This window comes from Streptomyces sp. NPDC037389 (assembly GCF_040636475.1).
GTDB classification, from domain to species: domain Bacteria; phylum Actinomycetota; class Actinomycetes; order Streptomycetales; family Streptomycetaceae; genus Streptomyces; species Streptomyces hesseae.
Map to the genome: position 1 here is coordinate 1 of NZ_JBEZUS010000011.1, position 113,312 is coordinate 113,312.

Consider the following 113,312-nt stretch of genomic DNA (forward strand, 5'->3'; position numbering starts at 1 on the left):
TCGACCGTCTGTGCGCCGCCAGGGACTCGAACCCCGGACCCGCTGATTAAGAGTCAGCTGCTCTAACCAACTGAGCTAGCGGCGCCTGCTGACGTGGAAGACTTTAGCACCCCGATCCGGTGTAAAGAAAATCCGTATGTTTCAGCCCCCGGTGGAGGTGGGTAAGACGCCTGCCCGGGCGGCCCGGACACAGGCCCACAGCAGGGCGTCGGCGCCGGGCAGCCGGGGGTGGCGCACCTCGGGGGCGATCAGCCAGCGGGCGACGACCGGCGTGGGCTCGCTCCCCTCCAGCGGGGGGTAGAGCGGGGGGACGGTCACGGCGTCGCCCGTGCCGTAGCAGAGCAGCGGGGGCGCCGTACGGTCCCGGCGGCCCCACTCCTCCCAGGCCAGCAGCGCGGGGAGCCGCTGGGCCGTGCCGGGCGCCGCGAACAGCAGCAGCCTGCCGCGCTGGGCCGCCACCGGCCCGGAACCGGGACCGCCGGGCGACCACAGCCGGGCCAGTATCCGGCGGCCGAAGAGCGCCGGGGCGTCGATCACGTCGAACACCTTGCCGCAGGGGAGTGCGACCGGGGCCATGGGGTCGTCGGCCCACAGGGCGTGCACCTCGTGCGGCGCTCTGCCGGCGGACGCGAGCCAGTCGGCCCCGGCCAGGGTGACGAAGGCGGGGGCGGGCGGCGCCCAGGAGGGGGAGGGTGCGGGCGCGGGTGAGGGGACGGGCGTGGGCCGGTGGCGGACGGGGCGCGGGTCGTACGGCCGGGAGCTCATGGCCCCATGCTCCTGGCAGGACGGGGGGCCGTCCGGGGTAGTTCCGGGAAACCGGGACAGGGGAGGAGGCGGTGCGCTACCTTGTGCGCCGCATATGCCAACGGCCCATGATCGAGGACCATGGGCCGTCCGGTCGTGGGCCGGGTCAGTCGGCCTGGGTGCTGCCGCGCAGCAGGTCACGGCCGAACTCGACCATCTTCTTCGTGTAGTCCTCGCTCCACTCCGCCCGCTCGGCGATCACCGCCGTCGGCAGTCTGTCGAAGCGCCGGGGATCGGCGAGCTGAGCCGCCGCCACCGCCTGGAACTCCGTCGCCCGGTCCGCTGCCGCGCGGAAGGCCAGGGCCAGCTCGGTGGAGCGGGCCAGCAGCTCGCGCGGGTCCTCGATCGATTCGAGGTCGAAGAAGTGCTCGGGGTCGGCGACGGCCTCGGGTGGCTCGAAGAGCAGCTGCGCGGGCTTCAGGCGGCGCGGGCCCTCACCGTCCCGTGCACCGGGAGCCTGCTTCGGCTCGCACATGTACATACCTCCAGAATCGTCTGCACCGTCATCCATTGTCCTGCCGCGCGCAAGTGCGCCCCCGCCCCGCCCCGGCCGCACGCCCCGCCCCGCACCACCCGGCGGCGCCGGTGGGCACGCCCGCGGCACGCCCGGCGGCATCGGCTCACGGCCTCCAGGAGATACGGTGCTCGGCCAGATGCGCCCACACCGCGTGATTCGCCTCCCAGCCATCGGGGAACTTCATCGTCACCCCCAGCCGTACCGGCTCCGTCGACGGGTGCTCGTCCAGCAGGCGGTCGACGCCGGCGCGGCTCACCACGACGCACGCGTGCCGGTGCCGTGAGGCCAGCACGCACAGGCGGCCCGTCTCCAGATGGAACGCCGTCGCGTCCGGGCGCCCCGACAGCGGGTGGAGCACGACCGTGACGTCGAACTCACGGCCCTGGAGCCGGTTCGCCGTATCCACTGTCACCCCGGTCACCCCCTGTTCCGCAAGGGCCGCCCGCACCGCCGCGGCCTGGTCGCGGTGGGCCGTGCCCACCGCGATCCGGTCGGCGGTCAGCGGCGCCGGATCCGGCGAACGCTCGCTGGTCACGGCCCCGCCCCGGTCCAGCATCCGGCGGACGACCAGCGCCACCGCGCCCACCGCCTCCGGGTCCGTACGCGGCGTGTGTCGCGCGGGCAGTTCCAGCAGGCCCCAGCCCGATTCGGCCGCCTCGTCCAGCACCCGGTCCGGGCCCGAGCCGTCGGAGGGCACGCCGAAGGACAGCAGCCGGTCGCCGTGGTCCGTGCCGCTGCGGAACGGGGTGTACGGATAGAAGGCCGCCGACACCAGCGGCGCCGCCGACGCAGGCAGCCGCCACGACACCGGCAGCCGGTGCTGCGGCAGCCCCGGGTTGTGGGCGAGCAGCGTGCTCACGGCGCTCGCCGACGGGTCGTACGACAGCCCCGCCCACTGCTCCGCCCCCACCACGCTGAACGGGTCCAGCTGGCCCGGGTCGCCCACGAACAGAGCCCGCTCGAACAGCCCCGCCACCGCCAGGAGCGCGTCCGAGCGCATCTGGTACGCCTCGTCGACGATCGCGTGGCCCCAGGGCTCGGTCACCTTGGTGTGCGCCCACTTCGCCGCCGTGGAGACCACCACGTCCAGCCCGGCCAGGTCCGCCGCCTTCGCGGCGGTCACGACCGAGTCGAGCGTGTCGAGCGCCGGGTCGTAGGGGTGGCGCTCATTGCTGTGCAGCCGGCCCACCGGCAGCCCGGGATCCTGCTCGGCCAGCCGCAGCACCAGGTCGTCGACCTGGGCGTTGGTCTGCGCGACGATCATCAGCGGGCGGCCGGCGGCGGCCAGCTCCCGGGCCGCCCGCACCACCAGCGTCGACTTGCCCGCGCCGGGCGGCGAGTCCACCACGACACCGCGGTGCGGGCCGTGCAGCGTGTCGCGCAGGATCGCGTCCGTGGCCGCCGTGGCCGCCGCGGCGGGGTCGAAGGCGCGCTCGCGCGCCAGGGGAACGGTCACAGCAGGTCCTCCGCGGTCACCGGGTCGGGAGCCTCGGCCGGGCCCTCGGCGGGCGGGCCGCCATGGGTCCAGGGCGTCCGCTCGGGGTCGGGCAGCTCGGGGCCGCCCCGGGGCGCGTGCTCGAACAGCGTCCAGCACACCCGGTCGCCCACCTCGGGCACGGAACCCGCGTCGGGCACCTTGCCGCGCCCCATGCCACCGGTCAGCCGCACGGTGAGGGCGCCGGGGCCGTCCACGCCGGGCGGCGGTCCGTACGCCACGAACTCGGCGGACTGCGCCTTGCCGTCCGGCAGGGCGCGGTGGAGCGCGACGCCCTCCGCGAGATGCGGGGCGTCGGCCGTACGGACGGTCACCAGCGGGCGCGGACGCGGGACCTTCGCTTCCGTGTACTCCATCACCACCTCGGCGACCTCCCCCGCGAACGCCTCCCCGGCCAGCCGCCGGCCCGCCATCACCAGCGGATCGTCCAGCGCCTCCTGGGCGTCGAGCTGCGCTTGCGCGCTCTCGCGGGAGGCGAGCTTGCGCGCGGCCGTGACCGCGTCGTCCCGCCGCGGCTGCGGCGGCTCCCCGGCACGTACGCGGTCGCGGTGCGCGGTGTACGACCAGCGGTCGCGCTTCCAGCGCTCGGCGACCCGAGCGCCTTCCGGGAGCGTCCGCAGCAGGTCGACGCCGTGCCAGACGGCGTCCCAGGTGGGGCGCAGCTGCGTCGCCAGCAGCTCGCCGATCCCGCTCTCGGCGGCGGCCAGCTCGGCCCGGGCCGACGCGAACCGGTGCGCCGACGCCTCCAGGACGGCCGCGCGGGCCCGGTCGTAGCGGGCGACGGCGGGGGCCAGCCGCTTGTTGTCGAAGACCGGGTCCGTGGCGGGGCCGGCGGGCGGGTGGACCAGGAGCCCCTCCGGCCCGCGCTCCAGCTCCACGCGCAGCGCCGCCTCCGGGCCCGGCACGTCGTGCGGCGGGTCGATCCAGGCCAGGAGGGAGCCGAGGTGCTGGTCCTCCAGCACGCTCTGGCCCGTCGCCCAGTGCCGGCCCAGCGCCTGGGTCATCGCCAGCAGCAGCGACGCCCCGGGCACCCGGGCGCGCTCCCCGAAGTGCGTCAGCCAGCGCCCCAGCATCGGCACGCGCGGCGGCGCGGGGTGGGGAGCGTCGGGGTCCTGGTCGGCGGTGCGCCGGAAGCGCATGGACCGGCCGAGCAGCCGGACGTACTCCACGCCCGCCGCGCCCGGCACCAGCAGCTGCGGGGCGTCGGCGCACAGCTCGACCTCGACGGGCACCTTCTTCCCGGTGCCGGGGTCGGTCTCCTTGCGCTGCTCCAGCTCGACGGCGTCGCCGAACTCCTCGAAGTACGGCAGGAGCACGTCGGCGAGCTCGGCGAGGAACGCGGACCGCAGATCCCTGTCGCGCGGCTGCGCCACGAACAACAGCCGGGGCGCGTCCCGGTCCGTCCCCACCATCGCGCCGAGCGGCGCACCGGCCTCACCGGCGGTCGTCAACGGCACGAAGACACATGGCCGCTCGGCCAGATGCCGATGCCGCACGGTGACGACAGGCCGCGCCCGCCCGTCCCGGACGGCTTCCATCCGCGCGAGGGTACTGATCAGCGACATGCGGTGGGCTCCTTCCGGCGGCCCGCACCCGCGCCCTCGTCGGCTGAGGTCAGTGCCGGCGTCAGCGCCTCCGAACGGAGCGCGGCGGCGCGGCGGAGGGCCGCGACCGCCGGGTCGTCGGGGGAGCCGGCCTCACCCGACGCGGCGGCGAGGACCGACGCGACGGTGGTCAGGCCACCCAGCTCCGCGCGGACGCCGCGCCCCAGGGTCTGGACGGAGTCCGCCGCACGGGCCCGGGCCCGGCAGTGGAAGGCCAGCTCGCACGCCGCGAGGCACTCCGGCGCGTACGCCGCCGCGACCGCGTCCAGCGCCTCGGCCAGCTCGCCGGCGGGCCGGGTCGGGGTGCGGCCGTCGTCGGACGGGCACAGATCGAAGGTCGTGCCCTCCGGGAGCCCGGCGGCGATCTCCGCCACGCCGGTCAGCCGCTCCAGCTGACGGCGCGTGGTGGCCAGCGGCTTGCGGAGGTCGACGAGGGCGGCGTCCGGCAGGTTGGAGAAGTCCTTCGGGCAGACCAGCAGGGCCTGGTCGCGCACCGCCGCCCTGCCCTCCGCGACCCGCTCGGCCACGGCCTCGAGCGCCAGCGCGTACACCGCCGCCTGCCGGGCGGCCGCGCCGACCTTCGTCGCGTCGGCGGAGCCGTCGATCATCGCGAAGGACTTGATCTCGACGACCGTCCAGCCGCCGTCGGGATGGACGACGATCGCGTCCGGCTCCAGATAGGCCGGTGTCCCGGCGACGGTCAGCGCCAGCAAGGGATGGTCCAGCACGGCCCACCGCCCGGCGGCGGTCGCTTCGCGCAGGGCGAGGGACGTACGCGCCGTACGGCCCTCGAGGCCGGTGGCGGAGAGGTCGGGGGTGTCCACGGAGCCCGGCACGGGCTCGGGGGAGCCGTCGGCCAACCGCTCGTGGAGCAGGCGGACGAGCTCCGTGCCGCCGTCGGCCTTGGCGCGGGCCTCGAAGGAATGGCCGCGCACGAACGCGAACTGCGACTGCCCGAACGTCACCGGCGCGCCCACCGCCCGTGCCAGCGCCGCCTTGTCGACCCCCGCCCCGTCGAGCAGGGCGCGGCGGTGACAGCCGGGGTTGGCGGCGAGCGCCGCGAGTGCGCGGGCGTCGAGCGGGACGGGCGCGACGGAGGGGCCGCGCAGCTCAGCGAGCCGCTGTCGCAGCGCCGTCGGTGCGGCTCTCCCCGGCCCCGTCCCGGGCCGGCTGTCGGGGGATCTGATCACTGGCGTCCGCCTCGCGAAGTCTCTCCGGCGCCCCCGGGCGAACCCGGGACGGCGCAGTACCCGCTGTACCCGCCGAAGTCTCGCACCCGGCACTGACATTCGCCGTTGCCACGGCCGTTTCCGCAGGTACGGAAGGCGCCGCCGGGGCGAGGCGGGCGCGGATCCGTTCGGCGAGCCGCAGCGCCGGGCGGGTGAGCAGGAAGCCCGCGCCCATCACGGCGGCGCCGGCGACGGCGTCGAGGAGGTAGTGGTTGGCGGTGCCCATCACCACGAGGGTGATCGCCAGCGGATAGGCGACGCCCGCGACCTTGGTCCAGGTCTTACGGCCCTGCGCCCAGAGCACGACCCCGCACCACAGGGCCCAGCCCACGTGGAGGCTCGGCATGGCCGCGTACTGGTTGGTCAGCCCGCCCAGGCCGCGGGGGGCGCTGGCGTCGCCGCCCCACCAGCCGTACTCGGAGTACTGCCGCATCGTGTCGACGAAACCGAAGGACGGGTCGAGGAGGCGGGGCGGGCAGGTGGGCAGGAGGGTGAAACCGATGAGGCCGATGAGGGTGGAGATCATCAGCCAGGTGCGCATCCGGCGGTAGTGGTCGGGGCGACGCCTGAAGAGCCAGACCAGAAGCGCAGGGGTGAGGAGGTAGTGGAGGGCCGCGTAGGCGAAATCGGCGGGTATGCCTATCGCCGAATGATCGGTGAACAGCCGGTTGAGCGAGGGCTCGATGTCTATTCGGAACGTTTTTTCAAGATCGAGTATCGCCACGCCGTGATCGACGGCCGACTGCACATCGCCCCTGACCAGCAGCCGCCCGGCCGAGTAGAGCCCGTACACCACGGCTATGAGTGGCAGTTCGGTCCACCAGCGCGGCCGCTTCCCCAGTGGTGCGGTGTACATCCGGACGCTCTCCATGTGTTCAGGCGGCCAATAAGCGCAATATGCAACCGTACGGCGTACGCCACATCTCTCGCACACCGCCCCGTGAGTCCACCCGAACCCCCAGGTGTGGGGGTGGAGACGCCGGTAGTGGCCGGAGGGTTGCCCGTTGGTGAAGTGAGTGATGATGGGGAGCGAAACTCACCCGTGGCCGAGGTGACCGACTTCACGCCTTTCACCCGGGTACACGATCATCACCGCACGCACCTCGTAAGGACTCTCGCCATGGCACCGCGCATCCTGCTGGCCCGGCACGGACAGACGGAGTGGTCGCTGTCCGGCAAGCACACCGGCCGCACGGACATCCCCCTCCTCGACGAGGGGCGGCGCGGCGCCAAGCTGCTGGGCGAGCGGCTGCACCGCGCCCCGTGGCAGGGCCTGCCGGACGTGGAGATCCGGACGAGCCCCCTCGTCCGCGCCAAGGAGACCTGCGAGCTGGCCGGCTTCGGCGACCGGGCCACCGAGTGGGACACGCTGATGGAGTGGGACTACGGCGCCTACGAGGGCATGACCCCCGCCGAGATCAAGGCGGGTCGCCCCGACTGGCTCATCTGGCGCGACGGCGTCCCGGAGGGCGAGACCCGGGCGGAGGTCGCCGCCCGCGCGGACGAGGTCGTGGAGTGGGCCCGCTCGGCCGACCGCGACGTGCTCGTCTTCGCCCACGGCCACATCCTGCGGACCATCGCCGCGCGGTGGATGGGCGAGGACATCTTCTTCGGCTCCCGCATCCGCCTCGACCCGACCTCCCTGTCCATCCTGGGCTGGGCGTACGGGGCGCCGGCGATCGAGCGCTGGAACGACACGGGTCACCTCGCCTGACGGCTCGGTGGGCTCACCGGGGGGCCGGCCCTGAGGCCGGTGCGGCACCGCCGGTCACCGCCGTGGGGCGTCCCGCCGTCGCGGCGGGGAAGGGGCGGGACCGGGGCACCCCACCACCGAAAAGACCCCCGCCCCGGGCCCACCCTCAAGCGGGCCGCACGGCCTCATGGCGGGCCAGGAAACCCGACACCACCGGGTTTGACACGTGACGGCGCAACATACGGGCGGTCGACGACAGCATCGTCCTGATGCGGGCCGACTGGACCTGGTCCAGCAGCCCCAGCACCTTCTCCCCGGACGCGGCCGCCGCGTCCGGGGTCCCGCCCCGGGCCAGGTCGCCCGCCAGCTGCGCGGTGTAGAGCGCGATGTTCCGGGCGAAGTGCGGGTCCTGGAGCGCGACCGCCCGCTCCGCGTGGTCCGCCGCGCGGCGCCAGTCGCCCAGGGCGGACCAGCACTGGGCCTCCAGGCCCTCCAGCTCGGCCTCGCCGAAGAAGGTCATCCACTCCGGGTCGGCCTCCGCCGCGCCACGGTCGAAGAGCGTCCGGGCCCGTACCAGCGCCTCCTCGGCCGCCGGCCGGTCGCCCAGCCGTGCCCAGCCGCCCGCCTCCCGCAGAGTGAGCAGGGACATCAGCCGCGCCGACCCCAGCTGCCGGCCCGCCCGCTGCGCGGCCTGCGCGGCGCGGATCGCCTCGCGGGGGCGGGCCGCGTCCCGGGCGAGGAAGGCCATGTTGCAGAAGGCATGGGTCTCCAGCGCCGGGTCCCCGGCCACGCGCGCGGTGGCCAGGGCCTCCGCGTAGTGGGATCGGGCGTCGGCGAAGCGGCCGGAGTCGTGTGCCAGCCAGCCCACGGAGATCGCCAGTTCGCCCGCGCCGGAGTGCAGCCGGTCGGCCACCGACCGCCGTCTGGTCTCCGCGTCCAGCAGCTCGTACGCCGCCTTCAGGGGGCGCGCGGCGCGCCGGTAGAGACCGTCCGCGCCGTGCCGGTCGTCGAGCAGCCGGATGTGCCGCACGGCCTGTTCGACGGCGGCGGCCTCGGTCTCTCCCGCGTGGCGCCGGTGGGCCCCGCGCGGGCCGGCGCCCAGGGAGGCGGCGGCCACGGCGGCCGTACCGGAGGTCATGAACGCGCGACGCAACACGTCGCTCTCCTCGCTGCTCTCGGTGGAGCTCTCCGCCGCACCGGAGGAGGTACGGCTTTCGGCGGGGCTCTCGGATGGACCGGGCGGCGCGGAGCCCTTCTTGCGCGCCCCCCTGCCACGCACGGTCTCGCGGGGTGCGAAGCCCATGTCCGCCGGCTCACGACCGGGGAACATGTGCCGGAACACTCGCTCGTAGGCGTAGTTGGGGCAGCGGATCTCCCCGGACTCCACACGCCCGATGTAGCGCGCGTCGCACGAGACGTGTTCGCCGATCTCCCGGGCCGCACGACGTACGGCAGCCGCGAATTCCCCTGGTGAACGCGGACCGCGCAACTGCCGGAACGCGAGGTTCGGACGGGGTGACGAGGACGCGTGGGGCGACGCCATGGCCGGACCCTCTCCTGGCGAGCCGCCCCGATGGGCAACCCGCGGGGCGGGCGGCTGTGCTTGCCGTGTGGCGTGACGACCGTACCGACTGTGGCGATTCCGCTACCTGCTGTTTGACTACAAAACGGATATCCCACCTGTCATCCGCCATGAACTGCCATCCTTTGCGGCGGCATGGCGCCGTAGCCGTTGACGCGTTCACGCGTTGGACCCGAAGAGCGCGAGCGCGCTCGGCGTGGATCCCGACCTGGACACAGGCGCGGCGTGAGGAGGGGTTTCCCGTGGTGGAGGCCGGAGTGGACATCGGCGGCTCGCGGACGACGGCTCTGCACCAGCCGCTCCAGGACCACAGCACGTCCCCGTATCCGCCGCGGACCGGTGCGGACGGCGCCGAGGGACGGCCCTGCGACCTGGTCACGGTCCCCGCGCGCCAGGGCCTGGAGGCCGTCGACATCCTGCGGCTGCGCGACGGAGTGGGCCCCGTCCTCCACGACGGCGACTGCGACACCCTCGGCTTCCTCGTCCCGCCCGGCACGGCCGACGGCTGGGACCTGCCCGGCAGCGCCTGCACCCAGACCTACGGCCGCGGCCTGCGGACGAGCGCCGCCGAGCCCCCCGTCAACGGCACGGGCTGGCTGGTCGCCCCCGACGCCGCCTACGGCTCCGCCACCGACCCCGCCGTGCTGCGCGCCGCCCTCGGCGAGGCCGCCCGCACCATCGAGGCCGTCGACCGCTGCCGCTAGCGGCCCGGCCGGGCCCACCCGCCCGCACCGGCGATACTGGAGGGGTGGCGAAGGGCAAGCAGAAGCAAGGGCGCGGACGCGCCGCGGAATCGATATCCGCGCAGGTGGCGGGCGGTCTCGCGGAGCTCGTCCCCGACCGCGACCGGCCCCGCGGCAGCACCCTGCTGATCGACGGGGCCCCGCAGTCCCATGTCGACCTGGACGACCCCGCGTATCTGGACTTCTCCTACCAGCGGCGGCTCGGCCACATCGCCGACCTCGTCGCACCGCCCGGCAAGCCCATCCAGGCCGTCCACCTGGGCGGCGGCGCCTTCACCCTCGCCCGGTACATAGCCGCCACCCGGCCCCGCTCCACCCAGCAGATCGTCGAGATAGACGCGCCCCTGGTCCAGTTCATACGGGCCGAGCTGCCGCTGGAGACGAGCTGGCGCATCCGGGTGCGCGGCACCGACGCCCGGGAAGGGCTCGCCAGGATCCCGGACGGCTGGGCGGACCTGATCATCGCCGACGTCTTCAGCGGCGCCCGCACCCCCGCCCACCTCACCAGCACGGAATTCGTCACCGACGTACGGCGCGCCCTGCGCCCCGGCGGCCACTACGCCGCGAACCTCGCCGACGGCCCGCCCCTCGCCCACCTCAAGGCCCAGATAGCGACCGTCCGCACCGTCTTCCCCGAGCTGTGCCTCACCGCCGACCCGGCCGTGCTGCGCGGCCGGCGCTTCGGCAACGCCGTGCTGCTGGCCTCCGACCGCGAACTGCCCGTTGCCGAGCTCACCCGCCGGGCGGCCACCGACCCCCACCAGGGCCGGGTCGAACACGGCCGCGCGCTCCTCGACTTCACCGGTGGCGCCGTGCCCGTCACCGATGCCGGCGCCCGGCCCTCGCCCGCCCCGCCGCCCTCCGTCTTCAACTGAAGGCTCTTCAGCTGAAAGCCCTTTAGTTGAAGGCCCTTTAGTTGAAGGGCAGCCGTCCCGTCCGCGCCAGCCGCGCGTACCACCGCGCGCTGGACTTGGGCGTACGGGCCAGCGTGGCGTAGTCCACGTACACCGCGCCGAAGCGCTTGCTGTAGCCGTACGCCCACTCGAAGTTGTCCAGCAGCGACCAGAGGAAGTAGCCCCGGACGTCCGCGCCGTCGCCGAGGGCCCGCAGCACGGCCTCGAGATGGGCGTGCAGATAGGCGATCCGCTCGGGGTCGTCGACCGTGCCGTCGGCGCCCGGCTTGTCGTCGTAGGCGGCGCCGTTCTCGGTGACGATCAGCGGCAGCCCGGGGGACTCCCGGGCGAACCGCGTCAGCAGGTCGTACAGGCCTGTGGGATCGACGGCCCAGTCCATCGCGGTGCGCTTGCCCGGCGGCCGGTGGAAGGCCACACTCCCGGCACCCGGCCAGGGGGAGGCCTCCCCTCCGCCGTGGCCGTCGGCACGCGGCGGGGGATTGTCAGTGGCGGCTGATACGACTGTGGGCGCGTAGTAGTTGATGCCCAGCGCGTCGAGGGGGTGCCGGATGACGTCCGTGTCGTCGCCGCGTACGAACGACCAGTCCGTGATGGCCGCCGTGTCCGCGAGGAGGTCCTCGGGGTACGCCCCGTGCAGCATGGGCCCGGTGAAGATACGGGTGGCCAGGGCGTCCACCCGCCGCGCCGCGTCCTGATCCCCGGGCGAGGGCGTACGGGCCCGTACGGCGGCGGGGTTGAGCGCCACGGACAGCCGGGCCCCCGGGGGCAGCACGGCGCGCAGCGCCCGGGCGCCGAGGCCGTGCGCCAGATTGAGATGGTGCGCGGCCCGCAGCGCGGCCTCGTCGTCCGTACGGCCCGGGGCGTGCACCCCGGCCGCGTAGCCCAGGAAGGCGCTGCACCAGGGCTCGTTGAGGGTGGTCCACAGCTCGACGCGGTCGCCCAGCGCCTCGCCGACGAGCCGGGCGTAGTCGGCGAAGCGCTGGGCGGTGTCGCGCTCGGGCCAGCCGCCCGCGTCCTCCAGCTCCTGTGGCAGGTCCCAGTGATAGAGCGTCAGCACAGGGCGGATGTCATGGGCGAGGAGGTCGTCGACGAGCGCCCGGTAGAAGTCGAGCCCGCGCCGCGAGGCCGGGCCCCGGCCGGTGGGCTGGACCCGGGGCCAGGAGACTGAGAAGCGGTACGCGCCCAGTCCCAGCTCCGCCATGAGATGGACGTCCTCGGCGCGGCGGTGGTAGTGGTCCGTCGCCGTGTCCCCGGTGTCGCCGCCGAGCACCCGTCCCGGCGCCCGGGCGAAGGTGTCCCAGATGGAGGGGGTGCGGCCGTCCTCGGCGGCCGCGCCCTCGACCTGGTAGGCGGCGGTCGCGGCGCCGAAGAGGAAGCCGGGCGGGAAGTCCACGGTCATGTCGCACACTCCGGAAGGAGAGGGGAGAACGGTGGGGGAGTCAGCCCTTGAGCGCGCCGCGCATGATGCCGCCGACGATCTGCCGGCCGAAGAGCGTGAAGGCCAGCAGCAGCGGCAGCGTGCCCAGCAGCGCCCCGGCCATCACCACGGCCTGGTCGGGGACATAGCCGCGGCCGAGCCCGGTGAGGGCCACCTGCACGGTCGGGTTCTCCTGCGTCAGCGCGATGACGGGCCAGAAGAAGTCGTTCCACGCCTGGACGAAGGAGAGCATCCCCAGTACGGCCATCGCGGGCCGGGCGACGGGGAAGACCACGTGCCACACCACGCGCACGCTGCTCGCCCCGTCCACGCGGGCCGCCTCGATCAGCTCGTCGGGCAGCGCCTCGACGAGGTACTGCCGCATGAAGAACACACCGAAGGCGCTCACCAGCGCCGGCAGGACGACGGCCCGCAACTGGTCCGTCCACCCCAGCCGTGCCACGATCATGAAGAGGGGGACGACGCTCAGCTGCGGCGGCACCATCATCGTGCCGACCGTCAGCAGGAGCAGCGCCCGCCGGAAGCGGAACCGCAGCTTGGCGAAGGCGAAGCCGGCGATGGTGCAGAAGAGCACCGTGCCCAGCGCCACCGTCCCGGCGACCAGCGCGGTGTTGGCGAGGGCGAGTCCCATCCGGGCGTCGGTCCACGCCGTGCCGAGATTGGTGAGCAGCCTGCCGCCGAACCACAGCGGCGGCGGGGTGTGCGCCAGCCGGGCGCTGTCGCCGGAGGCGGCCACCGCCGTCCACACGAGCGGAAAGAGCGAGCCGGCGGTGAAGAGCGTCAGGACGGCGTAGGCCATGGGCCCCGCGCGCAACTGCCGCCCGGCCCGCCGTGCCGCCGCGGTCCGCGGTCCGCCGATGCCGGTACCGATGTCGGTGGTCACGTCGCCCCCTCACCGGTCCTTCCCCAGCCACCGCGCGAGCAGCGCGTTCACGGCGGCGATCAGCAGCAGGAGCAGGAACATCGTCCAGGCGACGGCCGAGGCGCGCCCCAGGTGGTAGTCGAACCAGCCCTGCTCGTAGAGATAGAGCCCCAGGGTCTGGAACTGGTGCGAGGCGCCGCCCTTCTGGCCGCCCGCCCCGCCGAACAGCAGGGGCTCGCCGAAGAGCTGGGTCGCTCCGATGGTGGAGACGACGACCGTGAAAAGGATCGTCGGCCGTAGCGCCGGCACGGTGATGTGGAGGAACTGCCGCGCGCGCGAGGCGCCGTCGAGCGCCGCCGACTCGTAGAGCTCGTCGGGCACGGCCTGCATGGCGGCCAGATAGATCAGCGCGTTGTAACCCGTCCACCGCCAGATCACGATCGAGGAGACCGCGCACCGAGAGCTCCAGGTGCCGTTCTGCCAGTCGACCGGCCCGACGCCTGCCGCCTCCAGCGCCCAGTTCACCATCCCGTAGTCCCGCCCGTAGAGGACGACGAAGACGAGCGTGGCGGCGGCGACGGACGTGGCGTACGGGGTCAGCAGGGCGACCCGCCAGAAGATGGCGGCGCGCAGCCGGTAGTGGAGGAGGTGCGCCAGGCCCAGCGCCATCAGCAGCTGGGGCACGGTCGACAGCACACCGATGGTGAAGGTGTTGCGCAGCGCGTTCCAGAAGAAGTCGTTGCCGAGCAGCCGGGCGTAGTTGGTCAGGCCCGCCCACTCCATGCGCTCGGGGGACGTCAGCTCCACGCGGTGCAGTGAGGTCCACCCGGTGTAGAGGAGGGGGAAGAGCCCGAACGCGGTGAAGAAGAGGAAGAACGGGGCGACGAATGCGTAGGGGCTGTAGCGGAGGTCCCAGCGGTGGAGGCGGCCGCGCGGGTCGTCCCTGCCGCGCCGCCGGTCCCCGGGAGCGCTGGCCGCGCCCTCCACGACCGTGGTCGTGGCGGTCATTCGTCCACCGCGTTGTCGATCTCCCGCTGTGCCGCCCGCCAGCCGTCCCGGGGCGATCTGCCCTGCTGCTCGACCTGGGGGATGCCGACCTCGGTGAACGCGAGGCCGATCTGCTGTTCGCGCGGCCCGAAGAACAGCGTCGGGACGTGCCGGGCCGCCTCGGTGAAGATCTGCCCGATGGGCGCGTCGCCGAAGTAGGGGTTGCGCGCGTCCCTGACCTCCGGCATGGCGTACGAGGCCGGGGTGGAGGGGATGCCCGCCTGTCGTTCGAACAGCTTGGCCTGCTGGGCGGGGGCCGTCAGCCAGACCGCGAGGTCGATCGCGGCGGCCCGGTGCCGGGCGGCTCGGGGCACGCCGATGAAGGAGCCGCCCCAGTTGGCCGGCCGGGGCGCGGCGGCCACGTCCCACTGGCCCCGGCCCGCCGTGCCCGACTTCTCCTTGATGTAGCCGAGCATCCAGGGCGGGCAGGCGACGGTGGCGAAGCGGCCGTTGGCGTACGCCTGGTCCCAGGGCTTCTCGAACTGTTTGAGCCGGGCCGTCAGCCCGTCCCGGGCGGCCCGCGTCGCCAGGTCCCAGGAGGACCGGACGGCGGGGCCGTTCCGGTAGCGGGGGCGGCCCCCGCGGTCGTAGTAACGCTCGGGGTAGCCGTGCACGGCGGCGTTGTAGAGCCCGGCCGCCGAGTCGGTGAAGACCGTGCCCGCCGGGGCCCGGCGGCGGTAGGCCCGGCCGGCCTCCAGATAGCGCCGCCAGTCCCCGGCCCACAGCCTGCCGACCGCCTCCCGGTCCGTGGGGAGCCCGGCACTCCGGAAGAGATCCTTCCGGTAGCAGACGGCGATCGGCCCGATGTCCGTGCCGAGGCCGATGGTCCGGCCGTCGGGGGTGGTGGCCTGCGCCCACTTCCAGGAGAGCCAGTCGCCCCGGTGGACGCCCTTCGCGCGGGACAGGTCCTCGAAGAGGTCGCCCCGCGCGATGGCGAGCTCATGGACGTTGGCGACCTCCATGGCCTGGATGTCGGCGAGACCGCTGCCCGCCGCGAGGTGGGTGAGCAGCTGGGGGTAGTAGGCCTCGTTCCGGTCGATCACGGTTTCCTTGATCGTGACGCCCGGGTGGAGCCGCTCGTACTCCATATAGAGGCCGGCCTGCTTGTAGCCGAAGACACCGAAGGTGCCGATGGTGATCGTGGTCCGCCGGGCACTCCGGGCGTCCCCGTCCTCGCCGTCCCGGGCACAGCCATCGAGCAGGCTCACCCCGAGGACGAGGACGGCGGCGACGACGAACAGCAGGATCCGTCGGCGGTAGGGGCCGTTCGACCAGGCGGTCACGACCGGAGGACGTTGACGTTCTCCGCCTGCGGCCCCTTCTGTCCCGGGGTGACGTCGTACTCGACCCTGTCGTTCTCGTGCAGCTCCTTGAACCCGGTGCCCTGGACGGCGGAGAAGTGGACGAACACGTCCGGGCCTCCGTCGTCCTGGGTGATGAAGCCGAATCCCTTTTCGGCGTTGAACCACTTCACTGTGCCTTGTGCCATCGGTCATGACCCTTCGTCCGGTACCGGCACATCAGCTTTGCCCGGACAGAGGGCCGACGTCTCCTGACCGCCCCCTGTGTCACTCCTGAGGACTACAAAACGAAAAGGTCCCGGTCCGCTTGAGCGGACCGGGACCTTCCCGATCAGGGTGAGTAACGGGACTCGAACCCGCGACATCCTGGACCACAACCAGGTGCTCTACCAGCTGAGCTATACCCACCACGTCCGGCGTTTGTTTCCGTGTTTCCCACCGGCCGAGAAGAAGTCTACAGGGTCTTCAGGGGTGCTCGCTCCCAGCTTTCGCTTCGCCGGGAGCGAGCTGCGTCACTATGCCTGGCTGCGGCTTTCCGCCTCGACGGGCAGGACGTGCTTGGCCGCGATGGCCTTCGCCGTGTCGGAGTCCGGGCCGGGCTGGGGGACGAAGATCGCCTCGCGGTAGTAGCGGAGCTCGGCGATCGACTCGCGGATGTCCGAGAGCGCCCGGTGGTTGCCGTTCTTCTTGGGGCTGCTGAAGTAGGCGCGGGGGAACCAGCGGCGGGCCAGCTCCTTCACCGAGGACACATCCACGATCCGGTAGTGGAGGTGGCCTTCGAGCGCGGGCATGTCCCGCAGCAGGAAACCGCGGTCGGTGCCGACCGAGTTTCCGCACAGCGGGGCCTTGCCCGGCTCCGGGACGTGCTCGCGGATGTACTCCAGGACCTGCCGTTCGGCGTCCTCGAGGGTGGTCCCGCCGTCCAGCTCCGCGAGCAGCCCGGAGGCCGTGTGCATCTCGCGCACGACCTCGGGCATGGTGGCGAGCGCCTCGGCGGGCGGGCGGACGACGATGTCCACGCCGTCCCCGAGGATGTTCAGCTCAGAGTCGGTGACCAGCGCGGCCACCTCGATGAGCGCGTCGGACGACAGCGAGAGCCCGGTCATCTCGCAGTCGATCCACACCATGCGATCGTTCATACGTCTCACCCTACGGGGCGTTCCCGCTGTCCGGGCAGGCGCGGAGCGTAGAGGTCCGTTTCCGGCTTCCCCGGATCCCCCGGCCCCACCCCGTGCCCGCCGCCATGTCCCGGCGAGTGAGAGATATGTCCGCTATGTCCACCCGGTGGCGGGGGAGCGCCCAGAGGCGCGCCCGTCATCGCGTGGGCGGGCATCGCCGCACGGCGCATCGCCATCAGCGACGGCTCCCCAGGCCGGGGCTCCAGTGGATCCGGCCGGTCGAACCGGTCGCCGCGCTCCGCGCGCTCCGGTCGCTCGCCCCGCTCCGGCCGGTCCACCGGACCGCCCTGCGGCCGGCGCGCCCGGTAGGCGGCCCGATAGGCGGCGGGGGAGGACCCCAGCTGCCGGCGGAAGTGGCCGCGCAGGGCCACGGGCGAGCGGAAGCCGCAGCGTCCGGCGACCTCGTCCACGGAGTAGTCCGAGGTCTCCAGGAGCCGCTGCGCCTGGAGCACCCGCTGAGTGATCAGCCACTGGAGCGGGGCGCTCCCGGTGAGCGAGCGGAACCGCCGGTCGAAGGTGCGACGGCTCATATACGCGCGGGCGGCCAGGGTCTCCACGTCGAACTGCTCGTGGAGGTGCTCCAGCGCCCAGGCGACGACCTCGGCCAGCGGGTCGGCGCCGATCTCCTCGGGTAAAGACCTGTCGAGGTAGCGCTCCTGCCCGCCGGCGCGGCGGGGCGGTACGACGAGCCGGCGGGCCAGGGCCCCCGCGGCGTCGGCGCCGTGGTCGGTGCGGACGATGTGCAGGCACAGGTCGATGCCTGCCGCGGTGCCCGCGGACGTCAGTACGTCGCCGTCGTCCACGAAGAGCTCCCGGGGGTCCACATGGACCGACGGATAGCGCTTCGCGAGCGTGGGCGCGTACATCCAGTGGGTGGTGGCGGGCCTGCCGTCGAGCAGGCCCGCGGCGGCCAGTACAAAGGCACCGGTGCACAGCCCGACGATGCGGGCGCCCTCCTCATGGGCCCGGCGCAGTGCGTCGAGCGCGGCGGCGGGTGGCGGCTGGGTGATCGACCGCCAGGCCGGTACGACGACGGTCCCGGCCCTGGAGAGCGCCTCCAGGCCGTACGGTGCGGTCAATTCCAGGCCGCCGGTCGTTCGCAATGGCACATCTTCGCCCGCGCACACCAGCAATCGGTAGCGGGGGACTCCCGCGTCCTGCCGGTCGATGCCGAACACGGAGAGCGGGATGGAGCTTTCGAAGATGGGGCCGCCGCTGAAAAGCAGTACGGCGACGATCTCCCGGCGGCGGCGTCCGGAGAGCTTGCGCGCGGTCTCCGGTACGGTCGTGGAGTCCTGGCTCATGGCGCTAAGCCCCCCTCGGCGGTCGAGTCCTCTCGGTCCTGCACGTTTCCCCTCGGTCCTGAACGGTTCCCCCGCCGGTCATGGCCAAGATCGAATCTACTGCGTCGCTTGGAGACGCGGTGACCAGTTCACCACCCGCCTCTAAATCGACATGACAACTTGGCGTGAAGCGTTCGATCACGAAGCGTTGCACTTGCAGGCTCCGGTGAAAAGTACGCCTCTCGCCCCTGCCCACACTCCTCAGTCGGCAACCGCCCTCAGCGGTTGTTTCCTTGCTGGTCGACCGGCTGATGAGAGGGGTTCCGGCCGAGGTATGAAGTTCGGGCCGAAGTTGGCTGAAAACATATGGGTGCAGGCGTGCGAGGGGGTCAGTCGGCGGGGCTACCGGGCCCCTGCCGACGGGCTCCGCGATGGCTTCCGCCGCCCGTCCGGCCGTGCCGGCCCCGGTGCGGCGACGCCTGTTCCGCGGACACCTTTGCGGCGGTGCGCTCGGACTGACGCAGGAGTCCGTGGCAGACGCAGGTGAGTGCCACCAGACCGGCGGCCGTGCCGGCCGCGCCGCCGAAGGACTGACCGCACATCAGCAGGACGACCGGGACCAGGGCACAGCTGAAGGCCGCCCAGCGGACCACGTCGCTCACCGGATCGGGGGACGGCCCCTCGGGCTTCTCCTCGTGGGCGAAATCATGGGTTCCGGGCACGGAAGGGCTCCCTGCTGGCGGCTGATGGCGGTACTAACAACGGCCAGTCGGGGGCGTGGGTCACTGGGGAGTGGGTAGCAGGGGGTGTGAGCCCGGGCCATTGCGCTACGCGCCGCGCTCGTGCATGCTCCGGGGAACCGCCCACGGGGCCGCCGGCCCGGCGGGCGGCCTCTGGGCAGGCAGCGACTGTCGCCGTACCCTGGGGGGTAAGCACTTGAAAAGATGAATCCCGGACGGATTTGGCCGTCCAAGATCCATCAGCGGGTGCCCCTCGACAACTCCAACCAGTCCACCGCCGATCCCCTCGACCAGAGGCTTCCTTCGCCGAGACACCGATGGCCGGTCACGAATTCTCCGAACCCGCGGACCGCAAGCGGATCGCCGATCAGGCAGCGAATCCCGAAGCGGCGGAAGAAACACGTCATTCCTGCGATCCGGCGTTCCGGCACGGCGTCGTGGTGGGCTTCGACGGTTCCATGTCGAGTGAGCGGGCGCTTGCGTATGCAATCGGTATGGCCCGGCGCTCGGGCTCGGGGCTGATCATCGTCCATGTGGCCAACCGGCTGCCGACGACCGTCTGGGCGGGCTGTGAGCCGCCGGTCTTCGTGGACGTCCCCGATCACCGCACGGAGGTCCTGGGCCTGGAACTGGCCTGCGCCGACCACCTTTCCGAGGTGCCCTGGATCCTGGTGGAGCGCGGCGGGGACATCTGCCACGAACTTGAAGAAGTCGGGCGCGAATACGCCGCCGACGCCATCGTGGTGGGCTCCACCCACGGTCTGGTCGGCCGGATCTTCGGTTCCGTGGCGGGCCGGCTGGCGCGCCGGGCGCAGCGGCCTGTGGTCGTCATCCCGTAAGGGCCGGGCACGGTCCGCCGGCGGTTTCCCGCGGGTGCCATGGGGCTTCGGCCATTCCCCCTGCGACGTATGCAGCCGTGCGATGCCGTTGGTGCGAGGGGTGCGACAGAAACTGGCGGAACGTCAACTGTCGTGCGCCACAGGGGAATGGCCCCACCGGTCCCTTGACTTCCCCCGGAATCTACTCGCGCGTAGGGGTGCCGGGAGCGTCCCGGACGGGTACAACTCCGGCAGCACGTCCCCCAGGGCGTGCCGCCGGACGGGAGGTGACGGTTCCCGGGGCCGGTGGCATCACCGCCGGTGTGAGGGCGACGCCGGCGCGAAAGGAGGCGGCCCTCCCCGCGCGCGTGGTGGCACGCGTGGGGAGGGCCGTTCTCTCGTACCTGTCGCGGACAGGTGCGGACAGGTCCGAGAGGGCTTGCGGGGCCCGCGGCCGGTCGGCCGGGCGGGCCCGGGGGCGGACTACTCGACGGTGACGGACTTCGCCAGGTTGCGCGGCTTGTCGATGTCGCGGCCCATGGCCTTCGCCGTGTAGTACGCGAAGAGCTGGAGCGGGATGCCCATGAGGATGGCGTCCAGTTCGTCCTCGTTCTTCGGCACCACGATCGTGTGGTCGGCCTTCTCCTGCTCCTGGTGGGCGACGGCGAGGATGCGGCCGCTGCGGGCCTTGATCTCCTCGAGCGCGGCGCGGTTCTTCTCCAGCAGCTCGTCGTCCGGCACGATCGCGACGGTCGGCATCGCGGGCTCGATCAGGGCCAGCGGACCGTGCTTCAGCTCGGAGGCCGGGTAGGCCTCGGCGTGGATGTACGAGACCTCCTTGAGCTTCAGCGAGGCCTCACGGGCCACCGGGTAGCCCCGCACTCGGCCGATGAACATCATCGACTTGGCCTCGGCGTACTCCTTGGCCAGCTCCTCGATCTGCGCCTCGTTCGCCAGGATCTCCTCGATCTGGCCGGGCAGCTTGCGCAGGCCCTCGATGATCCGCTTGCCGTCGGCGACGGACAGGTCGCGGGTGCGGCCCAGGTGGAGGGCGAGCAGACCGAAGGAGACCACCATGTTGGTGAAGCACTTGGTGGAGACGACGCAGACCTCGGGGCCGGCGTGGACGTAGATGCCACCGTCGGTCTCGCGGGCGATCGCCGAGCCGACCACGTTCACCAGGCCCAGGACGCGGGCGCCCTTGCGCTTGAGCTCCTGGACGGCGGCGAGCACGTCGTAGGTCTCACCGGACTGGGACACCGCGATGTAGAGGGTGTCGGGGTCGACGACCGGGTTGCGGTAGCGGAACTCGGAGGCCGGCTCGGCGTCCGCGGGTATACGGGCGAGCTCCTCGATCATCTGGGCGCCGATCTGGCCGGCGTGGTACGAGGTGCCACAGCCGAGGATCTTCACCCGGCGCACGGCGCGGGCGTCACGGGCGTCCAGGTTGAGGCCGCCGAGGCGCACGGTGGAGAAGCGGTCGTCGATGCGGCCGCGCAGGGCGCGGTCCACGGCGTCGGCCTGCTCGTGGATCTCCTTGTGCATGTACGTGTCGTGGCCGCCCATGTCGTAGGACTCGGCCTCCCACTCGACGGTGGTCGGCTGGGCGGAGGTGGAGGAGCCCTCGGTGGTGTACGTGCGGTAGTCGTCGGCGCGCAGGGTGGCCATCTCGCCGTCGTCGAGGGTGACGACCTGGCGGGTGTGGGAGACCAGGGCCGCGACGTCGGAGGAGACGAACATCTCCTTCTCGCCTATGCCCAGGACCACGGGGGAGCCGTTGCGGGCGACGACGATGCGGTCCGGGAAGTCGGCGTGGAGGACGGCGATGCCGTACGTGCCCTCGATGTGCTTGACGGCCTCGCGGACCTTCTCCTCCAGCGTGCCGGCCTCGGAGCGGGCGATGAGGTGGGCGAGCACCTCGGTGTCGGTGTCGGAGACGAAGACGAAGCCCTCGGCCGTCAGCTTGGCGCGCAGGTCGGAGGCGTTGTCGATGATGCCGTTGTGGACGACGGCCACCTTCTCCTCGGCGTCGAGGTGGGGGTGGGCGTTGACGTCGTTCGGCGCGCCGTGGGTGGCCCAGCGGGTGTGGGCGATGCCGGTGGTGCCGTTGAAGCGCTTGGGCAGCCGGGACTCCAGCTCGCGGACGCGGCCCTTGGCCTTGGCGGACTTCAGGCCGCCGGTCTTGCCGGCCGCGTGCAGGGCGATGCCGGCGGAGTCGTAGCCGCGGTACTCCAGGCGCTGGAGACCCTCCAGCAGCAGCGGTGCGACATCACGCTTGCCGATGTATCCGACGATTCCACACATAGATGACCCTCCCAGGTAAAGCGTTCGTGGTGCCCGGCACTACGGCGGCACTCGGTGGCGGTTGCGAGGACGGAACGGGGCGGCCGTGCGGAGCCGGCCCCGGCCCGTCGACGTCCCGGCGGCTCAGCCGTAGACGATGCGGCGCAGTTGCCGCAGTGAGAGCTCGGGTGGCGCCACCGCGCGGTGCGGCAGCTCCGTCGCGATGCGCTCGAAGATCTCCGCGTTGTTCAGTCCACCGGACTGAAGCTCGCGATGGCGGCGGCGCACGAATTCCTCGGCCGTCTCGTCGAAGTACGCCAGCACGTCCAGCACCACCCGGGCGGCCTCGCCGCGCTGTAGCGGCGTGCTGCGCACCAGGTGGTCGACCAGGTCGTCATGGGACATGCGGCGTTCGAGCACCCGTCGATAGTGAGGGGAAGACGAGCCTTTCGCAAGAATCCTGCCCGATATCGGGCAGGAGTGCGGGGGAATGTGAGAGGAAAAGGTTAGAAACGGCGCAGGACGGCCTGTTTCGCCGCGGCGAACTCCTCGTCCGTGAGGATCCCGGCGTGACGCAGCTCACCCAGCTCCCGCAGTCGGCGCAGCAGCGCGTCGTGACCGTCGGCGGCGGGGTCGCCCTGATCCGGGGCGGCGGGACCGGCCGGGGGCGCGCCCTCCAGGGCCTTCGGGACGCCGGGGGCCGGGGCGCCGGGCGGGACGGCGGCGGACCGCGCGGCGCCGGCGGCGGAGGGGTGCGGCAGCCGGGCGGTCACGGCGGCGGCCACCAGCGCCATCAGCGGGTCCTTCTTGAAGCCGTAGAGCTCGACGGCGTGCGGGTCGTGCTTGGGTGGCGCGTTCGTGGGGGCCTGGGGGACGGTGAAGCGGAGGTAGCCGTTCTCCAGGCCCGCGGAGGGTTGCCACTCCACCGAGGCGATGTCGGCGACGGGCAGGACGCGCGTCCCCGCGGACTTCTTCCCCTCGGCGGTGACCCAGTTCCATTCGAGGCGGACGCGCTCGCCGTCGAAGGAGGCGGTGCCGTCCCCGGCGCTCACCGACAGCGGTACGGCCGGTCCCGGCAGCAGATAGCGGTCGGTGGGGCCGTCCGGCAGCTGCTCCAGCAGCAGGGCGTGGCGCACCTCGTCCACGAAGTACTCCGCGACGCCCGTACGGTCCTGCTCAACCGCGAGCTGATACGGATCCGCCGTCTCCGGAAGCCGGCCGCGGGCGGCCTGGGTCAGCGGGTCGGACCCGTCGCGCAGCCGCAGCCGGAGCCGTCCGCCCCGGCGGGCCGGCTCGAAGGCGACGCCCGCCACCGCGCTCAGCGGAACGGCGAGCTCACCCAGGGTCTGGCGCAGCGGATGCACTCCCCGCTCCCGGCCCGGCACGATGCGTATCGTGTCGCCGTCGAAGGTCCATGTCCCGTCCTTCTGGAGGATCTCTGCCATGGACGGAATTCTCGCAGCCGGGCCGGGGGCGCGGGGCGGGGAGCGGGGGTGTACCGGGGACGTCAGGCGCCGGGCAGCCCCAGCTCGCGGGCGATCAGCATCCGCTGCACCTCGCTGGTGCCCTCGCCGATCTCCAGGATCTTGGAGTCCCGCCACATCCGGGCCACGGGGTACTCGTTCATAAAGCCGTAGCCGCCGTGGATCTGGGTGGCCTCACGGGCGTTGGTGACGGCGATCTCGGAGGAGTAGAGCTTGGCCAGCGCCGCCTCCTTCTTGAACGGCTCGCCGTGCACCAGCCGGGACGCGGCGTCGCGCCAGGCGATCCGGGCCGTGTGCGCCCGCATCTCCATGTCGGCGATCTTGAACTGGATGGCCTGGTTGGCGCCGATCGGCCGGCCGAAGGCCTCCCGGGTCCGGGCGTAGGTGATGGACTCGTCGACACAGCCCTGGGCGAGCCCGGTGGCCAGCGCGGAGATCGCGATCCGGCCCTCGTCCAGTATCCGCAGGAACTGGGCGTAGCCGCGGCCCTGTTCGCCCAGCAGATTGGCGGCCGGCACCCGGACGTCGGAGAAGGACAGCTCCCGGGTGTCCGAGGCGTTCCAGCCGACCTTGGAGTAGGGGGCGGCGACCGTGAAGCCCGGGGTGCCGGACGGCACGATGATCGAGGAGATCAGCGGCTTGCCGTTCTCGGCGTGGCCGGTGACGGCGGTGACGGTGACCAGGCCGGTGATGTCGGTGCCGGAGTTGGTGATGAAGCACTTGGTGCCGTTGATCACCCATTCGTTCGTCGTCTCGTCGAGACGGGCCGTGGTGCGGGTGGCCCCGGCATCGGAACCGCCGTCGGGCTCCGTCAGGCCGAACGCGCCCAGCATCTCGCCGGAACAGAGCTTCGGCAGCCACTCGCGCTTCTGCTCCTCGGTGCCGAAGCGGAAGATGGGCATCGCGCCCAGCGAGACCCCGGCCTCCAGGGTGATCGCCACGGAGGAGTCCACCCGGGCGAGCTCCTCAAGGACCAGCCCGAGGGCCAGATAGTCCCCGCCCATGCCGCCGTACTCCTCGGGGAACGGCAGCCCGAACAGTCCCATGCGGCCCATCTCCCGCACGATCTCGTACGGGAACTCATGGCGCTCGTAGAAGTCGCCGATCTTCGGGGCGACGACCTCGTGGGCGAACTCCTCCACGGTGCGGCGGAGTTCCTCGTGCTCGGGGGAGAGGCGGTGGTCCAGCGACATGGCTCAGGACTCCTGGTGGGAGAGGGCACGGACGGTTCGGGAGGGGCTGGGTCGGCCCAGGTGGCCGGCCATCCAGACGCTGGTGGCGGTGAGACGGCCGAGATCGACCCCGGTGGCGATGCCGAGGCCGTCGAGCATCCAGACGAGGTCTTCGGTGGCGAGATTGCCGGTGGCGCTCTTGGCGTACGGGCAGCCGCCGAGACCGCCGGCGGAGGCGTCGACCGTGGTCACGCCGTGGCGCAGGGCGGCGAGGGTGTTGGCGAGCGCCTGCCCGTAGGTGTCGTGGAAGTGCACGGCGAGCCGGTCAGTGGGCACCCCGGCCTCGTTGAGCGCGGTGAGCAGCGCCGTGACGTGGCCGGGTGTGGCGACGCCGATGGTGTCGCCGAGGCTCAGCTCGTCACAGCCCAGGTCGAGGAGGCGGCGGCTGACGCGGACGGTCCGCTCCAGGGGGACGGCCCCCTCCCAGGGGTCGCCGAAGCACATGGAGAGATAGCCGCGCACCCGCAGCCCCGCCTCCCGGGCCGTCGCCACGACGGGGGCGAACATCTCCAGCGACTCGTCGACGGAGCGGTTGAGATTGGCCCGGGCGAAGGACTCGGTGGCGCTGCCGAAGACGGCGATCTCCCGGGCACCGAGGGCGAGGGCGCGGTCGAGCCCGCGCCGGTTGGGCACGAGCACGGGGAGCCGGGCGGGGACGCCCTTGAGTAGCGGCAGCAGCTCCTCGGCGTCGGCCAGCTGGGGCACCCACTTGGGGTGGACGAAGCTCGTCGCCTCCACCGTGTCCAGGCCGGCGGCGGCCAGCCGGCGGACGAACTCCGCCTTGACCTCGGTCGGGACGATCGTCTTCTCGTTCTGGAGGCCGTCGCGGGGGCCCACCTCGTGGATCCGCACCCGGGTGGGGAGGGCGGGGTCCGGGACGGCCATGGGCAGTCCGCTGATCATGACTCCTCCAGGGGTGCGGCCGGGGTGACGACGGGTGTGACGACGGCCAGGACCTGGTCCATCGCCACCGTGCTGCCGGGCGTCACGTCGAGCTCGGTGACGGTGCCGGCGTGGGGGGCGGCGATGACGTGCTCCATCTTCATCGCCTCCACGACGAGGAGGCTCTGACCGGCCTCGACCTCGTCCCCGACGGCGGCCTTGACGACGGTGACCGTGCCGGGCATGGGGGCGGTGAGGGTGCCGGCGTGGGCACCGGCGCCACCGCCACCGACATCGACGGGGTCGTGCGTCAGCAGATGCCAGGTGTCGCCTCGGCGGGAGAGCCAGATGCCCTGCGGGGTGGTGGTGACGGCGAAGGGGTGGGTGAGGCCATCGAGCTGGAGGGTGGTCTGCTCCCCGGCCCCCCGGGAGGGCAGCAGCTTCGCGCTGCCGGGGACGGCGGGCACGGTCTCGTCCGACGGCGCCAGCAGGAACTCCGCCCCGTCGGCGTCACCGCGCACGCGGACCGTGACCGGGACGTGGCCCGGGGCGCGGAGGTGGTGGGGCGTCCAGGCGGCTTCGCCGCCGAGGCGCCAGCCGTTCGGCACCGAGAAGGGGTCCACCCACTCGGCCGGGGGCCGGGGGGCCTGCCCCCCGCTCAGCCCCTGCTGGCGCAGCAACCCACCCGCCACGTACACCTCTTCCGGCACCTCCGCCGGAACGAGCGTCGCCGCGTCGCGGTCGACGAGCCCCGTGTCGAGCGTGCCCGACACCACGTCGGGGTGGGCCAGCAACCGCCGCAGGAAGCCCACGTTCGTGTCCACGCCCAGGACGACCGTCTCCGCGAGGGCGGCCCGCAGGCGGCGGAGGGCCGTGGCCCGGTCCGGGCCGTGGGCGACGATCTTCGCGAGCATGGGGTCGTACGACGTGCCGACCTCCGCGCCCGCCATGAGCCCGGAGTCCACCCGGACGCCCTCGCCCGCCGGCTCGCGCAGGGCCAGGACCGTGCCCGCCGAGGGCAGGAAGTCGACGCGGTCGCCGCTCACCCGGGCGGTCTCGGCGCAGACGCGCGCCTCCACCGCGTGGCCCGTGAGCGTCACGTCCTCCTGGGCGAAGCCCAGCAGCTCGCCGGCCGCGACCCGGATCTGCCACTCGACCAGGTCCAGCCCGGTGATCAGCTCCGTGACCGGGTGCTCGACCTGGAGACGGGTGTTCATCTCCATGAAGTAGTACGCGGACGGGTCGCCGCCCGGGACGATGAACTCCACCGTCCCCGCGCCCGTGTAGCCGCAGGAGCGGGCGGCCTGCACGGCGGCCTCGCCCATCGCGGCGCGCGTGGCCTCGTCCAGCAGGACGCTGGGGGCCTCCTCGATGATCTTCTGGTGGCGCCGCTGGAGCGAGCACTCGCGCTCGCCGAGGTGGACGACGCCGCCGTGGCCGTCGGCCAGCACCTGGATCTCGATGTGCCGGGGGCGGTCGATCCAGCGCTCGACGAGCAGGGTGTCGTCGCCGAAGGACCCGCGGGCCTCGCGCCGCGCGGCGGCGATCTCCTCGCCGAGCAGCGCCGCGTCGCGCACCAGCCGCATGCCCTTGCCGCCGCCGCCCGCGGAGGGCTTCAGCAGGACCGGCATCCCGATCGCGTGCGCCGCGTCGGCCAGTTCGGCGTCGGTCAGGCCGCTGCCCGACGAGCCCGGCACGACGGGCACGCCCGCCGCCTGGACCGTCTCCTTCGCCCGGATCTTGTCGCCCATCAGCTCGATCGCCCCGGCGGGCGGGCCGATGAAGACGAGCCCCGCGTCCGCGCAGGCGCGGGCGAAGGCGGCGTTCTCCGCGAGGAAGCCGTAGCCGGGGTGGACGGCCTGCGCGCCGGTGCGGGCGGCGGCGTCCAGCAGGCGCTCCACGGACAGATAGCTCTCCGTGGCGGCCGGGGGGCCGATGCGTACGGCGGCGTCGGCCTCGCGGACGTGCCGGGCGTCGGCGTCCGCGTCGCTGAACACGGCGACGGACCGGATGCCGAGCGCGCGCAGCGTACGGATGACGCGTACGGCGATCTCGCCCCGGTTGGCGACAAGGACTGTCTCGAACATGCTCCGCCTCACATCCGGAAGACGCCGTAGCCGGGCGCCGCGCCGTCCCTGGCGGGAAGCGGGGCGTTGGCACAGGCGGTCAGGGCCAGGCCCAGCACCTGCCGGGTCTCCAGGGGGTCGATGACTCCGTCGTCCCACAGCCGGGCGGTCGCGTAGTAGGCGTTGCCCTGGGTCTCGTACTGCTCGCGGATCGGCGCCCGGAAGGACTCCTCGTCCTCCGCGCCCCACTCCTCGCCGCGCGCCTCCAGCTGGTCGCGCTTGACGGTGGCGAGGACGGAGGCCGCCTGCTCGCCGCCCATCACCGAGATCTTCGCGTTGGGCCACATCCACAGGAAGCGGGGGGAGTAGGCCCGGCCGCACATGGAGTAGTTGCCCGCGCCGTACGAGCCGCCGATGACGACCGTCAGCTTGGGGACACGGGTGCAGGCGACGGCGGTGACCATCTTGGCGCCGTGCTTGGCGATGCCGCCCGCCTCGTACTGCCGGCCGACCATGAAGCCGGAGATGTTCTGGAGGAAGAGCAGCGGGATGCCGCGCTGGTCGCACAGCTCGATGAAGTGGGCGCCCTTCTGGGCGGATTCGGAGAAGAGGATGCCGTTGTTGGCGACGATGCCCACCGGGTGGCCGTGGATCCGGGCGAAGCCGGTCACCAGCGTCTGCCCGAACTCCGCCTTGAACTCGGCGAACCGCGAGCCGTCGACGATCCGGGCGATGACCTCGCGCACGTCGTACGGGGTGCGGGAGTCCGCCGGGACCGCGCCGTAGAGCCCCGCCGGGTCGGCCTTGGGCTCCTCGGCCGGCTCCACCGACCACGGCAGGGAGCCGCGCTCGGGGAGGGTCGAGACGATGGTCCGCACGATGCGCAGGGCGTGCTCGTCGTTCTCGGCGAGGTGGTCGGTGACGCCCGACACCTTCGAGTGGACCTCGCCGCCGCCCAGCTCCTCGGCGGTGACGACCTCGCCCGTCGCGGCCTTCACCAGCGGCGGGCCGCCCAGGAAGATCGTGCCCTGGCCGCGCACGATCACGGCCTCGTCGCTCATCGCCGGGACGTAGGCGCCGCCGGCCGTGCAGGAGCCGAGGACGGCCGCGATCTGCGGGATGCCGGCGCCGGACATCCGGGCCTGGTTGTAGAAGATCCGGCCGAAGTGGTCGCGGTCGGGGAAGACCTCGTCCTGCATGGGAAGGAAGGCGCCGCCGGAGTCGACCAGATACAGGCACGGGAGCCTGTTCTCCAGGGCGATCTCCTGGGCGCGCAGATGCTTCTTGACGGTCATCGGGTAGTACGTGCCGCCCTTGACCGTGGCGTCATTGGCGACGATCACCGTCTCGCGGCCGGAGACCCGGCCGATGCCCGCGATCACGCCCGCGGCCGGGGCGGACCCGCCGTACATCCCCTCGGCGGCCAGCGGGGCGATCTCCAGGAAGGGCGAGCCGGGATCGAGCAGGGCGTCGACGCGATCGCGCGGCAGCAGCTTCCCGCGCGCGGTGTGCCGCGCGCGGGCCTTCTCGCCGCCGCCCAGCCGGGCGGCGGCGAGCCTGCCGCGCAGCTCCGCCGTCAGCTCGCGATGGGCGGCCTCGTTGGCCCGCCAGGCCTCGGACGCCGGATCCGCGGCGCTCCCCAGCACCGGTGCCTGCTGCATGGACTCGAGCTCCCTTGCTCGGTTAATGAGCGTTAACACAGTGCCTTCAGGTTAACGACCACTAACGCCCGCTGTCTAGAATTACCTTTGTGGAAGACGTTGTGAGCACCGCCCGAACGGCCCCGGCCGCCCTCTCCCGCCGGGAGCAGATCCTGCGGGAGGCCGCGCGGCTCTTCGCCGAGCGCGGCTTCCACGGCGTGGGCGTGGACGAGATAGGGGCGGCGGTCGGCATCAGCGGCCCAGGGCTCTACCGCCACTTCGCCGGCAAGGACGCGATGCTCGCCGAGCTGCTGGTGGGCATCAGCGGGCGGCTCCTCACGGGCGGCCGGCAGCGCGTCGCCGAGGCGGCGGAGGCGGACGCGGCCCCGGCCGAGGTGCTGGACTCGCTGATCGACGGGCACATCGACTTCGCCCTGGACGACCGGGCGCTGATCATCCTCCACGACCGGGAGCTCGGCCAGCTCCGCGACAGCGACCGCAAACTGGTGCGCTCGCTCCAGCGCCAGTACGTGGAGCTGTGGGTCGACGTCGTTCGCAGGCTGTACCCCGGCACCTACGAGGTGGAGGTCCGGGCCGCCGTCCACGCCGTCTTCGGCCTGCTCAACTCCACCCCCCACCTGGGCCGCCCCGGCGCCCTCCCCGCCCGGACGGCCATGGCCGCGCTGCTGCGCCGCCTGGCCCTGGGCGCGCTCGGTTCCCTGGCGGCCTGACGGGCCGGGCCGACGGGCCCCGGAGCGGGCCGGCGAGATCACGCCGAACGGATCTGGACAGCCCTGGTGACCGGCCGGTAGCTTCCGCTGAGCAAGCGCTTATACAGCAGCGCTGATACAGCGAGCGCCGACGCGAGCGAGCGCTGACACAGCCGAGCGGGGAGGCCGCTGTGCGACGCACTGTCTTCACCGAGGACCACGAGGCTTTCCGGCGGACGATCCGCGACGTCATCGCCGCCGAGGTGGTGCCGTACTTCGACGAGTGGCGCGCGGCGGGGGCCGTCCCCCGCGAGTTCTACAGGAGGCTCGGCGAGCTCGGCGTCTTCGGCATCGAGGTCCCCGAGGAGTACGGCGGCGCGGGGCAGCGCTCGTTCAAGTTCCAGGCCGTCGTCACCGAGGAGTGCGCGCGTGCGGGCGTCGGCTTCGGCGCCGCCGGCGCGCACACCGCCCTCTGTCTCCCCTACCTCCTCGAGTACGGCACCGAGGAGCAGAAGCGGCGCTGGCTGCCCGGCTTCGTCTCCGGCGAGCTGATGACCGCCATCGCCATGACCGAGCCCGGCACCGGCTCCGACCTGGCCGGCATGCGGACCACCGCCCGGCTCTCCGAGGACGGCGCCCACTACGTCCTCAACGGCGCGAAGACCTTCATCACCGGCGGCGTCCAGGCCGACCGGGTGCTCGTCTGCGCCCGTACCGCCCCCGCCACCGCCGAGGACCGGCGCGGCGGCATCTCCATCCTCGTCGTGGACACCTCCTCGGAGGGCTACGCGGTCGGCCGCACGCTGGAGAAGCTCGGCCTGAAGGCCTCCGACACCGCCGAACTCTCCTTCACCGACGTCAAGGTGCCGGTCGCGGACCTGCTCGGCGAGGAGGGGAAGGCCTTCGGCCATCTCACCCACAACCTCCCGCAGGAGCGGCTCGGCATCGCCGTCGGCGCGTACGCCCAGGCGGCGGCCGCCGTCGGGTTCGCCACGGAGTACGTCCGCGACCGCACGGTCTTCGGACGGTCGGTGGCCTCGTTCCAGAACACCAAGTTCGTCCTGGCCGACTGCCGTTCCGAGGTGGACGCGATGCAGGCGGTCGTCGACCGGGCCCTGGAGGCGCACGACGCGGGCGAGCTCACCGCCGCCGACGCCGCCTCCGCCAAACTCTTCACCACCGAGCGGGCGGCCGTCGTCGTCGACAAGTGCCTCCAGCTCCACGGCGGTTACGGCTACATGATGGAGTACCCCATCGCCCGCCTCTACGCGGACACCCGCGTCACCCGCATCTACGGCGGCACGAGCGAGGTCATGCGCTCGATCATCGCCAAGTCGATGGGCCTGTAGGGCTCGCCGCGACGGCAGGACACTTTCCTTAAGGACCACCGGCACCATGAACGAACCCCTCACCTCCGAACCCCCCACCCCCCTCGACGAACTCCTCGGCCTGCTCGACCTGGAGCGCATCGAGGAGGACATCTTCCGCGGCACCACCTCACAGCCCGTCCTCGTGCCGCGCGTCTTCGGCGGCCAGGTCGCCGCCCAGGCGCTGGTCGCCGCGGGGCGCACGGTCCCGGCCGACCGGCACGCCCACTCCCTGCACTCCTACTTCCTGCGCCCCGGCGATCCGGCGGTGCCCATCGTCTACACCGTCGACCGCATCCGCGACGGCTACTCCTTCACCACCCGCCGCGTCGTCGCCGTCCAGCACGGGCAGCCGATCTTCCACCTCTCCGCGTCCTTCCAGACGCACGAGGAGGGGCTGGAGCACCAGGAGCCGATGCCGCCGGCGCCGGACCCCTCGGCCCTGCCCACGGCTGCCGAGACGCTGTCGCGGTACGCCCCTCACCTGGGCGGCCAGGACGTCGTCGAGCGCATCCTGGAGGCGCGTGGCGCGGTCGACCTGCGCTACGCGGAGGAGCCCACGTTCGCCCGCGTGGGCGAGCCACGCGAACCCAAGTCGCAGGTTTGGTTCCGGACGAACGGCAAACTGGCGGACGACCCGCTGCTGCACATCTGCCTGGCCACGTACGTCTCCGACATGACGCTCCTGGACTCCGTGCTGCTCGCCCACGGGCGCGGCGGCTGGGCCGTCGGGGACGTCGTCGGCGCGAGCCTGGACCACGCGATGTGGTTCCACCGCCCCTTCCGAGCCGACGAATGGCTGCTCTACGACCAGGAGAGCCCCACCTCCCAGGGCGGCCGGGGCCTGGCGAGGGGACGGATCTTCACCCAGGACGGGCGGCTGGCGGTGTCGGTGATCCAGGAGGGGCTGATACGCGTACCCCGGAGATGACCCGCCCTTTACCCTCATGAGGCTGATCGAAGAGCGATCCACCGGGAGGGGACCCCATGCCACGTACGAACACGCCCATGCCCAATGCCGTACGGGCGCTCCTGATGGCCGGGGGCGTCCTCGTCATCGGCCTCGGCGCGGTGCTGCTGTTCGTCTGGCACTCCCACGTCGTCGACCGCACCGGCTCGTACCGGCTGGTGATGGGGCTCGCCATGCGGGCCGCCGAAGCCGCCGCCCTCTACGGCGGCTCCTGGCTGGTCGTCCGCGGCTGGAACGGCGGGCCCCGGCCCCGGTCCTAGACCGGCAGCCCCGCCGTCGCCAGCAGGTACGCCGTCATCGGCTCGTAGAAGCGCGGGTCGGCGACGTGGTCGTCCAGCGGTACCGCCACCTGGAGCGTGCCCTCCGCCTCGGCGAGGAAGAGCGCCGGGTCGTTGCAGTCCGCGAAGCCCACGGCGTCGATCCCCCACTGCGCCGCGCAGCCCGCCCAGCCGTGGTCGGCGACGACCAGGTCCGGCAGCGGGCGGCCGGTCTGCCGCAGTCCGTCGAGGATGGCGGCCATGGGCGCGGGGGAGTGGGTGTGCCAGAGCGTCGCCCCGCGTTCGAAGACGGCCACGTCCGCGACCTGGTACACCGAGCCCTCGTCGGCGCGCAGCCCGCCGGGGATGGCGACGATCTCGCAGCCCGCCGCCCGCAGCGCGGCCGCCGTCGCGCGGTGGACGTCCAGCAGCCCGCCCGGGTGCCCGGTGGCGAACAGCACTCGCTGCCGGCCCTCCGCCGCCTTCCGCAGGTACGCCGCCATCCGCTCCAGCGCGGCCACGGTCAGCCGGGGGTCGATCGTGTCCTGGCCCATCCGGTGCTCAAGGTCGTCGTTGACGCCGCAACGCTCCGCCATGACCGCCAGGACGTCCTGCTCGTCCGTCCAGCGGTCGCCGAACTCCAGCCCGAACCAGTAGTGCCGGTCGCCCTGGGCGAGCTTGCGGTAGTGATCGAGGTTGTTCTCGCGGGGGGTGGCGACATTCCCCGCGATACGCGTACGGACGAGGTGATCGATCAGTTCGGCGGGGCTGGGTGGTATCGGCATGGGCTCATTCTCCCCCGGGATGCGCGATGGACGCCGTGTCCATATGGAGAAGCCGGACCTTCAGTTCCGTACATGTGCGGAATCCGCCTCCCTGCCTACCCTCGGGTACGTCCAGACCGTCCGCGCAGGCGTTGACGCGACCGTGACCCGTCGGCGCTCCGTCCGTGATCCGAGAGGCCCCCAGCATGAGCACCCCCGCCCCCCGTGAGCCGCGCGGACCCGTCGACTCCTCCCGCATCCCGCGCTACGCCGGCCCCGCCACCTTCGCCCGGCTGCCCCGCCTGGACGAGGTCGGCACCGCCGACGTCGCCGTCGTCGGCGTGCCCTTCGACACCGGTGTCTCCTACCGTCCGGGCGCCCGCTTCGGCGGCAACGCCATCCGTGAGGCCTCGCGCCTGCTGCGCCCGTACAACCCGGCCCAGGACGCCTCGCCCTTCGCCCTCGCGCAGGTCGCGGACGCCGGTGACATCGCCGCGAACCCGTTCAACATCGACGAGGCCGTCGAGACCATCGAGGCCGCGGCCGACGACCTCCTGGGCACCGGCGCCCGCATGATGACCCTCGGCGGCGACCACACCATCGCGCTGCCGCTGCTGCGCTCGGTGGCCAAGAAGCACGGCCCCGTCGCCCTGCTGCACTTCGACGCCCACCTGGACACCTGGGACACCTACTTCGGCGCCGAGTACACCCACGGCACGCCGTTCCGCCGGGCCGTCGAGGAGGGCATCCTCGACACCTCCGCGCTCTCCCACGTCGGCACGCGCGGCCCGCTGTACGGCAAGAAGGACCTCACCGACGACGAGAAGATGGGCTTCGGCATCGTCACCTCGGCGGACGTCATGCGCCGCGGCGTCGACGAGATCGCCGACCAGCTGCGCCAGCGCGTCGGCGACCGCCCGCTGTACATCTCCATCGACATCGACGTCCTGGACCCGGCCCACGCGCCCGGCACCGGCACGCCGGAGGCGGGCGGCCTGACCTCCCGCGAGCTGCTGGAGATCATCCGCGGGCTGTCCTCCTGCAACCTGGTCTCCGCCGACCTGGTGGAGGTCGCCCCGGCGTACGACCACGCCGAGATCACCTCGGTCGCGGCGTCGCACGCGGCGTACGAGCTGACGACGATCATGTCGCGGCAGATCGCCGCCTCCCGCGGCTGATCCACCCTGTCCTTGAACGCCGGGCGGGCCGACTTCGTCGGGCCGCCCGGCGTTCAAGGCGTAAAGAGCGCGTAAGTCCGGGCCGCGGCCGCGACAAAGGCGCGTAAGGGCGCGGCCACGGTGCGTACCCGGACGGTTGGGTGAAGTGATCGTTCACCTCCCCCGAAACCGTCGAAGGCCGCCCCCAGATGCTGTACCGCGCCCCCGGACGAGCCACCCGCCACCGCCGCGTCGGCGGCGGTCTCGTCGATCCCAAGCAGCTCGTCGCCTGTCTCCCGGACGCCGTCCGCAAGCTGCACCCCCGGGTGATGGTCCGGCACCCCGTGCTGTTCGTCGTCGAGGCCGGCTCCGTCCTCACCACGCTCTCCGCCGTCCTCGACCCGTCCGTCTTCACCTGGCTGATCAGCGTCTGGCTCTGGCTCACCGTCGTCTTCGCCAATCTCGCCGAGGCCGTCGCCGAGGGCCGGGGCAAGGCCCAGGCCGAGTCGCTGCGGCGCACCCGGGGCACCACCGTGGCCCGGCGGCTGCGCACCTGGCGGGTGAGCATGGACCGCCGCGACTGGGAGGAGGAGCGGGTCCCGGCCGCGGAACTGCGGCCCTACGACTTCGTGGTCGTCGAGGCCGGCGAGCTCGTGCCCGGCGACGGCGAGGTCGTCGACGGCGTCGCGGCCGTGGACGAATCGGCGATCACCGGCGAGTCCGCGCCGGTGATCCGCGCGGCCGGCGGCGACCGCGGCGGTGTCACCGGCGGCACCACGGTGCTCTCCGACCGGATCGTCGTGCGGATCACCTCCCGCGCCGGCCACACCTTCCTCGACCGCATGATCGCCCTGGTCGAGGGCACCAGCCGCCAGAAGACCCCCAACGAGCTGGCGCTCAACATCCTGCTCGCCTCGCTCACCGTGATCTTCATCCTGGCGGTGGTCTCGCTCCAGCCCATGGCGAGCTGGTCGGGCGCCCCGCAGAGCATCACCGTGCTCGTCGCCCTGCTGGTCACCCTGATCCCCACGACCATCGGCGCGCTGCTCTCCGCCATCGGCATCGCCGGCATGGACCGGCTCGTCCAGCGCAACGTCATCGCGCTGTCGGGCCGCGCCGTCGAGGCGGCGGGCGACGTCAGCACCCTGCTGCTGGACAAGACCGGCACCATCACCCACGGCAACCGGCAGGCCGCCGCCTTCGTCCCCGTCCAGGGCATCGCGCACGAGCTCCTCGCCGACGCCGCCCAGCTCTCCTCGCTCGCCGACGAGACCCCCGAGGGCCGCTCCATCGTCGAGCTCGCCAAGCAGTACGGGATCCAGCACCACAGCGGCGACTTCACCCACGGCCGGTTCGCGCCCTTCTCCGCGCAGACCCGGATGAGCGGGGTGGACTTCTCCTTCGAGGGCGACTTCTGCCGCATCCGCAAGGGCGCCGGGAGCGCGGTCGCCGAGTGGGTCGCCCGGCGCGGCGGCCAGGTGCCCGAGGAGGCCCACTGGATCGCCGACCACATCGCGGCGGAAGGCGGCACTCCGCTGCTGGTCGCGATCGAGGACCCGGACGGCATCAGGGTCCTGGGCGCCGTTCATTTGAAGGACGTCGTCAAACCCGGAATCGCCCGGCGATTCGCCGAACTCCGCGACATGGGGATCAAGACCGTCATGGTCACCGGCGACAACCCGCGCACCGCCAAGGCCATCGCCACCGAGGCCGGCGTCGACGACTTCATCGCCGAGGCCACTCCCGAGGACAAGCTGGCCCGCATCCGGGCCGAGCAGGCGGGCGGCAGCCTCGTCGCCATGACCGGCGACGGCACCAACGACGCCCCCGCCCTCGCCCAGGCCGACGTCGGCGTGGCCATGAACAGCGGCACCTCCGCCGCCAAGGAAGCCGGGAACATGGTCGACCTGGACTCCAACCCCACCAAGCTCATCGAGATCGTCGAGGTGGGCAAACAGCTGCTGATCACCCGAGGGGCGCTGACCACCTTCTCCATCTGCAACGACGTCGCCAAGTACTTCGCGATCGTCCCCGCCATGTTCGGCGGCGTGGCCGGCTACGAGGGCCTGGAGAAGCTCAACGTCATGGGCCTCCACAGCCCGACCTCCGCCATCGCCTCCGCGATCGTCTTCAACGCGCTCGTGATCGTCGCCCTCATCCCGCTCGCCCTGCGCGGCGTGCGCTACGCCCCCTCGTCCGCCCACGCGCTGCTGCGCCGCAACCTCGGCGTCTACGGCCTGGGCGGGCTGATCGCCCCGTTCCTCGGCATCAAGCTCATCGATCTGCTGCTCCAGTTCGTCCCCGGCATGTGACGGGCATACGCCGTACCCGGGTGGGGGGCGCGCGACACAGGACGCCGCGCGCCCCCTCCGGGCGCCCGAAAACATCGCCGTTTCATTGCAGCGGGATGAAATCCGCAGCCCAGAGCGTTGGGGGCTTCCGTCAGAACAGGTAGCGGGAGACAGCGGAGGTCTCGGGTGGCCGCGACGGAATCGACCGGGCAGGGCTGGGCCAGGCGGCTCGCAGGGTACTGCTGGCGCTACCGCGACGCGGTGCTGCTGGCGCTCGGCTCCTCCCTCGCCGGGATGGCCGTCATGGCGCTCGTCCCCCTCATACCCAAGCTCATCATCGACGACGTCATAGGCAGCCACCAGCGCCCCCTCACCCCCTGGGCGATCCTCCTGATCGTCGCGGCGCTGGTGGTCTACGGCCTCACCTACGTCCGCCGCTACTACGGCGGCCGGCTCGCCCTCGACGTCCAGCACGACCTGCGGACCGAGATGCACGCGGCCATCGCCCGCCTCGACGGCAAACGGCAGGACGAGCTCTCCACCGGCCAGGTCGTCGGCCGGGCCACCAGCGACCTCCAGCTCGTGCAGAGCCTGCTGTTCATGCTGCCGATGATGATCGGCAACATCCTCCTCTTCGTCATCTCGCTCGTCGTGATGGTCGTGCTCTCCCCGCTGCTGACCGTCGTCGCGCTCGCCGTGGCACCCGCCCTGTGGTTCCTCGCCCAGCGCAGCCGCGTCAAGGTCTTCCCCGCCACCTGGTACGCCCAGGGCCAGGCCGCCGCCGTCGCGGGCGTCGTGGACGGCGCCGTCACGGGCGTACGCGTCGTCAAGGGCTTCGGCCAGGAGGCCCAGGAGGCCGGCAAGCTCCGCGAGGTCGGCCACCGGCTCTTCGCCGGGCGGATGCGCGCCGTCCGGCTGAACTCCCGCTACTCCCCGGCCCTTCAGGCCGTGCCCGCCCTCGGCCAGGTCGCCATGCTCGCCCTCGGCGGCTGGATGGCCACCCGCGGCCAGGTCACCCTCGGCACCTTCGTCGCCTTCTCCACCTACCTCGCCCAGCTCGTCGGCCCCGTACGGATGCTCACCATGGTCCTCACGGTCGGCCAGCAGGCCCGCGCCGGCGTGGAGCGCGTCCTGGAGCTCATCGACACCGAACCGGCGGTCCAGGAGCGCCCGGACGCGCGCGAACTGCCCGCGGACGCCCCCGCCACCGTCGAGTTCGACGACGTCACCTTCGGCTACGACCCCCGTCGCCCGGTCCTCGACGGCGTCTCCCTGCGCATCGAGCCCGGCGAGACCGTCGCCGTCGTCGGCGCCTCCGGCAGCGGCAAGTCCACCCTCGCGCTGCTCCTGCCGCGCTTCTACGACGTCACCGGCGGCGCGGTACGCGTCGGCGGCCAGGACGTCCGCGAACTGACGCTGCCCTCGCTGCGCGCCGCCATCGGGCTCGTACCGGAGGACAGCTTCCTGTTCTCCGACAGCATCCGCGACAACATCGCCTACGGCGTTCCCGACGCCACGGACGAGCAGATCCGGGCCGCCGCCCGGGCCGCCCAGGCCGACGGCTTCATCTCCGCGCTGCCCGACGGATACGCCACCGAGGTCGGCGAGCAGGGCCTCACCCTCTCCGGCGGCCAGCGCCAGCGCGTCGCGCTCGCCCGGGCCATCCTCACCGACCCCCGGCTGCTGCTCCTCGACGACGCGACCTCGGCCGTCGACGCCCGGGTGGAGCACGAGATCCACGAGGCGCTGCGCGGGGTCATGGCGGGCCGTACGACCCTGCTGATCGCCCACCGCGCCTCGACCCTCGCCCTGGCCGACCGCATCGCCGTCCTGGACGGCGGACGCCTCGTCGACGTGGGCACGGCGGAGGAGCTGGAGGCGCGCTGCGCGCGCTACCGCGAGCTGCTGACCGACCCCGACGAGCTCGCGGGCGTCCGACGCGACCCGGCGGGCGCGGCCTTCGGCGGCGAGGCGCTCGCCACCGGGCTCGTCGAGCCCGTCGCCCCGCTCGTTACGGACGCCGAGGCGGAGCGTCGTCCCGTCGACGGCGTCACTCCGCACCTGTGGGTCCGCAAGAACGCCGACGACCCCGCGGGGGAGCACGGCGGGCTCGCCGGGACGACCGCGACGCCGGAGCTGCTCGCCAAGGTGGCGGCACTGCCCCCGGCCGACGACACCCCGGACGTCGACGAGGAGCGCGCCGCCCGGGCCGAGGAGTCGTACGGGCTGCGGAAGCTGCTGAGCGGCTTCGGGGCGCCGCTGGCGGTGAGCCTGCTGCTGGTGGCCGTCGACGCGCTCGCGGGCCTGCTGCTGCCCGTGCTGATCCGGCACGGCATCGACCAGGGCGTCCAGCGCCTGGCGCTCGGTGCCGTCTGGGTGGCCTCGGGGCTCGCGCTGCTCGTCGTCCTCGGACAGTGGGCGGCACAGGTCGGCGAGACCCGGCTGACGGGGCGCACGGGCGAGCGCGTCCTCTACGCCCTGCGTGTGAAGATCTTCGCCCAGCTCCAGCGGCTCGGGCTCGACTACTACGAGCGCGAGCTCACCGGCAAGATCATGACGCGGATGACGACGGACATCGACGCCCTGTCGTCGTTCCTCCAGACCGGTCTGGTCACCGCCGTCGTCTCCGTCCTCACCTTCTTCGGCATCCTCGTCGCGCTCGTCGTCATCGACGTCCAGCTGGCCCTGGTCGTCTTCGCCACGCTGCCGCCGCTGGTCCTCGGCACGGTCTTCTTCCGCCGGCAGAGCGTCAAGGCGTACGAGCTGGCCCGTGAGCGCGTCGGCGCCGTCAACGCCGACCTCCAGGAGGGCGTCGCCGGGCTGCGCGTCGTGCAGGCGTTCCGCCGCGAGGAGTCCGGCGCCCGCCGGTTCGCCGCCCGTAGCGCCGAGTACCGGCAGGCACGGGTGCGCGGCCAGTGGCTGATATCGGTGTACTTCCCGTTCGTCCAGCTGCTGTCGTCCGTCGCGGCGGCCGCTGTGCTGATCGTGGGCGCGGGCCGGGTGGGCGACGGGACGCTGACGACGGGCGCCCTGGTGGCGTACCTGCTCTACATCGACCTGTTCTTCGCGCCCGTCCAGCAGCTCTCCCAGGTCTTCGACGGCTACCAGCAGGCGACCGTGTCCCTGGGCCGGGTGCAGGGGCTGCTGCGCGAGCCGACGACGACGCCGGTGGCCGAGCGGCCGCGCGAGGTGCGGGAGCTCAAGGGAGAGGTCGTCTTCGACGACGTCGCCTTCCGGTACGGGGGCGAGAAGGGCGAGGCGCTGGCCGGGATACGGCTGACGATCCCCGCCGGGCAGACGGTGGCCTTCGTGGGCGAGACGGGCGCGGGCAAGTCCACGCTCGTGAAGCTGGTCGCGCGGTTCTACGACCCGGTCTCCGGCGCCGTCCTCGTCGACGGCCACGACCTGCGCGAGCTGGACCCGGTCTCCTACCGGCACCGCCTGGGCGTCGTCCCCCAGGAGTCGTACCTCTTCCCGGGCACCGTGCGCGACGCGATCGCCTACGGGCGGCCGGGCGCGAGCGACGCCGAGGTGGAGGCGGCCGCGCGGGCGGTCGGGGCGCACGAGATGATCGCCACGCTGACCGACGGTTATCTCCACGAGGTCGCCGAGCGCGGCCGCAATCTCTCCGCCGGACAGCGGCAGTTGATCGCCCTGGCCCGCGCCGAGCTGGTGGACCCGGACGTCCTGCTGCTGGACGAGGCCACCGCCGCCCTGGACCTGGCCACCGAGGCGCTGGTCAACCAGGCCACCGACCGGCTGGCCGGGCGCCGTACGACGCTGGTGGTGGCGCACCGCCTGACGACCGCCGCGCGCGCGGACCGCGTGGTGGTCCTGGACCGCGGCCGGGTCGTCGAGGACGGCACGCACGCCCAACTGCTGGCGCTGGACGGACGGTACGCGGAGCTGTGGCGGACGTTCACCGGCGAGACCGTCGCGGCCTGACGTATCGCCCGGCGCGGGAGGGGAGCCCGGAGAGAGGGAGCAAGGTCACCCTGGGTTGACTCTGGCGTGGCGGATGTTGCCCCCGGTAGGTTCACGGCGACTTTCGCGAACCAGGGGAGGGTGTATGCGCAAGGCCGTCAGATTCCTGCTGGCGCTGACCATGTCCATCGGCACGGTCGGCGCCGGCAGCGCGGCGGCGGGGGCGGCGGGGACCGCCACCGAGCCGGACATCAAGGAACGCGTCCTGAAGATCCCGGGGATGAGCCTCGTCGAGGAGAAGCCCTACGAGGGCTACCGCTACCTCGTGATGACCTATCAGCAGCCGGTGGACCACCGGAACCCGTCGAAGGGCACCTTCGCGCAGCGCTTCACACTGCTGCACAAGAACACCGACCGGCCGACGGTCTTCTACACCTCCGGCTACAACGTCAACACCAATCCGTCGCGCAGCGAGCCGACCCGGATCGTCGACGGCAACCAGGTGTCGATGGAGTACCGCTTCTTCACCCCGTCCCGGCCGCAGCCCGCCGACTGGTCCAAGCTCGACATCTGGCAGGCCGCCAGCGACCAGCACCGCCTCTTCGCGGCCCTCAAGCCGGTCTACGACAAGAACTGGCTGGCCACCGGCGGCAGCAAGGGCGGGATGACGGCGACGTACTACCGCCGCTTCTTCCCCAAGGACATGAACGGCACCGTCGCCTATGTCGCGCCCAACGACGTGGTCAACGACGAGGACTCCGCCTACGACCGGTTCTTCGCGACCGTCGGCGACCAGGCCTGCCGCACCCAGCTGAACTCGGTGCAGCGCGAGGCCCTCGTCCGCCGCGACGAGATCGTCGCCCGCTACCAGAAGTGGGCCGGCGAGAACGGCAAGACCTTCAAGACCGTGGGCAGCGCCGACAAGGCCTACGAGAACGTCGTCATGGACCTGGTGTGGGCGTTCTGGCAGTACCACCTCCAGAGCGACTGCAAGACCGTGCCCGCCACCAAGGCGTCGACGGACGAGCTGTACAAGTTCATCGACGACATCTCCGGCTTCGACGGCTACACCGACCAGGGTCTGGAGAGGTTCACGCCGTACTACTACCAGGCGGGCACCGAACTGGGCTCCCCGAGCCCCAAGTTCGCCAACCTCAAGGGCCTGCTGCGGTACCCCGACAGCTACAAGCCGCGCACCTATGTGCCGCGTGACATCCCGATGAAGTTCCGGCCGGGCGCCATGGCGGACGTCGACCGCTGGGTGCGCGAGGAGAGCAGGAACATGCTGTTCGTCTACGGGCAGAACGACCCGTGGAGCTCGGAGCCGTTCCGCCTCGGCAGGAACGCCGCGGCCCGCCACGACTACCGCTTCTACGCCCCGGGCGGCAACCACGGCTCCAACATCTCCCAGCTCGTCGCCGACGAGCGGGCGGTGGCCACGGCCGAGGTGCTGCGCTGGGCCGGTGTCGCGCCCGCGGCCGTCCAGAAGGACGACAAGCAGGCCAAGCCGCTGGCGCCCTTCAACGCCAAGCTCGACCAGCAGAACGTGGAGCGGCAGTCCGCACTGCGGCCGTAGTCGCCTGCCGGTCTAGAGGCGGCGGGCGCACCCCACGGGGCGCCCGCCGCCCACCTGTACGTACAGGTCCGTCGAGGACGGACAGTCCTCCCGCGTGCGCACCGTGGAGTCCACCCGGAACTCCGGCGCGTGGCCCCGCGATCCGTCGCAGGCCGTCTCCTTCACGACCCCGTGCCGCTCGGTGTACACGCAGTCGCCCGCCACCGTCAGCGGGCCGCCGCCCATGCCCGGGTCACCCGGGTGCGGCGGACGCAGATTCCGCATGCAGGCGTAGCCCTCGGGGGCGCTCTCCGACTCCGACGTCCCGGTGTTCACCGCCGTGATGTGCAGCACGAAATCGGTGCTGTCGGGGCAGCGCGGACCGTCCCCCTGCGGGCCGTAGTAGCGGGCGAGGACACTGGCGGTGGCGCGCTCGTCCGCGCAGTCCAGCTCGGTGAAGGCCGTCGTCCTGCCCCGGCCCGCGCACGACCCCTGGCCCAGGAAGGCGGCGCTCCGGCCCGGCTCGGCCCGCTCGAGCGCGCCCTGCCCGCCTTGTCCACCCTGCCCGACCTGCCCGCCCTGGGTGACGATCTCCGCTCCTGGGTGTCCCTCCTGGAGCTGACAGCCGGCGAGCGCCCCGGGCCCGCACAGCATGGCGAGCGTGACCAGCGCCTTCGGTAGCGCGCGATGGCGCATGATCTCCCCCAACCCACCGAGCGAGCGTCCAGAGTTACCCGACGGCCACCGGCGCACGCCAGGCGTGCGGGAGGGTTTGCGGAGGGTGACCGCGCGCCCCGCTCCCGCCCGCCGGCGTCCGCCACCGGCGCGGTAGAGGGGGTGTCACCGGCGACGGCGCGCTACCGGCCACAGGCGGCGGAGAGGGAGTGGCCCGCGCCGTCGGTACGGCGGGGCCGGTACCGCTCTGCGGGGACCGGCGGCAGCACGCCCCTTGGACGGGCCGCGCGCCGGAGCGGTTCCGCGCCGCGGCGCACCGGGCCGGCGGGCCCGGCGCCTAGCGGGCCCGGCGCCGCGCCCTGCCGAAGCCACGCGCCCTGCCGAACCGCACGGGGACGCGCCGGGCCAGCAGCCCCGCACGGGGCGCGAGCCGGCGGACCATCGAGAAGACCGATTCCGTGCGGGTGCGGTCGGCGTCCAGCACCGTGAAGAGGTTCACGCCGAGGTAGAAGACGACGGCGGCGTTGGCCAGGTCGCGCGGCGGGGTGAGCCGGGCGAGGGGGGTGCCGCCGATGACCCGCTCCAGGGTCTCCTCCATGAACGCCATCCACGGCTCGACCCGGACCCTGATCTCCTCGCGCAGCTCCGGCTTGGCCACGGCCGCCGCGACCAGCTCGGAGAGCAGGGTGATGTGGCCGCCGTCCAAGTCGTCGCGGTAGATGCGGGTGGCCCGTTCGGCGAGTTCCTCCAGGGTGCGCGCGTCCGCGACGGTGGCGGTGTGGCGCGCCATCCGCTCGGCGGAGGAGCGGTCGAGAGCGGCGAACAGCAGGGGGTCGACGCCGCCGAAGTGGTAGAAGACCAACGCCGAGTTGACCCCGGCCTCCTTGGCGATCGTGCGCGCGCTGGCCTTGCCGTAGCCCTGGGTGCGCAGGACCGTGCTCGCCGCGGTGATCAGCCGTTCCTTGGTCTCCACTGACATCCGCCGCCCCCTCGAAGAGGATTCATCATACGTTTTGAGCGGTTGCTCAAAACGATCGGTCCGGCCATTGCTCCCGCAGCATGCGCAGCGTTTCGCGGATCGCGGGACGCCGGGCCGCGCCCTTGCGCCAGTAGGCGAACAGGTGGCGTACGGGCACGGGCTCCAGGGGGAGCGCCACGACCTCCGGCGGCAGCGGGCCGCGCCCGAGCCGGGGGGCCACGGCGATGCCCAGGCCCGCCGCGACGAGCGCGACGTGGGTGTGGTTCTCGGCTGCCTGATAGGCGAGGTCCGGCTCGTCCCCGGACGCGCGCAGGGTCCGTACGAGCCAGTCGTGGCAGACCGTGCCGGGCGGCTGGCCGACCCAGCGCTGCCCCTCCAGGTCCGCGTGGCACAGCCGGGCGTACCCGGCCAGCGCGTGGCCCCGGGGCACCAGGACGTCGCAGAGGTCGGCGCCGATCCGTACCCGTTCCAGGCCGTCCGGCGCGGGCAGCGGCGAGATGTCCCACTCGAACGTGACGGTCAGGTCGAGCACCCCCTGCTCCACGAGCCCCACGGACAGGTGCGGGTCGACCTCGGTCAGCCGGGTGTCCAGGGAGGGGTGGGCCCGGGCCAGCGCGGCCAGGACGCCGGGGAGCAGCCCGCGCGCGGCCGACGCGAACGCCCCGATCGTCAGCCGGCCCGTCGGCAGTCCGCGCCGCTCCTCCAGCTCGGTCTCCGCCCGTTCGACCAGTGACAGCAGCTCGTGCGCCGTCTCCGCCAGCCGGACCGCGGCGTCGGTCAGCGCGACCCCGCGCCCCTTGCGCTCCAGCAGGGTGGTGCGGGTCTCCCGCTCCAGCTTGGTTATCGACTGCGACACGGCCGAGGGCGTGTAGCCCAGGGCGATGGCGGCCGCGCTGACGGAGCCGTGCACGGAGACGGCGTGCAGCGCGCGCAGCCGGGACAGATCCAGCATGGTCTTCCGATCCCCCTCATTGTTGAGTGCCCCTCATTGTTGAGCGTCGCTGAATCCCATCATGAAGAAACGTGTGCTGGTGCTACATGGTCGTCGCATCGGATTCTCGTCACATGCGTCCTCAGCACCTCGCCCTGGCCGTCTCGGTCGCCGCCCTCTGGGGCGTCAACTTCGTCGTCATCCACGTCGGCCTCGACCACTTCCCGCCCCTGCTCTTCTGTGCGTTGCGCTTCCTCGCGGCGGCGGTCCCCGCCGTCTTCTTCGCCGGGCGCCCTCAGGTGAAGTGGCGGTACATCATCGGGGTGGGACTGGCACTCGGGGTGGGCAAGTTCGGGCTGTTGTTCGTCGGCATGCACGCCGGGATGCCCACCGGGCTGTCCTCGCTGGTGCTCCAGGCCCAGGCGGTCTTCACCGCCCTCTTCGCCGTGCTCGCCCTGGCCGAACGCCCCGGCCGCGTCAGGCTGCTGGGCATGGCCGTGGCCCTGGCTGGCATCGCGGTCGCCGCCGTGGACGAAGGGGCCTCCGGCCCGCTGACCGGCTTCGCGCTGGTCGTGGGCGCGGCGGCCTTCTGGGGCGTGTCCAACGTCCTGACCCGCAAGGCGGCGCCCGCCGACGCCCTGCGCTTCACCGTGTGGATCAGCACCGTCCCGGTGCTGCCGCTGCTCGCGCTGTCCCTCGTGTTCGAGGGGCCGGCCGCCGACGCCGAGGCGCTGCGCTCGCTCGACTGGACCGGCGTCGGCGCCCTGCTGTTCGTCGCCTGGGTGAGCACGTTGCTCGGATTCGGCGCGTGGGGATACCTGCTGCGCACCTACGACGCGTCGGTCGTCGCGCCCTTCTCGCTGCTGGTCCCGGTGTTCGGCATGTCCTCGGCGGCCCTGCTGCTGGGCGAGGGCGTGAGCCCGCTGCGCTGGTGCGCGGCGGTGCTGCTCGTGGGCGGCGTCGCCCTCACCTCGCTCGCGGGGCGGTCCTTCACGTCGCTCGCGGGGCGGCGGCGACCAGCCCCCGCAGATACTCCGCTCCCGCCCCCGCGAGCTGAGGGAAGTCGGCCGACCGCGGGTGCCAGTGCTTCTCGTACTCCCAGCTCAGCCAGCCGTCCCAGCCCGCGCGGCTGAGGGCGCGGACGCAGGCGCCCAGGGGCAGCACCCCCGCCCCGAGCGGCAGCGGGGCGGTGTCCTCCGCCGAGGCGACGTCCTTCACCTGCACATAGCCCAGATGGGGGGCCAGTGCCGGGAGGCTGACGGCCGGTTCCTCGCCGCCCAGCCAGGTGTGCAGCAGGTCCCAGAGGGCGCCCACGCTGCGGTGCCCCACGGGCCCCAGCACGCGCACGGCGTCCTGGGCCCGCCGGTGCGAGTCATGGGTCTCCAGCAGCACGCGGACGCCCGTGTCGGCGGCGAGCGGGGCGATCGAGCCGAGCCTGCGGGCGGCCGCCGCGTCGGCCTCCGCCACGGGCTGCTCGCCACCGCCGGGGAACACCCGTACGTACGGCGCCCCGAGGTCCCCCGCCAGCCGGACCAGCTCGGCGAGCTCGGCCAGCACCGGCTCGTCGGGCCCGGGGGCGGCCACCCGGGTGTACCCGGCCACGGCCAGGACCGTCAGGCCCGCGTCCGCGAACTCCATGGCCACCGAGGCCCGCTGCGCGGCGGAGACGCCCGGGTGCACGGGCTCCTCGGGGTGGGCGCGCAGCTCCACGCCGTCGTAACCGCAGGTGGCGGCGAGCCGCACCACGTCGCGGGGCGGCATCCCGGGTACACCGAGGGTCGAAAAGGCCAGCTTCATGCCTCTTGGGCTTCCCCGTGAGGGCGTGGGAAATGCCTCGGCGTCGTCAGGGAGACGGGTGTGCGGCAAACAGGGGTTCCCTACGGTAAGTAACGGATGAATAACAGCTTGAAATCGGTGCAACCCTGCGGGGCCTCCGAGGGTCGTATTGGACATCGGGCTTCCCGGGGAGGGATCCGGGGGGATTCGGAGGAAGCCCGTTCAGGGGGGAGCGCGAGGGGCCCGGTCGTCGGACCGGGCCCCTCGAATCACATGCGCCCCGGTTCGAATCACACGTGCGATCACATACGCTCCGGCAGAAGCGGAATGACGGATATCCACAGGCTCGAACGCCTGTCGGTCCTCGGCGGTACCGTCGGGGCATGGTGCAACTGGCTGTGGTCGAAGGTGTCCTGGAGCGGATCACCTACGCCAACGAGGACAGCGGATACACGGTCGCGCGCGTCGACACCGGGCGCGGCGGCGGCGACCTCCTCACGGTGGTCGGCTCCCTGCTCGGCGCGCAGCCGGGCGAGTCGCTGCGCATGGAGGGCCGCTGGGGCTCCCACCCGCAGTACGGCAGGCAGTTCACCGTGGAGAACTACACCACCCTCCTGCCCGCCACGATCCAGGGCATCCGCCGCTATCTGGGATCCGGTCTGATCAAGGGCGTCGGGCCGCGCATCGCCGACCGCATCGTCAGCCACTTCGGCACGGACACCCTCGACGTCATCGAGAAGGAGCCCGCGCGCCTGATCGAGGTGCCCGGCCTCGGCCCCAAGCGGACCAAGTCGATCGGGGCCGCATGGGAGGAGCAGAAGGCCATCAAGGAGGTCATGGTCTTCCTCCAGGGCGTCGGCGTCTCCACCTCCATCGCCGTGCGCATCTACAAGCAGTACGGCGACGCCTCCATCTCCGTCGTCCGCGAGCAGCCCTACCGGCTGGCGGCCGACGTGTGGGGCATCGGCTTCCTCACCGCCGACCGCATCGCCCAGTCGGTCGGCATCCCGCACGACAGCCCCGAGCGGGCCAAGGCCGGGCTGCGCCACGCCCTGTCCCAGTCCACCGACCAGGGGCACTGCTTCCTCCCCGAGGAACAACTGATCGCCGACGCGGTGAAGTTGCTCCAGGTCGACACCGGGCTGGTCATCGACTGCCTGGCCGAGCTGGCGGAGGATGGTCCGGACGGCGCGGGAGTGGTCCGCGAGACCGTGCCGGGCCCCGACGGCGGGGAGCCGGTCACCGCCGTCTACCTGGTCCCCTTCCATCGCGCGGAGCTCTCCCTCGCCGCCCAGCTGGTGCGGCTGCTGAAGGCCCCGGACGACCGTCTGGCGGCCTTCCGGGACGTCCAGTGGGACAAGGCCCTGGCCTGGCTCGCGGGGCGCACGGGGGCCGAGCTGGCGCCCGAGCAGCAGGAGGCGGTCCGGCTCGCGCTCACCAGCAAGGTCGCCGTCCTCACCGGTGGCCCGGGCTGCGGCAAGTCCTTCACCGTCCGGTCCGTGGTGGAGCTGGCCCGGGCCAGGAAGGCCAAGGTGGTGCTGGCCGCGCCCACCGGCCGGGCCGCCAAGCGGCTCTCCGAGCTCACCGGCGCCGAAGCCTCCACCGTCCACCGGCTGCTGGAGCTCAAGCCCGGCGGCGACGCCGCCTACGACCGGGACCGGCCGCTGGACGCCGATCTGGTGGTCGTCGACGAGGCGTCGATGCTGGACCTCCTGCTGGCCAACAAGCTGGTGAAGGCCGTCGCTCCGGGTGCGCATCTGCTGCTGGTCGGCGATGTGGACCAGCTGCCGTCGGTGGGCGCCGGGGAGGTGCTGCGCGACCTCCTGGCCCCCGGCAGTCCCGTCCCGGCGGTCCGGCTCACCCGGATCTTCCGGCAGGCCCAGCAGTCCGGTGTGGTCACCAACGCCCACCGCATCAACTCCGGTGTGCAGCCCATCACTCAGGGCATGACGGACTTCTTCCTCTTCGTCGAGGAGGACACCGAGGAGGCGGGCCGGCTGACGGTGGACGTGGCGGCCCGGCGCATCCCCGCGAGATTCGGTCTCGACCCGCGCCGCGACATCCAGGTGCTGGCCCCCATGCACCGCGGCCCGGCCGGCGCCGGCACCCTCAACGGGCTGCTCCAGCAGGCCATCACGCCCGCCCGCCCCGACCTGCCCGAGCGCCGCTTCGGCGGCCGGGTCTTCCGCGTCGGCGACAAGGTCACCCAGATCCGCAACAACTACGAGAAGGGCGAGAACGGCGTCTTCAACGGCACGGTCGGGGTGGTCACGGCACTGGACGACGTCGAGCAGCGGCTGACCGTCCGCACCGACGAGGACGAGGAGGTCGGCTACGACTTCGACGAGCTCGACGAGCTCGCCCACGCCTACGCGGTGACCATCCACCGCTCCCAGGGCAGCGAGTACCCCGCGGTGGTGATCCCGGTCACCACGAGTGCCTGGATGATGCTTCAGCGCAATCTCCTCTACACCGCTGTCACCAGGGCGAAAAAGCTCGTGGTGCTAGTGGGGTCACGGCGTGCCCTGGGGCAGGCGGTGCGCACGGTTTCGGCGGGGCGGCGCTGTACGGCGCTGGACTTCCGGCTCGCGGAAGGTGGTGTTCGTCTCTGAGCGGTTTACCAATCAGGGCGAAGGGGGCAGGATGGGCAGGCTGGGCGGCACTGAGTGCCGTCCTTGGGCCCTATGGCCGACCCCGAGTGCACGTACATCGTCCAAATGGGGGAAGGTAGGGGTAGTCAGGGCACCTCGAAGAAGAGGCACAACGTCGGTGAGGGATGACGTGAGCGACAACTCTGTAGTAGTGCGGTACGGGGACGGCGAGTACAGCTACCCGGTGGTCGACAGCACTGTCGGCGACAAGGGCTTCGACATCGGCAAGCTGCGTGCCCAGACCGGTCTGGTGACCCTGGACTCCGGCTATGGCAACACGGCCGCCTATAAATCCGCGATCACCTACCTCGACGGCGAGCAGGGCATCCTGCGGTACCGCGGTTACCCGATCGAGCAGCTGGCCGAGCGGAGCTCGTTCCTCGAGACCGCCTTCCTGCTGATCAACGGCGAGCTGCCCACCGTCGACGAGCTGGCGACCTTCAAGGGCGAGATCACCCAGCACACGCTGCTGCACGAGGACGTCAAGCGGTTCTTCGACGGCTTCCCGCGTGACGCCCACCCGATGGCCATGCTGTCCTCCGTGGTCAGCGCGCTGTCGACCTTCTACCAGGACAGCCACAACCCGTTCGACGAGAAGCAGCGTCACCTGTCGACGATCCGGCTGCTGGCCAAGCTGCCGACGATCGCGGCCTACGCGTTCAAGAAGTCGATCGGTCACCCGATCGTCTACCCGCGCAACGACCTCGGCTACGTCGAGAACTTCCTGCGCATGACCTTCTCGGTGCCCGCCGCCGAGTTCGAGCTGGACCCGGTTGTCGTCAGCGCCCTGGACAAGCTGCTGATCCTCCACGCCGACCACGAGCAGAACTGCTCCACCTCGACCGTGCGCCTGGTCGGCTCCTCGCAGGCCAACCTCTTCGCGTCGATCTCCGCGGGCATCAACGCCCTGTGGGGCCCGCTGCACGGCGGCGCCAACCAGGCCGTCCTGGAGATGCTGGAGTCCATCCAGGCCTCCGGTGGCGACGTCGACGCCTTCATCCGCAAGGTGAAGAACAAGGAAGACGGCGTCCGCCTGATGGGCTTCGGCCACCGGGTGTACAAGAGCTTCGACCCGCGCGCGAAGATCATCAAGGCCGCCGCCCACGACGTCCTCTCCGCGCTGGGCAAGAGCGACGAGCTGCTCGACATCGCGCTCAAGCTTGAGGAGCACGCGCTCAACGACGACTACTTCGTCTCGCGCAACCTCTACCCGAACGTGGACTTCTACACCGGTCTGATCTACCGGGCCATGGGCTTCCCGTCCGAGATGTTCACCGTGCTCTTCGCGCTCGGCCGGCTGCCCGGCTGGATCGCCCAGTGGCACGAGATGATCAAGGAGCCGGGTTCCCGTATCGGCCGCCCGCGCCAGATCTACACGGGCGTCGTCGAGCGCGACTTCGTCCCCGTCGAGCGCCGCTAGCCGGAAGGCTCCCCGGAAGGCTCCACGGGCGTACGAAAAGGCGCCCCGCACCGGATGGTGCGGGGCGCCTTTTCGCATAGGCGATGCCGCATAGGCGATGCCATGAAGATGAAAAGCGCCCCGACTCCGATCCCCCCACGGGTCGGAGCGAGGCGCTTTCCTGCCCCGGCACGGATTCCCCCCACGGGATCCGGCCGGGAGCCGGCGGACGCGATCTGCCGGGACGCGTACGTACGGGAGGGCCGCTCAAAGCTCCCCGGGTACGTGCCCCGGCCACGCGTGGCCGGTTCGTCCCCCAAGACGATCCAGCACTGCCTGGTTAGACCAATGACCCCCCACGATGGTTACCTCCCAATCGCTGTGATCTAGGTCTCCTGGCATAAGGGACGTAAAAGGGCAAGAGGCTCCTTGTGGTGATTCTGTGAAGGTGCCCCGTGCCGAGAGCGGCTCAGGCGCGGCCGGACAGTTCGTATCCGGCCTCGTCCACGGCGGCGCGGACGGCCTCGTCGTCCAGCGGGCCGGCGGCGGTGATCGTCACCAGGCCGGTGGCGGCCGCGGCCTCCACCGAGGTCACGCCGGCGATCGTCGAGACCTCCTCGCGCACCGCGGACTCGCAGTGGCCGCAGGTCATGCCGGTCACCTTGTAGACGGTGGTGGTGCTCATGGGCGTACTCCTCGGGAGTCAGGTGCGCAGGGCTTCTGCCGATGCCGGGAACACCTTACCCCCGGGGGGTATTCCGAGGGATGGGAATCGGCGGAATCAACGATTCTTCGGACGGTGGTCGCGGTAGCCGGGGCGCCGGGTCACCCAGTCGCGGATGGTGTCCGCGAACCAGTAGGGCCTGCCGCTCTCGTGGAGGTCGGGAACGGGCAGCAGGCCGTGCTTCCGGTACGAGCGCACGGTGTCGGTCCGCACGCCGATGTGCGCCGCGATCTCCCGGTAGGACCAGAGCCGACGGTCGGTCATCTCTCGCCTCTCCGCCGCGGCGCAGCCACGGAGGAGGGGTCCGTCGGGGAGCTGCGGCGCGGCCGTTCTCGGTCGATCGAGCCTCGCCCCGGGGGCGACGGAGAGTGATCACGCGCGAGGGCCTGTCGGCCTTCTGTGACGGAAGGCTCGCGCCGGTGTGACGCTCGTAACAGGAGGGTGACTTGGTAACAGCGGGCGGGCCCGGCGGTCGGCCGGTCCCGCCCGGCCGGTGTCAGCCGACGTCGGCCAGGCGGACCGGCCGGGCCTCCCGCCGGGAGACCTCGCACGCCTCGGCGATGTGGAGGGCCCGCAGCCCCTCCGCCCCCGGGCAGGGGTTGCCCCCGAGCCCCCGCGCGGCCCGGACGAACGCCGCCAGTTCGGCCCGGAAGGCGTCCTCGAAGCGCTCCTGGAAGTCCGTCCAGGGCCGCCGAGGGGCGGCGGGGCCGCCGGGCTCGGCGGAGGTCAGCGGCGCCCGGTCGTCCAGCCCGGCGACCCACTGGTCGCGCTCCCCGGACAGTTCCACGCGCACGTCGTAGCCCGCGCCGTTGTACCGGGTCGAGGTGGCCGTGACGAGCGTGCCGTCGTCGAGGGTGAGCAGGGCCGCGGCGGTGTCCACGTCGCCGGCCTCGCGGAAGAAGGCCGCGCCGCCGTTCGCGCCCCGCGCGTACACCTCCGTCACCTCACGCCCGGTCAGCCAACGGACGGCGTCGAAGTCGTGGACCATGCAGTCGCGGAACAGCCCGCCGGACAGCGGCAGGAAGTCCGCGGGCGGCGGCGCCGCGTCGGAGGTCACGCACCGGATGGTGTGCACCCGTCCGAGCGCCCCCGAGCGCAGCGCCTCGCGCGCGGCCAGGAACCCGGCGTCGAAGCGCCGCTGGAAACCGATCTGGAGCAGCGTGCCCGCCGCCTCCACCTCGCGCAGCGCGGCGATCGTGCCGGCCAGGTCCAGTGCGACGGGCTTCTCGCAGAACGCGGGGAGTCCGGCGCGCGCCGCACGGGTGATCAGGCCCGCGTGGGAGGCGGTCGCGGTGGCGATGACCACGGCGTCCACGCCCGCCGAGGTGAAGACCTCGCCCACCGTGCGGGCGGGGCGGGCCCCCACGGCCTCCGCGAGGCCCGCCGCGCGCCCGGGCTCGGCGTCGGCGACGACCAGCTCGGCGACGCCCTCGGTCCCCGCCAGCCGGGCCGCGTGCCGGGAGCCGATCCGCCCGGCGCCGAGCAGCGCGACCCGCAGACCACCGGTCATCGGCCCACCGGTCATCGCGGCGGGGCGGCGTAGAGGGCGGGGCGCTCGGGGAGGACGACCGGCACGCGTTCGCCGGTCGCCTGGGCCCGTACCGCCGCCTCGCAGACCACGGCGGCCGCGTAGCCGTCCCAGACGCTCGGGCCTGTCGTCCCGCCGCGCCGGACGGCGTCCACCCAGGCCTGGACCTCGCGGTCGTAGGCGTCCTGGAAGCGGGTGACGAAGTCCTGTGCGATCTCCCCGCCCCACCGTCCGGCGGTGTGGACGGTCAGCCCGTGCGCGTCGCCGATCCGGGCGGTGCCGCGCTCGCCGACGGCCTCGCAGCGCACCTGGTAGCCGAAGCCGCAGTTGACGAAGATCTCGACGTCGACGACCGCACCGCCCTCGGTCTCGAACAGTACGAGCTGGGGGTCGCTCAGCCCTTCCGGGGCGCCGGAGGAGGGGGTGGGGCGCAGCACGGTGACGGCGGTGATCTCCTCGCCCAGCAGCCAGCGGGTGGCGTCGATCTCGTGGACGACCGAGTCGTTGATCGTCATTTGGCTGGTGTAGCCGGGCGGTGTCGAGACGTTGCGGTGGGTGCAGTGGAGCATCAGCGCGCGCCCGAGGTCTCCGGCGTCCAGGAGTGCCTTCAGACGCTGGTATTCGCTGTCGTAGCGGCGCATGAAGCCGACCTGGACGCGTCGGCGGCCCAGCCGGGTCTCCGCCTCCAGCACCCGGCGCGCGGAGGCGGAGTCCGGGGTGAGGGGCTTCTCGCACAGGACGGGCAGGTCGCGCGCGAACGCCTCCAGCAGGGCCTCCTCGTGGGCGGGGCCGGGGGAGGCGATGAGCACGGCGTCCACGTCGTCCGAGGCCATGGCGGCGGCCGGGTCGGTGTGGGCGGCGCAGCCGTCGACGCGCGCGGCGGCCGCCTCGGCGCGGTGCGGGTCGATGTCGACGACGGCGGTCACCCGCGCCCCGCTGATGGCCTCGTCGAGGCGCCGGACGTGGTCGGCGCCCATTCTGCCGGTGCCGATGACGGCCACGCCGAGCGTTCCGTGTTGCGTCATTGCGTGTTCCTCGGTGCTGGTGCGTGTTGCCTTGTGCCTTGGTACGGGCGGGCGTTCCCGGGTGCTGGTGCTGGTGCTGGTGCTGGTGCTGGTGCTGGTGCTGGTGCCGGTGCCGGTGAGCGCGGTGATGCCGGTGTGCGCGGTCACGCGCCGCAGGAGCGCAGGAAGGCGCGGGTGCGTCGGGCGATGGGCAGCGGCTTGTCGGGCGGGCACGGGTACATGTCCTGCTCGACGATCGCGAAGAGGTCGACGCCGAGCCCCTGGGCGGCCGTCAGCACGGGTTCCAGCGCCGGTACGCCGCGCGGCGGTTCGCACATGACGCCCTGCCGTACGGCCGGGCCGAAGGGCGTGCCCCGCTCGACGACGTCGGTCAGGATCGCGGGGTCCACCTGCTTGAGGTGGAGGTAGCCGATGCGTTCCCCGTAGGTCTTGATGAGCTTGACGCTGTCGCCGCCGCAGTAGGCGTAGTGCCCGGTGTCCAGGCAGAGGCTCACCAGCGTCGGGTCGGTGGCGTCGAGGAAGCGCTCGACGTGCTCCTCGGTGGCGATGTGGGTGTCGGCGTGGGGGTGGACGACCAGGGAGAGCCCGTAGGCGTCGCGCACCTCGGCCGCGAGCCGTTCCGTCCCGGTGGTCAGCGACCGCCACTGGCCGGCCGTCAGCTCCGGGCTCTCCAGGGCCTCGGCGGTCTTGTCGTCCCGCCAGAAGGAGGGGATGGCGACGAGGTGGTTCGCACCCGTGTCGCGCGCCAGCGCGGCCACGCGGGAGACCTGCTCCCAGGTCTCCTCCCAGACCGCCGGCCCGCGGTGCAGGGCGGTGAAGACCGTGCCCGCCGACACCTTCAGGCCCCGGCTCCCGGTCTCCTCGCGCAACCGGGCGGGGTCGGTGGGGAGATAGCCGTACGGGCCGAGCTCGATCCACTCGTAGCCCGCCTCGGACACCTCGTCGAGGAAGCGCCGCCAGGGGAGCTGGGCCGGGTCGTCGGCGAACCACACGCCCCAGGAGTCCGGCGCGGAGCCGACCCGGATCCGGTCCAGCGCGGGGGGCGGTGACGGGCTGCGGTCGGGGGCGCGGACGCTGTCCATGCGGCGGCTCTCCTCTCGCCGGTCGGCGCTGACCGGACAAGGGCTCGGGTTGCCCGTAGCCTCCCGGCTGGGCCGGGGAGTGTCAAGGCTACGTCCGGACATAAGGACGTAACGTCAATAGCCGGTCGGTGGGCCCCGGCGCGGGGACGTCCGTATGTAAGGACAAATGCTTGACATGGATGTCCGCGCCCGGCTAGACCTGGGCCCCGGATCGTGCCGACGCGCGGAGGGGAAGACCATGACCGGTCCCTACGACCTCATCACCATGGGCCGGCTCGGGGTGGACCTCTATCCGCTGCGGACCGGGGTCTCGCTCGCGGAGGCCGACACCTTCGGGAAGTTCCTCGGCGGCTCCGCGGCCAACGTCGCCGTCGCCGCCGCCCGGCTCGGCCGCCGCACCGCCCTCGTCAGCCGCACCGGCGACGACCCCTTCGGCCGCTACCTCCACGACGAGCTGCGCCGCTTCGGCGTCGACGACCGCTGGGTGACGCCCGTGGCCGCCTACCCCACGCCCCTGACCTTCTGCGAGATCCATCCGCCGGACGACTTCCCGCTGTACTTCTACCGCCGCCCCAAGGCCCCTGACCTGGAGATCCACACCGCCGAGCTGGACCTGGCCGCCATCCGCGCCGCCCGGGTCTTCTGGATCACCGGTACGGGCCTGAGCGAGGAACCCAGCCGCGGCGCGACGCTCGCCGCCCTCCGGGAACGGGCGAAGGCGCGGGCGAGGACAGGGGCGGAGGGCGGGATCACCGTCTTCGACCTCGACTGGCGGCCCATGTTCTGGCCGGAGGGGCCGTCCGCCGCCCGTCCCCTGTACGAGCGGGCCCTCGCCCACGCGACGGTGGCGGTGGGCAACGCCGAGGAGTGCGAGGTCGCCACGGGGGAGCGGGACCCGTACGCGGCGGCGCGGGCGCTCCTCGCGGCCGGGGTCGAACTCGCCGTGGTCAAGCGGGGCCCGAAGGGCGTCCTCGCCGTCCACCGCGACGGCACCGTCGCCGAGGCGGCCCCGGTGGAGGTCGAGGTCGTCAACGGCCTCGGCGCCGGCGACGCCTTCGGCGGCGCGCTCTGCCACGGACTGCTCGCCGGCTGGGACCTCGGGCGCGTGACGCGCTACGCCAACGCCGCCGGGGCCATCGTCGCCTCCCGGCTCGCCTGCTCGTCGGCGATGCCGACGCGGGACGAGGTGACGGAGCTGCTGGCCCGTGCGGACGGGAAAGCCCGTGCCGGGAAAGCCCGTGCGGCCGGGAAAGAGGGCGTCCGGTGACCGTCCGCATCGCAGACCTGCCGCGCGTGCGCAGCCGGCACCCCGAGGCCATCGCCGAGGCCGCCGCCCGGCGGGGGCGGCGCCCCCTCGTCGGCGACAGCGGCCGGCTGATGATCGTCGCCGCCGACCACACGGCACGCGGCGCGCTCGACGTCGGCGGCCGGCCCCTGGCCATGGCCAACCGCGCCGACCTGCTGGAACGCCTGTGCCTGGCCCTCTCCCGCCCCGGCGTCGACGGTGTCCTCGCCACCTCCGACATCCTCGACGACCTGCTGCTCCTCGGCGCGCTGGAGAACAAGGTCGTCATGGGCTCCATGAACCGCGGCGGTCTCGTCGGCGCCGCGTTCGAGATGGACGACCGCTTCACGGGGCCGCGCGCGGACGACCTCGTCCGGCGCGGCTTCGACGCGGGCAAGCTGCTGCTGCGCATCGACCACGACGACCCCGGCTCGCTCGCCACGATGGTCTCCGCCGCCCGCGCCATCGACGCCATGGCGGAACGACGGCTGCCGGTCTTCGTCGAGCCCTTCCTCTCCCGGCGCGTCGACGGCCGGGTCCGCAACGACCTGAGCGCCGAGGCCGTCACGAAGTCCATCGCCATCGCGTCGGGCCTGGGCTCGACGTCCGCCTACACCTGGCTGAAGGTGCCGGTCACGGACGACGCGGACGCCATGGCCCGGGTGATGGAGACGTCGACGCTCCCGGCGGTCCTGCTGGGCGGTGACGTGGGCGACGACCAGGACGCGATGTACGAACGGTGGCGGACGGCGCTGCGGCTGCCGACGGTGCAGGGCCTGGTGGTGGGGCGGGCGTTGCTCTATCCGGCGGACGGGGACGTGGCGGCGGCGGTGGACACGGCGGTGGGGCTGCTGTGACGCCGCGCGACCCCCGCCCACGACCCCGGCGGTGCCGAACTCAGGAGAGCCGAGACAGCGCATGACCCATGACCTGGACATCACCCCCGAAAGCGCCGGCTGGGAGCACTCCTCCCTCCGCGTCCTCACCCTGCCCCCCTCCGGCGCCCACACCTTCGAAACCGCCGACAGCGAATGGATCGTGCTGCCGCTCACCGGCGGCTGCACCGTGCGGACGGGAGAAGGCCAGGCCTTCGAGCTCCACGGCCGCCCCAGCCCCTTCACCGCCGTCACCGACTTCGCCTACGTCCCGCGCGACGCGCACGTCACGCTGACCTCCCCGGCGGGCGGCCGTTTCGCCCTCGCCGGGGCGCGCTGCGAGCGCAGCCTGCCCGCCCGTTACGGCCCCGCCGAGACCGTTCCCGTCGAGCTGCGCGGCACGGGCGTCTGCTCCCGGCAGGTCAACAACTTCGCCGCGGCCGGCACGTTCGAGTGCGACAGGCTCATCGCCGTCGAGGTCCTCACGCCGGGCGGCAACTGGTCGTCCTATCCGCCGCACAAGCACGACGAGCACCTCCCGGGCCGGGAGTCCCGGCTGGAGGAGATCTACTACTTCGAGATCGCCGAGGGCCCCGGTGGTGCTCCCGGCCTCGGCTACCAGCGGGTGTCGCCGTCCCACGACGGCGGGACGGACGTCCTCGCCGAGGTCCGCACCGGCGACGCCGTGCTGATCCCCGACGGCTGGCACGGCCCGTCCATCGCCGCGCCCGGCCACGACATGTACTACCTCAATGTGATGGCCGGCCCCGGCCCCGAGCGGGAGTGGCTCATCCGTGACCACCCCGACCACGCCTGGATCCGCGGCACATGGCCCGACCACCCTGTGGACCCCAGGCTTCCGCTCTATCACCCGGGAGAGGACCGATGACCCGACCGTCCCGCCCGACCCGCCGCCTCACCGTCGCCCAGGCCCTCGTGGCGTTCCTCGCCCACCAGTACACCGAGCGCGACGGCTGCCGGCAGCGGCTCGTCGCCGCGTGCTGGGGCATCTTCGGCCACGGCAACGTCGCCGGGATCGGGCAGGCCCTGCTGGAGACCGGCGACGGACTCCCGTACCTCCAGGGCCGCAACGAGCAGGCCATGGTCCACGCGGCCGTCGGCTACGCCCGCCACCGCGACCGGCTCTCCGCCCACGCCGTGACCACCTCCATCGGCCCCGGCGCCACCAACCTCGTCACCGGCGCGGCCCTCGCCACGATCAACCGGATCCCGGTGCTGCTCCTGCCCGGCGACACCTTCGCCGGCCGCCCCGCCGACCCCGTCCTCCAGCAGCTCGAACACCCCGGCGCGGGCGACGTCTCCGTCAACGACTGCCTGCGCCCCGTCTCCCGGTACTTCGACCGGATCGTCCGCCCCGAAGCGCTGATCCCCGCCGCGCTCACCGCCGTGCGCGTACTGGCCGACCCCGTGGAGACGGGGGCCGTCACCCTCGCGCTGCCCCAGGACGTCCAGGCCGAGGCGTACGACTGGCCCGAGGAGTTCTTCGCCGACCGCGTCTGGCACGTCCGCCGCCCCGCCCCCGACCCGGCCGAACTGGCGGCGGCCGCGCGGGCCGTACGGGCGGCCCGCCGCCCGCTGCTGATCGCGGGCGGCGGCGTCCACCACAGCGAGGCCGAGGACGCCCTGCGCGCCTTCGCCGACGCCACCGGCATCCCCGTCGCCTCCACCCAGGCGGGCAAGGGCTCGCTGCGCCACGACCACCCGGCGGACGTCGGCGGGATCGGCCACACCGGCACGGCCGTCGCCGACGCGCTCGCCCGCGCCGCCGACCTCGTCATCGGCGTCGGCACCCGCTACAGCGACTTCACCACCGCCTCCGCGACCCTCTTCGCCGCCCCGGACGTCCGCTTCGTCAACCTCAACATCGCCCCGTACGACGCCCACAAGCTCGCCGGGCTGCCGCTCGTCGCCGACGCCCGCAGCGGCCTCGAAGCGCTCACGGAGGCCGTCGCGGGGCACCGCGTGCCGGACGCCTACGCCAGTGCGTACACCGCCGGGAAGGCCGAGTGGGAGACGGCCGTCGCCCGCGCGTACGCCCCGGACGACGGCCGGGGCGACGGCGCCCGGCCCACCCAGGCCCAGGTGCTCGGCGCGCTGGACTCCGTCGTCGGCGACGAGGACGTGATCGTCAACGCGGCGGGCTCCCTCCCCGGCGATCTCCACAAGCTGTGGCGGACCCGCTCCCGCCGCCAGTACCACCTCGAATACGGCTACTCCTGCATGGGCTACGAGATCCCCGGCGCCATCGGCGTCGCCCTGGCCGACCCCGGTTCGCCGGTATGGGCGCTGGTCGGCGACGGGACGTATCTGATGATGCCCACCGAGCTCGTCACCGCCGTGCAGGAGGGCATCCCAGTCAAGGTGATCCTGGTGCAGAACCACGGCTACGCCTCCATCGGCGGCCTTTCGGAGGCCGTCGGCGGCGAGCGCTTCGGCACCGCCTACCGCTTCCGCGCGCCCGACGGCACGTACACCGGCGCCCCGCTGCCCGTCGACCTGGCCGCGAACGCCGCCTCGCTCGGCATGAGCGTGCTCCGCGCCCGTACCGCCCGCGAGCTGCGCGCCGCGCTGGCCGAGGCGCGTGGCTCCGACCGGCCCACATGTGTCTACGTGGAGACCGAAACGGCCGACACTGTGTCCGGGGCGCCCCCCGCCCAGGCGTGGTGGGATGTGCCCGTCGCCGAGACCGCGACCCGCCCGGCGGCCGTGTCGGCCCGGGAGGAGTACGACCGCAACGCAGCCGCCCGTCGCCGTTACCTTTGACGTAGGAGAGGTCGCAGCAGATGAAGACCGTCAACCACTGGATCGACGGCAAGTCCGTCGAGGGCACCTCCGGAACCTACGGGCCCGTCACCGACCCGGCCACGGGCGCCGTCACCACGCGCGTCGCGTTCGCCACCGCCGAGGAGGTCGACGCGGCCGTGGCCGCCGCCAAGGCCGCCTACGGCACCTGGGGCGGCTCCTCCCTCGCACAGCGCACGGCGGTGCTCTTCCGCTACCGCGCCCTGCTCGACGCCCACCGCGAGGAACTCGCCGAACTGATCACCGCCGAGCACGGCAAGGTCCACTCCGACGCCCTCGGCGAGGTCGCGCGCGGCCTGGAGGTCGTGGAGCTGGCCTGCGGCATCACCCAGCAGCTCAAGGGCGAGCTGTCCACGCAGGTGTCCAGCCGGGTGGACGTCTCCGCCATCCGCCAGCCGCTGGGCGTCGTCGCGGGCATCACGCCGTTCAACTTCCCGGCCATGGTGCCGATGTGGATGTTCCCGCTCGCCATCGCCTGCGGCAACACGTTCGTCCTCAAGCCCAGCGAGAAGGACCCCTCGGCCGCGATCCGCCTCGCGGAGCTCGCCGCCGAGGCCGGGCTGCCGGACGGCGTCCTCAACGTCGTCAACGGCGACCGGATCGCCGTCGACCGGCTCCTGGAGCACCCGGACGTCGCCGCCGTCTCCTTCGTCGGCTCCACGCCCGTCGCCCGCCACATCCACACCACCGCCTCCGCCAACGGCAAGCGCGTCCAGGCCCTCGGCGGCGCCAAGAACCACATGCTGGTGCTGCCCGACGCCGACCTCGACGCCGCCGCGGACGCCGCCGTCTCCGCCGCCTACGGCTCGGCGGGCGAGCGCTGCATGGCGATCTCGGCGGTCGTCGCGGTCGGCGGCACCGGGGACGAACTGGTGGCGAAGATCCGCGAGCGCGCCGAGAAGATCAAGATCGGCCCGGGCGACGACCCCACCTCGGAGATGGGCCCGCTGATCACCAAGGACCACCGCGACAAGGTCGCCTCCTATGTGCGGGGCGCCGCCGCCCAGGGCGCGGAGGTCGTCCTCGACGGCACCGGCTTCACGGTCCAGGGGTACGAGAACGGCCACTGGATGGGCCTGTCCCTGCTCGACAAGGTGCCGACCGACGCCGACGCCTATCGCGACGAGATCTTCGGCCCGGTGCTGTGCGTCCTGCGCGCCGGGACGTACGAGGAGGGCCTGGCCCTCATCAACGCCTCGCCGTGGGGCAACGGCACCGCGATCTTCACCCGTGACGGGGGCATGGCCCGCCGCTTCCAACTGGAGGTCGAGGCGGGCATGGTGGGCGTCAACGTGCCCATCCCGGTGCCGGTGGGCTACCACTCCTTCGGCGGCTGGAAGCACTCGCTCTTCGGCGACCACCACATCTACGGGAACGACGGCGTCCGCTTCTACACCCGGGGCAAGGTCGTCACCACCCGCTGGCCCGACCCCCAGGACGGCGGCGTCGACCTGGGCTTCCCGCACCACCGGTGATTTCAGCCCGCCCGGGGGCACCTTCCAGTGGTAGCCAGGGGAGTTCGAGGACCGGGGGCCCGGGGCGGGGCCCCGGAAGAAACGGCGAAAGGGCGGGGACGGGAACCCCTCCACACCGACAAGGCGCACCCCGCACACCGACATGGCCGGAAATAAACCGTAGGCTCACCCCATGACCTGGGCCAACGCCCTGAAGAAGACCGCCCGCGCCGGGCTGACGATCGAGCGGATCACCCTCGAACCGCTCGTCGCCATCCGCGGCGCGTGCGGCGTGGCGATCGTCGTCGGCCTGATGCTGGCCTTCGGATCGCCCGCCCTCGCCGTCTCCTCCGCGTTCGGCGCGTTCGCCTCCGGTCTGGCGACCTTCCAGCGCAGCTGGCGGCCCCGCCCGCTGCTCGCGCTGGCGGTCGCGGGCGTGCTCGGCCTCAGCACCTTCCTCGGCTACCTCGCCGCCGCCCACCACGCCACCTTCGTCGCGCTGCTCGCCGTGTGGACCCTGCTGTCGGGCATGGCCTGGGCCGTCGGCCCGGTGACGGGGTTCGTCGCCACCCAGACGGTCGCGGTCATGCTCGTCACCGTCACCCTGCCCACCTCCGTCGCCGGGGCGGCCGAGCACGCCGCGCTCATCCTCGTGGGCGGCCTGGTGCAGGCGGCGCTCATCCTCCTCTTCCCCATCCGGCCCTGGGGACGCCAGCGCGACGCCCTCGCGGACGCGCTGGCCGCCGAGGCGGACTACGCGCGCCGGCTGCGCCACGACCCGGTCGCCCGCTTCGACCCCCAGCCGCTGATGGACGCCCGCAGCGCCGCCGAGCTGACCCCGCGCCAGGCCCGCGGCCGGCCCCGGCAACTGGGCGGCCCGCGCGGGGTCGCCGAACGGATCCGGCCGGTGCTCGCCTCCCTCGCCGATCCCGTCGTGGGCGCGCCTCCGGAGGGCCCCGGCCGGGACCGGGCCCGGGAACTGCTGGGCGCCGCCGCCGACGTCCTGGACGCGGTCGCGCGCGCCATCCGCCGGGGCCGGCCCGTGCGGGTGACGCCCGAGGTGATGGCCACGCTGGAGGTGCCCGAGTCCGGACCGCGCCTCGACGGCGCCGCCCGCCGCTCGGCGCTGCGGCTGATGGCGCTACTGGCCGACGTCGTGGAGGCCAGCGACGAGCCGCTGCGCGCCACCCGGCCGACGCCGGAGAAGGAGACGCCGGAGAAGGAGACGACGGAGAAGTCGACGACGGAGAAGTCGACGCCGGAGAAGGAGCGGCGGCATCTGCTGCGGCCCACCATGGCCGGGCTCGTCCCCGTGGGCTGGCGGGCGCTGCGGCGCGAGGCGCGCTGGTCCTCGCCGGTCGGCCGGCACGCGGTGCGGGTGACGACGGTGGCCTGCGGGGGCTACCTGCTGGGCACGGCGCTGCCGCTGGGCCACGGCTACTGGGCGCCGATGACCTCGGTGATGGTGATGCGGCCCGACTTCGCCCAGACCTATCAGCGCGGTGTCGCCCGCTTCGTGGGCACGTTCGTCGGCGTCTGGGCGGGCGCGGGCATCACGGCGCTCACCCATCCGGGGCCCGAGGTCTGCGCGGCGCTGGCCGTGGTGAGCGTGGGGCTGCTGTATCTGCTGATGGGGACGGGCTACACCGTGGTGTCCGCGTGCATCGGCGCGTACGTCGTCTTCCTGCTCGGCATCGCGGGGGAGGGCTGGTCGCAGACCGTGCAGGCCAGGCTGGCGCTGACGCTGCTGGGCGGGGTGCTGGCGCTGGCCGCCTACGCGCTGTGGCCCAGCTGGGAGACGCCCCGGCTGCGCGACCGGCTGGCCGACTGGCTCCGTACCAACGGCGACTACGCGCTGGCGGTCCTGGACGCCCACGCCCGGCCGGAGAACCGGAAGCGGCGGGTCCGCGAGGCGCTGCTGGACGCGCGGGCGGCGCGGCTGGAGTGGGAGGACGCGGCAGCCCGCGCGCTGAAGGAACCCGTGCGCCACCGGGGCATCTCGCGCGCCGCCGAGCGGGCGGCCGAGTCGGCGCTGGCCACACTCGGGCGGGCGGCGATGCTGATGGAGGCCCATCTGCCCGGCCCGGACGCCGAACCGGACCCCGGGGCGGGCGAGTTCGCGGCGGCCCTGCGCGCCGCGCTGCCGGACGCCGTGGCGGCGGTACGGGAGCGGCGGCGGCCGGACTGGTCCGGGCCGCGCGCGGCACTGGCCGCCTGGGTCGCGCGGGTCGGCGACGAAGGGGTGGCGGTACGGGGCTCGGAGCTGCTGCTGGAGGCGCTCGACGAACTGGCCGAGGCCCTCGCGCCGGGCCGGCAGGGGCGCAACAGGGCGGCGCGGCGCTGAGCCCGTTGGGTCCGCCGAGTCTGCTGAGTTCGTGTCAGCGGAACAGCCGGTCCAGGTGCGCGTCCACCAGCCGCATCGCCTCCTCGCCCGGCACCACGTCGAGCAGGACGTAGCCGCACAGGCCGTCCACGAGGGCGATCAGCAGCATCGCCTCGGTGTCCGGGTCGCGGTCGGGGGCGACGTCGCCCTCCTCCACCGCGCGCCGGATCTGGCCGGCGAAGAACTCCCGCAGCGCCGGGATGCCCTCCTTGGCGTGCCGGCGCAGCCGCTCGTCGTGGACGGCCCGGACGAAGTAGGCGATCTGCACCAGCTGACCGGTGCGGCTCTTGTCGTCGAGCGGCAGCATCTCCGCGAACGTCTCGCGCAGCAGCGTCCGGGGGGAGGGGGTCCCGGCCAGGGACCCGACGCGGGCGCCGATCCGCCGCGCGGCCAGCTCGCTGATGTGGCCGAGGGCGAAGACGAGCATGTCGTCCTTGGTGCGGAAGTAGTGCTGGAGCTGCCCGAGGGAGATGCCCGCCTCCGCCGCCACGTCACGCAGGCTCGCGCCGTCCAGCCCGCGCTCGGACGCGATCCGCCACAGGGCTTCGGCGATGCGGTGGCGGCGTTCGTCGTGGTCGACGCGCTTGGGCACGGGGAGGGACACCTCTCGTTTACAGGTCAGTTGTATTGCGATAGCTTAGCGCCGATGGTTGGCAATACGATTGACTTGGAAAAGGCGGGGAGTGTCGTGTCGAGCGGAGGGGGCCTGAGGCTCAGGGCGCCGCGGCACGGCGTGGATCCCGGCGCGCGCGGCTGGTGGACGGCCCGGGCGCTGCTCACCGTGAGCGGGCCGATGGTGCTGGCCGCCCTCGCGCTGCTCGCCTCGGGCCTCCTCTTCTTTCCTGGCGCTCTCGCATGGCTGGCACCTCTGGTGACGGTGGCGCTGCTGGTACCCGCCGGCGCTTACGCGCTGGTCATGCCGGCGCGGCGGTGCCGGACGCACGGGTGGGAGCTGGGGGAGACGGCGCTCTACGCGGTCTCGGGCTGGTTCGGGCGACGACGCCGGATCGTTCCGCTGGCCTGTGTGGAGTCCGTCGCGCTGCGGCGGGGGCCGCTGCTGCGGCGGTACGGGCTGGCCGTCGTGACCGTCACCACGGGGTCGGCCGCCGGGGCCGTGCGGATCACGGGGGTGTCCGGCCCGGCGGCCCGGCGGCTGACGGCCCGTATCGAGGCGGCCATTGCTCACCGTGAGCCAGCGGTTTCCCGCCCCGAGGAGGGGCGTGGCGCCGGGATCCTCGCTGTCGGAAGTATGCGCTGGCTGCGGTACGCCCCGCTGACGTTCTGGGTCTGGGGAGGGGTGCTCGTGGCGGGCGGCACGGCCTGGCGGGTGCTCAACGCCCTGGGTGTGAAGCCCTGGCGGATCGGGATCTTCCGCCGCCTGTGGGCCGGGTACGGCGCCGGTGCGCCGTGGCTCGCCGCCCTGCTCGGTCTGGCGGTCGTGACCCTGCTGGGCGTGGCGGGGGCGCTGGTGGTCCATGCCGGGACCTGGTGGCGGTACCGGCTGGAGCGCACCCCCTCGGGCGGCCTCGACGTCCGGCGCGGCCTGTTCGCGGCATCGGTCGTCTCCATCGAGGCGGACCGTTTGTGCGGGGTCGCGCTGCGGGAACCGTTGCTGCTGCGCGCGGGCGGTGGGGCGTCCGTACGGGCCGTGGCGGGCGGCCTGGGCGACCGGGAGCGGAACCGCAAGCGGAGCGTCGTACTCCCTCCGGCACCCCGGGCGGAGGCGCTCCGGGTGTGCGCCGAGGTGATCGGGACGGGGGAGGTGATCGGGGCGCTGTGCCCGGCGCCGAGGGTCGCGTTGCGGCGGCGGCTGGTGAGCGCGCTGGGGTGGGGCGTTTTGCCGGTGGCGCTGGTGCTCGCCGGGCTGGGGTGGCTGCTGGATCTGCCGGTGCTGCTGTGGTGCGCGGCGGGGTGGGTGATGGTGGCCTCCCCGGTGGTGTGCGCGCTGGCGTGGGACGCCTACCGGGCGCTGGGGTACGCGGTGCGGGGGCGCCATCTGGTCGTACGGTCCGGGACGTTCGGACGGGAGACGGTGGCCCTCGACCGGAGTTCCGTACAGGGATGGACATTTACTGATACGCCCTTTGCGCTCCGGGCAAATGTGGCCACTCTCACTGTCGCGGTCCCCGCCGGGGAGGACGGATACCGCATACGGGACATCCCGGCGGCCGAGGCGGCGGAGTTCGCGGAATATGTGGCTCCGGGGATCGTTCGTGAGTTCTTGATCCGCACGTCCGACTGAACGTCCTGTCGTACATTCGCACCCGACTTTTTTGTTATCTGCCGACCGGCGCCCGGTCTCCTAGGTGTCGGATCGAGCGCCATTCGTGGCGGGTGCGGAAAGAGGTGCGGGCGTGAAGAGTGTGAGCGTGGCCGTGATCGAGGCGGCGCGTGCCGGGGACACGGCGGCACAGGACGAGCTCGTCGCCATCCACCTGCCACTCGTCTACAACATCGTCGGCCGGGCCCTGAACGGCCACGCGGACGTCGACGACGTGGTTCAGGAGACCATGCTCCGGGTGATCAACGGCCTGGACGGGCTGCGGGACGCCGCGAGCTTCCGCTCCTGGCTCGTCGCCATCACCATGAACCAGATACGCAGCCACTGCCGGGAGGAGCGCCCCGAGGCTCCCGTCAGTGGCCTGCAGGAGGTGGTCGGCGAGGTCCCCGACCCCAAGGCCGACTTCGTCGACCTGACCATCGTCCGGCTGGGGCTGGAGGGCCAGCGCAGGGAGGCCGCCGAGGCCACGCGCTGGCTGGACGAAGGGGAGCAGGAGGTCCTGTCCCTGTGGTGGCTGGAGGCCGCCGGCGAGCTGAAGCGCGCCGAGGTCGTCGCCGCGCTCGGGCTGACCCCGCAGCACACCGCCGTACGGATACAGCGGACGAAGGCGCAGCTGGACGTCGCCCGCGGCGTCGTCCAGGCGCTCGCCGCGTACCCGCGCTGCGAGCGGCTCGGCGAGGTCGTCGCCACGTGGGACGGCGTTCCGTCCGCGCTGTGGCGCAAGCGCGTCGCCCGGCACGTACGCGGCTGCGGCCGCTGCTCGGGCGCCCTGTCGGCGCTGGTCCCGGCCGAGGGCCTGCTGGTCGGCCTCGGGCTGGTGCCGGTCGGCGGCGCCCTGCTGGGCTGGTGGAGCGGCGGCGCCGTGGTGCCGGGCGAGCCCGTGGGATACGCGTCGGCGGCGCACCCGGCCCCCGCGCCGGCCCCCGCGCCCGCCGCCCCGCGAGGCGGCCCGGCGGGCGGCCACCGCGCCGGGGGCCACCGGGGCGGCGGGCACCGTTCCGGTGGACGTTCCGGCGGGCGTTCCAGTGGTCACCGGGCGGACGCCGGGCGGTCGCGTACGGGCCGGAAGGCCGTGATCGGCGCGGGCGCCCTCGCCCTGATCGCCGGCGGTGTGCTGGGCGGCGGGTACCTCATGGAGGACTCGCCCGGTACGACCGTCAAGACGGAGGCCGTGGACTCGTCCGGCGACCTGAAGCAGCTGAACGCCCGGGAGCCCATGCCCATCCGGTCCAGCCCGTCGCACTCCGCCTCGCCGAGTGCCTCGGCGTCCGCGTCCGCGTCGGCTTCGGCGAGCGCTTCGCCGAGCGGCTCGGCGAGCCCGTCGGCGTCGGCCAAGTCCTCCGCGTCCCACACGGACGAAGCCGCCCCCGAGCGCACGGCCGCCCCGGCCCGTACCAGTGCGCCCAAGCCGCCGTCCTCCGGTGGCGACGGTTCCATGGCCGCGCAGGTGGTGGCCCTGGTCAACGCCGAGCGGGCGAAGGTCGGGTGCTCGGCCCTCAGCTCCAACAGCCTCCTGGATGCGGCCGCCCAGGGCCACTCCGACGACATGGCGGCCCGGAACTTCTTCAACCACACCAACCCCGACGGCAAGGGCCCGGGCGACCGCATCACCGCGGCGGGCTACCGCTGGAGCACCTACGGCGAGAACATCGCCTACGGGCAGCAGGACGCGGCGTCGGTCATGGACTCGTGGATGCACAGCGACGGCCACCGCAAGAACATCCTCAACTGCTCCTTCAAGGAGATCGGCATCGGCATCAACAAGGCCCCGGGCGGTCCGCGCTGGACCCAGGTCTTCGGCGCGCGCTGAGTCGCGGCCGGTCGCGCCGAGTCGCGGCCGGTGGGGTGGCGTGCGGCTGTGTGCGCCGTACGGCACCCCACCTTCGGGTGAATGAATCCTTTGTGTTGACGGTGGGGTCCGGTCCCCGCGGGGACCGGCGGGGATCATGCGAGGCGTACCTCCCGTACCGAGACGGAGCGCGCCCCATGGCCAAGTGCGACACCTGCGGCAACGACTACTGGCTGGCCTTCGAGGTCAAGACCATCACCGGCGACACCTACACCTTCGACAGCTTCGAGTGCGCGATCGGCAAGCTCGCGCCCAGCTGTGAACACTGCAAGACCCGCATCATCGGGCACGGCGTCGAGGTCGCGGGGCGCTTCTTCTGCGGCGCGCACTGCGCCCGCGAGGGCGATTCGGGGCTGGGGCAGCAGATCCGCGACACGGTCGGGGCGCACCCGGGGTGACGATCGGGGCGCACCCCGGGTGACGAGGGGGCGTCAGATCCTGGCGCCCAGCCACGGCCAGTAGCGCGGCAGGGCGCGCACCGGCCAGATCAGCACCCACCACCAGACGGCCACGAGAGGGGCGGCCAGGGAGACCAGGAAGGCGGTGAGGGCGATGGCGGCGATCGACGCGTTGTCGAACACCTCCCGGACGACCTGCCGACGGGTGACCTCCGGCCTGCGGAGCGGGCCGGAGGCGCGCAGCCGCAGGGCCATGACGGCCAGCAGCGCGGCCTCAAGGCCGATGGCGCCCGTGTAGATGGCCATGGCCACGGGGGCGCCGCCGTGTTCGCTCAGCAGCCGGGCGGTGAAGGGCAGGAAGGCGATGACGGCCAGCAGGGCGAACTCCAGCCGGACCATGGCGCGGTCGAGGGTGGCCATCAGCCGGAAGAGCTTGTGGTGGCCGAGCCAGATCGCCCCGATGAGCACGAAGCTGACGATGTACGCGAAGACCTTCGGCAGCACATGGCCGAACGCTTGACCCACCTCCGCGTCGGGGAGGCCATCCGGCACGTGGATCTCCAGGGCCAGCAGCGTGATCGCGATGGCGGTCACGGCGTCGGCGAAGGCGAGCATGCGGTCCATCTCGATGACGTACGAGTCGCGGGCCACGGTCGCCAGCGTAGGGCAGATACGGGGACTTGGTGGGGTATCTGCGGAAAACCGCACGATCGGATGATTTGACGACCTCTTCTCATGTTCTCCTCGCGCGACGTTTTCCACAGTGGAAAATCGACTGTTGCCGCTCCGGAAACCATGTGCTTGACTTTCCGTCATGGCAACTGACGAGAACTCGCGGTCGTCCCGGCCGCTCATGCCGTCCCGGGAAGGCGCCGCCGAGGCCCTGGCCCTGGCGGAGCAGGCTCAGGTGGCGGTCGCGTCCATCACTCCCGGCCCGGCGTACGGCGTGAAGCTCTCCCTGGCGCTGGCCGGGGTGTATCTGTCCCATCTCCTGCCCGAGCCCTGGGACCTCGTGGGCTTCGCCCTCATGTACGTGTTCATGCTGGCCGTCATCGTGGCGCAGTTCCGCCACAGCGGTGTCCGGCACCGGGTGCACCCGGGGATGAAGCGCGGCATGCTCGTCGCCGCGGTGTTCGCCTTCGTGGTCTACCTGACCGCGCTGTACCTGGACGACGAGCAGGGCATGCCGTGGATATGGGCACCGGCGGGCCTGCTGGTGGGAGGGGGCATCCTGGTCCACGACAGGCAAACCCGGAAGAAGGGCATAGCAGCGTCGTGACCGCCCCCGAAGACGGCTTCAACGAGACGATCCACGCGCCCAACCGGCTCCGGATCTGCGCCGCGCTCGACGCCGCCGAGGAGATCGAATTCGCGACCGTCCGCGAGACGCTGGGCGTGAGCCCGTCGGTGCTCAGCAAGCATGTGACGGTGCTGACCGACGCGGGGTACGTCGAGCAGCGGAAGGCTGTGCGCGACACCCGGCAGCGCGTCTGGCTGCGTCTGACGAAGGACGGCCGCGCCGCCTACCGCGCCCACCTCGCCGCCCTCCGGGCGATCGTCAACGCCGACCTGGGGGAGGGGTGAGCCGACCCCGAGGGACGGGAGTGCTCAGCGGTGGCGTCCGGCGCCCTTGAGGGTGGCCCGCAGGTACTCGCGGTTCATCGTCGCGATCGACTGGAGGGGGATGCCCTTCGGGCAGGCCGTGGCGCACTCGCCGGTGTTGGTGCAGCCGCCGAAGCCCTGGTCGTCCATGGCGCCCACCATGTCCAGCACCCGGGACTCGCGCTCCGGCGCGCCCTGCGGCAGGACGTTCAGGTGCACCACCTTCGCCGATGTGAAGAGCATCGCCGAGCCGTTGGGACAGGCGGCCACACAGGCGCCGCAGCCGATGCACTCCGCGTGTTCGAAGGCCAGGTCGGCGACCGGCTTGGGCACCGGAGTGGCGTGGGCCTCGGGGGCGGAGCCGGTGGGTACGGAGACATAGCCGCCGGCGCCTATGACCCGGTCGAAGGCCGAGCGGTCGACGACCAGGTCCTTGACGACGGGGAAGGCGGTGGCCCGCCAGGGCTCGATGTCGACGGTGTCGCCGTCGGAGAAGTGCCGCATATGGAGCTGACAGGTGGTGGTGCGCTCCGGGCCGTGGGCCCGGCCGTTGATGACCATGCCACAGGCGCCGCAGATGCCCTCGCGGCAGTCGTGGTCGAAGGCCACGGGCTCGTCCCCGGCGAGGATCAGTTCCTCGTTGAGGTGGTCGAGCATCTCCAGGAAGGACATGTCCTCGCTGATGCCGCCGACCTCGTAGGTGGTCATGGCCCCGGCGTCCTCGGGGGAGCGCTGGCGCCAGATGCGAAGGGTGAGGTTCACGCGTAACTCCGCTGAGTGGGGTGGACGTATTCGAAGAGAAGCTCTTCCTTGTGGAGCACGGGCGGGGTGCCCGTGCCCGTGAACTCCCAGGCCGCCGCGTAGGAGAACTCCTCGTCCTCGCGGGCCGCCTCGCCGTCGGCCGTCTGGCTCTCCTCGCGGAAGTGGCCGCCGCAGGACTCCGTGCGATGGAGGGCGTCGAGGCACATCAGCTCGGCGAGCTCCAGGTAGTCGACGATCCGGTTGGCCTTCTCCAGCGACTGGTTGAGCTCCTCGCCCGTCCCCGGCACCTTGATCCGGCGCCAGAACTCCTCGCGGAGCGCCGGGATACGGTCCAGGGCCTTGCGCAGGCCGCTGTCGGTGCGGGCCATGCCGCACTCGTCCCACAGCAGTTCGCCCAGCTCGCGGTGGAAGGACTCAGGGGTGCGGTCGCCGTCGTTGGCGAGCAGCCGGCGCAGCCGGGCGGTCACGCCGTCGACCGCCTCCACGACCGCCGGGTGGTCCGGCGGCACCTCGTCGTGGGGGTGGCGGGCCAGATAGTCGTTGATGGTGGAAGGGAGGACGAAATAGCCGTCGGCCAGGCCCTGCATCAGGGCGGAGGCACCCAGCCGGTTGGCGCCGTGGTCGGAGAAGTTGGCCTCGCCGATGGCGAAGAGGCCGGGCACGGTGGTCTGGAGGTCGTAGTCCACCCACAGGCCGCCCATCGTGTAGTGGATGGCCGGGTAGATCCGCATGGGGACCTCGTACGGGTTCTCCGCCGTGATCCGCTCGTACATCTCGAAGAGGTTGCCGTACTTCGTCTCGACGGCCTCGCGGCCCATCCGCGCGATGGCGTCGGCGAAGTCGAGGTAGACGCCCTGGCCGCCCGGGCCGACCCCGCGTCCCTCGTCGCAGACGTTCTTCGCGGCGCGGGAGGCGATGTCGCGGGGGACGAGATTGCCGAAGGAGGGATAGATCCGCTCCAGGTAGTAGTCGCGTTCGCCCTCGGGGATCTCGGCCGGCGGGCGTGTGTCGCCCTTCGCCTTGGGCACCCAGATGCGGCCGTCGTTGCGCAGCGACTCGCTCATCAGCGTCAGCTTCGACTGGTGGTCGCCGGAGCGCGGGATGCAGGTCGGGTGGATCTGGGTGAAACAGGGGTTGGCGAAGTACGCGCCGCGCCGGTGGGCACGCCAGACGGCGGTGGCGTTGGAGTTCTTGGCGTTGGTGGAGAGATGGAAGACATTGCCGTAGCCGCCGCTGGCGAGGACCACCGCGTCGGCGAAGTGGGTGCTGATCCGGCCGGTGATCAGGTCGCGGGCGACGATGCCGCGCGCCCGGCCGTCGACGACGATCAGGTCGAGCATCTCGGTGCGGGCGTGCATCTCGATGTTGCCCGCGGCGATCTGGCGGCTGAGCGCCTGGTACGCGCCGAGGAGCAGTTGCTGGCCCGTCTGGCCGCGGGCGTAGAAGGTGCGGGAGACCTGGACGCCGCCGAAGGAGCGGGTGTCCAGCAGCCCTCCGTACTCGCGGGCGAAGGGGACGCCCTGGGCCACGCACTGGTCGATGATCTCGACGGAGACCTGGGCGAGCCGGTGGACATTGGACTCACGGGCGCGGAAGTCGCCACCCTTGACGGTGTCGTAGAAGAGACGGTGGATGGAGTCGCCGTCGTTGCGGTAGTTCTTGGCGGCGTTGATGCCGCCCTGGGCGGCGATGGAGTGGGCGCGGCGCGGGGAGTCCTGGTAGCAGAACTGCACGACGCGATAGCCCTGTTCGGCGAGGGTGGCGCCCGCCGCGCCGCCCGCCAGGCCGGTGCCGACGACGATGACGGTCAGCTTGCGGCGGTTGGCCGGGTTCACCAGCTTCGCCGTGAAGCGGCGGCGGTCCCAGCGCTCGGCGACGGGCCCGTCCGGGGCCGCGGTGTCGGCCAGCGGCGCGCCGGTGGCATAGGGGAGGTACTCGCTCATCTCGCTCATCTCAGCTCACGACTCCTGTCAGAACACCGACGGGCACGGCGATGAAGCCGCAGGTCAGCAGGGCGGCCAGGCCGTTGGCGAGGGCCTTGAGCAGCCGGTCGCGGCGGGCCGATCCCACGCCCAGCGTCTGGGCCGCACTCCAGAAGCCGTGCCGGATATGCAGCCCGAGGGCCAGCATCGCGATGATGTAGAAGGCGGAGACGTACCACCGGTCGAAGGAGGCGACGAGGTTCTCGTACTGCCTGCCCTCCTGGGCATTGGGGTTCACGGTGAGGGTGGTGAGGTCGAGGATGTGCCAGACGATGAACAGGCCGAGGATCACCCCGCCCCAGCGCATGGTCCGGGTCGCGTAACTCGCGCGCCGCCGCCCGCGTCCCTGATACTTCACCGGGCGCGCCGCGAGGTCCCGGCGGCTGAGCTGGTACGCGGCCACGCCGTGGAGGACGACCGCGACGCTCAGCGTCACCCGGGCCAGCCACAGGAACCACTCATGGTGCAGGAACGGTTCGCCGATGGTGCGGATCCAGGCCGCGTAGTGGTTGAACTCCCCTGCCCCGAAGAAGACCTTGAGATTGCCCAGCATATGGGCGACCAGATACGCCAGCATGATCACGCCGGTGACCGCCATGACCGCCTTCTTGCCGACGGTCGAGCGCCACACGGAGCCGATGAGGGACGGAGGTTTGGCCGTCCGGGTCGCCAGTGCCATGCCGTCGACGCTAGGTCGAGGGCCTTTGATGCGTCCAAGACATGATGAGGCTCGTTTCCATAGGCTCCTCCTATCTATGGTGGTGGGGTGCAACTTCAGCAGCTCCGCTACTTCGCCACGGTCGCCGAGGTCCGGCACTTCACCCGGGCCGCCGAGGCCCTCCACGTCGCCCAGCCCTCGCTGTCCCAGCAGATCAGGGCACTGGAACGGGAGCTGGGCGCCGAGCTCTTCCATCGCGCGCGGGGCAATATCGCCCTGACCGACGCCGGTGAGGCCCTCCTGCCGCTCGCCCGCCGCATCCTCGCCGACACCGAGACCGCCCACCGCGAGGTGCAGGAAGTGGCCCAGCTGCGGCGCGGCCGGGTCCGGCTCGGCGCACCGCCGAGCCTGTGCGCGAGCCTGGTGCCGGACGTGCTGCGCACGTACCACGCCCGGTTCCCCGGCATCGAACTGCACGTCGACGAGGGCGGGTCACGGGATCTGGTGCGCCGCCTGGCCGACGGCGGGCTCGACCTGGCCCTGATCATCACCCCGCTCGGCGTGGGCGCCCCCGCGCTGGAGACACAGGAGCTGCTGCGGGAGGACCTGGTGGTGGTGTCGGCGCCGGACGGGCCCGCGCCCACGCGCCGGAGCCGGATCCGGGTGGGGGAGCTGCGGGACCTGCCGATGGTGATGTTCCGCAGTGGCTACGACCTGCGCGAGATCACCATCGCCGCCTGCCGGGCCGAGGGCTTCGAGCCGTCCTTCACCGTCGAGGGCGGTGAGATGGACGCCGTACTCGGCTTCGTCCGGGCCGGGCTGGGCCTGGCCGTCGTCCCCGGCATGGTCGCCGCCCGCTCCGGACTGCGGGTCACGCCCTTCGAGGGCGACCGGATGCGGCGGACTGTGGCCGTCGCCCACCGCAAGGACGCTCCGCCGCCGCGCGCGGCCCGCGAACTGCGCAGGGTGCTACTGGAGCACCTCGGGGTGGACGAGCGCTGAGCGCGCTCCGCTGGAAGCCGGGACGTGCGGCCGGGTCACCTGCGGGCCGGTGGGGGCTGGTCGCGCAGTTCCCCGCGCCCCTTACAGGGCTCTCCCCAGCGCCACCCCCGCGAACGCCGCGCCCAGTCCGCACGCCACGCTCGCGGCCACGTTGAGCACCGCGTACCCCCGTGCCCCGTCCTCGGCCAGCCGCAGGGTCTCGTAGGAGAACGTGGAGTACGTCGTCAGCGCGCCGCACAGGCCCGTGCCCAGCAGCAGCCGTGTCGGCTCGTCCACCGCGCCCGTCAGTACGCCCAGCACCAGACAGCCCACGACGTTCACCGTGAACGTCCCCCAGGGGAACACCGAGTCGTGCCGGGCCTGGACGAAGCGGTCCGTGAGATAACGCAGCGGAGCGCCCACCATGGCGCCGCCCACCACGAGGAGCCAGTTCACCCGCGCGGCTCCGCCCCACCGGCCGCGTCCCCGGGGCGCACGATCTCCACCGGCTCCAGGGTGACCAGGCCGGCGCCGGTCAGCTCCGCCAGCTCGGGGACGAACGCCCGTACCCGCTCCTCCGCGTCCACGATCACCACCGCCACCGGCAGGTCCTCGCTCAGGGACAGCAGCCGGGCGGTGTGGACGCGGGAGGAGGCGCCGAAGCCCTCGATGCCCCGGAACACGCTCGCGCCGGCCAGCCCGGCGGCGTGCGCCCGGTGGACGATCTCGGAGTACAGGGGCCTGTGGCCGAAGGTGTCGGACTCGCCCACATAGGCCGTCAGTCGTAGTGCTCCGCCCGGGAGACTCATCGTGCCCTCCTCCCGCCGGCCAGCCGGCGCGTCGCCTTCGCCGCCGCCCACACCGAGGCCAGCGCGATCAGTGGCGTGGCCACCAGATAGGCGAGCCCCTCGGCCGTCCTGCCGTCCGTGACCAGCCGCTGCACGTCCACCGCGTAGGTGGAGAACGTCGTGAAACCGCCCAGCACGCCCGTGCCCAGGAAGGGCCGGGCCAGCCGGTGCGGGGTGCCGAGCTCGGCGATCGTCACCAGCAGCACCCCGATCAGGGCACAGCCGACCGCGTTGATCAGCAGCGTCGTCCAGGGGAAGGCAGCCGGCGCGGTCGGCCACACCAGCCCCGCGGCGTACCGGGCCACGGCCCCGAGGCCACCGCCGAGCGACACCGCGACGACGACCGGTCCCTGGCCGGCGGAGGCGCGGCGCGGCGCGCGTGTCCCGCTTCCCGCCACCGTCTCCGGTGGTGCCGCGCCCGTGGTGCCCATCCGGTCAGGCTAGCTCACGGGCTGTGCCGGCTCACGGCTGTGCCGCGGACCGGCCCGCGACCGCCGCCAGGCATGCCTCCGCCCGGTCGGCGTCCATCAGCCACTCCTGATAGTCGGCCGGGTCGGCGAAGCCGTTGACGTAGCGGTGGGCCAGCGCCGGGTGCCGGGCGGCCGCCGTCAGCACGTCCTCGAAGTGCCGGGGGCGGGCCGCGTCCAGTACCAGGTTGGTGAACGCCGTGGTGTGCCGGGCGTGCTCCCACCAGGTGGCGAACGTCTCGTGCATCCACGCCCGGTCGAAGGGCCGCTCGCCCCGCTCCACGATCGACGTCAGATACCGGTCCGCGCAGCGTGCCGCGTTGTTGGAGCCCTGCCCGGTGATCGGGTCGTTGAGGACCACCGCGTCGGCCATGCCCAGGACGTACGAGCCCGGGGCGACCTCCGCGACCGGGTGGCGCACCACGGGCGTGAGGCTCCCGGTGAGGGCCGCCCCCGGATCGGTCGGCTCGGCGTGCGCACACAGCTCGTACTCCCACGGCGCGTACGACCGCAGCAGCTGCCAGGTGCGCTCCAGCGCCGCACCCGGTCCGGAAACGTTTTGCCAGCAGTCGAACGGACCGCCCGGGTGCCCCTCCCACAGCAGGATCACGCACGGACCCGAGCCGGTGAGCGCGGGCAGTACGAAGAACTCCCCGGCCCCCGGGAACGCCGACATCCGCAGGAACGACGGCGGAAGCTCCGGATCCGGCCGCACCCCGTGGACGTACACACAGGCCAGGACGCGCTGCGGCCGCTCGTACGGGCTGTGCCGCTCGTCCCGCCCGAAGACCTCCCCCAACGGGCCGTGCCCCGTGGCCAGCAGGGTCAGATCGTGCCCGGCGGCCAGGGCCGGCAGCTCCTCGGCGGCGACCGGCCGGTACTCCACCCGCCCCCCGCGCTCCTCGAACAACTCCAGCCACCGCGCCGTCTTCACCCGCTGGTCGACGGACTGGGCGGGCACGTCCAGCCGGGACCCCACGGCCCGCTCCGGCACCCGGACGCCCGGAGGATCGACGGGGCTGATGACCACGCCGTCGATCGCCGGGGTCTGCTGGTCCCACAGATTCAGCCCCGCCCGCCGCTCCACGGCGAGCGCCGGACCGTACATCAGCTGGGTGGACAGCACCCGCCCGGCCCGGACCTCCTGGGGTGTCCGGGCCGCGATCACGGTCACGTCGTACCCCTGCTCCCGTAGACCGAGGGCCAGCTGCAAGCCCGCCTGGCCCGCGCCGACAATCGCGATCCTGCGCATGGTTGCCTCCGAAAAAGCCGGATTACCGTGGCCCGCCCCCGATGTAACAGGCCTCGGCGCGCCCTGTACAGACGGCACGCGAGGGCCGCGCCGACCGTCACCCGGTGTGCGACGGGCTCGCTGGTTGGCAGGAAACCGGCGCTTCCGCCGTGCCGGGCTGGGCAGTCTTCCGACCGGTCACCCTCCGCCACGACAGAGCGGAGCCGCCGCTCGTCAGGGGCGGTCGAAGGCCGCGACCGGTCCAGGGAGGCAGAGGCACCACCATGACGAAACGACCCCATTCACCGCCGCGCCCCGTGCCGCCCGGCTCGGTGCCGCCGCAGCTCCAGCGCGCGAAGATGCTCGACCGCGTCGAGGAACGGCTGCGCGGCCTGTTCGAGGAGGAGCACCGGCGACGGCGCACCTCCGACGCCCGAGGCGCCGAGCTCATCGAGTCCCTCGCCGAGCTGCTGGCCGCCGGCGGGGACCGGGCCCGGCCGGTCATCTTCCTCACCGGCTACCTCGCGGCCGGCGGCGACCCCGTGGACCGGACCGCCGACATCGCCGTCGACACCGCCGTCGCCCTCGAACTCCTCGACACCTGCACCCTCATCCGCGGCGACGTCCGCGACGACGCGACCCTGCGCCGGGGCATCCCCACCCTGCACATCGGCCGGGCCGCCGAACACGAGCGCAACGGCTGGGCGGGCGAGTCCCGGCGCTTCGGCGAGTCCACGGCGACCCTCGCCGGCGATCTCGCCCTCGCCCACGCCGACCGGCTGGCGCTGGCGCTGCCCGGCGAGGTCCGGCGGATCTGGGACGAGCTGCGCGTGGAGCGGGTCATGGGCTCGTACGCGCGGGAGGCCATGGCCGCCGAATACCTTGAGGACCCCTGGCCGGGGCGCTGCGTCTCCGGCTGCGACCGCGGCTGCACGGCGGGCTGGTACGCCCTGCGGCACCCGCTGCGCCTGGGCGCGGCGCTCGCCGGCCGGGCGGAGCTGGGGCTCTCGTACGACGCGTACGCGCGCCCGCTGCACGCCGCGTGGCGGTTACGGGGATTCCTCGACGGCGGCCCGGAGTACGGGTGGGACGCCCGGCTGCTGCGGGAGATCCTCCTCGACCCGGAGGAGCGGGACGTCGCCGAGCAGATGATCGAGGAGCTCGTCGACCACGCGTGCCGGAGCGCGGCGGGCCTGTCACTGGCCACGGGCTGGCACGAGGAACTGGCGTCCTTCGCGGCCAGGGTGGCGGCACAGGACGAGTGACCGGTGCCCCGCGCCTCCGGCGCGGGGCTTCACCCGCTCGCCCACCCGCTCGCCCACCCGCCCGATCCGGCTACGCGTCCACCGAGATGGCCGTCACGACCAACCCGTCCCGCACGAGCCACCGCCCCTCGAACCCCGACAACCGCCCCCCGGTGGCCGCCCGGAGCGGCTCCGGAGTCAGAATCGTCGCCCTGAAGGTCTTTGCGTCCGCATCGACCTCGAGAATCGCGTCCTGAAAGTCCAGCCACTGCTTCGTCAGCGGAAACCAGGCCTTGTAGACGCTTTCCTTGGCGCTGAACACCAGCCGGTCCCAGCACACCTCGGGCCGTTCCGCGGCGAGCCGGGTCAGCCAGCCCCGTTCCTCGGGGCGCGTCACCAGTTCCCGTACTCCGCCGTTGGGCAGGGGCTCATGGGGTTCCGCGTCCAGTCCGATCGTCAGAATGTCGGCGGCGTGGGCCACCGCCGCCGCGCGGTAGCCCGCGCAGTGCGTCATGCTGCCGATCACACCGGAGGGCCACTGGGGCGCGCCACGCTGCCCGGGCACGAGGGCGACGGGCCCGATGCCCAGCCGGCCCAGGGCCGTACGGGCGCAGTTCCGCACCGTGGTGAATTCCCGGCGCCGTTTCTCCACGGCCTTGGCGACCAGCGCCTCCTCCTCGGGGAAGAGCGCGGGCGCGTCGGCCGGATCGGCGAATGCCTCGGCCGTCTCGATCGGTAAAGGAAGCAGGGTCCCAATCATTCTCGCGCGTCATTCCTCTGGTCGAAGCGGCCGGAGTGTCTGTACGAAAGGAACCCTGCCAGCTCGGCATCCCATGGGGAAACCCCCATTTCTGTTGATCGGCCCACACCCGGGATCACCCGGACGCTTCATCGACGAAACCTTTGCGACCTCCAAACGTTGATCCGGGCTCCCGGCCGTCACCGACCGGGTGCTCGTTCGTACGACCAAGCAAAGGTGTCTCCTCATGTCACGTATCGCCAGGGCAGCAGTCGTCACCGCCGCCGTGGGCGCCACGCTCGCCGGCTTCGCCGGCGGCGCTGTCGCCGACTCCGGAGCCAAGGGCGCAGCTGTCGGTTCCCCGGGTGTCGTCTCGGGCAACGTCATCCAGGTCCCGATCCAGATCCCGATCAACCTCTGCGGCAACTCCATCGACATCGTCGGCCTGCTCAACGCGGCATCGGGCAACGTCTGCGTCAACGAGTGACGGCTGCCCGGCGCGGCTGACCGTGGCTCCGGGACCCTCCCCGGCCCGGAGCCACTGGGGTGTTGGAGGCGCTTGGCCTTCAGGCGCCGATCCGGTCTCCCGGCCGAAGGGGCCGGGGGGCCGTCCTGTACGACCGAACAAAGGTGTTCTCTCCCCATGTCACGAATCCTCAAGGTCGCGGTACTGACCGCCGCTGTGGGCGCCACGCTCGTCGGCTTCTCCGGCGGGGCTGTCGCCGACTCCGGAGCCTTCGGTGCGGCGGCCGGTTCCCCGGGTGTCGTCTCGGGCAACGTCATCCAGGTCCCGATCCAGATCCCGATCAACCTCTGCGGCAACTCCATCGACATCGTCGGCCTGCTGAACCCGACGTTCGGCAACACGTGCATCAACGCTGACGCGAAGAGTCACGGCAGCTACTACGAGGAGCGCCACGAGCACCACCACCGCGGGGACTGATTCCGGGCTCCGGGGCGCTCTCCGTCCCGGAGCCACCGGGGTGTTGCACGGCGACTGACCTCAGGCGCCGAATCCGGTCTCCCGGCCGTACAGGCCGGGAGACCGTCCTGTACGACTGAACGAAGGTGTTCTCTCCCCATGTCACGCATCGTCAAGGCCGCGGCGCTGACCGCCGCGGCGGGTGCCACGCTCGCCGGCTTCTCCGGAGCCGCCACCGCCGACTCCGGAACCGAGGGCGCGGCCGCCGGTTCCCCGGGTGTCGTCTCGGGCAACGTCATCCAGGTCCCGATCGAGATCCCGATCAACCTCTGCGGCAACCCCATCAACGTCGTCGGCCTGGTGAACCCGGCGTCCGGCAGCACGTGCGTCGGCGGGGACGTCGGGCGCTAGGGCACTTCGGTGACCCGCCGCTCCGGGGCGCTCGCCGCCCCGTGGCCGTCGTCGTACGCCTGGCGCCCCCGGTCGACGGCCGGGGGCGCCAGGTACGTTTCCCACCTGCGCCCAAAAGGCGTTCGAACGTAGGATCTTGCCCCACGACCGCGGCGGTCCAGGGGGGAACGCATGGGCGAACGCATGGGCGACGACATCCGGAACGTCATCGAGGGCGGGACGTACCACGGCCCGGTGTTACAGGGGCGGGAGGTGCAATACCACCATCACCACCACGCCGCCGTGAAGACACGGGCGCCCCGTCAGCTGGCCCCCGAACCGGACGTGTTCGTCGACCGCCACCCTGTCTTCGCCGAGCTCGAACGCGCCGCCGCCGAGCGGACCGTCCGCAGCACACCCCTGATCGTGACCCTGACCGGCCTCGGCGGCATGGGGAAGACGGCCACCGCCCTGCGCTGGCTGCACCGCCTGCGACGCCACTTCCCCGGCGGCCAGCTCCAGGCGGACATGAGCCCGCACGGCCCCCTCGCGCCGCTCGACCCCCACTCCGTGCTCCAGGGCTTCGTCCAGGAACTGGGGACGCGGGCGGACGAGAGACCCGCCGGGCAGGCCGCGCTGGAGGCCCACTACCGCTCGCTGACGGCGCGCAGGCCGCTGCTGGTCCTGCTGGACGACGTGGTGAACGCCGGCCAGGTGCGGCCGCTGCTGCCCGCGCACCCGGGCAGCGTGGTCGTCGTCACCAGCCGTATGCCGCTGACCGCGTTGAAGGTCCGCCACCCGAGCATGCTCGGCCTGACGCTGGGCAGCCTCGACAGGGAGGCCAGCGCCGAGCTGTTCCGCGCCGTGGCCGGTGAGGACGCCGTCCCGGACGTGACCGCCCTGGAGAGCGTGCTCGCCGCCTGCGGTGGCTATCCGCTCGCCGTACGGATCGCGGCGGCCCGCGCGGGCGAGCTGTACGGGCTCGGCGAGGACCCCGCCGAACTGGCCCGCGAACTCGGCGATCACCGGACCCGCCTGGAGGCGCTCGCAGTGGACGACCTCTCCGTCCCCCAGGTGCTGGAAGCCGTCCACCTGTCCCTGGCCGACGGCCCGGCCGCGCTCTACCGGGCGCTCGGCGCGCACCCGACGCCGGAGTTCTCCCGCGACCTGGTGCGCCGGCTGGCCGGGAACGACACCGACGCGCGCACGCTCCTGCGGGAACGGGTCCTGGAGCCTGCCGGGGAGGGCCGGGTGCGCATGCACCGGCTCGTCCACGACCACGCGCGGTCCGCGGGCACGGCGGCGGACGAACCGGCGGTGGACCGTCTGCTGGAGTGGTACCTGCGCCGGGCGGCGGCCGTGGAGAGGTCGGTCTCCGACCGCTGGCGGTACGGCCCGGTGTTCGCCGAGCCCGAGCCCGAGCCCGAGGCCGACTCCGGGGTCGACTCCGGGGTCGATTCCCGCTTCGCGGACGCCGGCGAGGCCCTGGACGCCTTCGAACCCGACCGCGCCAACGCGGTGGCGGCGGCGAGACTGGCCCACGACCTGGGACGGTACGCCACGGCGTGGCAACTGGCCGAGGCGCTGCGCGGGTTCTTCTTCCGGCGCAAGTACCACCAGGACTGGATCGAGGTGTGCGAGCTGGGCCTGAAGGCCGCCGGGGCGTGCGGGGACGACCTGGCACTGGCCCGTACGCACTACGAGCTGGCCTTCGCCCACGCCGACCGGGGCGATGCGACCGATGCCGGGACCGCCGGCCGTCACTACCGGGAAGCGCTGCGGCTGGCGTCCGCCGCCGGGCACGCCCGCACGGAGTCCTCGGCCCTGGAGGGCCTGGGCCTGCTCGCGCTCCGCGAGGGCGCCGCGGAGGAGGCGGCGGAGCACTTCCGGCAGGCGTTCCGGGCGCTGGACGGCCTCGACCACCCGCGCGGCCGGGCGCTCCTCACCTTCCACCTGGGCCGCGCCCACGCCGCCGGGCGCCGCCACCAGGAGGCGGCCGAACTGCTGCTGCGCGCCCGCCGGATGTTCGCGGAACTCCCGGGCCGCCCCGACCGCTTCAACGAGGCCAAGTCCCTCTGGCACCACGCGAGGGCCCGCCTCCGGGCCGACCGCCCGGACGAGGCCCTGCCCGGCCTGGACGAGGCCATCACCCTGATCACAGGCTGCGGCGCCCCCAAGGAGCACGCCGACATACTCCTGGACAGAGGCGATCTCCTGGCGACGCGGGGCGGTCGAGCGGAGGCGGAAGCGGACTGGCAGGCGGCACTGACCCTGTACGAACAGGCGGGCAGCGCACTGGCGGCGAAGGCAAGGGAACGACTGGCGTAACCCGTTTGTGGGCAATCGTTCCGCAAGGCTGGGGGAGGGTGGGCGCAAACCGACCCACCGGCAGGCGCCGGAACGGGGTTCCGGGGGGAGCCCCGGGAAACGGGAAGGGGCGGGACTGGGGCAAGACTCACCCCACCACCCGCAGCACCCCCTCCCCACCCCCCACACGCACCGGAACCACACGCGACTCCGCCCCGGCAACCGCCACCGCGTAAAACGCCGAAGCCGCCACCCCCAGATCCATCGCGCTCCCCTCCCACCGCCCGCTCAACATCCCCCCGTCCCGCGTGACCGCGACGCAACCCGCCGCGCCGTCGCGGTCCGGAAACGCCACCAGCCAGCAGCCCCCGTGCCCGGCGAACACACGCTCCGCCGCCGCGCGGTACGTCTCGCGCGGCCCCGGCGCCCTGGCCAGGACGACATCAGCCGCACCGGCCCAGCGGCCGTCCGGCTCGCCCTCCGCCACCACCAGGTGGGGATCGGCCAGATGCCCCGTAACCGCCCCCTGAAGCGCGGCGACGTAGCGGCGCAGCACCATCGCCCCGTCCGGCCCGTTCCGGAGGCCGACGTCGACGAACATGGGCGGCGGCACCGGCCCGTACCGCTCCGCCGGGAGCGGCAACGGCAGGGCGACGGGCCGGGGGACGGCGGGCGACTCCGGCTCGTCGAGCTCCATGCGCTCGTAGTAGAGGCGGCGCAGCAGCCCGGCCGCCCGCATGGGGCGGGAGGTGACGAGGTCGCCGATCGCGGCGAGCCGCTCGTCGCCGGCCCGGGCGGCGGCCGCGCGGCGCAGCTGGAGCCCGAGCGGTACGTCCGGCGCCACGCGCGGCAGCGCCGCGCCCAGCCGGGACATGGGCGAACCGGCCGCCACCACCTCGTCGCCGAAGGCGCCCAGCAGGCCGGGCACACCGAGCGCGGCGGCGTAGAGGGTCAGTGATCCGTGGTCGCCGACGAAGGCGTCGGCCGCGACCAGCGCCGCCTTCCAGGTGTCGGTCTCGGGTGCGGGCAGGAGGAGCCCGGACCGCAGATACGGCGCCAGCCAGGCGCGGAGCTGCCAACCGCCGTGGCCGTACCAGACGTTGGGGTGGACGGCCGCGAGGACGCGGTACTCGTCGTGCGGCAGCTCGGCCAGGGCCCGGCGGACGAGGTCCATGTTCGCGCCGAGGAGGGAGTGCGGCCCCCAGGTGGAGGTGAGGACGAGCAGCTTCCGGCCGGGCGTCAGGCCGAGGGCGGCGCGGTACTCCGCGCGGAAGGGGAGGCCGGCGCGGAGGTCGTCCATGCACGGGTCGCCGGCGACGACGGAGAGGGGTACGGCCTCGGGGCAGCCGCGGCGGAGGCGGTCACGCTGCTCGTCGTGGGAGAGGACGATCGCGGAGGGGATCAGCTTCCCGTCATGGGTGAGCCATTCCGCATCCAGCCCGAACGCTTCCGGCTTCCGGCTTCCGGCTTCCGGCTTCCGGCTTCCGGCTTCCGGCTCCCGGCTCCCGGCTCCCGGCTCCCGGCTCCCGGCTCCCGGCTCCCGGCTCAAGTGTTTATTGTATCCAGCGCCGTGCGGCGCACCCACAAGTGGTGCGTTGATCTTGTGGAGTTCGCCGCCCCGGCTACTGCTCACCGCGAGGTCGAATTTCTCCCGCTTCGCTTCCTCCCAGGATATCCAAGGGAGTTGCCGCGCGGCTATGAATTCCCGCGTCCCGTTCTCGAACGCCGAAGAACCGGTGCAGGTGAACACCACATGCACCCGGCTGTCGCCCTCGAACGGCGCGAGCAGGTCCAACAGCCGTGTCGCGGAGGTGATGTTGTGGATGACGCCCAGCACCGTGCGCTCCGGCGCGGCGGTGGCCCATCGCCCCGCGTCGTCCCGCAGCAGGATGTGCGACGGTCGCGACGACCCCGCGTACGGCATCGGAAGTCTCCTGTCGATCAGGTTGTCGATCGGGCGGTCGATCAGGCGCGCGCAGGGCGCGCTCGGCATCCGGCCGACGATACCTCGCTCCCGGGCGCCGGTTCCGCAGCGCAGTACGATCATTACTTTGCGTATATATGCATGTTTCGGGGGAGTAGGTGGTAAGGGGGGTGGGGGCATGGCGGCTGGGGGATCGGCATCGACCAGGGCCCAGGAGGCCCGGCGGCACGAGCGTGAGCTCCGGGAACAGCTGAGGGCCGCGCAGCGGGAGGCCCGGCGGTGGGAGGCGGCGAGCGAGGGCGAGCGCAAGGTCGCCGCCCAGCTGCTGATGCTCACCGAGCGGGGCTGGCGACTGCTCGTGGACCGGCGCTGGCCGGGGACGCGGGCGGCCAATGTGGACATGCTGCTGATCGGGCCCGGCGGTGTGTTCGTCATCGACGTCAAGAACTGGCGGGCCGCCCCGGAGACCGCCGACGGGCATCTCGTCGCCGCCCGGCAGCGCCGCGACGGCGAGATAGGCAAGCTGCTGGCCGTGACCCGGCTGGCCGAGGCGGCCGTGGCGGAGCTCGGCATGTCGCCCGTGGCGGTCCGGCCGGTCGTGGTCTTCGCCGGCCGCTCGTTCAGCGGCGAGCTGGGCCGGGTGCGGCTGCTCGGGGAGCGCGAGGTGGGGCCGGCGCTGCTGGCTGAGCGGACCCGGCTCGCCCCGGCCCGGGTGGGGGAGGTCGCCGGCCATCTGGCCCGGGTCTTCCCGGCGTACGAGGGCTCGGCCGTTCCCGCCGAACGCTCCGGCGCGCGCTCGGCGGTACATGCGCCCCAGGAACCGGCCGACGCGCTGTTCGACGTCGAGGGTCTGCGGGACGCGGCCGTCGAGGCCGCCCGCCGGGGCCCGATCGAGCAGTGGATGACCTTCCTCCACCCCGCCCAGGTCGCGCTGGTGCGGCGTAATTGGTCCGGCCCCGCCCGGGTCAGCGGCCCGGCGGGCACGGGGAAGACCGCCGTGGCCCTGCACCGCGCCGCGCTCCTCGCGCAGCGCACGACCGGGCGCGTGCTGTACGTGACGTTCGCCAGCAATCTGCCACGCGTGCAGGCCACTTTCCTCAAGGCGATGTCCCCGGCCGTCGCCGACCGGGTCGAATTCCGCAGCCTGCATTCCTGGTCGCTGAAATTCCTCGAAGAACGCGGAATTCCCCACCGGTTGCACCGGGAAGGCGCGCTGACGGCGTTCAACCGGGCCTGGATACACCGCGGCCGGGACAGCGTGCTCGGCGCCCTCGACCCGTCGCCGCGCTATTGGCATGAGGAGGTCGACTGCGTCATCAAGGGCCGGGGCATCACCCGCTTCGAGGAGTACGCCACGCTCAGGCGCCACCGCCGCCGCACCAACCTCCGCCGCCCGCACCGCGAGGCGGTCTGGGCGCTGTACGAGGAGTACGAGCGGGTGCGCGCCGAGCGGGGCGTGCACGACTTCAACGACATCCTCGGCCTCGCCCTGGCCGAGGCCCGCGCCCGGCCGGGCCGTTCGCCGTACGCGGCCGTCATCGCCGACGAGGTCCAGGACCTCACGCTCGTCGGGGTGCGGCTGCTGCACGCGCTCGTCGGTGACGCGCCCAACGGCCTGCTGCTGGTCGGCGACGGCCAGCAGGCCGTCTATCCCGGCGGTTTCCGTCTCTCCGACGCCGGGATCGACGTGCGCGGCGACCGCGGCCAGGTCCTGCGCGTCAACTACCGCAACGCCAAGGAGATCCTGGACGCGGCCCTCGCCGTCGTCGCCGAGGACGCCTTCGACGACATCGACGGCACCCGGCTGGCCGGCCTGCGCGACGTGGACCTCACCTACCGGGGCGGCCAGGTCACCCGTGCCGTCCTGCGGACCCCCGCCGAGCTCGACGAGGCCCTGCTCGCCGCCCTGCGCGGCCGCGGCGAGGCCGGCTGGCCCGACTCGGCGGTCCTGTGCCCCACCCGGCGCGAGACGGAGCACTACCAGCGGCTGCTCGCCCGGGCGGGGATCCCGCAGTGCCCCCTGGAGCGTTACGACGGCCGGCCCGTGCCCGGGGTGAAGGTCGGCGGCTACCGCCGCGCCAAGGGGCTGGAGTTCAAACACGTCTACCTGCCCGGCCACACCGCGGCGGGCGTCCCCGGGCCGGACGACGACGGCATCGCGCTCGAACGCGAGGAGCTCCGGCGCGCCCAGCTGTTCGTGGCCATGACCCGGGCCAGGGACACGCTGTGGCTGGGCTCGGTCGAAGCCGTGGCCGTGGCGAACGGCGTACCGGCGGGCGAGGCGCCGGGGCCGACAGCGGTGCCGGCCCCGGCGCCGGCCCCGCTGTCGCGGTCCGCCCGATTGTGATCTTCTCGCGGGCACGGTCGCGGGCTAACGTGCGGGGGAACCGCCCGTGCCAACCGATGGCCGACGACAGACACTTGGAGCACAGCTCGTGGACGACTCCCGCTCGGCCATACGCGCCGCACGCCTCTTCGACGGTGAACGGGCCCACAGCGGCCCGGTGCTGGTCCTGGTCGAGAACGGCCTGATCACCGATGTCGACCTCACCGGCGCCAACCCGCCGGAGGGAGTGCCGCTCACGGACCTCGGGGACGCCACGCTGCTGCCGGGCCTGATCGACGCCCACAGCCATCTGGCCTTCGAGGCGGGCGGCGCCACCGAGCAGCAGATGTGCCACGACGACGACGTCACCGTGCTCGCCCGGATGCGCGAGCACGCCACCCGGGCCCTGCGGGCCGGGATCACCACGATCCGGGACCTGGGCGACCGGGGCTATCTGTCGCTGCGGCTGCGCGAGGAGTTCGCCGAGGAAGGTACGGGCCCCCGGATCGTGGCGGCAGGCCCGCCCCTCACCCGTAGCAGCGGCCACTGCTGGTACCTGGGCGGCGAGGCCGACGGGACGGACGAGGCGGTCGCCGCCGTCGTCGACCGGGCCGAGCACGGCACGGACCTCGTCAAGATCATGGCGACGGGCGGGATGTCCACGACCGGCTCCAACCCCGGCGGCTCCCAGTACACCCTGGCCGAGCTGCGGGCCGTCACCGACGCCGCGCACGGCCGGGGGCTGCCCGTCGTCGCCCACGCGCACGCGGCGGCGGGCATCGCGGACGCCGTGGCCGCCGGGGCCGACGGCATCGAGCACTGCACGTTCATGACCCCGCACGGGGTGCGCCTCGACCCCACGACGGTCGACGCGATGGCCGCCGCCGGCACCTTCGTCGGCTGCACGGTCGTCAAACCCCGCGCGGGCATGCCCGACGAGGTGCTGCGGACCATCGAGCCCTACTGGGAGAACCAGGCGTACATGCACCGCCGGGGCGTGCGCGTCGTCTGCTGCACCGACGCGGGCATCAACGCGCACAAGCCGCACGACGTGCTCCCCGCGGACCTCGTGTACTTCGCCTCGCAGGTCGCCACCAACACCGAGGCCCTCACATCGGTCACCTCGCTCGCCGCCGCGTCCTGCGGGCTCGCGGACCGCAAGGGCCGCATCGCCCCCGGCCACGACGCCGACCTGCTCGCGGTGGCCGGGAACCCGGTGCACGACCTCGGCGCGCTCTCCCGCGTCCGCGCGGTCCACCGCGCGGGACGGCGGGTCGCCGGCGCCCTGCCGGAGGAGGCCGACGCGTGAAGAGCGGCCGGGCCGACGCGTAAAGAGCAGCCGGTACGTCAGGAGCCGGCGGCCACCGCTGACGGCGCCTCGGGCCGGAAGCCGTCGGCGAAGGAGCCGACCGTACGGGAGCGCAGCGCCCGGTGCAGCCGCAGCATCCGGCGGATCTCGCGGTGCACGGTCGACCTGTCGGCGAGGACCTCCGGCAGCAGGTCCTTGTCGAGCTCCTTGTGGTAGAGCTTGTCCGCTCCGGCCGCCGCCTCCCGCCGGGTCACCTCGATCCAGCAGGCGGTGGCCGTCAGCCGCTGCCGCTGGACGAGGCGCGACTGCCCCGGGCCACCGGAGTACGGCGGGGCGCCCGTCGCCTCCCCGGCCTCGTAGAGGAGCTCCGGCGATGCCCAGCCGTCGTGCAGGAACGTGATGCTGTCGTGGATCTCGATGACCCGCTGGTGCAGCCGCTCCCACGCACTGTCGAACGCCAGCAGGTCCGTCCTTCGCGACGGGGGCGCCGCCACGGTGAGTTCGGGCGTCGCGCGCCGCAGCAGCAGCCACAGCCCGTACAGCCGCTGCCGGCGGTACCAGTACAGGGACACCTGCCGCAGCGGCTCCAGCGCGGCCAGCGAGCACCCGAGGGCGACGAGGACGAACCGCGCGAAGGAGCACCAGAATCCGGCCAGCGCGAGCGCCCCCGGGGCCTCCGTGAACCACCGGACGCAGCGGATCACCAGATAGGGCACCTCCGCGCTGGTGCCCACGGCGAGCGCCAGCACACTGACGCGCAGCACCGGGCTGCGCATCGCGACACCGTGCCGCCAGAAGACCGCGGCCGCCCCCACCGCCGTGATCAGCCCGTACGCGATCCACACGACCGCGTACCCGGCCCACCAGCCGTGCGCCCGCGCCCCGAACCGGTCGGGCGCGGGGGTGACGGCGAAGAAGGCGAAGGCGAGCGCCGCCATCGAGGCCGCGCAGACCACCGGCGCCCGGCGCAGCCACGCGGGGACGGTGCGCCCCGCAGCGGCCAGCGCCACGGCGAGCCACCACACGAACGCGAAGTCCGTGAGGGCCACCAGCGCGACGGCGAGCTCACCGGTCTTGGGCACCCCGGTGACCTTGTCGACCCAGCTGCCCACCTCCGCCTGGATCACCAGCGAGCCGGTCGCCAGCACTGCCAGCGCGAGCCACACCGGGCGCTGCGGCGGCCGGCGCAGGGCGGGTATTCGCAGGACCAGCACGGTCCACGCGATCAGGAGGATGACCCCTCGCAGCGTCTCGACCCACGCGGGAACGTTATGCACGGCCGGCTCCGAGAAGGCTCTCCGCCTGCCGCTCCACCGCGCTGATGCCCTTGGGCCGCATCTGTCCGGCGATCCTCAGCACCAGCGAGGCGAACGTCTCCGCCAGCTCCTCCTCGGCGTCGTTGCACGACTTGCCCTTGGCCCGCTGCCCGTCCATGCCCGACCCCGAGCCCGGACCGCTCAACACCTCCTGGAGGGCGGTCCCGTGACCCGCGAGCATGTGGCAGATCTCGTGCAGCACGATGTGGTCGCGGTAGTAGCCGGTCGCGGACGAGCGGATGATGATGTGGTCGGTCGCGCCGTCGTCGTACCACATCCCGAACGGCAGTGCCGGAAGGTCGGCGGAGTGGAGCTTCAATGCCCTTCCCCGGGCCCGCCCCAGCGCCTGGCAGAGCTCTTCGACGTCCCATGGCTGGGGCAGTTCGGGAAGCCGGGCGACGAGCTTCTCGGCCATGGCCCGCACATGCTTATTGGCCACGACGTACCCCCTCCCTCGCGATCGCGGGCACCGTCGGCTCACCCCTCCCCGACCAGGTGCTGCACTGTCCCCTCGCCGCCACGCGTCATTGCCCCGCTCCCTTTGCTCACGACAACCGGAAGACGGCCCCCCCAAGCCCCCTGAAACGGGGTCGAGTGTACAGACCGGCGGGCATGCCGAACCGGGTCCTGTGGAGGACGGGAAGGCGGTGGGGGAGGGGGAGGAGAAGAAACGTCCCGACTGGACGAAGAGCGCCCCCGGCAGGACTCGAACCTGCGGCCAAGTGCTTAGAAGGCACCTGCTCTATCCACTGAGCTACGGGGGCCGGTGTGTACGGCGGTCGCGGACGGCTGAAGCCCCGGGCTCGGTGGTGCCGTGACCTTGCCGGGGACAAGGATAGGGCTCCGCGTACCTCGTCCCGGTTGCTTCACCTCCGTGACACGATGTGGAGGTTCGGTGAAGCGGTCCTGATAATCGCAGGCAGGTGCGATTTTCGCATCGTTTTTGACGCACTTGGTACCGGGTGTTGTGCACTCGTTATGCCTGGGCCACATACGCCACGCCTCGCGCGCCATGGCCTATATGTTTCAAAATCACCCCAGAATTGGGCATTCTGCACGTGTGGCGACCTTGGACGTACGGCCCCGACTGCTTGACGCGCTGTCCGCACTGCGTGATCGCGTGGACGCCGCACGCTTCCCGCTCCCCCTTCCCGGCGCCGCCCGCGCCCGCCGAAACCGGGCCGAGCTCCTCGCGCAGCTCGACGACTACTTGGTGCCCCGCCTGTGCGCCCCCGAAGCGCCGTTGCTGGCGGTGGTCGGGGGGTCCACGGGAGCCGGCAAGTCCACTCTGGTCAACTCACTCGTGGGGCGGAGGGTCACTGAAGCGGGGGTGCTGCGGCCGACAACCCGTACGCCAGTGCTGGTCTGTCATCCGGACGACCACCACTGGTTCGCCGGGCCCCGGGTGCTGCCCAGGCTCCAGCGGATCTGGGTGCCCGCGCAGGACGGCGCGTCCGGGGCGTTCGAGGCGGAGGCGGCGGGCGAGGAGGCCGCGGCCGCCGCGGAGCCGGAGCCGCCGGAGGACGGGCCGCCCGCCCTGCGGATCGAGACCGACCGCGCCCTGCCGCGCGGGCTGGCGCTGCTGGACGCGCCCGACATCGACTCCCTCGTCGCCGGCAACAGGGAGATCGCCGCCTCCCTGATCTGCGCGGCCGACATCTGGGTGCTCGTCACCACCGCGACGCGGTACGCCGACGCGGTGCCCTGGCACCTGCTGCGCACGGCCAAGGAGTACGACGTCACGCTCGTCACCGTGCTGGACCGGGTGCCGCACCAGGTGGCCGTCGAGGTGTCCCGGCAGTACGACGCGCTGCTGGAGAACGCGGGCCTGGGCGACGTCCCCCGCTTCACCATCCCCGAACTGCCCGAATCCGCCGACGGCAGCGGTCTGCTGCCCGCCACCGCCGTCGCCGGACTGCGCACCTGGCTCGCCCAGCGCGCCGAGGACCCGGCGGCCCGGCTCGTCGCGACAGCGCGCACCGCACGCGGAGTGCTCTCCTCACTGGGATCCCGGCTGCCGGGACTGGCCGGCGCCTCGGCCGTCCAGCACGCGGTGGCCGTACGAACCCTCCAGCGGGTCGAGGACGCGTACGGGCGGGCGGTCGAGCGGGTACGGCGGGAGATCGCGGCGGGGGAGGCGCTGGCCGGGGACGCCCTCACCCACTGGCGCGGCTATTCCCACGACAGCACCCCGGACGAACTGCTGACCGCGCTGGCCGGCTCCGTCGTCGCGCTGCTGAGCTGCGCCGCCGACGCCGCCGACGAGGAGATCGCCGCGGCCTGCGCCGAGGACCCGGTGGCGGCGGCCGCCCTCGCGCCCGCCGACCCCGACGGCGCGCGGGCCAGGATCGGGGTGGCCGTGCGCCGTTGGCGGCGCTGCCTGGAGGAGATCGCCGAGGAGGAGGTCCGCGCCGCCGAGCGCGACCGGGGGACCGAGAGCGAACGGACCGCCGCGCTCCTCGCGGCGGAGCTGCTGGGCGGCCGCCGGGCGGGCCGGGCCGGCGACAAGCTTGCCGGGACGTTCGGCGCCCAGCGCGCCCTGCGCCTGCGCGACCGCGGGGCCGAACTGCTGACCGGCTGTCTGGAACAGGTCCTCGACTCCGAACGGGACCGCAGGGCGGCACCCCTGGAGGCCCTGGAGATGACCCCCGATCACCAGGTCGAGCTCATCGCCGCGCTGTCCCTGCTGCAGAAGGAGAGGTGACCGCCATGACCCCCGACGTACCTCCGGGCACCGCCCCGGGCGCCGCCACCGGCGCGGCCCCGGGCCCGGCTCCCGGCCCGGCTCCCAGGAACGGAGCGGACGGGCGGGGCGGCGGCAACGGCGGCGGCAACGGCAACGGCGAGCGCTACTGGTACGACGGCGTGATCGCACGCCGCGTACGCCCCGAGCCCACCCCGCGCCCCGGGCGTACGACCCCGCTCGTGGACCCGTCCTCCTCCCCCGTGCCCCGCGTCGCCGCGCCCCCCTCACCCGTCGGCCTGGCGCTGCGGCCGCGGCTGGACGCCCTGCGCGAGCTGGTCGGGCTGTCGCGCGCAAGACTGGACCGGCGCACGCTCGCCGAGGCGAGCCGGGTGCTGGAGGAGGCCGCCGCCCGTCACCGCCACTCCCTGGACCTGACGGTGGTCGCCATCGCCGGGGCGACCGGAAGCGGCAAGTCCACCTTGTTCAACGCCCTGGCCCGGGCCCAGCTCTCGGAGGCCGGGGTGCGCAGGCCGACCACCGCGCTGCCCGTCTCCTGCGCCTGGAGCGACCGCGCGGAGGGGCTGCTGGACCGGCTGGGCATCCCGGCCAGGACCCGTCGTACGCCCGTACGCCCCTACGATCCGGCGCTCGGCGGGCTCGTCCTGCTCGACCTGCCGGACCACGACTCGGCGGCCACCGGGCACCGGGAACAGGTGGACCGGCTGCTCGCCCTGGTGGACGCGGTGATCTGGGTGGTGGACCCGGAGAAGTACGCGGACGCCGTGCTGCACGAGCGCTACCTGCGGCCGCTGGCCGGGTACGCGGAGGTCACGTTCGTCGTGCTCAACCAGGTCGACCGGCTCTCCGCCGACGCCGCGGACCAGGTCCTGGACGACCTGCGGCGGCTGCTGGACGAGGACGGCCTGGCGCTCGGCGAGTACGGCGAGCCCGGCGCGTCGGTCATGGCCCTGTCGGCGCTGACCGGGGCGGGCGTGGGCGAACTGCGCGAGGCGCTGGGCGCGTTCGTCGCCCGCCGCAACGCCGCCGAACTGCGGCTGACGGCGGACGTGAACGGCGTGTCCGCGCGACTGCGCCCGGCGTATGTGACGGACGTACGGCCGGGGCTGACGGAGCGGGCGCGGCAGGAGTTCGAGGACCGCCTGGCGGAGGCGGTGGGCGCCCAGGCGGCCGGCCTGGCGGCGGAGCGGGCGTGGCGCCGGGACGCCGAGCGGGCGTGCGGGACGACGTGGACGCGGCTGCGCTACGGCTACGAGCGGTGCAAGGGGCTCCTCGGCCTGGGTTCCGCCGGCCGGGCGGTGCTCGCCGGCGACGGCCACGACACCGGTGGCAGGGACACGGGCGGGCTCGCGGGCGGCGCGTCCGCGCCGCGCCGGACGGCGTCCCGGCCGCTGGTCGAGCAGGCGGTGCGCACGCTGGCGTACGAGGCGTCCGCCGGGCTGCCCGGCCCCTGGGCCCAGGCGGTCCGCGAGGCTGCGGGCCGGGGCGCGGAGGGCCTCGCGGAGGCGCTGGACGGGGTGGCCGCCGCCTCGGCCACGGCCCTGGTGCCGGGCACCCGGCGCGTGGGCGGACCGCCCCCGGGCGGCGTGGCGGGCGCGGACGGCGGCCGGACGGGCGTCTGGCCCACGGACGCGGACGCGGGCCCCGGGCGTACGCGCGGGGGCGCGGGGGCGCGGGCGGTACGGCCCCGGTGGTGGGCGGCGGTGGCGGCGGGGCAGGGCGCGCTGTCGGCGTTTCAACTGATGGGGCTGGCGTGGCTGGTGGGGGCGTTCATGGGCGAGTTCGGCGGGCCGTGGTGGGTGCCGGTGGTGCTGATGTCCGGCGGTGGTGTGGGCGGTCCGGTGCTGGCGTGGTGCGGACGGCTGGCGGCGCGGGGGCCGGCGCGGGGGTACGGGCTGGAGACGGAGCACCGGCTGCGGAGCGCGGCGGCGGGCTGCGGGCGGGCCCGGGTGCTGGAGCCGGTGGCGGCGGAGCTGCTGCGGTACCGGGAGGTGCGGGCGCAGTTCGTCATCGCCGCGGGGGAGGGCTGAGACGGGAGGCCTGAGGTGGGAGGCCTGGGGTGGGAGGCCTGGGGTGGGAGGTCGGGCCCCTGTGGGTGACGGAGTTGTGCACAACCGCGGGGTTGTCCACAGCCCTCGGCGGGCCTTGCCGATCACGGTCACTATGGGCTCACGGACCGGCGGGGGCAGGGCCTCGCGGTCCATGAGCGACGGGGGAGGCGTTCAGGGTGAACGAGACGCTGGTGACGGTCGTGGGCAATGTGGCCTCGCAGCCCGACTACCGGGAGGCGGCGAACGGCGCGGCCGTCTCGCGCTTCCGGCTGGCGGCGACGGTGCGTCGCTGGGACCGGCAGCGGGAGGAGTGGGCGGACGCCTACACGAGCTTCTACACGGTGTGGGCGTGGCGGACGCTGGCGGCGAACGTGGTGGGCTCCGTGTCGGTCGGCGAACCGCTCATCGTGCAGGGAAAGTTGCGCATCCAGGATCAGGAGCGCGAGGGGAAGCGCTGGTTCTCGGCGGACATTGACGCTGTGTCCATCGGCCATGACCTCACGCGCGGTACGTCGGCGTTCCGCAGAGTGTCACCGGCCAGGCCGCTGCCGATCGAGCCGGTGCGGATGGTCGCCGGGGGCGGCGCCGGGGCGTCGTTGACCGAAGCGGCAGAGGCGACGGTCGCGGCCGGGGCACCCCTCTGAAATGCGGTGTTTGTACCGGCGATTTATCGACAATCCCGGACCGGAAACCTTGCGGCGGTAACGATTCCGATTCGGAACCGCCATCCGAAGGTATGTGCGACTTTCAGGTGATCACCGATCCCTAAGATCACCCTCCATAGCAACGGGGGCTGCTGAGTTTTGAGTTGCCCTGCGGGGTGCGTCCGCGACGACCCGGAGCCGGTCTCGCGTGATCCGCACCGCGCCCGAAAGGAAATCCATGAACTCTGTCACGAGACGGGGCGCCGCCCGTCTTGCCGCGGTGGTGCTGACGGCCGGGCTGGCCGTCGCCGGTGCGGCCGCCACCGCGGGCGCCGCGGCCGCGGACGAGGCGCCGCGGAGCCAGGGCGGTGTGTCCGCCACGCTCGGCCGGATCACGGCCGGCGGCCCGGCCGTCCTGCGCGAGGGGCAGGGCCGGAACGTCCTGGCCGGCCTCTTCGAGATGAAGGTCGACGGCGGCGGAACGCTCCAGACCTACTGCGTCGACATCCGCACCAGCACCGTCGACGGCGCGAGGTACCGGGAGACCGGCTGGGGCGAGTCGCCCCTGCACGCCAACAAGAACGCGGGAAGGATCCGCTGGATCCTGGAGCACTCCTACCCGCAGGTCAACGATCTCAGCGCGCTCGCCAAGGCCTCCGGCGCCGACACCCTCGACGCCAACACCGCCGCCGCGGGCACCCAGGTCGCCATCTGGCGCTACTCGGACGGCGTCGGCGTGGACGCCGGGAACCCCGCGGCCCAGAAGCTCGCCGACTACCTCTACAAGAGCGCGGAGGACACCGAGGAGCCCAAGGCGTCCCTGACGCTCACCCCGCCGGCCGTCTCCGGCAAGGCCGGCGGGCGCCTCGGGCCGGTCACGGTCCGCACCGGCGCGGGCAGCGTCACCGTCGCCCCCTCCACCGACGCCGCCGGCAAGGGCGTGAAGATCGTCGACAAGGACGGCAAGCCGGTCACCACCACGACCAACGGCACCGAGCTCTACTTCGACGTCCCGGCCGGCACCCCCGACGGCTCCACCACGCTCAGGGCCACGGCCAGCACCAAGGTCCCGGTCGGCCGGGTCTTCGTCGGCGACCACACCAAGACGCAGTCCCTGATCCTGGCCGGCTCCAGCGAGAGCACCGTGTCCGCCGGCGCCACGGCGAGCTGGGCCGTCAAGGGCGCGATACCCGCGGTCAGCGCCCAGGTGAACTGCGCCAAGGGCGGTGTGGAGATCACCGCGGTGAACAAGGGCGACCAGCCCTGGACCTTCGACCTGGACGGCAGGAAGCACACCGTCGCGCCCGGCGGCACCGACGCCGCGCTGGTGAAGGTCGGCGAGGACCAGCCCTACAAGATCACCGTCACCGGTCCCAACGGCTTCTCGAAGACGTTCTCCGGGATCCTCGACTGCCGGACGGCGACGCCCGCCAACGTCATGAGCGGCCCCGGCAAGCCCACGGCCTCGCCGAGCCCCACCCCGGCGAAGGGGCCCGCCGGCTCCGTCGGCCACGGCTCCGGCGGCTCGGTCGGCAGCGACCTCGCCGGCACCGGCGGCAGCACCGCCACGCCCAAGATCGCGGGCCTGGCCATCGTTCTCATCGTGGTCGGCGGCGGCGCCGTCTTCCTGCTCCGCAGGAAGGAGCCGTCCGGCCAGTAGCACGCCCCGGATCGCGACGGTCGGTGACCGTGAGATTCCGCTCGGTCACCGGCACGTCGCCCACAACGCGTTTCCGCCCAAGGCTTCCCGTACGGCAAGATGGGGTGTATCTGCCCTCACGCGGCGGAGCCGCACATTGGCCCCTCTCGATTGCCGGACGGTTTCTCTTGGCTGAGTACATCTACACCATGCGCAAGACGCGCAAGGCGCACGGCGACAAGGTCATCCTCGATGACGTGACGCTGAGCTTCCTGCCCGGTGCGAAGATCGGTGTGGTCGGCCCCAACGGTGCCGGTAAGTCCACCGTCCTGAAGATCATGGCGGGCCTGGAGCAGCCGTCCAACGGCGACGCGTTCCTGTCGCCCGGCTACAGCGTCGGCATCCTGATGCAGGAGCCGGAGCTCGACGAGAACAAGACCGTGCTGGAGAACGTCCAGGACGGCGTCGCCGAGGTCAAGGGCAAGCTCGACCGGTTCAACGAGATCGCCGAGCTGATGGCGACCGACTACTCCGACGCGCTGCTCGAGGAGATGGGCAAGCTTCAGGAGGACCTGGACCACGCCAACGCCTGGGACCTCGACGCCCAGCTGGAGCAGGCCATGGACGCGCTGGGCTGCCCGCCCGCCGACTGGCCGGTCGTCAACCTCTCCGGTGGTGAGAAGCGCCGCGTCGCGCTCTGCAAGCTGCTGCTGGAGGCCCCCGACCTGCTGCTCCTCGACGAGCCCACCAACCACCTGGACGCCGAGTCCGTCAACTGGCTCGAGCAGCACCTGGCCAAGTACGCCGGCACTGTCGTAGCGATCACCCACGACCGTTACTTCCTCGACAACGTCGCCGAGTGGATCCTCGAGCTCGACCGCGGCCGCGCCCACCCCTACGAGGGCAACTACTCCACCTACCTGGAGAACAAGGCCTCCCGTCTGAAGGTCGAGGGCCAGAAGGACGCCAAGCGCGCCAAGCGGCTCAAGGAAGAGCTGGAGTGGGTCCGCTCCAACGCCAAGGGCCGTCAGGCCAAGTCCAAGGCGCGCCTCGCCCGTTACGAGGAGATGGCAGCCGAGGCCGACAAGATGCGGAAGCTGGACTTCGAGGAGATCCAGATCCCGCCGGGCCCGCGTCTGGGCAGCATCGTCGTCGAGGTCAGCAACCTCTCCAAGGCCTTCGGCGACAAGGTCCTCATCGACGACCTGTCCTTCACCCTGCCGCGCAACGGCATCGTCGGTGTCATCGGCCCGAACGGCGCCGGCAAGACCACCCTGTTCAAGATGATCCAGGGCCTGGAGAAGCCGGACTCCGGCACGATCAAGGTCGGCGAGACCGTCAAGATCTCCTACGTCGACCAGAGCCGCGCCAACATCGACCCCAAGAAGACGCTGTGGGCCGTCGTCTCCGACGAGCTGGACTACATCAACGTCGGCCAGGTCGAGATGCCCTCCCGCGCCTACGTCTCCGCGTTCGGCTTCAAGGGCCCGGACCAGCAGAAGCCGGCCGGTGTGCTCTCCGGTGGTGAGCGCAACCGCCTCAACCTGGCGCTGACCCTCAAGCAGGGCGGCAACCTGCTGCTCCTCGACGAGCCCACCAACGACCTCGACGTCGAGACCCTCTCCTCGCTCGAGAACGCCCTGCTGGACTTCCCAGGCGCGGCCGTGGTCGTCTCCCACGACCGCTGGTTCCTGGACCGAGTGGCCACGCACATCCTGGCGTACGAGGGCGACTCCAAGTGGTTCTGGTTCGAGGGCAACTTCGAGTCGTACGAGAAGAACAAGATCGAGCGCCTCGGTGCGGACGCGGCCCGTCCGCACCGCGCCACCTACAAGAAGCTCACCCGGGACTGATCGTGGCGCGCCACATCTACTCGTGCCCCCTCCGCTGGTCCGACATGGACGCCTACGGCCATGTCAACAACGCGGTCTTCCTGCGCTACCTCGAAGAGGCGCGGATCGACCTCATCCACCAGCTGAAGGCGGGAGCGGGCAAGGAATCCTTCGTCGACGGGTCCGTCGTGGCCCGTCACGAGATCGACTACCTCCGCCCGCTGGTCCACCGGCCGGAGCCGGTGACCGTCGAGACCTGGGTGACCAAGGTCGGCGCGGCGTCCATGACCGTCTCCTACGAGGTCAAGGACGCCGAGCAGGTCTATGTCCGGGCGTCCACGGTGATCGTCCCGTTCGACTTCGCGAGCGGCCGCCCCCGGCGGGTCACCGCCGAGGAGAAGGAACTGCTCAAGACGTTCGCCGACGAACCCGCCGGGACCTCCGGGGAAGCCGTCGCCGCATGACGCGACGGCTGTGCTTCGCCGACGCCCGGGAGGCGGCCGACCTGGCCGCCTTCCTGGCCCGGCTGATCCACTACGACCGGGCCGCCGCCGTCCGCCTCCAGGCGGGCGGCGGTGTCCTCGGCATCTTCGGGCGTCCGCCGTCCTTCGAGGTCCTGGCCATTCGCACGGCCCGGCTCGCCGAGCCCGTCGCGCTGGACGTCACCGTCTCGGCGGGACAGCTCGCGGATGCCCTCGACGCCGGTGCCCCGGCGTCCTCGGGGACGCTGGAGATCACCGTCCCCGAGGCCGTCACCGGACCGCCCTGGGCCGGTGTCCTGCCGCCCCGCGGCGGCTGGCGACGGATCGAGGGGTTCCCGGCGGCGGAGGCCGTGCGCGGTGCGGTGGCCGCGGCGGTCGCCGAGTTCCGCGCGCGGGACGAGGCGCTGCCCGAGCACCGGCGTACTCGTGCCGAGCGCGATCGGATCGGGCGGGAGATCTGGTCCCGGACGCTCGGGGATACCGGGTTGCCGTTGCGGGCTGTGCATGCGGCGCAGTCGCTGGGGTTCTTGCGGCCTGTGCGGGCGATGGCTGGTGCCGGCCCGGTTGTGGCAGCCGCGTCGGCGCCTGAGGCGCCGGTGCTTTTCGCTGCGCGGGGGTGGCTGCGGTTGCGGACGCCTTATGGGTCGGTTGCCGTCAGCGTTGGGGGCGGCGGTTTGCGGGGCCTTACGGTCACGCCCGCGTAGGGGGCGGGTGCGGGGTTCGGGCGCGGCCCGGTGGGGTGGTTCGTCCCCACCTTCCCCCGGTTACCGCTGGGAGGTGCCCCCAGCCCTGCGGAACGCCTGCCCACAAACCGGTCAGCTCGGGGCGTTGACCATGGACGCGGCCGCGTAGGTCAGGTAGTTCCAGAGCTGGCGCTCCAGTTCGGGGGCCAGCTTCAGGTCGTCCACCGCGTCGCGCATGTGGCGGAGCCAGGCGTCGTGGGCGGCGCGGTCGACGACGAAGGGCGCGTGGCGCATCCGCAGGCGCGGGTGGCCCCGGTTCTCGCTGTACGTCCGGGGGCCGCCCCAGTACTGCATCAGGAAGAGGACCAGCCGCTCCTCGGCCGGGCCGAGGTCCTCCTCCGGGTACATCGGCCGCAGCAACGGGTCACCGGCCACACCCTCGTAGAAGCGGTGGACCAGGCGCCGGAAGGTCTCCTCCCCGCCGACCTGCTCGTAGAAGGTCTGCTCGGAAAGCGTGCCGCGAGGAATCTCATTCACGCCTCCATGGTCTCAGACCCCCCGGCCGAGGACCGGAGTCCTACGTCCCTTCCGGCTCCTCAGCCCCGCCGGACCGTGATCGTCGTCCACGCGCCCACGTGCACCCGGTCCCCGTCCCGCAGCGGCACGGGCACATAGGGCTGGATCGCGTCCTCGGAACCGTTGATCGTCGTGCCGTTGGTGGAGTCCTGGTCGACGACGGCCCAGCCCCCGTCCGGCTGCTGCACCAGCATCGCGTGCTGGTGCGAGACGCCCGGGTCCTCCGGGGGACGCGACAGGTCGATGTCCGGGGACTCCCCGGTGCTGTGCCGGCGCCGGCCGATGGTGACCTGCTGGCCGCCGAGGGGGAAGCGCAGCTCGGGGGAGTAGGCGGGCAGGTTCAGCCCCGCCGCCTCCGGGCCGCTGCGGTTCATCATCGACAGGAAGTACTCCCGGTCGGGCGCGACGACCGCGACCCAGCCCGCCGTCGGCGCGGGCACGCCCGGCGGCGGGGGCGCCGACTGCGGGGCGCTCCCGTCCGTCCCTCGCGCCCCCTGGTACTCATAGGGCTCGTAGGGCTCGTACGTGTACGGATTGTGCCCGGCCGCCGGGGCCGCCCGGTCGCCCTGGGCTGCGGACGCCGCGTCCGGAGAGGCCAGCACCCAGTCGTCGTCCTCGCCGAAGGGCGCCAGCGGCTCGGCCGGGCGGTTGACCCTCGACGGCCGGGAACCGGTGTACTCGAAGCTCGGCGGCGACTGGGTGTGCTGCGCCGGGGGCGGCGGTGCCGACTGGAGGGGCTGCGGGGGCGGGGGCGGCGAGGCGTAGGGGTTCGCCGACCGGGTGACGAAGTTGTAGCGGCACTCCTCGCAGAAGGGGCCCTGTGCCTCGCGGGGGGTGCGGCACTGCGGACAGAGCTCCGCCTGGACGGTGGCGTCGCCGCCCGGGTAGCCGTAGCCGCCGGTGCCGCCGGGCTGCCCGGGCGGCGCGGTGGGCGGCGGTGGGACGGTGGCCGGGGGGCCGGGCGGGGTCGTGGCCGCCGACATCCGGTGGCCGCACACCTCGCACCAGTCCGCTGCCTCCGACGGGTGGCCGTTCGGGCATGTCGGCATGTCGGTCTCTTCCCCCTCTGGCGGTTGCTTCTCGGCGCTACTTCTTGACGCGAACGGTTTTCGTGGAACGGGTTTCCAGCGTCATTTCGGCCTCCTCCGAGACCTTCGCCTTCAGCCGCACAGTACCGTTCGCCGCGTCCACGACGTCCACCACCTTCGCAAGGAGTTTCGCGGTGTCAGCGTGGCCGGACCGGCTTGCCAGCTGGACGGCCCGGCCGAGTTTGGCGGTCGCGCCGTCCACGTCCCCCGCCTTGCGCAGGTCCAGGCCCTGCTGGATGGCCAGGGCCAGCTCGGCCTGGCCGGTGTAGTGGGCCACCTGGGGGTTGATGGACGTCGACGCCTCCAGGTCGTCCGTCCACACCGCCCGGATCAGGCCCTGGGCCAGGACGTGCGGTGACGAGCCGTCAGGGGTGGGCAGCACCAGCGACACCCGGGCGGCGAGCATCTCCTGGCCCACGTGGGCGCTCGGCACCCGGACGCAGACGTGGTAGTCGCGGGACTCGTCGCCCCACGCGCCCGTCGGGTAGTCGCCGGAGCGCGGCCCGGACTCCTGACGGCGGTCCGTCAGCTCCTCCATCGTGGGCGCGACCTGCTTGACGAAGACCACCTCGGCGCCCTGCGGTGTCCACAGCCGCAGGGAGACGTCCGCGACCTCCTTGCCCATCACCGCTTCCATCATCCGCGTGAAGTCCTCGGCCAGCCCGGCCGGGTTGGCGACGATGTCCGCGCTGCCCAGCAGCGCGGAGGCGATGCCCGTGACCTCCTTGACCTCCCAGTCCGTCCCCACGCCCCGCGCGTCACAGGTGAACCGGCCCGCGCACGCGTCCAGCGACGCCCGCAGCGCGTCGGGCTCCTCGTGCTCGTTGCGGCCGTCGGTGAGCAGGATGCCGTGACGTATCGCCGCGTCGGACGAGGACAGCAGCCGGTCGGCGAGGCGCAGCCAGGTGCCGATGGCGGTGCCGCCGCCCGGGCTGAGCTTGCGCAGCGCCTCCTTGGCCTGGCCGCGGGTCATGTCGTCGGCCATCGCGAGCCGCCCGCCGGCCGGGTAGACCTCGCGGGCCTGGTGGGTGCCGCCGATCACGGCGAAGGCGACGCCGTCGCGCAGAGCGTCGACGGCGGCGGCCGTGGCCTCGCGGGCGCTGCGCATCTTGGCGGGCGGGTAGTCCATCGAGCCCGAGCAGTCGACCATCAGGACGACGGCGGCGTCCGGGGGGCGGGGGCCGATCGCCGCCGCGCCGGGCGAGGGGGAGGCGGCCGTCAGGGGCGTCTCCCCGGACCCGGACCCGGTACCGGACCCGGACCCGGTACCGGACCCGGACCCGGTACCGGAGCCGCAGCCGGCTCCGGTGGAGGTCACCGTCACGATGGCGTTGACCTCCCGGCCCCCGTCGGGGAGGTTGACGTTCTGGTACACGTCGACGGCGAATCCGGGCACGCTCGGTTTGGCGAAATGGGCCATCTGTTCCGCTCCTTCGTACGTACTCCACGTGGTCGGCACGGGCGTGCGGCGGGGCGGACGAACGGCGCGGTGCCGGAGCCCGGCACCGTGCGTGGATCCCCCCGTGGAAACTGCGGCGCGTCAGGCCGATCCTGCCCCTTCGGCCCGGGACGGGAACGGCACCACTGCCACTGTTACGTTGTCGTGGCCCCCTCCGTCCAGAGCGTGGGCCAGCAGACGGCGTGCGCACTCCAACGGCCGGGAGCGGGCGTCGGCGGGTACGACGGACGCCATCTCCTCGGCGGACTCGGCGTAGTTCCACAGACCGTCGGTGCAGACGATCACCACGCCGGGGCGGTCGAGGTGGTACGAGGCGGTGTGCGGCTCGACCTCGTAGGCGTCCGCGCCGAGCCAGCCGGTGATGGCGTGGGCGCGCTCGTCGGCGTAGGCCTCGGCCTCCGACATCAGGCCCGCCGCCACCATCTGGGCGGCCCAGGAGTCGTCCTCGGTGAGCCGCGCGGGCTGCTTGGTGCGGTCGTCGGGCACCCAGTAGGCGCGGCTGTCGCCGACCCAGCCGACGGTCAGCAGGTCGCCGGTGACGACGGCGCTGACGATGGTGCAGGCGGGGGCGTTCTCATGGCGGTGGTGGCCGTGCTCGCGCGGCTCGTGGCCGGGCGTGGCCAGGGAGGCCACGGCCTCGGCGGCGGCGAGGACCGCCTCGTGCGTGGCCTCCTTGGGCGCGGTGTCCCGGCCCAGCGCCGTCAGCAGCGAGTCGTGGGCGGCCTCGACGGCGGCGGCGGACGCCTCGTCGGGGCGGGCCGCGGACGACACGCCGTCGCTGACGACCGCGACGACGGCCGGCGGCCGGCCGGGGAGGTCGGTGGTGGACACGGCGTACGCGTCCTCGTTGCGGTGGTGGCGCAGGCCGCGGTCGGTGACCGCCGCGACGCCTGCCGACTCGTGCTCCATGTGATCCCGTTCGCGCGGCTGTGCATGTCCGCAGTGTTCGCAGTACCCGTCGTTGTCGATCATGCCCGACCGGCAGGCCGCGCAGGGCCCGGCGGGGCCCGCGCCACGCGCCGGCTGCGCCGGGACGCCGGCGGCCGGCGGGGCGATTCGGTAGTCGTCCGCCTCCCGCGCCGCGGGCGTGTCAGGCCGCCGCCACCCCGTCGCCCGTGGGTCGTCGGGCGCGGGCGGCACCGCCGAGAGATCCACGCCGCAGCCTCCGCAGAAGTTGTCGGCGGGCTCCAGCGGCTCGTGACAGGCGGGGCACGCCGTCAGCTGTGGGGGCAGTTGCGACATCGATCACACCCATGTCCTGGGGCGGTAACGGTTGGCCCGTTCCACCAGTTCGATCCGTTCCTCACCGCGCTGGGCCAGCCGCGCGAGCACCCGGTACGAGCGCTCCAGCCCGAACCGCAGTTCCCGCTCGTCCAGCCCGCTGCCGAGCAGCACGGGCGGTCCCGGGGGCGCGCCGGTGGCGCCCGGCGTGCCCTGGCGGCCCGACAGCACCCAGTCGAGCGCGGTGCCGAGCACTTCCGTCGACAGCCGTTCGCGCCGCACCGCGTCCAGGCCGAGGTCCGTGAGTCCCTCCACCTGGTCGGCGGCGGCCCGCAGGTCGTCCAGCAGCGGCTCCCGGGCCGAGCGCCCCCGCAGCCGGGCGCGCACCGCCGCGACCCGGGCCGCCGTGCAGTGGATGGACGCCGCCGGCACGGACTCCAGGGCCCGCACCGCGCCCTCGCGGTCCCCGGCGGCCAGCCGCACCCGGGCCAGGGCGAACGCCGCGCCGACGAAGCTCGGGTCGGTCGCCCACACCAGGTGGTAGTACTCGGCGGCGTTGTCGAGCTGGCCGAGCACCTCCGCGCACAGCCCGAGGGCCAGCTTGGGCGCGGGCTCCCCGGGGAAGGCGTCGTAGACGGCGTCGAAGGACAGGGCGGCCGTGGTGTGGTCGCCGACGGCTAGGGCGTGGACGCCCCGGTGCCACACGGTGCGCCAGTCGTCGGGACTCGCGGCCTCCAGCGCGGCGAGCGCGTAGGCCGCCGAGCCGTCCTCGCCGAGCTCCAACTGGGCCCGCACCCGCCGCAGCCGCAGCTCCGGCGACTCGGTCGGGGCGGCCTGAAGAGCTGCGTACAACTCGGCGGGCTGCGAGGCGAGCAGACCCGCGAGGAACCCCGCGTTGGGATCGCCGGGATCGACGAGCGGGAACGGCAACGCGAGCGCGGCGGCCCGCCCGTCGATCGGCCGCAACGCGGCCGCGACGGCGCTCGCCGCTGTGGGTCCGCCCGGGATGCCGGGTGTGCCTGCCGCTGTTGCGCCGGGCGCGCCCGGGCCGGTGGCCGTCGGCCAGGCGACAGCGCCGGGTGTCCCCGCGCCGCCCATCCCCGGACCGGTGCCCGTCGGACCGGCGGTCGCGCCGGGCGTGGGGCTCGCCGCCGCGCCGCCCGGGGCGGAGACCGCCGGTGCCGCCGGTGTCCCGCCGATGGGGGGCACGGCGGGGCCGCCCGCGCCCGGCTGGCCCGTGGGGGCCGTGCCGGTGGTTCCCTGACCGGTGCCCGTCGGGCCGGTGGCCCTGGCGGGTCTGATGCCGACGACCGGGACGGCACGTCCGGCGGGTGCGCCGGACGCCGCCGCGCCGGCGCCGGTGCCCGGCGGCCGCGCGCCCGCACCATGGGTCCCCAGGCCGGGCGTCCCCACGCCGCCCGCCCCCGCCGCCCGGGGCGGCGTACCCCCCACGCGTCTGCGGAGGAGGCCGCCGAGGGGCCATCCGCCCCGGTGCGGCGCCGCAGCGCGGCCGCCCAGGGCGGACACATCGCGGTCGCACTCCTCGAAGAGGACCGTGTCCACCACCCGCGGCTCGGGGCCGAAGAGTGTGGACAGCGCGGGGCGCGGGGTGCCCGTCTGGAGGGCGACGACCTCGCGGAGGACGCCCGTCAGCTGCTCCGCCATCTCGTCGGCGGAGGCGAACCGCCGGGCCGGGTCCGGGTCGGTGGCCCGCACCAGCAGCCGGTAGAAGGACTCGTAGCGGGTGAAGACCTCGATATGGTCCGGGGCGGGGAGGCTGTCCACGAAGACGTTCGTGTAGCCCTGGAAGTCGAAGGTGAGCACGGCGAGCGTGCGCGCCACCGTGTAGAGGTCGGAGGCGACCGACGCGCCCAGCTCGGCGATCTCGGGGGCCTGGTAGCCGATCGTGCCGTAGATGGGGCTGATCTCGTCGTCCATCCGCCGCACCGCGCCCATGTCGATCAGCTTCAGCTGGTCCTGCTGCTGGATGGCGTTGTCGACCTTGAAGTCGCAGTACAGCAGATTGCGGCTGTGCAGATGCGCCAGCGCCTCCAGCGCTTCGATGCCGTACGCGCACGCCTGCCCGACCGGCAGCGGGTTGCGCCGCCCGTCGGGGTGGCGGCGCTCGTTGGCGATCTCCTTGAGGGACTTGCCGCCGACGTACTCCATGACGATGTAGCCGTCGAGGCTGCCCGTGCGCTGGTCGAGGTGTTCGACGAAGTTGTAGATGCGGACGATGTTCGAGTGCTCGATCTCCGCGAGGAAGCGCCGCTCGGCGACGGCCGCGGCCAGCGCGTCCTCGTCGCCGGTGTCGAGGAGGCCCTTGAGGACCACCCAGCGGTCGGCGACGGCCCGGTCGATGGCCAGGTAGATCCAGCCGAGCCCGCCGTGCGCGAGACAGCCCGCCACCTCGTACTGCCCGCGCACCACATCGCCCGGGCGCAGCTTCGGCACGAAGGAGTACGGGTGGCCGCACTTGGTGCAGTAGCCCTCCGTGCGTCCCGCCCGGTGGGGGCCCGAACGCCCCACGGGCGCGCCGCAGTCGCTCCGGCTGCAGAAGCGCTTGCGCTCGGGCACCTCCGCGTGCTCCAGCACCGCCGCCCGGGGCTCGGGGCGCGGTACGCCCGGCATGCTGACCAGGCCCGCGCCCAGCTTGTTGCGCCCGGCGCCGGACGCGACGGACTTCCGGCTGCGCACCGAGACGGACCGCGTCACGACGCCCGCCGTGCCCCCGGACACCGAACGCGACAGCCGCCCCGACACCGACCGCCGTGACCCCGACGAACGCGACGACGAGCGGGAGGACCCCGACGAGCCGGATGAGCCCGACGAGCCCGACGAGCCCGAGGACCCCGACGAGCCGGATGAGCCCGAGGACCCCGACCCGTCCCGCCCGCCCGTGTGCGTCATCCCCGTCGCGGGCGAGGCGATCTGCCCGCCCGGCGAGACGACGGGGGCGAGACCGCACGTGTCGCAGTACCGCTCGCCGCCACCCACGTCCTCGTAGCTGCCGGCGCAGCCCGGGCGCTGGCACTCGTCACCGGTCATGCGTCCCCCTGTGCCCGTCGGTTCCCGAGGCGGTCGAGCCCTGCGGGGCCAGGGCCCCGGCCACGGCCCGCTGATAGCGCAGCACCGCCTGCTCGGCGGCGACGAGATCGCAGGGCGCGCTCCACAGCATGCGGCGCGCCACGTCGTACCGCTCCACGACGAGACCGTCCTCCGCCAGGCCCAGCCGCGCCGCCTTGGCCTTGTACGCGTCGAGCCGGCCGCGCAGCTCGGCCCGTACGGCCAGGGGGGCCGTGACCGCGGTCAGCGACTCGCGGGCGCGCAGCAACTCCTCCTCGGCGCGCTGCTCCAGGCTCTCCAGGAGCGGGGAGAGCCGGTGCCACGCGGCGCGTCTGCGGTACTCGCCGGCCATTTCCAGCTGCTCGTAGAGCACGGTCGGCGGGCCGGAGACCACGGGCACCTCATAGGCGGCGATCTTCGACAGGACCTCCATCCGGGCCCGGCGCGCCTCGCCCAGGGTGCGGTCGGCGCGCGAGAGTACGTCGCGCACGCGCATCAGCCGGCGCTCGGCGTCCTGCCGGACGTCGAGGACGGCCTCCACCTCCCGGCGCAGGTCCTCCAGGGCGCGCTCGGCCCGGTCGTAGCGGGCGGTGTCGGGGCGGCCGCCGGGCGCGGTGCCGGGCGGGGCGCCGGTCCAGAAGACGAGCGGATCGGATATCACCTCGGACCGCAGCGCGGCCAGTTCCATGGTGAGGCGCTCCAGGTCGTCGCCCGCGGGGTGCTCGCCGGGCAGGACGCCCACGGAGTGGGCGAGGGAGCGGACGCGCCCCAGCTCGGCGGCGAGCAGGTCGATCCGGGTGGGCAGCGCCGACCAGACGGCGTCGGCGATGACGACCACGTCCAGTGCCTGGGCGTACCAGGAGTTCATCCGCTCGACGAGCTCCATGAGGCTCAGCCGCTCGCTCAGCCTGGCCGCCACGCCCAGGGTCACCATGCCGGCCTGGGGCGGGCCGGCGGGCAGGGTGACGGCGGTGCCGCGCAGCAGGTCGGTCAGTTCGGACAGCTCGCCCGAGGTGGGCCAGCGGCGGCGGCCGCGCAGTTCGCGGGCCGCCTCCAGGGCATCGGTGTAGGCGTCGAAGTACACCCACAGCTGGGTGATGAGCAGCTCGGTGGAATCCCACCGGCTCCTGGTGGCGCCGGTCAGCTCCGCGCCCTCCAGCAGCCGCCGCCCGGCGTGGTCCTGGAGGGCGAGCAGGGAGGACTCGACCGCCTCGTGCTCCGCGCCGAGCCGTGCCAGCGCACGGTCCACCTCCTCGCGGGTCAAGGCCGGCCCGGTGGGCCCCGCGACCGCCATCGGTCCCCTCTCCTGTCCCGCGGCCGGTGCCGCGCGCGAACGGTGTGGTGCTTCGGTCCTTCCGTGCCGTCAGTCCCGGTACCGGGGCTCCGGCGGAGCGGTGATCCCCTGGAGGTCGGCCGCCAGCCACTTGCGGTACGCCAGCATCCAGGGGCTCGCCTCACCGCCCCGGCGGTAGTCCTCCAGTACCGCGTTGACCCGGCGTACCAGGTCTTCGTCCTTGAGGTTCATCGCCACGCCGTAGGACTCGGTGGTGAACGGTTTGCCGACCAGTCGCACGGACGGGTCCTGGGCCGCCTGTCCGGCGGCCAGGGCGCTGTCGGTGATCACCGCGTCGACCTGTCCGAGCTGGAGCCGGACCAGGCAGTCGAGCTGATTGGGCACGGTCAGCACGGACGCGCCGTGCGACTCGTTCTTCAGCTCGGTCTCGCCCGTGGATCCCTTGGCCGTACAGACTTTCTTCCCCCTCAAGCTGTCGTCGAACGCCGTGACCGGTGAGGCCTTGGGGGCCAGCACCTGCTGTCCGGCCTCGAAGTAGGCCGTGGAGAAGGAGACTTGCCGGACCCGCTCGCAGTTGATCGTCATGGTGCGCGCGATGATGTCCACCTTGCCCTTTTCCAGGGCGGGTATGCGCTGGTTCGTGGGGATCGCCAGGAAGACGACCTTGCCGGGGTCGCCGAGGATGGCCTTGGCGATGGCGCGGGCCAGGTCGATGTCGAAGCCGCTGAGCTCGCCGGTGGCGGGGTCGCGATAGCCCCAGCGGTAGCTGTTCTGGTCGACACCGACGATCAGCCGGCCGCGCTCCTTGACGCGCCGGACGGCCGGGCCGTCGGCCGTCGAGGGGCGCAGGCTCGCCTCCGGGGCGACGCACGTCGCGGGCGCGCGCACCGCCGCCGGGGCGGTGGCGTGGGCCACGGGGCCGGTGGGGCGCGCCGCCGGCAGGACGGCCGCGCCCACGGTCACGGCGAGCGTCCACACGCCGGCCGTCACCGCGGCCCGGGTCCGGGTTCCGCGTCGTCCGCCCATCGCTGCGCCTCCCCGTCTCACCGGTACTCCGACAGCCTGCGGCCGATGCCGAGCACCGCGCCCGCGGCACCCAGCACGGCCAGGACGGCGGCTCCGGCCGCCAGCCCCGTGAACGCGCCGCGCCCGTCCTCCGCCGCCCGGCGGAAGTCGTCCTCCTCGTGGGCGAGGGCTCCGCGCAGCGCGGATTCCACCTGGTCGAACGATTCGCCGGTGCTGCCCTTGGCGCTGCCCTTCTCCCCGATCACCTTGGCGAGCGCCTGGCCGTAGTACCCGCCGACGTCGGCGCCGCGGGCCTCGCCGTGCCGCTGCTGCCACTGCGCGACGTCACGGATCGCCGCCAGCACCGGATCGCGTCCTTCCGCGCCGTCCGCGAGGGAGCGGGCCCGGCCCAGCAGGCTGTCCGGGGCGGGCTCGCCGGAGCCGGTGACGTCGCCGCCGATCAGCTTGCGCATGCCCGCGCGGTAGCTGGCCTCGTAGGCGTCGTCGCCCGCCGGGGTGAGCACGGCGCCCCGCGCCACCAGGGTCAGGCTCTCGTCCCCCCGGGCCTGGAGGGAGGCGATCCGGGCCTCGCTCAGCACCTGGAGGGACTTGGCCCCGTTCTCGTAGGAGTCGGTCAGGTCCGCGCGGGCCACGGCGTGGCCGACGGTCAGCCACAGCAGGACCACCGTGCCGGCGGCGGTCCCGGCGAGGAGGCCGTGGTTGAACACCCGGTTGGTGCGCAGGAAGGCGCGGCGCTGGGCCCAGCCGAGGGCGCCGAGGGCCACGACGCCGGTGGCGAGGGCCACCCAGGGCCAGGACTTGGCGTCCGCGTAGTCGGAACGCAGGCGCCCGGTCTCGGCCTCGTAGAGGGCACGGGCGGCCGGCAGCAGTTCCTCGCGCATCCGGTCGCTGGCGTAGCGCAGATAGGCGCCGCCCAGCGGTAGGCCCTGCCGGCCCGCCGCGCGGGCCGATTCCACCAGGCCGGTGTAGACGGGGAGTTGCTGATTGAGCCGGGCTATCTGCTCGCGGGCGGAGTCGGATCCGCCGGTGTCGGCGGCGGCCTTCACCAGGAGCTCGGAGGCGACGCCGATGTCCTTCTCGTAGCGCTGGCGGACGGTCCGGGGCTCGTCCCGGCCGGCCAGGAAGCCCGCCGCGGCGGCCGTGTCGGCGTCGGCCAGGGAGCGGTAGATGTCGGCGGCGTCGGTGCTCAGCGGCTGGCTGCGGTCGATCACGGCGTCCGCCGCCGACGACCGGTCGGCGACCTGCCAGGCGGTGACCGCGCCGAAGGCGACCAGCAGCGCGGCCAGGACCGCGCCGATGACGCGGAGTCTGCCGGGCTCCGTCGTGGCGGCGTCCGCGAGCCGCTCCATGCCCTCGCGCCACGCGGTGCGCCGCGTCCCCGTATCCGGCTGCGCTGGTGACACGTGACCTCCCCCTCGGTCGCCGCGGCCCGCTGTCCCCCGGGCGGCGGGGAACGGGTGCCAGGCCAGCAGTATGGCCGCAGGGACTGACAAACACACCGGTTGTGCATCTTGTGCATCGATCTTGCACGGGTCGTGAGCGTCGCCCGGGTGTCCTTTTCGGCCTTTCACCCCGTTTCACGCGGTGGGCGTCTGTTCGGTTCCCGTGCGGACGGGGAGCGCCCGGAAAGCGGGGAACGCCGGGGGTGACGGGCCGTCGGGCCCGGCAACCCCCGGCGTCGCACACCGCGGTGGAGATGTCGTCAGCGGTCGTAGGTGTAGAACTTCGTGTGGTCGAGCATGTCGGCCGGGGTCACGTTGTTCCACGGACGCATGGTGTCCTTGAGGTCCACGACGTTGGTGGTGCCGCCGGTCGGCAGGTAGCCCGAGGCGGGGTGCAGGCGCTGCCAGTCGGCCCACAGCTTGTCGATGAAGCAGTGGTGCAGCCAGAAGACCGGGTCGTTGGGGGAGACGCCGGTGGCCATCTGGCCGCCCATCCACACGTGCACGCGGTTGTGGAGGTTGACGCCGCGCCAGCCCTCGAGGTTGTTGCGGAAGCCGTCGGAGGCGCTGTTCCAGGGGGCCATGTCGTAGACGGCCATGGCGAGCACGGAGTCGACCTCGGCACGGGTGGGCAGCGCGCGGACGCTCGTGCCCATCTCCCGCTGGAGGTAGGGGCGGCTGTCGGCCGAGACGTTGATGTTCCACTGGCCGGTGGAGTACGCGAACGGGCCGGTGGTGACCTGCGCGTCGCGGCTGCGGCCGTTGCCGCCGAGGAAGTCGGCGCCCCATATGGAGGCGGTGGTGGTGCGGTCGGCGGTCCAGTCCCAGTAGGGGAGCGTCACCGAAGAATCGATTCTCTGGAGCTCCTGCTCGAACTGGAGGAGGAACCGGCGGTGCCAGGGAAGGAAGGACGGCGAACGGTGGCCGACGCGGTCGGTGTCGTCGCCGTCGCTCATGATGAACTCGTTGTGCGTCCGCACGAATTCGTCGTACTTGCCGCTCTTCTTCAGCGCCAGCACGGCGTTGACGAAGTTGCGCTTCTCCGTGGCCGTCAGGGTCGCCTGGTTCTTGCGCACTGCCATGGGGGTCTACGTCCTCTCGGGTCGGGGGGCCGGCCGTATCGGGCCGGGCGGTCGGCAGACGGAAAAGGTCAGGAGGTGGTGATCGGGACGAGCACGGCGCCCTGGAGCTTCTCGACGGCGGCGCGGGTGAGCGACAGCGGGTCGGCGAAGGTCTGGTAGTGGTTGATCACACTGATCCAGGTGCCGTCCGCGTTCCGCATGACGTGCAGTTCCTTGCCGTCGATCGTCACGGCGAAGCCGCCGTGGTGGGCCTCGTGGCCGCCGGTGACGGGCGCGCCGACGATGCGCCGGCCCTGGTAGACCTCGTCGAAGGGCTGGGGGTCGTGGGAGCCGTGACCGGTGTGGTCCATGCCGGAGTGGTCCATGGGCATGGCGGCGCGGGTCGCCGCCATGGCGGCCGGAGCGGCGAGGGCCGCTCCGGCGACGGCTATCGCGGTACCGCGCAGGACGACGCGGCGGGTGACGTTCTTCGACATACGTGTATCCCCCCTCGGGATCTGTGGTTCGGGAGCAGGGGCTGTCACGAATGCTCAGCAACGCCCTTTTGGGGCGGGTTGCGGCAGTTCTTTGTCGTATTTCGTGATCAATCCATGCGTGGCGGGATGCTTCCACGATCTTGAAGAGGGGGTGAAATCGTTGGCCCGAATACGGACATTGGGTATATGAATGGTCAACAAGCGGAAGGGGAGGAATTTCTGGCCAATCCCGCTATTGACGCGGGTGTCAGGAAGTCCACCGGGCCAGAACGATCCCGTGCGAAGGATTTACGGCGGACGGCCGCTCGCGGTGACGTCTCTCACGGCGTGAACATGACGCGAACATGGCGCCGCGCCGTGGATTCCGGCCAGGAAGGCGGGAGTCCACGGCGCGGTTTCCGCCGTTCTCGTTCGTTACGCGAAGTGCGCGCGCAGCCGGGCGTAGGCGGCGGCCGGCGCCCCGAGGCGGTCGAGGGCCAGCAGCGCCGCCCCCAGCACGGGCGGCGCGGTCACGACGCGGGGCACGGCCCGGGGCGCCCGCCCGGCCAGCCCCTTCACGACGCGTTCGTGCAGCAGCGGATGGCGGGCCGCGAGCACCCCGCCGCCCAGCACCACCGGCACCGCCGCGTCGAGCAGCCCCAGCCGGTCCAGGGCGGCCGCGGCCAGGGCGACCACCTCGTCGGCCTGCCGCGCCACGATCGCCCCGGCCACCGCGTCACCGGCGGCCGCCACGGCGAAGAGCACCGGCGCCAGCTCGTGCCGCCGCGCCCGCTCGATCCGCCCCAGGTGGAGGGCCTCGATCAGCTCCGGCATCGTGGACAGCCCGAAGTGGGCGGGGAGTTCCCGTGCGAGGGCCGTCGCCTCGCCGCGCCCGTCCGCCGCCCGCGCCGCCCACCACACCGCCTCCTCGGCCAGGTGCGCCCCGCCGCCCCAGTCGCCCGAGATCCGCCCGACGGCGGCGAAGCGGGCGACCCGGCCCCCGGGCGCCAGCCCCGAGCAGTTGATCCCCGCCCCGCACACGACGGCGACACCCGCCGGCTCGCCCTCGTCGGACAGCCCCGCGCGCAGCAGCGCGAAGGTGTCGTTGGCGACCCGGACGCGGGGAGCCGTCGCCGGGTCGCCCGCCGGCCGGTTCCGCCGGGCGATGGCCTCCGCCAGCTCCCGTTCCTCCACGGGGAAGTCGGCGCCCGCCAGGCAGGCCGAGAAGAGCCGGACGTCCGCCGGGCGGGGGAGCCCGGCCAGCGCCTCGGCGACGGCTGCCTGGAGGGTGTCCACGGCGCGTTCGACCCCCGTCGACTGCGGCCGGAAGCCACCGCCCCGGGCCCGGGCGGCCACCGCGCCGTCCGGGCCGAGGACGGCCACATCGGTCTTGCTGCCGCCCGCGTCGATCGCCACGATCAGGCCCACGGCAGGTGCTCCCGGTTGTGGTGGAGGAGGGCGTCCGTCAGCTTCTCCGCGCGGTCGGTCTGGCCGACGAGCGGATGGGCGAGGAGCGCCGCGAAGACCCGGTCCCGGCCGCCCTTCAGGGCCGCCTCCAACGCCAGGTGCTCATAGGCCGTCACATGCGCGACCAGCCCGGCGTGCAGCGGCT

96 protein-coding genes, 3 tRNA genes and 2 pseudogenes (1 of these 101 running past the window's edge) are annotated in these 113,312 nt (G+C 73.0%); 41 read left to right on the plus strand and 60 right to left on the minus strand.

Annotated elements, in window-relative coordinates; translation table 11 throughout:
* Positions 1 to 11 precede the first annotated feature (11 nt).
* The 7 genes from AB0E98_RS23955 to AB0E98_RS23985 all read right to left on the minus strand — a co-directional run bounded on the left by AB0E98_RS23955 (position 12) and on the right by AB0E98_RS23985 (position 6,505).
* A tRNA-Lys gene (locus AB0E98_RS23955) sits at positions 12 to 85 on the minus strand.
* Positions 86 to 141: 56 nt separating this feature from the next.
* Positions 142 to 765 (minus strand): bifunctional DNA primase/polymerase, encoded by a 624-nt coding sequence (locus tag AB0E98_RS23960; protein ID WP_361706018.1) that lies wholly within the window; start codon positions 763 to 765, stop codon positions 142 to 144.
* Positions 766 to 910: 145 nt separating this feature from the next.
* Positions 911 to 1,279 carry a hypothetical protein gene (locus tag AB0E98_RS23965; protein WP_361706020.1) on the minus strand — a complete coding sequence of 123 codons (369 nt, stop codon included), beginning with the start codon at positions 1,277 to 1,279 and terminating at the stop codon, positions 911 to 913.
* A 145-nt stretch (positions 1,280 to 1,424) separates the two neighbouring features.
* Positions 1,425 to 2,777 (minus strand): AAA domain-containing protein, encoded by a 1,353-nt coding sequence (locus AB0E98_RS23970; protein WP_361706023.1) that lies wholly within the window; start codon positions 2,775 to 2,777, stop codon positions 1,425 to 1,427.
* Positions 2,774 to 4,381, minus strand: a complete 1,608-nt coding sequence (locus tag AB0E98_RS23975; RefSeq protein WP_361706025.1) for a hypothetical protein — start codon at positions 4,379 to 4,381, stop codon at positions 2,774 to 2,776. Before AB0E98_RS23975 ends, AB0E98_RS23970 begins: the two co-directional genes overlap by 4 nt.
* Positions 4,372 to 5,607 carry a hypothetical protein gene (locus tag AB0E98_RS23980; RefSeq protein WP_361706436.1) on the minus strand — a complete coding sequence of 412 codons (1,236 nt, stop codon included), beginning with the start codon at positions 5,605 to 5,607 and terminating at the stop codon, positions 4,372 to 4,374. The genes AB0E98_RS23975 and AB0E98_RS23980 overlap by 10 nt, the downstream gene beginning before the upstream one ends.
* Positions 5,531 to 6,505 (minus strand): phosphatase PAP2 family protein, encoded by a 975-nt coding sequence (locus AB0E98_RS23985; protein WP_361706028.1) that lies wholly within the window; start codon positions 6,503 to 6,505, stop codon positions 5,531 to 5,533. The genes AB0E98_RS23980 and AB0E98_RS23985 overlap by 77 nt, the downstream gene beginning before the upstream one ends.
* Before the next feature lie 264 nt (positions 6,506 to 6,769).
* Here AB0E98_RS23985 and AB0E98_RS23990 point away from each other — a divergent pair, with 264 nt between their 5' ends.
* Positions 6,770 to 7,363, plus strand: coding sequence for a histidine phosphatase family protein (locus AB0E98_RS23990; protein WP_361706031.1), 594 nt, complete (start codon positions 6,770 to 6,772; stop codon positions 7,361 to 7,363).
* A gap of 145 nt (positions 7,364 to 7,508) precedes the next feature.
* Here the strand turns inward: AB0E98_RS23990 and AB0E98_RS23995 are convergent, their stop codons facing one another.
* Complete coding sequence (locus AB0E98_RS23995; RefSeq protein WP_361706034.1) at positions 7,509 to 8,885, minus strand: tetratricopeptide repeat protein; 1,377 nt, start codon at positions 8,883 to 8,885, stop codon at positions 7,509 to 7,511.
* Positions 8,886 to 9,166: 281 nt separating this feature from the next.
* Between AB0E98_RS23995 and AB0E98_RS24000 the strand changes: the two genes are divergently transcribed.
* Both AB0E98_RS24000 and AB0E98_RS24005 read left to right on the plus strand, forming a co-directional pair.
* A complete protein-coding gene (locus tag AB0E98_RS24000; RefSeq protein ID WP_361706037.1) occupies positions 9,167 to 9,628 on the plus strand; it encodes a hypothetical protein in 462 nt (153 codons plus the stop codon).
* A gap of 44 nt (positions 9,629 to 9,672) precedes the next feature.
* Positions 9,673 to 10,542: a fused MFS/spermidine synthase gene (locus AB0E98_RS24005; RefSeq protein WP_361706040.1), complete on the plus strand. Its 870-nt coding sequence runs from the start codon at positions 9,673 to 9,675 to the stop codon at positions 10,540 to 10,542.
* A 37-nt stretch (positions 10,543 to 10,579) separates the two neighbouring features.
* On the opposite strand, the gene AB0E98_RS24010 is transcribed toward AB0E98_RS24005, so the two are convergent.
* The 9 genes from AB0E98_RS24010 to AB0E98_RS24050 form a co-directional block, all read right to left on the minus strand.
* Positions 10,580 to 11,980 carry a GH1 family beta-glucosidase gene (locus AB0E98_RS24010; RefSeq protein WP_361706042.1) on the minus strand — a complete coding sequence of 467 codons (1,401 nt, stop codon included), beginning with the start codon at positions 11,978 to 11,980 and terminating at the stop codon, positions 10,580 to 10,582.
* Positions 11,981 to 12,020: 40 nt separating this feature from the next.
* Positions 12,021 to 12,818: a carbohydrate ABC transporter permease gene (locus AB0E98_RS24015; RefSeq protein WP_361706438.1), complete on the minus strand. Its 798-nt coding sequence runs from the start codon at positions 12,816 to 12,818 to the stop codon at positions 12,021 to 12,023.
* A 93-nt stretch (positions 12,819 to 12,911) separates the two neighbouring features.
* On the minus strand, positions 12,912 to 13,889 hold the full coding sequence (locus AB0E98_RS24020) for a sugar ABC transporter permease (RefSeq protein WP_361706045.1): 978 nt from the start codon (positions 13,887 to 13,889) through the stop codon (positions 12,912 to 12,914).
* Positions 13,886 to 15,211 (minus strand): ABC transporter substrate-binding protein, encoded by a 1,326-nt coding sequence (locus tag AB0E98_RS24025; RefSeq protein ID WP_361706047.1) that lies wholly within the window; start codon positions 15,209 to 15,211, stop codon positions 13,886 to 13,888. Before AB0E98_RS24025 ends, AB0E98_RS24020 begins: the two co-directional genes overlap by 4 nt.
* Positions 15,208 to 15,417 (minus strand): cold-shock protein, encoded by a 210-nt coding sequence (locus AB0E98_RS24030; protein WP_361706050.1) that lies wholly within the window; start codon positions 15,415 to 15,417, stop codon positions 15,208 to 15,210. The genes AB0E98_RS24025 and AB0E98_RS24030 overlap by 4 nt, the downstream gene beginning before the upstream one ends.
* A 147-nt stretch (positions 15,418 to 15,564) precedes the next feature.
* Positions 15,565 to 15,637 (minus strand) — tRNA-His (locus tag AB0E98_RS24035).
* 107 nt (positions 15,638 to 15,744) lie between these two features.
* Positions 15,745 to 16,368 carry an oligoribonuclease gene (orn, locus tag AB0E98_RS24040; RefSeq protein WP_361706053.1) on the minus strand — a complete coding sequence of 208 codons (624 nt, stop codon included), beginning with the start codon at positions 16,366 to 16,368 and terminating at the stop codon, positions 15,745 to 15,747.
* A 5-nt stretch (positions 16,369 to 16,373) separates the two neighbouring features.
* On the minus strand, positions 16,374 to 17,711 hold the full coding sequence (locus AB0E98_RS24045) for a helix-turn-helix domain-containing protein (protein ID WP_361706056.1): 1,338 nt from the start codon (positions 17,709 to 17,711) through the stop codon (positions 16,374 to 16,376).
* 368 nt (positions 17,712 to 18,079) lie between these two features.
* Positions 18,080 to 18,412 (minus strand): hypothetical protein, encoded by a 333-nt coding sequence (locus AB0E98_RS24050; RefSeq protein WP_361706058.1) that lies wholly within the window; start codon positions 18,410 to 18,412, stop codon positions 18,080 to 18,082.
* Between the two features lie 335 nt (positions 18,413 to 18,747).
* Here AB0E98_RS24050 and AB0E98_RS24055 point away from each other — a divergent pair, with 335 nt between their 5' ends.
* Positions 18,748 to 19,269: a universal stress protein gene (locus AB0E98_RS24055; protein WP_126918008.1), complete on the plus strand. Its 522-nt coding sequence runs from the start codon at positions 18,748 to 18,750 to the stop codon at positions 19,267 to 19,269.
* A 462-nt stretch (positions 19,270 to 19,731) separates the two neighbouring features.
* On the opposite strand, the gene glmS is transcribed toward AB0E98_RS24055, so the two are convergent.
* From glmS to AB0E98_RS24090, 7 genes are all read right to left on the minus strand, one after another.
* The gene (gene glmS, locus AB0E98_RS24060) at positions 19,732 to 21,552 is read right to left on the minus strand and encodes a glutamine--fructose-6-phosphate transaminase (isomerizing) (RefSeq protein WP_361706061.1); all 1,821 of its coding nucleotides are present in this window, start codon (positions 21,550 to 21,552) and stop codon (positions 19,732 to 19,734) included.
* A gap of 123 nt (positions 21,553 to 21,675) precedes the next feature.
* The gene (locus tag AB0E98_RS24065; protein ID WP_311611242.1) at positions 21,676 to 21,951 is read right to left on the minus strand and encodes a hypothetical protein; all 276 of its coding nucleotides are present in this window, start codon (positions 21,949 to 21,951) and stop codon (positions 21,676 to 21,678) included.
* 86 nt (positions 21,952 to 22,037) lie between these two features.
* Entirely contained in the window at positions 22,038 to 22,976 is a 939-nt protein-coding gene (locus AB0E98_RS24070) for a DUF4429 domain-containing protein (RefSeq protein ID WP_361706064.1), read from the minus strand.
* Between the two features lie 62 nt (positions 22,977 to 23,038).
* On the minus strand, positions 23,039 to 24,202 hold the full coding sequence (locus AB0E98_RS24075; protein ID WP_361706441.1) for an acyl-CoA dehydrogenase family protein: 1,164 nt from the start codon (positions 24,200 to 24,202) through the stop codon (positions 23,039 to 23,041).
* A gap of 9 nt (positions 24,203 to 24,211) precedes the next feature.
* A complete protein-coding gene (locus tag AB0E98_RS24080; protein WP_361706066.1) occupies positions 24,212 to 25,150 on the minus strand; it encodes a hydroxymethylglutaryl-CoA lyase in 939 nt (312 codons plus the stop codon).
* Positions 25,147 to 27,216, minus strand: coding sequence for a biotin carboxylase N-terminal domain-containing protein (locus AB0E98_RS24085; RefSeq protein ID WP_361706070.1), 2,070 nt, complete (start codon positions 27,214 to 27,216; stop codon positions 25,147 to 25,149). The genes AB0E98_RS24080 and AB0E98_RS24085 overlap by 4 nt, the downstream gene beginning before the upstream one ends.
* A gap of 8 nt (positions 27,217 to 27,224) precedes the next feature.
* The gene (locus tag AB0E98_RS24090) at positions 27,225 to 28,856 is read right to left on the minus strand and encodes a carboxyl transferase domain-containing protein (RefSeq protein WP_361706073.1); all 1,632 of its coding nucleotides are present in this window, start codon (positions 28,854 to 28,856) and stop codon (positions 27,225 to 27,227) included.
* Positions 28,857 to 28,957: 101 nt separating this feature from the next.
* On the opposite strand from AB0E98_RS24090, the gene AB0E98_RS24095 reads away from it, so the two are divergent.
* The 4 genes from AB0E98_RS24095 to AB0E98_RS24110 all read left to right on the plus strand — a co-directional run bounded on the left by AB0E98_RS24095 (position 28,958) and on the right by AB0E98_RS24110 (position 32,142).
* Positions 28,958 to 29,566 (plus strand): TetR/AcrR family transcriptional regulator, encoded by a 609-nt coding sequence (locus tag AB0E98_RS24095; protein ID WP_361706443.1) that lies wholly within the window; start codon positions 28,958 to 28,960, stop codon positions 29,564 to 29,566.
* A gap of 170 nt (positions 29,567 to 29,736) precedes the next feature.
* Complete coding sequence (locus AB0E98_RS24100; RefSeq protein WP_361706075.1) at positions 29,737 to 30,894, plus strand: acyl-CoA dehydrogenase family protein; 1,158 nt, start codon at positions 29,737 to 29,739, stop codon at positions 30,892 to 30,894.
* A gap of 46 nt (positions 30,895 to 30,940) precedes the next feature.
* Complete coding sequence (gene tesB / locus AB0E98_RS24105) at positions 30,941 to 31,843, plus strand: acyl-CoA thioesterase II (protein ID WP_361706078.1); 903 nt, start codon at positions 30,941 to 30,943, stop codon at positions 31,841 to 31,843.
* A 56-nt stretch (positions 31,844 to 31,899) separates the two neighbouring features.
* Positions 31,900 to 32,142, plus strand: a complete 243-nt coding sequence (locus AB0E98_RS24110) for a hypothetical protein (protein WP_361706081.1) — start codon at positions 31,900 to 31,902, stop codon at positions 32,140 to 32,142.
* On the opposite strand, the gene AB0E98_RS24115 is transcribed toward AB0E98_RS24110, so the two are convergent.
* A complete protein-coding gene (locus AB0E98_RS24115) occupies positions 32,139 to 32,924 on the minus strand; it encodes a phosphatase (protein ID WP_361706084.1) in 786 nt (261 codons plus the stop codon). The genes AB0E98_RS24110 and AB0E98_RS24115 overlap by 4 nt on opposite strands.
* A gap of 185 nt (positions 32,925 to 33,109) precedes the next feature.
* On the opposite strand from AB0E98_RS24115, the gene speB reads away from it, so the two are divergent.
* The 4 genes from speB to AB0E98_RS24135 all read left to right on the plus strand — a co-directional run bounded on the left by speB (position 33,110) and on the right by AB0E98_RS24135 (position 41,851).
* Positions 33,110 to 34,081, plus strand: a complete 972-nt coding sequence (gene speB, locus AB0E98_RS24120) for an agmatinase (RefSeq protein WP_311611231.1) — start codon at positions 33,110 to 33,112, stop codon at positions 34,079 to 34,081.
* Between the two features lie 188 nt (positions 34,082 to 34,269).
* Positions 34,270 to 36,372: a potassium-transporting ATPase subunit KdpB gene (gene kdpB, locus AB0E98_RS24125; RefSeq protein ID WP_361706087.1), complete on the plus strand. Its 2,103-nt coding sequence runs from the start codon at positions 34,270 to 34,272 to the stop codon at positions 36,370 to 36,372.
* A 165-nt stretch (positions 36,373 to 36,537) separates the two neighbouring features.
* The gene (locus AB0E98_RS24130) at positions 36,538 to 40,296 is read left to right on the plus strand and encodes an ABC transporter ATP-binding protein (protein ID WP_361706090.1); all 3,759 of its coding nucleotides are present in this window, start codon (positions 36,538 to 36,540) and stop codon (positions 40,294 to 40,296) included.
* A 124-nt stretch (positions 40,297 to 40,420) separates the two neighbouring features.
* The gene (locus tag AB0E98_RS24135; RefSeq protein ID WP_361706093.1) at positions 40,421 to 41,851 is read left to right on the plus strand and encodes a S28 family serine protease; all 1,431 of its coding nucleotides are present in this window, start codon (positions 40,421 to 40,423) and stop codon (positions 41,849 to 41,851) included.
* A gap of 12 nt (positions 41,852 to 41,863) precedes the next feature.
* Here AB0E98_RS24135 and AB0E98_RS24140 read toward each other — a convergent pair whose 3' ends face one another.
* The 3 genes from AB0E98_RS24140 to AB0E98_RS24150 all read right to left on the minus strand — a co-directional run bounded on the left by AB0E98_RS24140 (position 41,864) and on the right by AB0E98_RS24150 (position 44,436).
* Positions 41,864 to 42,526, minus strand: a complete 663-nt coding sequence (locus tag AB0E98_RS24140; protein WP_361706096.1) for a hypothetical protein — start codon at positions 42,524 to 42,526, stop codon at positions 41,864 to 41,866.
* 316 nt (positions 42,527 to 42,842) lie between these two features.
* Positions 42,843 to 43,484: a TetR family transcriptional regulator gene (locus tag AB0E98_RS24145; protein WP_361706099.1), complete on the minus strand. Its 642-nt coding sequence runs from the start codon at positions 43,482 to 43,484 to the stop codon at positions 42,843 to 42,845.
* Between the two features lie 46 nt (positions 43,485 to 43,530).
* Positions 43,531 to 44,436, minus strand: coding sequence for a LysR family transcriptional regulator (locus tag AB0E98_RS24150; RefSeq protein ID WP_361706102.1), 906 nt, complete (start codon positions 44,434 to 44,436; stop codon positions 43,531 to 43,533).
* Positions 44,437 to 44,549: 113 nt separating this feature from the next.
* Here AB0E98_RS24150 and AB0E98_RS24155 point away from each other — a divergent pair, with 113 nt between their 5' ends.
* Positions 44,550 to 45,548, plus strand: a complete 999-nt coding sequence (locus tag AB0E98_RS24155; RefSeq protein ID WP_361706104.1) for an EamA family transporter — start codon at positions 44,550 to 44,552, stop codon at positions 45,546 to 45,548.
* Here the strand turns inward: AB0E98_RS24155 and AB0E98_RS24160 are convergent.
* A pseudogene (locus AB0E98_RS24160) lies at positions 45,430 to 46,212 on the minus strand (sugar phosphate isomerase/epimerase family protein); the annotation flags it as partial. The gene AB0E98_RS24155 and the pseudogene AB0E98_RS24160 sit on opposite strands and share 119 nt — an antisense overlap.
* Before the next feature lie 362 nt (positions 46,213 to 46,574).
* Here AB0E98_RS24160 and AB0E98_RS24165 point away from each other — a divergent pair.
* Complete coding sequence (locus tag AB0E98_RS24165; RefSeq protein ID WP_361706106.1) at positions 46,575 to 48,803, plus strand: ATP-dependent RecD-like DNA helicase; 2,229 nt, start codon at positions 46,575 to 46,577, stop codon at positions 48,801 to 48,803.
* Positions 48,804 to 48,972: 169 nt separating this feature from the next.
* Positions 48,973 to 50,262 carry a citrate synthase gene (locus AB0E98_RS24170; RefSeq protein WP_126914237.1) on the plus strand — a complete coding sequence of 430 codons (1,290 nt, stop codon included), beginning with the start codon at positions 48,973 to 48,975 and terminating at the stop codon, positions 50,260 to 50,262.
* A gap of 448 nt (positions 50,263 to 50,710) precedes the next feature.
* On the opposite strand, the gene AB0E98_RS24175 is transcribed toward AB0E98_RS24170, so the two are convergent.
* The 5 genes from AB0E98_RS24175 to AB0E98_RS24195 all read right to left on the minus strand — a co-directional run bounded on the left by AB0E98_RS24175 (position 50,711) and on the right by AB0E98_RS24195 (position 54,600).
* Positions 50,711 to 50,926, minus strand: coding sequence for a heavy-metal-associated domain-containing protein (locus AB0E98_RS24175; RefSeq protein ID WP_311611217.1), 216 nt, complete (start codon positions 50,924 to 50,926; stop codon positions 50,711 to 50,713).
* A 96-nt stretch (positions 50,927 to 51,022) separates the two neighbouring features.
* Positions 51,023 to 51,229, minus strand: a complete 207-nt coding sequence (locus AB0E98_RS24180) for a MerR family transcriptional regulator (RefSeq protein ID WP_311611215.1) — start codon at positions 51,227 to 51,229, stop codon at positions 51,023 to 51,025.
* 232 nt (positions 51,230 to 51,461) lie between these two features.
* Positions 51,462 to 52,463, minus strand: coding sequence for a Gfo/Idh/MocA family oxidoreductase (locus AB0E98_RS24185; protein ID WP_361706446.1), 1,002 nt, complete (start codon positions 52,461 to 52,463; stop codon positions 51,462 to 51,464).
* A gap of 23 nt (positions 52,464 to 52,486) precedes the next feature.
* Entirely contained in the window at positions 52,487 to 53,518 is a 1,032-nt protein-coding gene (locus tag AB0E98_RS24190; RefSeq protein ID WP_361706448.1) for a Gfo/Idh/MocA family oxidoreductase, read from the minus strand.
* 143 nt (positions 53,519 to 53,661) lie between these two features.
* Complete coding sequence (locus tag AB0E98_RS24195) at positions 53,662 to 54,600, minus strand: sugar phosphate isomerase/epimerase (protein ID WP_361706111.1); 939 nt, start codon at positions 54,598 to 54,600, stop codon at positions 53,662 to 53,664.
* A 238-nt stretch (positions 54,601 to 54,838) separates the two neighbouring features.
* Between AB0E98_RS24195 and iolC the strand changes: the two genes are divergently transcribed.
* The 6 genes and pseudogenes from iolC to AB0E98_RS24225 all read left to right on the plus strand — a co-directional run bounded on the left by iolC (position 54,839) and on the right by AB0E98_RS24225 (position 63,381).
* Entirely contained in the window at positions 54,839 to 55,867 is a 1,029-nt protein-coding gene (gene iolC / locus AB0E98_RS24200) for a 5-dehydro-2-deoxygluconokinase (protein WP_361706113.1), read from the plus strand.
* Entirely contained in the window at positions 55,864 to 56,742 is an 879-nt protein-coding gene (locus AB0E98_RS24205; protein ID WP_361706116.1) for a deoxyribose-phosphate aldolase, read from the plus strand. The genes iolC and AB0E98_RS24205 overlap by 4 nt, the downstream gene beginning before the upstream one ends.
* Positions 56,743 to 56,803: 61 nt before the next feature.
* Positions 56,804 to 57,649 (plus strand): 5-deoxy-glucuronate isomerase, encoded by an 846-nt coding sequence (iolB, locus tag AB0E98_RS24210; protein ID WP_361706119.1) that lies wholly within the window; start codon positions 56,804 to 56,806, stop codon positions 57,647 to 57,649.
* Positions 57,646 to 59,544 (plus strand): 3D-(3,5/4)-trihydroxycyclohexane-1,2-dione acylhydrolase (decyclizing), encoded by a 1,899-nt coding sequence (gene iolD, locus AB0E98_RS24215; protein WP_361706122.1) that lies wholly within the window; start codon positions 57,646 to 57,648, stop codon positions 59,542 to 59,544. Before iolB ends, iolD begins: the two co-directional genes overlap by 4 nt.
* Positions 59,545 to 59,573: 29 nt before the next feature.
* Positions 59,574 to 61,058: pseudogene (locus AB0E98_RS24220) on the plus strand (CoA-acylating methylmalonate-semialdehyde dehydrogenase); the annotation flags it as partial.
* Between the two features lie 172 nt (positions 61,059 to 61,230).
* Entirely contained in the window at positions 61,231 to 63,381 is a 2,151-nt protein-coding gene (locus AB0E98_RS24225; RefSeq protein WP_361706124.1) for an FUSC family protein, read from the plus strand.
* A gap of 34 nt (positions 63,382 to 63,415) precedes the next feature.
* Here the strand turns inward: AB0E98_RS24225 and AB0E98_RS24230 are convergent, their stop codons facing one another.
* Positions 63,416 to 64,012 carry a TetR/AcrR family transcriptional regulator gene (locus AB0E98_RS24230; protein WP_361706127.1) on the minus strand — a complete coding sequence of 199 codons (597 nt, stop codon included), beginning with the start codon at positions 64,010 to 64,012 and terminating at the stop codon, positions 63,416 to 63,418.
* 96 nt (positions 64,013 to 64,108) lie between these two features.
* Here AB0E98_RS24230 and AB0E98_RS24235 point away from each other — a divergent pair, with 96 nt between their 5' ends.
* The 3 genes from AB0E98_RS24235 (at position 64,109) to AB0E98_RS24245 (ending at position 67,948) form a co-directional block, all read left to right on the plus strand.
* A complete protein-coding gene (locus tag AB0E98_RS24235) occupies positions 64,109 to 65,662 on the plus strand; it encodes a PH domain-containing protein (protein ID WP_361706128.1) in 1,554 nt (517 codons plus the stop codon).
* A 112-nt stretch (positions 65,663 to 65,774) separates the two neighbouring features.
* Positions 65,775 to 67,511 (plus strand): sigma-70 family RNA polymerase sigma factor, encoded by a 1,737-nt coding sequence (locus AB0E98_RS24240; protein WP_361706130.1) that lies wholly within the window; start codon positions 65,775 to 65,777, stop codon positions 67,509 to 67,511.
* Positions 67,512 to 67,687: 176 nt separating this feature from the next.
* A complete protein-coding gene (locus AB0E98_RS24245; protein WP_311611190.1) occupies positions 67,688 to 67,948 on the plus strand; it encodes a Prokaryotic metallothionein in 261 nt (86 codons plus the stop codon).
* A gap of 33 nt (positions 67,949 to 67,981) precedes the next feature.
* On the opposite strand, the gene AB0E98_RS24250 is transcribed toward AB0E98_RS24245, so the two are convergent.
* On the minus strand, positions 67,982 to 68,599 hold the full coding sequence (locus tag AB0E98_RS24250; protein WP_361706132.1) for a TMEM175 family protein: 618 nt from the start codon (positions 68,597 to 68,599) through the stop codon (positions 67,982 to 67,984).
* A gap of 163 nt (positions 68,600 to 68,762) precedes the next feature.
* Between AB0E98_RS24250 and AB0E98_RS24255 the strand changes: the two genes are divergently transcribed.
* Positions 68,763 to 69,227 (plus strand): hypothetical protein, encoded by a 465-nt coding sequence (locus AB0E98_RS24255; RefSeq protein ID WP_361706135.1) that lies wholly within the window; start codon positions 68,763 to 68,765, stop codon positions 69,225 to 69,227.
* Complete coding sequence (locus AB0E98_RS24260) at positions 69,224 to 69,532, plus strand: transcriptional regulator (protein ID WP_361706137.1); 309 nt, start codon at positions 69,224 to 69,226, stop codon at positions 69,530 to 69,532. The genes AB0E98_RS24255 and AB0E98_RS24260 overlap by 4 nt, the downstream gene beginning before the upstream one ends.
* Before the next feature lie 24 nt (positions 69,533 to 69,556).
* Here AB0E98_RS24260 and AB0E98_RS24265 read toward each other — a convergent pair whose 3' ends face one another.
* The 3 genes from AB0E98_RS24265 to AB0E98_RS24275 are packed head-to-tail and all read right to left on the minus strand — an operon-like array spanning position 69,557 to position 72,973.
* A complete protein-coding gene (locus tag AB0E98_RS24265; RefSeq protein WP_361706140.1) occupies positions 69,557 to 70,312 on the minus strand; it encodes a succinate dehydrogenase/fumarate reductase iron-sulfur subunit in 756 nt (251 codons plus the stop codon).
* Positions 70,309 to 72,255: a fumarate reductase/succinate dehydrogenase flavoprotein subunit gene (locus AB0E98_RS24270; RefSeq protein ID WP_361706451.1), complete on the minus strand. Its 1,947-nt coding sequence runs from the start codon at positions 72,253 to 72,255 to the stop codon at positions 70,309 to 70,311. Before AB0E98_RS24270 ends, AB0E98_RS24265 begins: the two co-directional genes overlap by 4 nt.
* A gap of 10 nt (positions 72,256 to 72,265) precedes the next feature.
* Entirely contained in the window at positions 72,266 to 72,973 is a 708-nt protein-coding gene (locus AB0E98_RS24275; RefSeq protein WP_361706143.1) for a succinate dehydrogenase cytochrome b subunit, read from the minus strand.
* Between the two features lie 87 nt (positions 72,974 to 73,060).
* Between AB0E98_RS24275 and AB0E98_RS24280 the strand changes: the two genes are divergently transcribed.
* Complete coding sequence (locus tag AB0E98_RS24280) at positions 73,061 to 73,954, plus strand: LysR substrate-binding domain-containing protein (protein WP_361706145.1); 894 nt, start codon at positions 73,061 to 73,063, stop codon at positions 73,952 to 73,954.
* An 81-nt stretch (positions 73,955 to 74,035) separates the two neighbouring features.
* On the opposite strand, the gene crcB (AB0E98_RS24285) is transcribed toward AB0E98_RS24280, so the two are convergent.
* The 4 genes from crcB (AB0E98_RS24285) to AB0E98_RS24300 are packed head-to-tail and all read right to left on the minus strand — an operon-like array spanning position 74,036 to position 76,500.
* Positions 74,036 to 74,389 (minus strand): fluoride efflux transporter CrcB, encoded by a 354-nt coding sequence (gene crcB / locus AB0E98_RS24285; RefSeq protein ID WP_361706147.1) that lies wholly within the window; start codon positions 74,387 to 74,389, stop codon positions 74,036 to 74,038.
* Positions 74,386 to 74,742, minus strand: a complete 357-nt coding sequence (locus tag AB0E98_RS24290; RefSeq protein ID WP_361706148.1) for a DUF190 domain-containing protein — start codon at positions 74,740 to 74,742, stop codon at positions 74,386 to 74,388. Before AB0E98_RS24290 ends, crcB (AB0E98_RS24285) begins: the two co-directional genes overlap by 4 nt.
* Positions 74,739 to 75,212: a fluoride efflux transporter CrcB gene (crcB, locus tag AB0E98_RS24295; RefSeq protein WP_361706150.1), complete on the minus strand. Its 474-nt coding sequence runs from the start codon at positions 75,210 to 75,212 to the stop codon at positions 74,739 to 74,741. Before crcB (AB0E98_RS24295) ends, AB0E98_RS24290 begins: the two co-directional genes overlap by 4 nt.
* 31 nt (positions 75,213 to 75,243) lie before the next feature.
* Positions 75,244 to 76,500 carry a styrene monooxygenase/indole monooxygenase family protein gene (locus AB0E98_RS24300; protein ID WP_361706153.1) on the minus strand — a complete coding sequence of 419 codons (1,257 nt, stop codon included), beginning with the start codon at positions 76,498 to 76,500 and terminating at the stop codon, positions 75,244 to 75,246.
* 263 nt (positions 76,501 to 76,763) lie between these two features.
* Here AB0E98_RS24300 and AB0E98_RS24305 point away from each other — a divergent pair, with 263 nt between their 5' ends.
* Positions 76,764 to 77,744, plus strand: a complete 981-nt coding sequence (locus AB0E98_RS24305) for a polyprenyl synthetase family protein (protein ID WP_361706154.1) — start codon at positions 76,764 to 76,766, stop codon at positions 77,742 to 77,744.
* A 70-nt stretch (positions 77,745 to 77,814) separates the two neighbouring features.
* On the opposite strand, the gene AB0E98_RS24310 is transcribed toward AB0E98_RS24305, so the two are convergent.
* Positions 77,815 to 78,483: a 4'-phosphopantetheinyl transferase superfamily protein gene (locus AB0E98_RS24310; protein WP_361706157.1), complete on the minus strand. Its 669-nt coding sequence runs from the start codon at positions 78,481 to 78,483 to the stop codon at positions 77,815 to 77,817.
* A 226-nt stretch (positions 78,484 to 78,709) separates the two neighbouring features.
* Between AB0E98_RS24310 and AB0E98_RS24315 the strand changes: the two genes are divergently transcribed.
* The 4 genes from AB0E98_RS24315 to AB0E98_RS24330 all read left to right on the plus strand — a co-directional run bounded on the left by AB0E98_RS24315 (position 78,710) and on the right by AB0E98_RS24330 (position 82,102).
* A complete protein-coding gene (locus AB0E98_RS24315; protein WP_361706159.1) occupies positions 78,710 to 78,949 on the plus strand; it encodes a chaplin in 240 nt (79 codons plus the stop codon).
* 156 nt (positions 78,950 to 79,105) lie between these two features.
* Positions 79,106 to 79,405, plus strand: a complete 300-nt coding sequence (locus AB0E98_RS24320) for a chaplin (protein WP_361706162.1) — start codon at positions 79,106 to 79,108, stop codon at positions 79,403 to 79,405.
* A gap of 138 nt (positions 79,406 to 79,543) precedes the next feature.
* Positions 79,544 to 79,795 (plus strand): chaplin, encoded by a 252-nt coding sequence (locus tag AB0E98_RS24325; protein WP_361706164.1) that lies wholly within the window; start codon positions 79,544 to 79,546, stop codon positions 79,793 to 79,795.
* Positions 79,796 to 79,966: 171 nt separating this feature from the next.
* On the plus strand, positions 79,967 to 82,102 hold the full coding sequence (locus AB0E98_RS24330) for an NB-ARC domain-containing protein (RefSeq protein ID WP_361706167.1): 2,136 nt from the start codon (positions 79,967 to 79,969) through the stop codon (positions 82,100 to 82,102).
* 127 nt (positions 82,103 to 82,229) lie between these two features.
* Here the strand turns inward: AB0E98_RS24330 and AB0E98_RS24335 are convergent, their stop codons facing one another.
* Positions 82,230 to 84,074: a hypothetical protein gene (locus AB0E98_RS24335; protein WP_361706169.1), complete on the minus strand. Its 1,845-nt coding sequence runs from the start codon at positions 84,072 to 84,074 to the stop codon at positions 82,230 to 82,232.
* 109 nt (positions 84,075 to 84,183) lie between these two features.
* Between AB0E98_RS24335 and AB0E98_RS24340 the strand changes: the two genes are divergently transcribed.
* Both AB0E98_RS24340 and AB0E98_RS24345 read left to right on the plus strand, forming a co-directional pair.
* A complete protein-coding gene (locus AB0E98_RS24340) occupies positions 84,184 to 86,352 on the plus strand; it encodes a UvrD-helicase domain-containing protein (RefSeq protein WP_361706172.1) in 2,169 nt (722 codons plus the stop codon).
* Positions 86,353 to 86,440: 88 nt separating this feature from the next.
* Positions 86,441 to 87,640 carry an amidohydrolase family protein gene (locus AB0E98_RS24345; RefSeq protein ID WP_361706175.1) on the plus strand — a complete coding sequence of 400 codons (1,200 nt, stop codon included), beginning with the start codon at positions 86,441 to 86,443 and terminating at the stop codon, positions 87,638 to 87,640.
* Positions 87,641 to 87,678: 38 nt separating this feature from the next.
* Here AB0E98_RS24345 and AB0E98_RS24350 read toward each other — a convergent pair whose 3' ends face one another.
* The 3 genes from AB0E98_RS24350 to AB0E98_RS24360 form a co-directional block, all read right to left on the minus strand.
* Positions 87,679 to 88,917 carry a DUF6545 domain-containing protein gene (locus AB0E98_RS24350; protein WP_361706178.1) on the minus strand — a complete coding sequence of 413 codons (1,239 nt, stop codon included), beginning with the start codon at positions 88,915 to 88,917 and terminating at the stop codon, positions 87,679 to 87,681.
* Positions 88,910 to 89,395: a hypothetical protein gene (locus AB0E98_RS24355; protein WP_361706180.1), complete on the minus strand. Its 486-nt coding sequence runs from the start codon at positions 89,393 to 89,395 to the stop codon at positions 88,910 to 88,912. Before AB0E98_RS24355 ends, AB0E98_RS24350 begins: the two co-directional genes overlap by 8 nt.
* 252 nt (positions 89,396 to 89,647) lie before the next feature.
* A tRNA-Arg gene (locus tag AB0E98_RS24360) sits at positions 89,648 to 89,720 on the minus strand.
* A gap of 305 nt (positions 89,721 to 90,025) precedes the next feature.
* Between AB0E98_RS24360 and AB0E98_RS24365 the strand changes: the two genes are divergently transcribed.
* From AB0E98_RS24365 to AB0E98_RS24395, 7 genes are all read left to right on the plus strand, one after another.
* Complete coding sequence (locus tag AB0E98_RS24365; RefSeq protein ID WP_361706454.1) at positions 90,026 to 91,660, plus strand: dynamin family protein; 1,635 nt, start codon at positions 90,026 to 90,028, stop codon at positions 91,658 to 91,660.
* Positions 91,661 to 91,665: 5 nt separating this feature from the next.
* Positions 91,666 to 93,690: a GTPase gene (locus tag AB0E98_RS24370; protein ID WP_361706182.1), complete on the plus strand. Its 2,025-nt coding sequence runs from the start codon at positions 91,666 to 91,668 to the stop codon at positions 93,688 to 93,690.
* A 197-nt stretch (positions 93,691 to 93,887) separates the two neighbouring features.
* On the plus strand, positions 93,888 to 94,355 hold the full coding sequence (locus AB0E98_RS24375; protein WP_361706185.1) for a single-stranded DNA-binding protein: 468 nt from the start codon (positions 93,888 to 93,890) through the stop codon (positions 94,353 to 94,355).
* 238 nt (positions 94,356 to 94,593) lie between these two features.
* Complete coding sequence (locus AB0E98_RS24380; RefSeq protein ID WP_361706188.1) at positions 94,594 to 96,015, plus strand: Cys-Gln thioester bond-forming surface protein; 1,422 nt, start codon at positions 94,594 to 94,596, stop codon at positions 96,013 to 96,015.
* A 167-nt stretch (positions 96,016 to 96,182) separates the two neighbouring features.
* Positions 96,183 to 97,847: an energy-dependent translational throttle protein EttA gene (gene ettA / locus AB0E98_RS24385; RefSeq protein ID WP_361706190.1), complete on the plus strand. Its 1,665-nt coding sequence runs from the start codon at positions 96,183 to 96,185 to the stop codon at positions 97,845 to 97,847.
* 2 nt (positions 97,848 to 97,849) lie between these two features.
* A complete protein-coding gene (locus AB0E98_RS24390; RefSeq protein ID WP_311611146.1) occupies positions 97,850 to 98,290 on the plus strand; it encodes a thioesterase family protein in 441 nt (146 codons plus the stop codon).
* The gene (locus tag AB0E98_RS24395; RefSeq protein WP_361706193.1) at positions 98,287 to 99,012 is read left to right on the plus strand and encodes a hypothetical protein; all 726 of its coding nucleotides are present in this window, start codon (positions 98,287 to 98,289) and stop codon (positions 99,010 to 99,012) included. Before AB0E98_RS24390 ends, AB0E98_RS24395 begins: the two co-directional genes overlap by 4 nt.
* 111 nt (positions 99,013 to 99,123) lie before the next feature.
* Here AB0E98_RS24395 and AB0E98_RS24400 read toward each other — a convergent pair whose 3' ends face one another.
* The 12 genes from AB0E98_RS24400 to AB0E98_RS24455 form a co-directional block, all read right to left on the minus strand.
* A complete protein-coding gene (locus tag AB0E98_RS24400) occupies positions 99,124 to 99,528 on the minus strand; it encodes a globin (protein WP_361706196.1) in 405 nt (134 codons plus the stop codon).
* Between the two features lie 59 nt (positions 99,529 to 99,587).
* On the minus strand, positions 99,588 to 100,616 hold the full coding sequence (locus AB0E98_RS24405) for an FHA domain-containing protein (RefSeq protein ID WP_361706198.1): 1,029 nt from the start codon (positions 100,614 to 100,616) through the stop codon (positions 99,588 to 99,590).
* A gap of 37 nt (positions 100,617 to 100,653) precedes the next feature.
* Positions 100,654 to 102,075, minus strand: a complete 1,422-nt coding sequence (locus AB0E98_RS24410; RefSeq protein WP_361706200.1) for a VWA domain-containing protein — start codon at positions 102,073 to 102,075, stop codon at positions 100,654 to 100,656.
* Between the two features lie 120 nt (positions 102,076 to 102,195).
* Entirely contained in the window at positions 102,196 to 103,356 is a 1,161-nt protein-coding gene (locus AB0E98_RS24415) for a PP2C family serine/threonine-protein phosphatase (RefSeq protein WP_361706203.1), read from the minus strand.
* Positions 103,357 to 103,359: 3 nt separating this feature from the next.
* Complete coding sequence (locus AB0E98_RS24420) at positions 103,360 to 106,383, minus strand: tetratricopeptide repeat protein (RefSeq protein WP_361706205.1); 3,024 nt, start codon at positions 106,381 to 106,383, stop codon at positions 103,360 to 103,362.
* Positions 106,373 to 107,695: a hypothetical protein gene (locus AB0E98_RS24425; RefSeq protein ID WP_361706208.1), complete on the minus strand. Its 1,323-nt coding sequence runs from the start codon at positions 107,693 to 107,695 to the stop codon at positions 106,373 to 106,375. Before AB0E98_RS24425 ends, AB0E98_RS24420 begins: the two co-directional genes overlap by 11 nt.
* Before the next feature lie 69 nt (positions 107,696 to 107,764).
* Complete coding sequence (locus AB0E98_RS24430; protein ID WP_361706211.1) at positions 107,765 to 108,721, minus strand: glutamate ABC transporter substrate-binding protein; 957 nt, start codon at positions 108,719 to 108,721, stop codon at positions 107,765 to 107,767.
* 17 nt (positions 108,722 to 108,738) lie between these two features.
* Positions 108,739 to 110,070 carry a hypothetical protein gene (locus AB0E98_RS24435; RefSeq protein ID WP_361706457.1) on the minus strand — a complete coding sequence of 444 codons (1,332 nt, stop codon included), beginning with the start codon at positions 110,068 to 110,070 and terminating at the stop codon, positions 108,739 to 108,741.
* 353 nt (positions 110,071 to 110,423) lie between these two features.
* Positions 110,424 to 111,245 (minus strand): tyrosinase family protein, encoded by an 822-nt coding sequence (locus AB0E98_RS24440; protein WP_361706214.1) that lies wholly within the window; start codon positions 111,243 to 111,245, stop codon positions 110,424 to 110,426.
* 68 nt (positions 111,246 to 111,313) lie between these two features.
* The gene (locus tag AB0E98_RS24445; RefSeq protein ID WP_361706216.1) at positions 111,314 to 111,721 is read right to left on the minus strand and encodes a tyrosinase cofactor; all 408 of its coding nucleotides are present in this window, start codon (positions 111,719 to 111,721) and stop codon (positions 111,314 to 111,316) included.
* A 414-nt stretch (positions 111,722 to 112,135) separates the two neighbouring features.
* Positions 112,136 to 113,128, minus strand: a complete 993-nt coding sequence (locus tag AB0E98_RS24450; protein ID WP_361706219.1) for a BadF/BadG/BcrA/BcrD ATPase family protein — start codon at positions 113,126 to 113,128, stop codon at positions 112,136 to 112,138.
* Positions 113,119 to 113,312 carry the 3' end of a 6-phospho-beta-glucosidase gene (locus AB0E98_RS24455; RefSeq protein WP_361706222.1) on the minus strand. Its footprint extends 1,060 nt past the window's final position, so only the last 194 of its 1,254 coding nucleotides appear in the window; the start codon falls outside the window, past its right edge; the stop codon is at positions 113,119 to 113,121. The genes AB0E98_RS24450 and AB0E98_RS24455 overlap by 10 nt, the downstream gene beginning before the upstream one ends.

What these genes read in the sequence shown, in the direction of transcription:
- AB0E98_RS23960 (WP_361706018.1), bottom strand. Translation starts at nt 765, where the DNA reads ATGAGCTCCCGGCCGTACGACCCGCGCCCCGTCCGCCACCGGCCCACG.
- AB0E98_RS23965 (WP_361706020.1), bottom strand. Translation starts at nt 1,279, where the DNA reads ATGTGCGAGCCGAAGCAGGCTCCCGGTGCACGGGACGGTGAGGGCCCG.
- AB0E98_RS23975 (WP_361706025.1), bottom strand. Translation starts at nt 4,381, where the DNA reads ATGTCGCTGATCAGTACCCTCGCGCGGATGGAAGCCGTCCGGGACGGG.
- AB0E98_RS23985 (WP_361706028.1), bottom strand. Translation starts at nt 6,505, where the DNA reads ATGTACACCGCACCACTGGGGAAGCGGCCGCGCTGGTGGACCGAACTG.
- AB0E98_RS23990 (WP_361706031.1), top strand. Translation starts at nt 6,770, where the DNA reads ATGGCACCGCGCATCCTGCTGGCCCGGCACGGACAGACGGAGTGGTCG.
- AB0E98_RS23995 (WP_361706034.1), bottom strand. Translation starts at nt 8,885, where the DNA reads ATGGCGTCGCCCCACGCGTCCTCGTCACCCCGTCCGAACCTCGCGTTC.
- AB0E98_RS24010 (WP_361706042.1), bottom strand. Translation starts at nt 11,980, where the DNA reads ATGACCGTGGACTTCCCGCCCGGCTTCCTCTTCGGCGCCGCGACCGCC.
- AB0E98_RS24015 (WP_361706438.1), bottom strand. Translation starts at nt 12,818, where the DNA reads ATGGCCTACGCCGTCCTGACGCTCTTCACCGCCGGCTCGCTCTTTCCG.
- AB0E98_RS24020 (WP_361706045.1), bottom strand. Translation starts at nt 13,889, where the DNA reads ATGACCGCCACGACCACGGTCGTGGAGGGCGCGGCCAGCGCTCCCGGG.
- AB0E98_RS24030 (WP_361706050.1), bottom strand. Translation starts at nt 15,417, where the DNA reads ATGGCACAAGGCACAGTGAAGTGGTTCAACGCCGAAAAGGGATTCGGC.
- orn (WP_361706053.1), bottom strand. Translation starts at nt 16,368, where the DNA reads ATGAACGATCGCATGGTGTGGATCGACTGCGAGATGACCGGGCTCTCG.
- AB0E98_RS24045 (WP_361706056.1), bottom strand. Translation starts at nt 17,711, where the DNA reads ATGAGCCAGGACTCCACGACCGTACCGGAGACCGCGCGCAAGCTCTCC.
- AB0E98_RS24055 (WP_126918008.1), top strand. Translation starts at nt 18,748, where the DNA reads ATGGCCGGTCACGAATTCTCCGAACCCGCGGACCGCAAGCGGATCGCC.
- glmS (WP_361706061.1), bottom strand. Translation starts at nt 21,552, where the DNA reads ATGTGTGGAATCGTCGGATACATCGGCAAGCGTGATGTCGCACCGCTG.
- AB0E98_RS24070 (WP_361706064.1), bottom strand. Translation starts at nt 22,976, where the DNA reads ATGGCAGAGATCCTCCAGAAGGACGGGACATGGACCTTCGACGGCGAC.
- AB0E98_RS24080 (WP_361706066.1), bottom strand. Translation starts at nt 25,150, where the DNA reads ATGATCAGCGGACTGCCCATGGCCGTCCCGGACCCCGCCCTCCCCACC.
- AB0E98_RS24085 (WP_361706070.1), bottom strand. Translation starts at nt 27,216, where the DNA reads ATGTTCGAGACAGTCCTTGTCGCCAACCGGGGCGAGATCGCCGTACGC.
- AB0E98_RS24090 (WP_361706073.1), bottom strand. Translation starts at nt 28,856, where the DNA reads ATGCAGCAGGCACCGGTGCTGGGGAGCGCCGCGGATCCGGCGTCCGAG.
- tesB (WP_361706078.1), top strand. Translation starts at nt 30,941, where the DNA reads ATGAACGAACCCCTCACCTCCGAACCCCCCACCCCCCTCGACGAACTC.
- AB0E98_RS24110 (WP_361706081.1), top strand. Translation starts at nt 31,900, where the DNA reads ATGCCACGTACGAACACGCCCATGCCCAATGCCGTACGGGCGCTCCTG.
- AB0E98_RS24115 (WP_361706084.1), bottom strand. Translation starts at nt 32,924, where the DNA reads ATGCCGATACCACCCAGCCCCGCCGAACTGATCGATCACCTCGTCCGT.
- speB (WP_311611231.1), top strand. Translation starts at nt 33,110, where the DNA reads ATGAGCACCCCCGCCCCCCGTGAGCCGCGCGGACCCGTCGACTCCTCC.
- kdpB (WP_361706087.1), top strand. Translation starts at nt 34,270, where the DNA reads ATGCTGTACCGCGCCCCCGGACGAGCCACCCGCCACCGCCGCGTCGGC.
- AB0E98_RS24135 (WP_361706093.1), top strand. Translation starts at nt 40,421, where the DNA reads ATGCGCAAGGCCGTCAGATTCCTGCTGGCGCTGACCATGTCCATCGGC.
- AB0E98_RS24140 (WP_361706096.1), bottom strand. Translation starts at nt 42,526, where the DNA reads ATGCGCCATCGCGCGCTACCGAAGGCGCTGGTCACGCTCGCCATGCTG.
- AB0E98_RS24145 (WP_361706099.1), bottom strand. Translation starts at nt 43,484, where the DNA reads ATGTCAGTGGAGACCAAGGAACGGCTGATCACCGCGGCGAGCACGGTC.
- AB0E98_RS24150 (WP_361706102.1), bottom strand. Translation starts at nt 44,436, where the DNA reads ATGCTGGATCTGTCCCGGCTGCGCGCGCTGCACGCCGTCTCCGTGCAC.
- AB0E98_RS24155 (WP_361706104.1), top strand. Translation starts at nt 44,550, where the DNA reads ATGCGTCCTCAGCACCTCGCCCTGGCCGTCTCGGTCGCCGCCCTCTGG.
- AB0E98_RS24165 (WP_361706106.1), top strand. Translation starts at nt 46,575, where the DNA reads ATGGTGCAACTGGCTGTGGTCGAAGGTGTCCTGGAGCGGATCACCTAC.
- AB0E98_RS24175 (WP_311611217.1), bottom strand. Translation starts at nt 50,926, where the DNA reads ATGAGCACCACCACCGTCTACAAGGTGACCGGCATGACCTGCGGCCAC.
- AB0E98_RS24180 (WP_311611215.1), bottom strand. Translation starts at nt 51,229, where the DNA reads ATGACCGACCGTCGGCTCTGGTCCTACCGGGAGATCGCGGCGCACATC.
- AB0E98_RS24190 (WP_361706448.1), bottom strand. Translation starts at nt 53,518, where the DNA reads ATGACGCAACACGGAACGCTCGGCGTGGCCGTCATCGGCACCGGCAGA.
- AB0E98_RS24195 (WP_361706111.1), bottom strand. Translation starts at nt 54,600, where the DNA reads ATGGACAGCGTCCGCGCCCCCGACCGCAGCCCGTCACCGCCCCCCGCG.
- iolC (WP_361706113.1), top strand. Translation starts at nt 54,839, where the DNA reads ATGACCGGTCCCTACGACCTCATCACCATGGGCCGGCTCGGGGTGGAC.
- iolB (WP_361706119.1), top strand. Translation starts at nt 56,804, where the DNA reads ATGACCCATGACCTGGACATCACCCCCGAAAGCGCCGGCTGGGAGCAC.
- iolD (WP_361706122.1), top strand. Translation starts at nt 57,646, where the DNA reads ATGACCCGACCGTCCCGCCCGACCCGCCGCCTCACCGTCGCCCAGGCC.
- AB0E98_RS24225 (WP_361706124.1), top strand. Translation starts at nt 61,231, where the DNA reads ATGACCTGGGCCAACGCCCTGAAGAAGACCGCCCGCGCCGGGCTGACG.
- AB0E98_RS24245 (WP_311611190.1), top strand. Translation starts at nt 67,688, where the DNA reads ATGGCCAAGTGCGACACCTGCGGCAACGACTACTGGCTGGCCTTCGAG.
- AB0E98_RS24255 (WP_361706135.1), top strand. Translation starts at nt 68,763, where the DNA reads ATGGCAACTGACGAGAACTCGCGGTCGTCCCGGCCGCTCATGCCGTCC.
- AB0E98_RS24270 (WP_361706451.1), bottom strand. Translation starts at nt 72,255, where the DNA reads ATGAGCGAGTACCTCCCCTATGCCACCGGCGCGCCGCTGGCCGACACC.
- AB0E98_RS24275 (WP_361706143.1), bottom strand. Translation starts at nt 72,973, where the DNA reads ATGGCACTGGCGACCCGGACGGCCAAACCTCCGTCCCTCATCGGCTCC.
- AB0E98_RS24290 (WP_361706148.1), bottom strand. Translation starts at nt 74,742, where the DNA reads ATGAGTCTCCCGGGCGGAGCACTACGACTGACGGCCTATGTGGGCGAG.
- crcB (WP_361706150.1), bottom strand. Translation starts at nt 75,212, where the DNA reads ATGGGCACCACGGGCGCGGCACCACCGGAGACGGTGGCGGGAAGCGGG.
- AB0E98_RS24300 (WP_361706153.1), bottom strand. Translation starts at nt 76,500, where the DNA reads ATGCGCAGGATCGCGATTGTCGGCGCGGGCCAGGCGGGCTTGCAGCTG.
- AB0E98_RS24305 (WP_361706154.1), top strand. Translation starts at nt 76,764, where the DNA reads ATGACGAAACGACCCCATTCACCGCCGCGCCCCGTGCCGCCCGGCTCG.
- AB0E98_RS24310 (WP_361706157.1), bottom strand. Translation starts at nt 78,483, where the DNA reads ATGATTGGGACCCTGCTTCCTTTACCGATCGAGACGGCCGAGGCATTC.
- AB0E98_RS24315 (WP_361706159.1), top strand. Translation starts at nt 78,710, where the DNA reads ATGTCACGTATCGCCAGGGCAGCAGTCGTCACCGCCGCCGTGGGCGCC.
- AB0E98_RS24320 (WP_361706162.1), top strand. Translation starts at nt 79,106, where the DNA reads ATGTCACGAATCCTCAAGGTCGCGGTACTGACCGCCGCTGTGGGCGCC.
- AB0E98_RS24325 (WP_361706164.1), top strand. Translation starts at nt 79,544, where the DNA reads ATGTCACGCATCGTCAAGGCCGCGGCGCTGACCGCCGCGGCGGGTGCC.
- AB0E98_RS24330 (WP_361706167.1), top strand. Translation starts at nt 79,967, where the DNA reads ATGGGCGAACGCATGGGCGACGACATCCGGAACGTCATCGAGGGCGGG.
- AB0E98_RS24335 (WP_361706169.1), bottom strand. Translation starts at nt 84,074, where the DNA reads ATGCCGAGCGCGCCCTGCGCGCGCCTGATCGACCGCCCGATCGACAAC.
- AB0E98_RS24340 (WP_361706172.1), top strand. Translation starts at nt 84,184, where the DNA reads ATGGCGGCTGGGGGATCGGCATCGACCAGGGCCCAGGAGGCCCGGCGG.
- AB0E98_RS24370 (WP_361706182.1), top strand. Translation starts at nt 91,666, where the DNA reads ATGACCCCCGACGTACCTCCGGGCACCGCCCCGGGCGCCGCCACCGGC.
- AB0E98_RS24380 (WP_361706188.1), top strand. Translation starts at nt 94,594, where the DNA reads ATGAACTCTGTCACGAGACGGGGCGCCGCCCGTCTTGCCGCGGTGGTG.
- AB0E98_RS24395 (WP_361706193.1), top strand. Translation starts at nt 98,287, where the DNA reads ATGACGCGACGGCTGTGCTTCGCCGACGCCCGGGAGGCGGCCGACCTG.
- AB0E98_RS24405 (WP_361706198.1), bottom strand. Translation starts at nt 100,616, where the DNA reads ATGCCGACATGCCCGAACGGCCACCCGTCGGAGGCAGCGGACTGGTGC.
- AB0E98_RS24410 (WP_361706200.1), bottom strand. Translation starts at nt 102,075, where the DNA reads ATGGCCCATTTCGCCAAACCGAGCGTGCCCGGATTCGCCGTCGACGTG.
- AB0E98_RS24415 (WP_361706203.1), bottom strand. Translation starts at nt 103,356, where the DNA reads ATGTCGCAACTGCCCCCACAGCTGACGGCGTGCCCCGCCTGTCACGAG.
- AB0E98_RS24420 (WP_361706205.1), bottom strand. Translation starts at nt 106,383, where the DNA reads ATGACCGGTGACGAGTGCCAGCGCCCGGGCTGCGCCGGCAGCTACGAG.
- AB0E98_RS24425 (WP_361706208.1), bottom strand. Translation starts at nt 107,695, where the DNA reads ATGGCGGTCGCGGGGCCCACCGGGCCGGCCTTGACCCGCGAGGAGGTG.
- AB0E98_RS24430 (WP_361706211.1), bottom strand. Translation starts at nt 108,721, where the DNA reads ATGGGCGGACGACGCGGAACCCGGACCCGGGCCGCGGTGACGGCCGGC.
- AB0E98_RS24435 (WP_361706457.1), bottom strand. Translation starts at nt 110,070, where the DNA reads ATGGAGCGGCTCGCGGACGCCGCCACGACGGAGCCCGGCAGACTCCGC.
- AB0E98_RS24440 (WP_361706214.1), bottom strand. Translation starts at nt 111,245, where the DNA reads ATGGCAGTGCGCAAGAACCAGGCGACCCTGACGGCCACGGAGAAGCGC.
- AB0E98_RS24445 (WP_361706216.1), bottom strand. Translation starts at nt 111,721, where the DNA reads ATGTCGAAGAACGTCACCCGCCGCGTCGTCCTGCGCGGTACCGCGATA.